The organism is Pseudomonas vlassakiae (genome assembly GCF_014269035.2).
Classification (GTDB): Bacteria; Pseudomonadota; Gammaproteobacteria; order Pseudomonadales; family Pseudomonadaceae; genus Aquipseudomonas; species Aquipseudomonas vlassakiae.
Map to the genome: position 1 here is coordinate 111,891 of NZ_JABWRP020000003.1, position 114,336 is coordinate 226,226.

Here is a 114,336-nt window from a genome sequence, read left to right on the forward strand (position 1 = left end):
GTTGCAGTCCTCCGCTACGACGTTACCCGAGGAGGTAAGCTCGTTCAATCACATGCGATGAAAGGCTCAGATTCCTCATACAGCCGGGGGTTTGGGGTCGAAAGCGGTCGGTCGTGAATGACCGCTTTCGACCCAAAGCGAGCAGTCGGAGAGGCGGAGATGTTAATGGTTGCCCGATGAGACCTGCGTCATACATTGATCGCGTTCACCAGTCCGGTCCCACCCTGGCTTCTGTGTCGGAATTTGCGTGGAGAGATGGCGTACATCTCGCGGAAGCGCCGGTAGAAATGAGGGAAGCTGACAAACCCGCACGCGAGGGAGATCTCCGTGAGCGACTTGCTGGTGTGCTGCAGTAGCTGACGTGCGTAGGTCAGTCGCAGCTCCAGGTAATACCGCGGTGGGGTGGCTTGGGTATGCCTGCAGAACAGCCGTTCGAGATGTCGCCGTGACAACCCGACATGATCCGCTATCTCATCGATGCCGATGGGGTCCTCGATGTTGGCGTGCATGAGTTCCATTGCGAGGCGTACGCCACGAGGCAAGCTCGGATCGACGTTAGGTGCCACTGCGGGAATATCTGCAAAGATCATGGAGCGATCACATGCCAGCATCTGCTCTACGGCTCGGCGCAAAGACTCGCCGCCGCTGTGCTCAAGCAAGCTGAGCATCATGTCCAAGGCGCTACTTGCGCCCGCGCAGCTCATACGTCGCCGGCTGAGTACATGAGCTTTGTCGCTCACCCGCGCTGTTGGGTACAGCTCATTCATCATTGCCCGGCCGTCAGGATGGAAAGCACACTCATGGCCATTGAGTAGTCCTGCTTCAGCCAGGAAGTAAGCACCGTTCCACACCCCTCCCAAGACCGCGCCTCGAATATCGGCTTGACGAAGCTTACCTCGGAGAACTGAATCGCTTTCAAGGCGGACCCGAAAGCCGCCGCACACAATCATGACGTCCAGACCCTGAACATCCAGATCCGCCAGGTTGATTGTGACTGGCAGGGCAATTCCCAAATCGCTGAGTACCTGCTTCCCGATACCTACTACATCGATTTGGAACAGGGGCGCCGCGCTCATGAGGTTGGCTGTTACGAGCGTATCCATGGCGGCGGTGAACGCCATCATCGAGAAGTGTTCTTTGAGTACAAAGGCCACTCGCCGGCAGGGTAACGAAAAGGCTGTGCGGCCTGCGGGATCAACATGCGCCAGGTTGGCTGAACTGAGGGTGCTTTCGAAACGGCTCATGGCTCAACTCACATGCAAGCGTCAGCAAAGGCTGCTCGCGGTATTGACGCTCTACCGCCAGAGCTTCGGAGCCAACGAGGGCTCCGAATCACGTTGAGGAAACGCTTATGCGGGTACCGAAGTGCGGATCAGGTGATCGAACGCAGCCAGCGAGGCCTTCGCACCCTCGCCTACGGCGATGACGATCTGCTTGTATGGAACAGTGGTCACGTCACCAGCGGCAAACACTCCAGGGATGTTGGTCTGGCCTTTGGCATCGACAACAATCTCCCCACGCGGTGACAGCTCGACCGTACCTTTGAGCCAGTCAGTGTTCGGCAGCAGGCCGATCTGCACAAAGATGCCTTCAAGTGCGACATCATGCTGTTCGTCAGTGGTGCGGTTCCTTGTAGCGCAGACCGGTGACCTTCTCGCCATTGCCGACCACTTCGGTGGTCAGCGCGCTGGTGATCACCTTGACGTTCGGCAGGCTGTGCAGCTTGCGCTGCAGCACCGCGTCGGCACGCAGCTGGCTGTCGAACTCGATCAGCGTCACCTGGGCGACGATACCGGCGAGGTCGATGGCCGCTTCCACACCCGAGTTGCCGCCGCCGATCACCGCCACGCGCTTGCCCTTGAACAGCGGACCGTCGCAGTGCGGGCAGTAGGCCACACCTCGGGCGCGGTATTCCTGCTCGCCCGGCACATTCATTTCACGCCAGCGGGCGCCAGTGGCGAGGATCACGGTCTTGGCCTTGAGCGAGGCGCCACCGGCCAGGCGTACTTCGTGCAGGCCGCCGTCGGTGGCCGGGATCAGCGCTTCGCCGCGCTGCAGGTTCATGATGTCGACGTCGTACTGCTTGACGTGCTCTTCCAGCGCCGTGGCCAGCTTCGGCCCTTCGGTTTCCTGAACCGAGATGAAGTTCTCGATGGCCAGGGTGTCGAGCACCTGGCCGCCGAAACGCTCGGCAGCGACACCGGTGCGGATGCCTTTACGTGCGGCATAGATGGCCGCTGCAGAGCCGGCGGGGCCACCGCCGACCACCAGCACGTCGAAGGCTTCCTTGGCGTTGATCTTCTCGGCCTGGCGAGCGCCGGCATTGGTGTCGATCTTGCCGAGGATTTCTTCCAGGCCCATGCGGCCCTGGCCGAACAGTTCGCCGTTCAGGTAGATGCTCGGCACCGCCATGATCTTGCGCGATTCGACTTCATCCTGGAACAACGCACCGTCAATGGCCACGTGGCGCACGTTGGGGTTGAGCACGGCCATCAGGTTCAGCGCCTGGACGACGTCCGGGCAGTTCTGGCACGACAGCGAGAAGTAGGTTTCGAAGGTGAACTCGCCTTCCAGCGCCTGGATCTGCTCGATCACCTCGGCACTGGCCTTGGACGGGTGGCCGCCGACTTGCAGCAGTGCCAGAACCAGCGAGGTGAATTCGTGGCCCATGGGGATGCCGGCGAAGCGCAGGCTGATATCGGCACCCGGGCGATTCAGCGAGAACGAAGGACGACGGGCATCGGTGCCATCCGCGCTGAAGGTAATGAGGTTCGACAGGCCGGCGATTTCCACCAGCAGGTCATGCATTTCACGGGACTTCGCGCCGTCGTCGAGGGAGGCAACAATCTCGATCGGCTGGCTGACCCGCTCCAGGTAGGTTTTCAGTTGCGATTTAAGCGTTGCGTCCAACATACGGGCGATTCCTTTTCTGTTTCAACGAGCAGTTGCATTGCCCAGCATCTGGGCGGTCACTGAGGCGGGGCAGCATTAGCGTGGTTAGCTGTCCCCGCCTGCAGGTGGCACTAGGTCTTAGATCTTGCCGACCAGGTCCAGAGACGGGGCCAGGGTGGCTTCGCCTTCTTTCCACTTGGCTGGGCAGACTTCGCCTGGGTGAGCAGCGATGTACTGAGCAGCCTTGACCTTGCGCAGCAGCTCGCTGGCATCACGGCCTACGCCACCGTCGTTGATTTCGACGATCTTGATCTGGCCTTCAGGGTTGATCACGAAGGTGCCGCGATCGGCCAGGCCGGCTTCCTCGATCAGCACGTCGAAGTTGCGCGAAATGACTTGGGTCGGGTCACCGATCAGTGGGTACTGGATCTTGCTGATGGTGTCCGAGGTGTCGTGCCAGGCTTTGTGGGTGAAGTGGGTGTCAGTCGACACACCGTAGATTTCCACGCCCAGCTTCTGGAACTCGGCGTAGTTGTCTGCCAGGTCGCCCAGCTCGGTTGGGCAGACGAAGGTGAAGTCGGCTGGGTAGAAGAACACCACAGACCACTTGCCTTTGAGGTTGGCTTCGCTGACCTGAACGAATTCGCCTTTGTGGTAGGCGGTAGCGTTGAACGGTTTGACCTGGCTGTTGATGAGAGGCATCAGAAACGCTCCTTCGTGGGTGAGTTGACGAGGGCCAGACTATCCAAGCGATCCTCGGCATGCTCATAGGCATTCCTGATAATCACGATTACCAATGCCTATCGGCACTACGCTTATCAATGCCATTTAACTATGGTAAATCGCGTGCATGCGGTTTGAGGCAGACAACTATGCGCTGGTTTAAGCCCCGATATTTTTAGTTGGAAGTTGATCAAACCGTTATTTAATAATTTTCAAACTTAATAATTTGGTGAAACTATTCGCCAGATTTTAGGCATCAACTCCAGTGATCTACCGGTCAAGTCCCAGTGATTTTTCTGCGTCCCGTATACCGTTCGGTATATGGAACTGCCGCAGAAACTGCTGCATCCTCCAAGCCACGGATCTGCAGCCGCCTCACAAAAACAAACAGGACAGATTGTTACTAGGGGCAAACCCTGTAACCCGGAGTATGCATATGATTGGTCGCTTGAAAGGTAAGGTCGCGCTCATCACTGGTGGTGCAGGAGGATGTGGCCTTGCCGCTTCTGAGCTCTTCGCAGCTGAAGGCGCTCAGGTAGGCATCGTCGATCTTCCCAACAGCAAAGGGGCTGAAGTAGCCCGAAGCCTGCGCGACGCAGGCCACGACGTCATTTTTGCACCGGCCGATGTGTCTGATGCCAATCAGGTCCAAGCGGCGGTGGCAGCAGTCGAGAAAGCCTTTGGGCCCATCACAGTCCTGATGAACCACGCCGGTATCCTGGCTGCGGCTCCATTCCTCGAAACCTCCGAGGAAGAGTGGGACCGCATCATGGCCGTAAACGTGAAAAGCATGTTCCTTGTTACCAAAGCTGTGCTGCCGGGCATGATCGCGGCAGGCGGTGGTAGCATCGTCTGTACGTCCTCCATCTCCGCCGTCGTCGGTACCCCGATGGAGGTGCTGTACTGCACCAGCAAAGGTGCGACCCACATGTTTGCCCGAGCCATCGCCGTGGAGTTCCGTGATCGCGGCATTCGCTCGAATGCCATCTGCCCTGGATTCATTGCCACTGCGCACGGCCTGCGAGAAATCGATACCCTTCAGAAATACGGCGTTGACGTAACGGAAAGCGCAATCGCCGCCGCGCAAGGGCGCCTTTGCAAACCTTCAGAGGTGGCCACCGCAGCTTTGTTCCTGGCTAGCGATGACGCCAGCTTCGTGAATGGCGCTCATCTGTTTGCAGACAACGGCTACACAGCAATCTGACCCATAAAAACAATAGCGGGAGACCCGTCGTGACCACTTCGTCGAACAATATGCACATCAACGAGTTCGGACTGGACCACGCCCACTGGCGTAACTGGGCAGGTAACCAGTCCTGTATCCGAGCAGCTCGTGGTGCACCAACCAGTGAAGATGAGCTCTGCTCAATGGTTCACGATGCAAGCAACAAAGGGATGAACGTGCGGGTGGCAGGCTCTGGTCACTCCTTTACCGCCGTCGCCCTTACCAACGGCTTGCATCTGACGCTGGCAAACATGACTGGCGTTCGCCACATCGATCACGAGAAAAAGCGTGTGACAGCCTATGCCGGTACCACGATGAACGCTTTCGGCAAGGCGCTGAAAGCTGCCGGCCTGTCGATGATCAACCAGGGCGATATCGACAGTCAGTCCATCGCCGGCGCTCTCACCACCGGTACTCACGGTACCGGCATGGAGCTTGGCAACCTGGCTTCCTCGATCGTGGGTCTGAAGCTCGTCCAGCCCAATGGCAGCATCATTAACGTCGACGAAAGCACACCGGACATGCTGCATGCAGCACGCGTGTCGATGGGCGTCCTGGGCATCGCGTCTGAAATCACTCTGCAGGTCACCGACGCGTTCAATCTGCACGAACGCATCTGGCGTGAAGATTTCGAGAGCCTGATGGAGCGTCACGACGAGCTCGCCAAGAAGCACCGTCACTTCAGCTTCTTCTATTGCCCGTACGAGCAGAGCCGTCATTGCTATTGCTTGCCGGACACCGCAGCCACCTCCAAAGACGGCAAAACCACTGACGTCTGCGAAGTGAAGGTGATGGACATCACCGACCGTCCTCCATTCGAGAGTGAATTCGAGAAGGTCGCTTACAGCTCTGACGTTTATCCGATCGAGTACCTGCCGAACTTCCACGAGCTGGAGTACGCGATTCCTGTCGCGCACGGCAAAGACGCCGTGCGCGCTGTCCGCAAGCTGATGCTGGAAGAGTTCCCGCAAGCTATTTACCCAATCGAGTATCGCTTCACTGCCGGCGACGGCGCCTGGATGAGCCCGTTCTTCGAACAAGACAGCGTGACCGTCTCTGTTTCCGGCGAGCCAGGTACCGACTACTGGGCCTTCCTGCGTGCCGTGGATGCAATTCTGCGTATGTACGGTGGCCGTCCGCACTGGGGCAAGATGCACTTCCTGACTGGCGATGACGTGACTGCTATTTATCCGCGGGCGAACGACTTCCGCAAAATCCGTCGTGAGCTCGATCCAGAGGGCATCTTCTTGAGCGAGCACCTCAGCCCGTACTTCAAGTAATCCGCTAAACCACTTTCCCATCGCTCAGGGTTATTGCCTGGGTCTGCTGAGCCACCGCACTCCGGCACAGTAGATCCGGGCTTTTTTTGCCCGCAAAATGGGGGAACTGAGGTGCTGCCGGATCTGCTTTGGCGAAAACAACGCGGCCCCAGGGGTTGATGCTGGGGCCGGGACGTTTGAGCTGCTCTCTCGGGTCAGGAAGCTTTGGCGAGGTAATCAATGAACAGCCGGAACAGCTCGGCGTTGGTTGAGATGTTCAGGCGCTGATAGATGTTGTGCCTATGCACCTTGACGGTGCCTTCCGAGATTTTGAGCGTCTCGGCGATCGAGCCGCTGCTGTGGCCTTGAAGGATTAGCTTCGCGATGAAGCGTTGGGTCTCTGTCAGCTGGCCCTGCAGGATATCCATGAAGGCATCTTCGAGAATGACATCGCTCTGCACGGTCGTCGTGTGTGAGGCGCTGTACTTGAGCTGAAAGTGCATCTCGAACGTCGCAGCGAGTATCGGCGTCAGCGTCGACAACTCTTGCATCTCATCCTCGTGGAAATTCCCTCCCGAAAGGTTCCGCATCAGCGAATAGACGATCGCTACCTGTGGACCGAGGGGGATGATGAATCCCACCTCTTCTATAGAGGTACCGTGCTCAGAGGACACACAGGGGTGAATGTCCTTGGAGATGGAGAAGCCCGAGGAAAAGAAGCTATCCGGTGCCAGGTCGCTCATACGCCAGAGGCCGGCGGGATGGTCATTCACACACGCGACGTAGAACGGATCGAGAAGGTAGCCGCCCCTTAGGTACGCCTTGAGCGTCTTCTCAGACACTGACTCGTTGTAGCCGTTATGAAGCAGCACGGCATTGTGATTGAAGCGGAACAGGTAGCCGCAACTCATATCGAAGGCGAGCTTTCTCCGAAGGGCCTCGTCGATAGCGGATCCCAGGTGATCAGTTCCAATTGCATTGATGACGCTCGCTAGAACCTTAGCCTCTTCAAATTTCATCACTCGTCACTTCTTCTTGTTTGTAATCCATGCAGCCAGATAGCCGGCTGCTGTTCAGATTAGCGCTGGCCGGACGGCCGAACCAGCGGTGGGTTGCGGTCACCGACTGGAGAAGGCAATTGGCGTGCCCGAATGTGCAAAAGGGTTCGGAGTGCCTTACGGCACTCCGAACCCCTTGAATGAGCAAATTGATCAGGTGGCTTCAGGCATGGTGCGCATAACGCTAAAACCCATAGCTTGATCTTTTACCCCAATTTCCCGGGCTTTCGGTACCGCCAGCCAGTAAGCCAGCAGCATGCCCAGGAAGCCCCCGCTGAGCTTGCCGATAATCAAAGGCAAGATGATGCTGGGCTGGAAGTTGGCGGAGTACGCCATGTGATCACCAAAAGTGAAGGCGGCGCACACGCCGAAGGCAATAACCATGACCTTGTCTTTTGGAGGCATTTCCTCAACCAGACGGAACATCGCCAGGATGTTCGCAGAGGCAGCCAGTACACCTGCAGCGCCGACGGCGGACATCCCAAAGCGTGACGCTACGGCCTCAATAGGCTTGGAGAGGAAGCGCTTGATCAGGTGGACCATTGGGAATGCACCGCACAGCATGATGCCGATGTACCCAGCAATCTCCAGGGCGCGGAATTGGTCCTGGTTATCCGCAATGATCGGAGCAAAACCCATGCTGCCGAAGGTGTTGCTGAAGAACGAAGTGAAGTGTTGGACGATCGAGGCGACCAGAATGAGGGTCAGAACGGCATACATGATCTGACCAAGCTTCAGGAACAGGTGCACCATCAAGGTCGGGAAGTAGCGCAGGGCTGCGGCCAGACTCAGGCAGAACAGGATTTGCGGCATCAAGTTACGCAGTAGCACCGGCAGCGATAAGTCCAAAACCTGCGTTGCAGCACCGGTAGTGGCGATGTCCGGCCGGACAGGAATGCCCATCATCTGAATGGTGATCGCGATGATCGCAATGCTGATTGGGATGGTGAGAAGGCCGGCCATGATGCCCAGTGCCATGTACTTGTGATCAGCCTTGCGCAACATGGCCAGGCCAACCGGGATCACGAAGATGATGGTGGCGCCCGACTGGAAACCGGTGATCAAGCCAAGGATCCATCCTTCCGGAGTCTGTGCAAGCTCGTGAGCGAGATGGTAGCCGCCCATGTCCGAAGCAATGAAGATGGCGCCGGCGATTCCAGGGTCTGCACCTATCAGGTTAAACAACGGAGCGACGTACGCGCTGATGAAGCTGGAGATAAACGGGATCGCAGCCATGATGCCGGCGACGGGAATGAAGATCGGGCCGATGCTGTGCAAACCGGCTACGAACTCTTTGCCGAGCTCGGATTCAGGTTTGACGATCGTCGCGATGGCGCCGAGAACAGCGCACACCATAATTACATAGATGACATAAGTGCCTATGTTTTCCATTTGCTGCCGCCTTTCTATTGTTTATTTTGTCGTTTGGCAGAACAAAAAATGCGCTTGGAGCTATTTTGAATTTTCTAGCAACGCAAGCGCTTAGCCTGCTGGCTCAAATGGCGGTGTATCCGTTATCTACGAACAGATGGGCGCCATTCACGAAGCTTGCGTCATCACTCGCGAGGAACAATGCCGCAGCCGCGACTTCTTCTGGCTCGCAGAGTCCTCCTTGCATCGCCGAGATGCTTTCATTCGAGACATCGACGCCATGACTGCGCAGCAGGTCGATCTCGCGATGACCATGGGCGGTTGCGATGAAGCCAGGGCAAACCGCATTGCTGCGAATGTTCTTGTCGCGGTACTCAACGGCGATGGAGCGAGCAAACATGTGACAGGCGCCCTTGGTAGTGCAGTACAGAACCTCCATCGGGGTACCAACGACAGCGGAGATGGAAGAGGTGCAGACGATGCTCCCTCCGCCAGCCGCGATCATTCCTGGCAGCACTGCTTGAGTGGTGAGGAACATGCCCTTTACGTTGATGCTCATCAAGCGGTCCCATTCAGCCTCGGTGGTTTCGAGGAACGGGCCCACGGCGATCGTGCCGGCGTGATTGAGCAGTACGGTAATTGGGCCGAAACATTCTTCGGCGTGGCGAACTGCCCGTTGGATCTGATCCGCGACTGAGACATCAGCCGGGAAGAAGCAGGCCAGGCCTCCAGATGCGTTGATGCGTTTAGCTACGAGCTCACCCTGGCTACCAGGCAAATCGATGATCGCAACCTTCGCACCTTCCTTGGCAAACAGCTCAGTTGCAGCAAGGCCACAGCCTCCAGCGCCGCCCGTGATGAGCGCCACCTTCCCCGTCAGTCGTCCCATTATTTTTCCTCTTGGCCGATTCTGTAAGTGGAGATTTCAGAGACCAAGCTATGGTGGGGGATACAAGGTGTCCATATACCGAGGGATATATGCGCTAGTAAGCTGCTGATATTTAACAGTTTACATCGATGAATTCGACAGCTGACTGTATTGATTGTGCGACCCAGCGCAGCTGATTTTTTGGCCAGCACGGTGAATGTGCACTGGGGTTAAACCTCGTCCACAACACCTCAATCGGAAGGTGTTTTTTGAAGAGCAGGCCAATCCTTGGCATCTGCCTAGATCCTGCGAAACACTCAGCCCTCCTGCGTCCTAGCAGGCATCTCACCTAAGGGGCTGCGAGTAGCTATGGCCTCAAATCCCTGCACCGCCTGCCCATCTCCCGCTTTGCGACTGAGAGGGAGATGGGCTTGCAAGAGAAGTGCTCACGACACCGAGAGCAATGCAGGGCGATGGTCAGCCAAACAATGCGCGCAAGTGATCGTTGAGGAAGTAGCCATTTGGGTCCACGCTGCGGCGCAATTGCCGGAACTCTTCGGCTTTGGGGAACCATCGATCCACGTCTTCGCGTTGGGTGAAGTGCAGCTTTCCCCAATGCGGACGTGAGCCGTACTGGCGCAGGATGTCGTCAACGTCCTTGAGGAACGGCCAGTAGTCCACACCATTGGGGCCCCCAGAGCACGAGATAGTCACGCTGTCCTGGTTGTGGAAGGGACTGATCCACGCGGGATCGCCCTTAGTGAAGCGATACTCGACGGGATAGATGCAGTTCGGGTGCTTGGTCAACACCAGGTCGCGGATTTCCCGCAGCGCCTGTTTGCCGTACTGCGCGGGGACGGCATATTCGAGCTCATGGAAGTTCGCCACATAGTGGATGGCGAACACTTCCGAGCTATACGCAATTTTCTCGTGCTCTCCCTCGTAGAACGTCCGCTCGTCAGTCATGTCCATGACCTTGACCTCGCAAACGTCGAAGTCCTTGTTGCTAAGCGAGACCTTCTGCGTGTCGGGAAGGCAGTACAGGTGACGACTCTCCGATGTGGGGCACCAGAAAAAGCCGAAGTGACGGTGCTTGGCGGCGAGTTCGTCGTACCGCTCCATCAAGGACTCGAAGTCCTCGCGCCATACACGATCGTGAAGCCAGTAAGCGTCGCTCACCTCCAGAGTCATCTCGGTGATGACCCCGAACATGCCGATATTCACCTGCGTCGCATGCAGAAGGTCTAGATTGTCGTTATCAGTGACCTCCATCACCGAGCCATCTGGACGAACGATCTTCATCCCGACAACTTGCGACGAAAGATTTCCCAGCGTCGTACCCGTTCCATGGGTGCCGGTCGCCAGCGCTCCAGCGATAGCCTGGGAGTCGATATCGCCCTGGTTCTTCAGCGAGTAGCCCACTTCCTTCAAAAAGCGGGTGATCGTATTCAGCTTGGTACCGGCCTTGACCGAGACACGCTTGCGCTGCTGATCGACATGCGTAATGCCTTGGTAGTTCTGCAGCGACATCAGCAGCCCGCTGGTCGCCACGACTGGCGTGAATGAGTGCCCTGAGCCGGCGCAGCGAACGGATTTTCCCTGGCTGGTAGCCGCGTGGACGAGAGCTGAGATTTCATCCTCGCTTTGGGGCGATGCCATGTGCTCGGCAACGAACGACTGATTCCCCACCCAGTTGCGCCAGTGCCCGCCTCGTGGAAGTTCCATGTATTTATCCTCAGAGATAAACGGCCGAAAAACCGAAATTGAAGAACAAGCCGGTGCTAGACGATTCGCCTGCCTGGCACCGTGATGCATTTGCCTTGCTCATGCGGCTTTCAGTTTGTCCATAGGAACGGCGGCCGAGGGGGCGCTTTCAAAAGGCGTCATATGCAGTCGCTTGTTACGATTCACGAGGTAGTACAGCACAGCCGGAATGATCAGCGCAGGCAGCCACGAAATGTCTGTGCCGACGATTTGAGCGACCGGGCCCTTGTAGAAGGACAGCTCCATGAACGGAATCTGCACCACTACGGTGATGGCGTAGATAACCAATGTACTCCAGTTGACCTTGCCGTAGATGCCATTGACGTCGTACATCGCTGCCACGCAGTAGCGGCCCTTGCGGATCAGGTAATAGTCCGCCAGGTTGATCGCGCTCCAAGGCACCAGCACATAGACCTGGCCGATCAGGATGTCGCTGAAGTACGCATTGAAGTTGTATTGGGCCGAGATGGCGATCCAGGTCACGATGATGGCGACGATGGCCATGATCACGAACTTGGTCAACAGACTAATCCGCGTCGTACCGTTGAAGCCGGTGAAAATCGTGGTCGTGGACATGTACGAGCTGTACAGGTTCATCACGTTCCACTCCAGCACCCCGATGATGATCACGTAGTACGCCACTTTTTCGTAGCCAGGGAAAAGCTTGGCAATTGCACTGCCGGGGTCGGTGGTGATGTCCATTGCACTAGCGGCCATGACGGCACCCAGCAGCATAAGAAGCGTGGAACCTACAACGATACCCAGATAGCTGTACCAGAACGTTGATCGCGTAGAGATGGTGGTTGGCAGGTAACGCGAATAATCGGCCACATAGGGGCCGAAGCCCAGAGTCCACGAAGCGGCTTGCGTCACCACCAGGCAGAAGATGGCGAACTTGAACGTACTTGCCGACAGCTCCCATACGCCTTCCGGTAGACCGTGTCGCAGCACTGCGTAAGCGGCCATCGCGAAAACGATGCTTGAAATGGCGCTCATCCACGCGCCAATCCTGTGAATCAGTTCATAACCCACAAAGCCTACGACCAGCGTGAGAACGCTGAACAGGATGATCGCATTGTTATCCGAGACCGGCACCACCGCCTTGATAGAGTCCCTCATCACCACGCCATTGGCCGCCGTGAACAGGATGTAGGCAAATACTACGATCGCAAGCGGCACGCCGGCACCGATTACGCCAAACTGCGCCCGGCTCTGAATCATTTGTGGAATGCCCAGATGCGGGCCTTGCGCAGAGTGAGCCGCCATGAAGACGGAGCCGATCAGGTTGCCTAGGATCAGCCCGATGAAGGTCCAGCCAAGATCCAGCCCGGCCACTACACCCAACGCGCCAATCACCATCGTCGTGACTTGCATGTTGGCACTGCACCAGATGGTGAATAGCCGCTTGGCCGTACCATAACGTTCATTTTCAGGAATGAACTCGACACTTCTGTTTTCGATTTCCATTTATTACTCCGTCTCGCCAAGAGTTTGTAGGTTCTTGTCTTTGGCAGTTCAGGTGTTTTAGAGCCGCGCGTTGTTATGGGCTGCTCGCGCGGGCTCCGGGCTTCAAATCGCGGTGTAGGCGTTGTCAACGAACAGGTGCGCGCCGTTGACGAAGCTGGAGTCATCGCTGGCCAGGAATAACGCCGCCGACGCCACTTCCGACGGGGCGCACAGGCGGCCCTGCATGTCTTGCAGCATGGAATCGGAAATCTCAGTGCCGTGCTCGCGCAGCAGGTCCAGCTCACGTCGGCCGTGAGCGGTACCTATGAAGCCGGGACAGATGGCGTTGCTCCGGATGTTGCGCTCGCGGAACTCAACCGAGATGGCTCGGGCGAACATGTGGCAGGCGCCCTTGGTGGTGCAATACAGCACCTCCATCGGTGTGCCGACTACACCGGAGATTGACGAGGTGCAAATCACGCTGCCGCCACCAGCAGCGATCATTCCTGGGAGTACCGCTCGGGTCACCAGGAACATGCTCTTGACGTTGATCGCCATCAGCCGATCCCAGTCGTTCTCGCTGGTTTCCAGGAACGGGCCGACGTGGATAGTGCCGGCGTGGTTCATCAGCACCGTGATCGCTCCGAAGTGCTGCTGGACCTGCGCCACAGCGTCCTGCACTTGGTCGGCATTGGAAACATCGGCGGCAATGAAGTAGGCGCTGCCACCGCTGGCATTGATGCGCTCTGCCACGGCCATGCCATCGCTGTGAGGTAGATCGAGGATGGCGACCTTGGCGCCTTCGCGGGCGAACAGTTCGGATGCTGCAAGGCCGCAACCTCCTGCGCCGCCAGTGATCAGAGCCACTTTGCCGGTGAGTCGTCCCATGATTTTCTCCTTGTTTTGTTTTTGTGGAAAATCGATGGATCAGAAGCTAAGGGCAGTCGTTAAGGGCGTCTATATATCTGACGGTATATGCGATGTTATCCAATTGATTTATATAGTAATAAAGTATGATATTTGTTTCGAGGCAGAGGGCTGCCGGTCAAGCGCGGATGGAGCGCTAGGAGACAAAAGGCTTTGTAGCTGGAGCCTCGAAAGGGAGCGGCAGTTATGGGGCGATTTCTGCCTGTCGCCACCGGCAGCTTTGGGTCGTAAGCGGTCAGTGATGGCTGGCGTTTCCACCCATCAGTGTATGGCCGAGCTAAGGGACAGTCCCCGCCTGACTTGCGCTGACACCCCAGCATTGTCGTTCCGATGACCACGCCGATCCATCCACTCTTGGGTGACCAGCGAATCAATTTCATATTCCGAAAAGCCGGTTAAGGTCTTACACAAGCACGACCGATAACAGTTACCGAGAATCTAAAATTTTCCCACCAATCAGTATGCAAGGAATCGCTCGATCTGATGAACACAGCAGAATTGAACAGAAAGCAAGCTCTGGCAAAGGTAGTCAACGAGCTTGATCGCTTGTACCCACAGGGCGGGTACGATGCTGCGGTGCTGGCAAGTGCCGTCGCTGCTCCGGATTTCATCACTACCCGGAGCGGACATAATCGGCAATTCACACGCGAGGCAAGTTTAGCTCTTGGGATGCTGTGCTACGCATGGACAAAAGAGGTTCCCAAGCTAGCTATCCGAATGGATGTAAAGGAGCTGCTTACATGTCTCCGCCAAGCAGTTGGTGACTTGCATGCCGATAGGTTGCTAGATGGGGGTGAGTCAGAAAACCTAAAACTATTGGATGATACGGTTAACAAAATTTTGGAATGCAGCCAGGTCGACTTTGTCCACTCCTTCCCAGCGTGGACCTTGGGTATGGAGTATGAGCATCCTTTTGTTGTCGGGCCAGTGTCCATCATGAGCCGAAACCAATGGCTCGATTCTGTAGATTTCAACGACTACGCCAAAAAGGCATTTGCTGAAGACGAGGAGCGGAATCATCAGTGGAAGGAGGCATTGCGTGAAGCCTTGGCCCGGCCGACTGAGACAGTAGAAGAAGGCGAAAAACCGTTGCCGATGCTTGCGTCGTTCATGTACGGGCCTCTACGCTCCGCGCCTTCGTTGCTGCGAGTTTCTCTGTCCGGATATGAGGCGACACTGTCCAGAAAAGCCGCACGCCACATTTGCAAAACTACGCTGGACGGCCTTTCTCTGTTATTGGGAGGCAAGGAACTCTTCCACCAGCAGACGCTCAGTGACGAGCGTATGCCTCCGGTTGATCATCACACCATTGTCGAATCAAAAGGCTTTTTGCATGCACCAGGCTACGGTCTCAACAAGCAGATTCGGATCATGGCTGGCAAGCGAGTGAAGGATCAGCTTACGCAGGACATCATGCGGCCTAGGCTTGATGCACTCTCCCATATTTTGCATTCGTTGGTCTCACCTGAAGAGTACTCACACCCTCAATTGGCAATGCGTTGGGCGATGGCTCTGGATTGGTTGGCCGAGGGTGAGCGTGAGTCCAGTGAAGCTATCGCACTCGCGAAAATTGGAACAAGTCTTGATGTTCTTACCGAAGGAGGAAAATTTGGCGGGATTTTGAATATGATTACCCACTTGACTGGTAAAGATGAGAAAACCATCGTCAAGGTTGGCCCAGTTCACAGGGATTTACGATGGCTAGTTCGCGAAATCTACGACAACGGACGATCCAAGATTCTACATGGCAACGTTTTTGATCGTCTTCAATCGTTCGCAGACATCCGCCTTGCCGCTTCATCGCTAGCTCGCCTGGTTTTGATCGAGTGTGCAGTACGCCTAAAAAGCTACCGAGGATCAGACAGCTCCAAGGCGTTTCGAGATATTCCAGATGTCTCTCCAGCAGAAGAGACTCCACAGAACGTAGAGCAGTAACATTTTATTGCTACTAGGTTGATGCGCCAGTCCATACAGCTTTGCTGAGAAGTTCCACCCAGCACTGAGCTTGTTAACCACTTTTTTTCACTGTAAACCACAGTGGTTTACAGTGAAAAAAAGTGGTTAACAAAGAGTTCGCCTCTTGCTTGTGCCTCAAAGATGCACGTCTCCCTCCGAAGGGGTCTGGTCCGATGTAACCGGTCGTTATGAGGCGGCTTGAGCCAAAAATTTAGACCATCCTCCCCAGCAGGCACGGGGTCGATAGATGTACCGCCCCCTCACGGGGGCTTACAGTTGAGATCTGCTCCCGACCTTTATGGACGAGACGGCAGACTTCTCCAATCACTCTCAATAGAAGGTCGGCCCAAGGCGCTTGCGGTTCAGTTCACTCATGAACAGGCCGTAGAGATTGTCGTACTCCTTAGCCTTGGTTTCGATTGCAGTGACTTTGTGGAACCGGATTGAGTCGGGTACGACCATGAGCTTAGCCGGAGGCCCGAATCGGTTAACCGCGGGCACGGCCTTTGGGGCAGGCCCGTAAGCCAGGTCAAAATCCGCCGGAGGCTCGTATGATAGTCGGCTGGCTTCCGGAAAAAGAACCACGTTGGTCCCTAGCTCGCCGGTTTGAACGGAGGGGAACACCAGTCCATCTACGTACTTTCCGAAACGTAGCCGAAGATATTCGAAGACGACCTGCGTTGACAGGTAGCTCAACTCGTCGTTTCGCGCTTTCGGTCGGGACATCTTCTTCACTAAAGACCCCAGGAACACCTTCCGATGCAACGAATCGCGAAAGCCCCCATCCAGCAACGTAAGAGCTGGAGGCTCTACGCGGTTCATTACGGTGAGATCCAGCAGCTTCAGTTCGTTGATGGGTGTAAGAGCAGTACTGACCACATGATCACCGGTGATGGAGCGAATCTCGCTGAGGCAGGTCTCTCGCTCCAATGCGCAATACAAGGCAGAAATGCCATTCGGAGTCATCCTTTGGCTGCTGGCCAGATATTTAGGCGTGGGGCCAAACTGGTTGGCAGGATCACCGATGATTTCCTCCGCCTGCTTTTGGGTCTGAGCGAGTCGGGCACGATAGAGCAGCTCACCTTGTGCGAAGGTCCGCACCACCTCCGGCTTCAACAAACTGTCTTCGGTCACTAACAGCGAAAAGACGGAATCGAGAAATTTGTCGGCTCCGGTATTGAAATAGCGATGCTTGTAATGAACATCGTCAACGAACTTGTCCCATTTTTCCTCGTAGAAGTTCTGCTCCAATGTCCCATCATCACCGTAGAAATGCGTTTCGCTCCCCTGGTCATCAATCCTAAATTCCGCTGGAACGCCAGCGCACAGGTCGTCGAAATACGGCTCATCGCCGAGATTGAACCACTCGGACAGGACGATATCGATTCCCTCGACGGCGATTTCGTCCGATCCGCATTCATAAAGCAAGCCGAGTTCGTAGTTGGACAGGTCATCCTTGCCGGCGAGATTCTCAACGACACGCTCGTAAACGTAGTCGAACAGCTGCTGCGCTGCGATCGTATGGCCGTGCCGGCCACAGTACCTGCAGTCAGCCTCGGTCCCGGACGAGTCGAACAACCTCTTAAGAACGGCTGGTTTCACGCAATCAACGCAAATCATAGCTCCTTCCAGAACCTCGCTTGTCATGGGCGTATGCGACGACTTTAGTGACGTCTAAAGCAAAGCGCCCATATTTTCCCGCAGGCTCAAGCTTGTCCATCCTTCGATGGAGGCGACGAGAATAGATTTTCTCAAAGGGAGCTTTGACGCATGGCCACTATTGTGTTTGGTTATAAGCCCCGAAATTGATTCGAGCTTGAAATGAAAAAAATGCTGTTGCTTTCCGCCATCGCCTTAACGATGGCGGGGTGTGGCTTTACCCTGGCGAGCAAGGCCGAAAAGACTCTCCGAGGTTCGGATGAGTTCAAGTGGCTCAAAGCAGATCAAAAGATGGAACTGGACCACGTACGAGAGAGCTCAAAAGGGCGCTTCATCTGTGGAACTGTGGAAACGATATTCCGCCCTCAGCGCTTCACCATCGAGGGAAAAACTGTGCACTTGAGCGATCTGGAACCAAAGTCGCACACCGATAGGCTGCCATGGTACGACGAAGCATGCGACGTGCCAGAGCCCGAAAGCCGCGCTGCTGAGTACTAGCCTACTAGACTCTTCGGTCACGACTAACCGTTGCAGCGATGTGCTCCTCCCATACGAAGGCAGACGTAATGTCTGCTTTCGTTCTGTCACAGCTCCAATCTCCAATCAGCTAAGCCCCATTCCAGGCTGGCGACGAACGGTCATCTCACGCCTTAGGTGCCGTCTCTCCTGATGGCCCCGAAATTGACTACGTATTTTTAGCCACAATCGCAGCGCGTCATGCCTACTCCAGCCCCCTCAGCATTTGCTTGCGTGTAAACCTAGCTGTAAACTGTCAATCAAAGTGTCAAGCTGAGTAATTGAGATGGGAAGGAAATACGCAAACGCCCCGGTCTACTTCACCATCGGCCAGGTCCGTCACAATCCCCTGCTGTCGCTGAAGAGCTACCTGCCGGCGATCCAGGAGCGCATGCGCAAAGCTGGTTACCCTGATTTCGTAAGCGCTCAGCAGATGCAATTCTCATTTGGTGCGGTGACGGGTGGCGATGACTCGCAGCCTTTCAAACCCGGCGTTCAGCAAATCGAGAGCTACGCATTTTCCAATCTGGAAGGCACCCAAGGCTTCTTGCTCGAACCTGGTGCGCTCTCGTTTCGCTGCACTGAATACGAGACCTTTCCCGACTTCTATGCTGAGTTGGAGCGAGGGTTGAGGATTCTGGACGAGGCAGTCGAAGGTCTCGCATATTTTGAGCGTTTAGGCCTGAGATACCTCGATGCAATCGTTCCTGCAGAAGGGGAAACGTTGCAGCAGTACCTTGCTCGTGAGCTGTGGGGCACGCCGGCTTCACTGGATCTCAGCCAGGTTTACCAGTTTGAAGGGCAGCCACTGACTTACAATCATTCCTTTGCCGAGTCGTCGGCCACCATTCCCAACATTGGGCATGTTGTTTCACGAGTGATCATCCAGAACAGCGATCTGCGCTTCCCACCGGATCTGTCGCTCGAACCACTCAAAGTGGGTGAACGCTTCAGAAGCCTCAATGGCCATCACGCTACCGTTGATGTCGACGCCAGCTTTGCTGAGCGCCGAAAGTACGATTCGACCGAAATTAGAGATAGGTTCCAACACCTTCACGATCTCGTTAAGTTGTTCTTTGACGCGACCGTGACGGACCACGCACGGACAGCATGGAGTTAACCTATGAACACGATGTATGCACCATCCCCAAGCCCGGGGCTGGCAGACCGATCCTTTAATGTCGCGAGTCGGCATCTCGAAGCTGAACGCGAGAAAGCCAAGAGTTCAACAGGAAGCACTGCGCTAGCTTGGGGCTATGGCCTGACCGTCGCCTTCGCTCTGTGCATTGGCACCTTGGCACCGCAACCTCAGCCTCGTGAGAGCCGGGAAAACAGGGAATACAGAGCATCAATTCAAGGTAACGCCAAGCTTGAATCCGCGGCTGCTCCGAGGACAGCTGCAGAAGCGTTGTCTTATGTGCGCACCACTTTGAAACCAGCGGTGACTGAATTGGCATCGATCTTTGGAGTTTCGAGGCAGGCTATCTACAACTGGCAAGCCGGTGAGCACATCTCAGAAGGCAACGAAGCTCTGCTCTACGAACTGGCTGCGGCCGCCGATCGTATCGTGGCCCACCCGCTCGCAGGACAAGTAAACGCCAAGCGGAAGCTCCCAGGCGGTAGATCTCTATTTGAAGCCGTTGCCGGCGGGATGTCAGGTGTAGAGGCTGCAGGAAAACTCATCGCCTTGGCTGAAAAGGAAGGCGCACAGCGCGCAGCCATGGATTCGAGACTGAAGAACCGAAATCGGGCCGCCGTAGACCTCGCGTCGGTCGGCTCGCCGCATTTGAAAGACAGAGCATGAGGTAGCAGTTGATGGTGAGCTGGAGTCGATCTACCCCGTGGCGACAAGGATACATTGTCGATAGCGAAACACTCGCCCAGCTCGGCATCATCAACGACGGCGATGGCCAAGAAAAAGTCATCGCCGTTGTTGCTACACACGACTGCGACCTTGCACAGGCAGCTGCAGGCGAGCCGGAAGTGGAACTAATCTTAGGCAGAATCCTGGCTGAGAAGCTTGATGGCAATTACACACACTGTAAAACCGCCAGGCGGCTGCACCTGGAGTTGACTGGAACAGATCAGCCCCTCCTCTGTGAGTTCGATGCGAGCAAACGGGTTCGAGTCCCCAAGGAACACCAGGAGCCGTCCAAAGCTTTTATCTCCTATGAGCCGGCTCGTACCTTTTTGATGAACGGACAGGAGAGAAGCATCTTCCAGCGCTGGCTGGCTGCAAGGTATCGCCGCTCTTCATTTCCAGATGAATTTGATCGCCGCCTGAGAGACACCAAGGTAGCTGAGCGCCTCGCCAAACTCTTCAAAGACTCCGGCAACCACATCCCGGCCGTATTCTTCGACGTGGATCAAGGAATGGAGAGGACCAGAGACGGATCAGATGATCTCTACGAGCTCTCGATCCTGGTTCTCTACAAAACTGACGAAGACCCTGAGATTGCTGAAGAGGCAGCTCAAGCTGCTGTAAAAGCTATCGAGGAGCTTTTCCAGAACCGGTGCAGAACCGGGGAAGACAAGACTTGGAAATGGATTGAGCTCATTGAAATCGATGTGATTTCGGATGAAGCGCTGACATACAGTCAATCGCTCAATCTGACACGCTGGCAGGCTGACTATGTGAGCCTGAGAAGCGACCCGGAACAGCCAATTCTTGACGATTGAGCCACAGCTCCTCATTTTTTCGGCCAAGAGACTGAAAATCAAAGGAAAAAATAGGGGGAGGGGTTGACACCAGAATGATATGACGCAATACTTATAATTGCCGATAGTTATTTCTGTCGACAAAAAAGCCCACCAATGTTTGCAGCATTGGCAGGCCCTTTGAACCGTGCAATGGATGTTTTTGCAGAACTCCAAAGCACAATTAGAAAACAAACCCGGAGGTCAGGTTTCCACACTCGGAAAGAGATTCTACGTACATCTTTATCTCTTTACAACACCTGCTTGACTAGCGGCATTTGCAGATGCCGCAGGTATCTCCGGGTTCTCTCATTAGGAGATCCCGTATGACCATGATTTGCAGACCCTTCATTACCCTCCGCAACGGCAAACGCCTTTTTGCACACGAGGTTGGTAAAACCGCGTTCTGCTTTGAGGTAGATGAAGTTCGGAAGGCTAAGCCACCTGAAGGGGCCGGTGAGCAAGGTACGCTCGACCTTGGGGATGAAGACGTACCTTCCAAGCCTCACTGATGTAACAAGAAGCCCGGTAAGCGTCAGCTTACCGGGCTTTTTTTGCGCATCGAATTCAGCGGCTGATCGTTCTAGCGTCAATGCATTTTTATGGAGAGCTTCACAGAGAGCTCCAGGTTTGTGCTTATCTCAGCGGCAGGCGCTGCCGCAGTGGGCACGGCATGATCAGCAGCATTCGGTAGCGCTTGATTTATCCACAGGAGCACCACACCGCTGAGAATACGTGCGAGGGGGTTCTTTGAAATTGTGACGAAGGCTTTGAGCATTTGGAGGTCCATTTCAGAAGTGGACCTGTATTTAATGCGCATAAACTGCGTGTCACCACCACCCCAAGAAAATTTCGTCACTCCCCAGAACGGGAAGTCGCATTCAGGGGCATATCACGTTTTATCTCGTGCCAGAAGCCCTTCGCAATGCTATTAGCTGGCGAGCCATGACTCAACGACGTCAGCGCCATACTCGTCTTTCCAAGCCTTGAGTGTGCGCTGATTACCACCCTTGGTTTCAACGATCTCACCGCTGTGTGGATTCTTGTACACCTTCACCGCTCGTGCTTTCCGAAGGGCTTTCGGGGCAATCGAAGCGGAAGCGACCGCTTGCGGATCGAGGATCAGCACCACTTGGCGCAGACCATAGCCATACTCGTTAAGCAGGGCGCGCAGCTTTGTTTCGAATTCCATTTCCTGCTTCAGGGAAGTGTCATTTTTCAGCGCTTCCAGCTCGGCCAGTTGGGCTGCGAGCTGTTGTTCAAGTAGGCGAAATTCAGCGAGACGGGACATAGGATTCTCCAGATGATGTTCGGTGATTTTAGCAACCAAAAAAGAGAGCTTGCTAACTATCTTGATCCCACATGCTTGAATCGGCTATCGCGAGGCTGAGCGATCGGTGTGGATAAAAGGGTGATGACGTCTGGCTCGTCGCTCTGCATAGCCTCATCCATAAGGTATTCCATCAGTTTTTTGCTTCTCACCCATACGTATTGCCGGCAGGCTGCATTTGGTATGGATGGTCCCGCAACGGGGCGAAACCTAGCCTCCCAAAGTAGTTTTAACGCGTCCTTTGTCGACGTTCCCAGGTACACAGCGATCTCCGGTCCCAAAATATAGCCTCGCCTGAATCTTTCGATCGATTGGGGCTTAACCACCAGCTGCGTACGCCTGCCGTGTTCGACGTTGGTGCTCCAAAGCAGGCCAAGCCGAACAAACGCATAAGCGCATTCTTCTTTGACCCCCAATAGCTCAGCTGCTTTGACCACTGATAGACCGGGTAGGGTTAGGCTCTTGCCTCCAGTTCGGGCTTGTTGCCACGATGCAAACTCTTGCGGCTTGAGTAACCACGCCCCCACAGCAACCGGGCCAGTCTCAGCCTGTCGGTAGACACGTAGTTCACCTGCACGGATTGCCTGAACCAACTCCACCAACCCACCGCCCTTGGGCAGAAAATGCTTAGCCAAGTGATTAATCGTCACCAGACTCTGGTCAGTGCTGGTGGGCAGCTTTTCAACAATCAATTCGTTGATCGAGCGGCAGTCAATGAGCCACCTTTCGCCTTGGCGCGGTTCTCCACCAAAGAACTGGAGGGTACCGCCAACTAGCAGCTGCCTAACCCGCTTCCGACAGAGGCTTAGCAAATTCGAGGTTTCTTTCATATCAACCACGCCCTGGAGCTGCTGCGAGATGGCCTTCAACTGATCCAGGTCCACGACCGTAAAGACCCGACCTTCACTGGCCTTTTCCCGATAGGCGATTTGTCCCTGCTGATGAAGGCGTTTTACGACTGATACCCCGAGACCACAAGCTTCAGCAGCAGAAGCGAAGGACACCCAACGATGTCTCTCAATCGTCTCCTCGCTCAAATTGCGATTTCGCTTCGCTAACGGTGCTTCCCACGCATGCTGCAGAAATGATTCGAACTCTCGACGAAGAAAGTCAAAACAAGGGTCATCCAGATCACGGTGGATGTCGTGGTATATCGGGCCGAACGACTTGCTGAGCGTCCAATGTCCGCTATCGGAATGGACTTCCTTGAGGTCACTCAGCAATTCTCTGAATGAGAGAGGCCAGTTCATGAGAACCACGCCCGCCGCCTTCGCCATAAGCCGCGATATCTCTAGTGAACCTGAATCAGCAACCTTCAGAGGCTTGGTGCTTACCGTTCGCATACTTCGTACAGCGAGACGTGATGACAATTCATGAAACTGCTCGTAAGAGAGCGCCCCCAATCCTGCATCGGCTGGCAACGAGTCAGCGTACAACCTTTTTTCAAAGCCAGAGGTGAGCCAGGCGGCTGTATCACTCGCCGGCGCGATCTCAAAATTGGTCCCACACAAAGAGGTGCCACACGCTTGGCAACAATTCGCACTCATCGCGCTTGGATCGGTTTCCTTCAAACAGTTGGGGCACCGGCCGTGGAGTTCAGTGCCGTGGACAGAACACGTCGTAACCAGCGTCAAGCCCCAGCTTTCTCTCCAATAACCGGCCTCACCCAAACAGATCGGACAGTACCGCGCGTGATGAGTCGTCCATAACTTGACCCCCTTGGGCCTAGGATCACGAAACTCAGCAGCGACCGTAGGCCAGCTCAGTGGTCCTTCCATCATCTGCAGCCAGTCCGCAACATCAGTCTCGTCGGCTCGTGCAAAGGCTGTGAGCAGTTCCTTTCTGGGTAATCCGTTGGCTTTCGCCAGGCGCTGCAGGTACCCCAAAAGACTTTCGTCGTGGTGTGGTCGTGGGTTGATTAAAAGACCAAACATTCCTACACATCCATGAAATCTAAGACATAAAAATCGGGGGAGTAGAGCCGGGCTAATAAGCCCGGCCCTTGGCCGTCAGGTATTGCTCTCTTCGAACGTCTCAAAAGGCTCCCGCTTCCCGAACAGAGGCTGGAAATTGAAGCTCGCACTGAAGGGGTTTCGATCCTCGGTGGCGTAGCTCCAAACCTCGTCTTCAAAAGCCTGGGCCAGCACAGGAAGTTCAATCCCGACAAGGTCCTGGACTTGAACCAGCCATACAGCCCTGTCCACAATCTTGATGAGGTAGTCGATCAATCCATAGGAAGCCAGGTAGAAGCGTTTAATCATCGCAGGCTCTACAAAACTGATGGTTTGAACAGGCAGTTCGCCCTCGATTGCCTGCAACAACATCACGAAATGAAGAGACGTATTAGCGGAGAAGGTGAAGCGATCGTATGCCACCGTGGCCGAAAACCTGCGTCTCAGTTGCTCGTTTGCTAGCAGGAGATTTTCGGTGCGCTTCAGCCCAATCAGAACAAACGCGATACTGGTTTCATTCATCAGACTCTTGATCCAGTCTGCTGCCTCATACGCACCGTTACGACGATAATCGACCAGGTGCTGCGCCTCATCGAGGACCAACATCTCCACGCCAAGGTTCTTCAGCAGCAGGACTACACGTGCAAATTTAACCTCAGCCGAATGTCCTCGTGCCTCAGCGAAAGGATCCTTCAACTCTGCCAAAATGGCTGCTGCCAGGTTCTTCTTAGTAGGAGACGAAGGCATCTCAACGAACAGAACTGCCCGCTTCTGTGGGTCATGGCTCTCCGATTCCTCCAGAGACCGAATGTACTCCTTGACCAATGTGCTCTTGCCCACACCGCTTGGACCTTGGATCAGCAACCCTTTACTTGCTCTGGTACGCCGACTATCGCCGTGGATTTCGCCTAGTCGCGTCAACGCTCGCTCGACTTGAGGGCTGTGAATAAAACGATCGCGGAGCGTAAAGCTGTATTCACCATGCTCGTAGCATTCGTACAGATCGATGGCGTTCATGGCTTAGAACTCCCAGCAGGGCGACGAACAGAGACCTTGAAGGCTGCTGGCGGAATGTTAGGAATAGAGTCACCGGTCCATTCCACTTCAGCGAGTACCTTGGGTGGAGGCGTGCTTTCGGTCACTCGACCCTCCTTGTCAATTTTCGCTATGGCAGCTGCGCGCCGTTTTCTGAGCGTCTGCGAACGGCGGGCCTCGTCTGCATCCTCCATAATTTCCTGGTAGCACCTGTGCGTAGCCTCGAAGCTAGGCTGCTCATTGTATTTTTCTCGCAGCGCTTTCTCGGCAGCCTTCCACACCTCCCTGCTCTTACCGGCCATTCGCTCATCTTTGGCGGGCACTTTGAAGAACAAGTTTCTGAAGCGGTCGTGAACCCAGACGTGCCCGGCTTCGTCTCGATAACGGACGTTTACCTTTTCCCCGTCTGCCAAACGCATGCGTAGTTCAGCAAGTTCCGTAGAGTGGTAGCCTACTTTGGCTACCTCGATGCCGTAATGATGAACCTTCACAGAGGCCCGCTTGGCCAGAATGCACTCCAACGAATCCAGGTCGACGGGAAGGCTAATGACATGATTCGCCTCGCTAGTCCCCCAGACTTGAGCCGGTGTCCTGTTGTCCAGGCCCCGATGAGGAGTCTGGTGGTAACCATCGACGATCCATTTCACTACCACCGCCTCCAATTGAGGGAGCGTGAAACATGCATTCTTCTCCGAGTCGTAATCACCACGCTGCTGGATATTCGAGAAGGTGGTACCCGGGAGATTGTGGATAAGCCCCAGGTTCTGTGTACTGAAAAAGCGTTCGACGGCACCTTTCCTTTGAGGGGCTCTGGAAGCGGGGTACATGATCTCGATACCCAACTCGTTGAACCCCATGATGAGGTCGCCCGCGTGAAATTCCGCCGCGTTGTCTGGGACGATGCGAGCCGGTAGTCCACGTGCCCACCATTCATTTCTCACTTTCGGAAAGCGCTTCAGCAATTCGGCCTTTGGGCGAATTGAGCGTTCGATCACACGAAGGACAGTTTCCGTATTTGGCGCCGATAGGTGGAGCAGATATCCCATCACCATTCGGGAAAAGCGGTCGAGGACGATCGTCAGATAGGGGCGCCCAATGCATAGCCCCGTGGTTTCATCCACAAGCTGGACGTCCAACAAGGTGTGATCGATTTCCCAACGTTCCAAAATCTCATGAACACGTAGTATCCCTGCCGCAACGCGGTGCTTTTTATCTGCTGCGTGTTTTCCGAGCCTCGCTTTATCCACAAGGTATGGATCGAGCTTGGCAATGTACCTACGAACAGTCATTCCGCTTGGGATCTTGAGCTGATCCGAGGGCAAACGACCTTGGTTTTTCTTTTTTATCTGATCCTCGAACTCCGAAACGACCACGCTTACCGCAGGAATCGTGTCTTGCAGGTAGGTCTCATTGATCACCCCTTCAAGAATTGCTTCAAGCTCTCCCTTGATCGCGGGAGCCCGGCCCTTTTTGGCATGCTGAGGGATGAGCTTTACTACGTTCTGGCCAATGTATTTAGAGGCCCAGCGTCGAATGGTGGAAACCGAGGGTGCGCATACATCCCCAATATTCTTGGCGATTTTTCTAAGGTACTTGATCATGTCTTCGTCACTCGGCAGCTTGTTTTGACCACGCTTGGTTAAGCCGTCCAGATACTTGCGTCTACGCAATGCCTCATCTCCATGTTTTTTGGGGAAGCATGAAATATCTGGAGGGACGTTCCGCACATACGGAACCTTCCCGAGGTATGGCTGATCAGCGGAGATCTCGATCTCGCGCTTCTCGTAACCCTCATAGAATTCCTTCTCGGATAGCTTCGTGGGCTCACCAAGCTCATCGAAGAAGAGCAGCTTCCGGTCAATAAGCCTCTTCTCAAGCACCATCAGGACGCCACGAACGATGACGACCAATTTCACCCTAAGGGAAAAGGTTTGCATGACGGTGCCCCCCTTGAAGGAAGACCGGGGAGTCAGTGTCAATTGACCTATCAAGATCAATGCCCACCACCCCAAGGCCTAACAAGCGCCAGGCTTTCCTGTCACCAACCACGCAGAGCAAATCTGCAACGGTCATAGGCGGCCATTCGTTGAAGGCCGCCATTACCTCCTCCAACGTCTGACGCGAAAGCTCTGGACCGCGCCGGTGATACATCAGCCTTCGAAGATTGGTAGCTAGGGGCTCAGCTTCAATTAACCTTTCAGTGACCACCGAAAAGTTACGGGCGGTGGCGTTGAAGTAGCGCTCAGCGGCATCCAGTCGCTGCCTGACACTGGCTATCTTCAGTCGGTCGTGAGGTTTCACTTCAAACCACCACTCGCGCCCATCCGCGAGGAAAACCTGTACGTCAGGGTAGTATTTGAAGTAGCCCTGGAGCGATGGAATGCGCTCCTCACTGGGCTGCGGGACGTAGCCGATGACCGCAGGAGACAGCTCAAGAAGCCGATAAAATGCGCCTTCAAGCTGGGACTCCCAGGGCACAGGCAGTTTATTTTTGAGCGATGGGAAGTAGCCGCGGTAATGGTTAGACCTCCGCGTGACCACCTTTCGTACTGTCATGAAACACCTCCGAAAATCTCGAAACGAGCGCCGTCGCTGCACCAAAAAATCAAGGCGCAGGGCAGGCGAAGTGAGGCCTTTCGACAGGCAACACTGTGCCGTCGAGTAGCCTCGCTAAGGTTGAAAAGATGGGAGAGGATTGACAGTCGCTTCGAAAAAGCAGACATTGCGGGTTCTGAGGACGCAAGTCTGCTTCGCTAAGCGCGGTCAGTCCTCTCGGGATTGATCGCGTTTTTCTACATTTTCAGGTCTCCTTTTCTGCACATTGGTCATGACGCTCATGACTGATCAGAATCTCAAGCAACCGGTTTGCTCTCTTTATTTCTAAACGATCGCATCGTGATCGCCGGGCCGGTTTGGATCTGGTCTTAGGTTCTCGCTTCAACCAGCTGATTCGATTAGAAATCTTAGAACGAAGCGGAAAAAGTTGGTCATAGATCTTATTCCAACATCTCATCGAAATCCACAAAAAGTCTGAATGGCCAATTACGGTTAAAAGCTGACTCAATGCCAAGTTATATAAATTAATACATAACAAGTATGTGTATTTCACTCTTAACTTGTTCACCTACTAATTTCTTAAAAGCGCGTTGTTCCCTCTACACCTCAAATCCGCCGATGAGCTTTTCAGATTTTTCGGTCTGCCATCAGATCACTTCCTCAACGTCTTCCTTCTCAAGCATTTTTGGAAGGAGTGGAGAGGGCGCCTCGGCAGGAATTTCAGGCAAAAAAAAGCCCGCAAAGGCGGGCTTGATGGTGACCAGCTGGGACCAGGCATGGAGCCTGGCCGGTCAACTATTTGTGAAACCGTGCAGCTATTCTGTGAACCTACACCGGATCAGAAGTCCAGGTTCGACACCGACAGCGCATTGCTTTCGATGAAGTCACGGCGTGGCTCCACCGCGTCGCCCATCAGGGTGTTGAAGATCTGGTCGGCGGCAATCGCGTCTTCGATGGTGACCTTGAGCATGCGGCGGACGGTTGGGTCCATGGTGGTTTCCCACAGCTGCTCCGGGTTCATCTCGCCCAGACCTTTGTATCGCTGAATGGTGTGGCGCTTGGTGCTTTCGTTCATCAGCCAGTCGAGCGCTTCCTTGAACTCGGTGATCGCCTTGCGACGTTCGCCGCGTTGCACGTAAGCACCCTCGCCGAGCAGGGTAGACAGCTTGGCCCCTACGGTGACCACCGAACGGTAGTCGTTGCTGCCGAAGAAGTCGCGGTTGAAGGTGACGTAGCTGGCAAGACCGTGGGAAGTGACTTCTACTTCCGGCAGCCAGACGTTGCGTTCCTTGTCTTCGCGCAGGCTAGCCTGATAGACCAGGCCCGACTTCTGGCTGCTGTTCAAGCGCTCCTGGAACTTCACCAGCCACGCTTGCATCACGGCGTGATCGGCCAACTGTTCCAAGGTGATTTCCGGCAGGTAAATGAAGTGCTCGGTGATGTCTTCCGGGTACAGCCGCGACAGGCGCTTGAGGGTCTTCATCACCGCGCGGAATTCGTTCACCAGCGTTTCCAGTTGTACACCGGAAACGGCTGGCGCCGATTCGTCCAGATGCAAGCTGGCATCTTCAAGGGCCGATTGGGTCATGTATTCTTCCATGGCCTCGTCGTCCTTGATGTACTGCTCCTGCTTGCCTTTCTTGACCTTGTACAGCGGCGGCTGCGCAATATAGATGTAGCCGCGCTCGACCAGCTCCGGCAACTGACGGAAGAAGAAGGTCAGCAGCAGGGTACGGATGTGCGAACCGTCGACGTCAGCATCGGTCATGATGATGATGTTGTGATAACGCAGCTTGTCGATGTTGTACTCTTCGCGGCCGATACCACAGCCCAATGCGGTGATGAGCGTGCCTACTTCCTGGGACGAGATCATCTTGTCGAAGCGTGCTTTCTCGACGTTGAGGATCTTGCCCTTCAGCGGCAGGATCGCCTGGGTGCGACGGTTACGGCCTTGCTTGGCCGAACCGCCTGCGGAGTCACCCTCCACCAGGTACAGTTCGGAGAGGGCAGGGTCCTTCTCTTGGCAGTCCGCCAGTTTGCCCGGCAGGCCGGCGATATCCAGTGCGCCTTTACGGCGAGTCATTTCGCGGGCTTTACGCGCCGCCTCACGGGCACGGGCAGCGTCGATCATCTTGCCGACAACGGCCTTGGCTTCGTTCGGGTTTTCCAGCAGGAAGTCGGCGAAGTACTTGTTCATCTCTTGTTCCACGGCGGTTTTCACCTCCGAGGAGACCAGCTTGTCCTTGGTCTGCGAGCTGAACTTCGGATCCGGCACTTTCACCGAAATGATCGCGGTCAGGCCTTCACGGGCGTCGTCACCGGTGGTGGCGACTTTGTTTTTCTTGGCCAGGCCTTCCTGCTCGATGTAGCTGTTCAGGCTACGGGTCAGCGAGGAGCGGAAGCCGACCAGGTGCGTACCGCCGTCACGCTGCGGAATGTTGTTGGTGAAACACAGCAGGTTTTCGTTGAAGCTGTCGTTCCACTGCAGCGCAATCTCGACACCCACGCCATCGTCACGCTGGACGTTGAAGTGGAAGACCTGCGAGTTGACCGGGGTCTTGTTGGTGTTGAGGTATTCAACGAAGGCCTTCAAACCACCTTCATACTTGAAGAACTCTTCCTTGCCCGAGCGCTCATCCTTCAACAGGATGCCAACACCCGAGTTGAGGAACGACAGTTCGCGGATCCGCTTGGCCAGGATGTCCCAGCTGAAGTGGATGTTCTTGAAGGTTTCAGCCGACGGCTTGAAGTGGATGTGGGTACCGGTAGTTTCGCTGTCACCGACAACGGCCATCGGAGCCTGCGGAACCCCGTGAACGTAGGTCTGCTCCCAGATCTTGCCACTGCGGCGAACAGTCAGCACCAGCTTCTCGGACAGGGCGTTCACGACCGATACACCGACACCGTGCAGACCGCCGGATACCTTGTAGGAGTTGTCGTCGAACTTACCGCCGGCGTGCAGCACAGTCATGATGACCTCCGCTGCCGAAACGCCTTCTTCTTTGTGCACGTCAACCGGAATGCCGCGACCGTTGTCGCGCACACTGATGGATTCGTCCGTGTGGATGATCACCGTGATGTCATCGCAGTGACCGGCGAGGGCTTCGTCGATCGAGTTGTCGACCACTTCGAAGACCATGTGGTGCAGGCCGCTACCATCATCGGTGTCGCCAATGTACATGCCGGGACGCTTGCGTACGGCATCCAAACCTTTCAGCACCTTGATGCTGGAGGAGTCGTACGTTTGATTTTCGCTCATGCCTTCACTCCCGATGGTCGTGGGTCTGGGTGATACGGCCATGTTCCACGTGGAACAAGGCAACTGGCGTTTCCGTTTGCCAGCCTTCCCTCAGTAATTCGTGATCTACACAGGTGATAAACACCTGGCAGCGTAATTCTTCTAGCAAGCGGCACAGTGCGCGACGATGCTGGTCATCCAGCTCGGATGGCAAGTCGTCAACGAGATAAATACAGTGGCCGCGACGAGCCTGACTGACGAGATGGCCCTGTGCGATGCGCAATGCGCACACCACAAGCTTTTGCTGACCACGCGACAGAATGTCGGCTGCATTATTGGCAGCCAGACGAAGACGCAGATCCGCACGCTGCGGGCCGGCCTGGGTATGGCCCATCTGCTGATCGCGAAGGACAGAGGAGGCGAGTACTTCTTGCAGTTCCCGGTCCTTGTCCCAGCCTCGGTAGTAGCTCAGGGTCAACCCGTCCAGCTCGACCAGTTCGCTCAGGGTTCGCTCGAAGACGGGCTTCAAGGCCTTGATGTAGTTGCGACGGTATTCATCTATTTCCGCGCTGGCCAGGCATAACTCTCTGTCCCAGGCGGCTTGCGAAGCAGGGTCAAGTGTACCATGCCGCAACCATGAGTTCCGCTGCCGCAGCGCCTTCTGCAAGCGCTGCCAGGCAGGCAGAAAACGAGGTTCCACGTGGAACACTCCCCAATCGAGAAACTGCCGGCGGATTTTCGGTGCACCTTCCAGCAACCGAAAACTGTCCGGGTTGATGAGTTGCAGCGGCAACAGTTCAGCCAGCTGAGCGGCGCTCCTGGCATTCTGCCCGTCAATGCGGATAGTGAATTCGCCCGCCCGCTCCCGTGAAACACCCAGGTTGCTGGTGCCACCTTCAGCCAACTGCACTTCGCCAAATACCGTACAGGCGGGCTGTTCATACTGAATGACCGGGTTCAACCGGGTACTGCGAAATGACCGGGCAAGGCCAAGCAGGTGCACGGCTTCGAGCACGCTGGTCTTGCCGCTGCCATTGGCGCCGTAGAGGATATTGATGCGGGGGGACGGTGAGAGGGTCACCGGGTGCAGATTGCGCACCGCGGTGACCATGATACGTCGAAGGGACATTTCGTCTGCTACGAGTTACAGACGCATCGGCATAACAACGTAGGAGGAATCGTCGTTGCCAGCTTCCTGCAGCAAAGCACTGCTGTTGGAGTCAGACAGAATCAGACGAACTTGCTCGGTAGTCATAACGCCCAGCACGTCAAGCAGGTAACTGACGTTGAAGCCGATCTCCAGCGAGCTACCTTCGTAGTCCACACCGATCTCTTCTTCTGCTTCTTCCTGCTCAGGGTTATTGGCCTGAATTTTCAATTGGCCGGCAGCCAGCTGCAGGCGAATGCCACGGTACTTCTCGTTGGAGAGAATCGCAGTACGGCTGAACGCTTCACGCAGCGCTTGACGGTCACCCACCACCAGCTTGTCACCCCCCTTCGGCAGTACGCGCTCATAGTCCGGGAACTTGCCGTCGACCAGTTTCGAAGTGAAGGTGAACTCACCGGTGGTCGCACGAATGTGATGCTGGCCGAGTACGATGCTGACCATGCCTTCCGGATCGGTGAGCAGGCGTGCCAGTTCAAGGATACCCTTGCGTGGAACGATGACCTGATGGCGATCATCCTGTTCGATCGGTGCGCTCATCGAGCACAGCGCCAGGCGGTGACCGTCGGTGGATACCGCACGCAGGGTGTTGCGCGACACTTCCAGCAGCATGCCATTGAGGTAGTAACGCACGTCCTGCTGGGCCATGGCGAAGCTGGTGCGCTCGATCAGACGGCGCAGTTTGCTTTGCTCCAGGTTACAGGTCAGCGAGCCCGGGCCTTCTTCAACAGTGGGGAAATCATTGGCAGGCAGAGTCGATAAGGTGAAGCGGCTACGGCCGGCTTTGACCAGCAGCTTCTGCTCGTCCACCTTGATGTCGATCAGTACATCGTTGGGCAGACTTTTGCAGATGTCCATCAGCTTGCGCGCCGGGACAGTGATCTCGCCTGGCTCAGCCGGCTCTTCCAGTTGCACGCGGCCAACCAGTTCGACTTCCAGATCGGTACCGGTCAACGACAGCTGCTGGCCTTGCACGACCAGCAGGACGTTGGACAGCACCGGCAAGGTCTGGCGGCGCTCGACGACACCGGCGACCAGTTGCAGGGGTTTCAACAGGGCTTCGCGTTGAATGGTGAAATGCATGGTCTAGTCCCTTGCCTTCAATTAGCTGCGCTGGCGATCATCACGTCGTCAGCGTCCGCAGCAGGTTCTTGTAGTCCTCGCGGATGTCCGCGTCGGATTCCTTCAATTCATTGATCTTGCGGCAGGCGTGCAGCACCGTCGTGTGATCGCGACCGCCAAACATGTCGCCGATCTCCGGCAGACTGTGGTTGGTCAGCTCCTTCGACAGTGCCATGGCAACCTGACGGGGGCGCGCAACGGAGCGCGAGCGGCGTTTGGACAACAGATCGGCAATCTTGATCTTGTAGTACTCGGCCACGGTACGCTGGATGTTATCCACACTCACCAGCTTGTCCTGCAGCGCCAGCAAGTCTTTCAACGACTCGCGAATCAGCTCGATCGTGATGTCACGACCCATGAAGTGCGAGTGAGCGATCACCCGCTTCAGGGCGCCTTCAAGTTCACGTACGTTGGAGCGAATACGCTGAGCGATGAAGAACGCGGCATCATGCGGCAGCTCGACCTTGGCCTGGTCGGCCTTCTTCATCAAGATCGCCACACGTGTTTCCAGTTCAGGCGGCTCGACGGCAACCGTCAGGCCCCAGCCGAAGCGCGACTTCAGGCGTTCTTCCAAACCTTCGATTTCCTTCGGGTAACGGTCGCTGGTGAGAATCACCTGCTGACCACCCTCGAGCAACGCATTAAAGGTGTGGAAAAACTCTTCCTGGGAACGCTCTTTACGGGCGAAGAACTGGATATCGTCGATCAGCAGCGCATCGACCGAACGGTAAAAACGCTTGAATTCATTGATCGCGTTCAGCTGCAGCGCCTTGACCATATCCGCGACGAAGCGCTCGGAATGCAGGTACACGACCTTCGCATTCGGATTCTTCTTCAGCAGGTGGTTACCCACAGCATGCATCAGGTGGGTCTTACCCAGGCCGACGCCGCCATAGAGGAACAGCGGATTGTAGCCATGCTTGGGATTGTCGGCGACCTGCCAGGCAGCAGCGCGGGCCAACTGGTTCGACTTACCTTCTACAAAGGTCTCGAAGGTGAACGTTCGGTTCAGGTAACTGGTGTGCTTGAGCGCGCCTTCCACCTGAACAGTGCGCTGTTCGGTACGGCTGCCAGCAGCCGTTGCCGAAGGGCTGTCCCCCATGCCGTCGAAGCTGTCATTCGAAGCCGGTTCAACGACCTCGTTCGCTTGCACCGCCTCTGTTGCCGGGGCCTGCGCCGGTTCAGCAACAGTGGTAATCGCAGGCGCAGCGGCCTGTTGCGTCTGGCTTTGCGCAAGTGTGGCAGCCACTGCGGCGCTGACGGGTGCATTAGGTGCAGCACGTGGGGCAGAGCTGCGACGACTACCTATTAACAAGGAAAGGGCGGGCGCAATGCCATCGCCGTTTTCACCCAACAGTTCGAGCAGACGGCCGAGGTACTTTTCATTCACCCAGTCGAGCACGAAACGGTTCGGCGCATAGACGCGCAACTCGTCGCCTTCGGCTTCGACCTGTAGCGGACGGATCCAGGTGTTGAATTGCTGGGCAGGCAGTTCATCGCGCAGAAGCTCCACGCACTGCTGCCAAAGTTCCACTGACACGGATATCCCCTGAGTTGAAAGCCGGATGAGGCAAAAACAAACCGCCATTGTACCGGTCGAGCGATCAGTTATCCACATGTGGAAACATTCTGAGCCATGACAAAACAGCCATTTAGCGGCCAAAACGTCTCTCAGCGACTGTGAATAAGCTCTGTGGATAACTGGCCATGAGGGCTATGCACAACCCGGGGTCGCAGCCTGTTGATAACTCCACTGTGGATAACAGACTTTTCTATCCACAGCCTTTCAGCAGCTCCATCACAAGCGCAGCACCTGTTACCGACAAGGTTTCGGATTTCTGTAGGCCGCGTGATTACAGGGCTGTATTAGGTTATCCACAGAAGGTTATCCACTTAAGATCTATAAGTTCTTCAGAAAAGCTTTTTATATGTCTCTTCTTTTTTTTCATTTTGTCGTCCGTCTGCGTGACTGAGCAACCCTTCCTGGCCCAGCAGCTGTCAGGACGCCTTCTATAAGGAAAGACTGGTTGGAAATTGACCTATGGGCTTGCTTTCTCTAGAATCGCCGATCTCTTAAAAAGGGGGCCATTCCGGCCCGTAGTCGACAAACCAGGTAACAACGCCATGAAACGTACTTTCCAACCAAGCACCATCAAGCGCGCTCGCACCCACGGCTTCCGTGCCCGTATGGCTACCAAGAACGGCCGCGCTGTTCTGTCGCGTCGTCGTGCCAAAGGCCGTAAGCGTCTGGCCATTTGATTTTTCGGCACAGGTGGTGAGTCAGGACTTCAGTCGGGAAAAGCGTCTGCTTACACCCCGGCACTTCAAAGCGGTCTTCGACTCCCCAACCGGCAAGGTTCCAGGGAAAAACCTGCTGATCCTTGCTCGCGAGAACGGCCTGGATCATCCAAGGCTTGGCCTGGTGATCGGCAAGAAGAGCGTCAAGCTCGCCGTTCAACGCAACCGCCTCAAGCGCTTGATGCGCGATTCCTTCAGGCTCAATCAGCAATTGCTGGGTGGCCTGGATATAGTGATCGTCGCGCGCAAGGGATTGGGTGAGATAGAAAACCCGGAATTGCACCAACACTTTGGCAAGCTCTGGAAACGCCTGGCACGCAGCCGGCCAACTCCAGCGGCAAACGCCGATTCCGCAGGGGTAGACAGTCAAAATGCGTAAACTGGCCCTCGTTCCGATCCAGTTTTACCGTTACGCCATCAGTCCCCTGATGGCCAATCACTGTCGTTTCTACCCCAGTTGCTCCTGTTACGCTCTTGAAGCCATTGAAAACCATGGCCTCTTGCGTGGCGGGTGGCTAGCCGTTCGTCGCCTGGGGCGTTGTCATCCGTGGAACGACGGCGGTTTCGATCCCGTTCCCCCCGCTCCTTCCTCCCGAACTTCTTCGATAGCCGAGTAATCATGGATATTAAACGCACGATCCTGATCGTCGCCCTGGCAATCGTGTCCTACGTCATGGTCCTCAAGTGGAACGAGGACTACGGCCAGGCTGCCCTGCCGACTCAGAATACTGCTGCCAGCACTGCTGCCCCGGCCTTGCCCGACGGTGTGCCGGCCGGTACCGCCAGCGCCGATGTGCCGAGCGCCAATGCCGAATCCAGCCCTGCCGAACTGGCTCCAGCTGCAGTCAGCAAGGACCTGATCCGGATCAAGACCGATGTCCTGGACCTGGCTATCGATCCGGTCGGTGGTGACATCGTCCAGCTGAACCTGCCGAAATACCCACGCCGCCAGGACCATCCGGACATTCCGTTCCAGCTGTTCGACAACGGTGGCGAGCGCGTCTACCTGGCGCAAAGCGGCCTGACCGGCGCCAACGGTCCGGATGCCCGTTCGTCGGGTCGTCCGTTGTACGCTACCGAACAGAAGAGCTACCAGCTGGCTGATGGCCAGGACCAACTGGTCGTCGACCTCAAGTTCAGCGATAACGGCGTCAACTACATCAAGCGCTTCAGCTTCAAGCGCGGTGAGTACGACCTGAATGTCAGCTACCTGATCGACAACCAGAGCGGCCAAACCTGGAACGGCAACCTGTTTGCCCAGCTCAAACGTGACGCCAGTTCCGACCCATCGTCGAGCACCGCCACCGGCACCGCCACCTACTTGGGCGCCGCCATGTGGACCGCTTCCGAGCCTTACAAAAAGGTCTCGATGAAGGACATCGACAAAGGTAGTTTGAAAGAAAATGTGTCCGGCGGCTGGGTCGCCTGGCTGCAGCACTACTTCGTGACCGCCTGGATCCCGGCCAAGTCGGACAACAATGTTGTCCAGACCCGCAAGGACAGCCAGGGCAACTACATCATCGGCTATACCGGCCCTGCGCTCAGCGTTCCGGCTGGCGGCAAGGCTGAAACCAGCGCCATGCTGTATGCCGGCCCGAAGATCCAGTCGAAGCTGAAAGAACTGTCCCCAGGTCTGGAGCTGACCGTCGACTACGGCTTCCTGTGGTTCATTGCCCAGCCAATCTTCTGGCTGCTGCAACATATCCACAGCCTGCTGGGTAACTGGGGTTGGTCGATCATCGTCCTGACCATGCTCATCAAGGGCCTGTTCTTCCCGCTCTCGGCTGCCAGCTATCGCTCGATGGCGCGCATGCGTGCCGTGGCGCCGAAGCTTGCCGCGCTGAAGGAACGCTTCGGTGACGATCGCCAGAAGATGTCCCAGGCGATGATGGAGCTGTACAAGAAAGAGAAGATCAACCCGCTGGGCGGCTGCCTGCCGATCCTGGTGCAGATGCCGGTGTTCCTGTCGCTGTACTGGGTACTGCTGGAAAGCGTCGAGATGCGCCAAGCCCCATGGATGCTGTGGATCACTGACCTGTCGATCAAGGATCCGTTCTTCATCCTGCCGATCATCATGGGCGCCACCATGTTCATCCAGCAGCGTCTGAACCCGACGCCACCGGATCCGATGCAGGCCAAGGTAATGAAAATGATGCCAATCATCTTCACCTTCTTCTTCCTGTGGTTCCCAGCAGGTCTGGTGCTGTACTGGGTTGTGAACAACTGCCTGTCGATCACTCAGCAGTGGTACATCACCCGCCGTATCGAAGCAGCCACCAAAAAAGCTGCTGCTTGACGGGCTACTGCGCTAGCCTGTGAATAAAAACGCCCCTTCGGGGGCGTTTTTGCTATCTGTCGTTTTGTCGTAGAGGCTTTCGAGCATGAACACTGTGGGTGAAACCATCGCTGCCATCGCCACCGCCCAAGGCCGCGGTGGCGTCGGTATCGTCAGGCTGTCCGGGCCATTGGCAAGCAAGGCTGGCCAGTTGATCACCGGTCGGACGCTGAAGCCACGCCATGCCCACTACGGGCCATTCCGCGATGAGGATGGCCTGGTGCTGGATGAAGGCATTGCGTTGTACTTCCCTGGGCCGAACTCGTTCACCGGCGAGGATGTACTTGAGTTGCAGGGACATGGCGGCCCGGTTGTCCTGGATATGCTGCTGCAGCGTTGTGTGCAAGTCGGTTGCCGTCTGGCGCGCCCAGGCGAGTTCAGCGAGCGGGCGTTCCTCAACGACAAGCTTGATCTGGCCCAGGCCGAAGCCATCGCTGACCTGATCGAGGCGAGCTCCAGCCAGGCTGCACGCAATGCCTTGCGCTCGCTGCAGGGCGAATTCTCCAAGCGTGTGCACAGCCTGACAGAGGCGCTGATTGCCCTGCGCATTTATGTCGAGGCCGCGATCGACTTCCCTGAAGAGGAGATCGACTTCCTCGCCGATGGCCATGTGTTGTCGATGCTTGATGCCGTCCGCGCCGAGTTATCCACTGTACAGCGCGAGGCCGGGCAGGGCGCCTTGCTGCGTGACGGCATGACGGTGGTCATTGCCGGCCGGCCAAACGCCGGCAAGTCGAGCTTGCTGAACCAGCTGGCGGGGCGTGAGGCGGCCATCGTCACCGACATCGCCGGCACCACCCGGGATATTCTGCGAGAACATATCCACATCGACGGCATGCCCCTGCACGTCGTCGACACGGCCGGCCTGCGAGATACCGACGACCATGTGGAAAAGATCGGCGTGGAACGAGCGCTCAAGGCTATCGGCGAGGCCGACCGCGTACTTCTCGTAGTCGATTCCACCGCACCCGAGGCCAGTGACCCGTTCGCCTTGTGGCCCGAGTTTCTTGACCAGCGTCCAGATCCGGCGAAGGTCACGCTGATTCGCAACAAAGCGGACCTCAGCGGTGAGCGGGTAGGGTTGGAGTTGTGCGAAGACGGCCATGTAACCATCACCCTGAGTGCCAAAGGTGACATCCAGGGGCTGCAGTTGCTGCGCGATCACCTGAAGGCCTGCATGGGTTATGAACAGACCGCCGAGAGCGGTTTCAGCGCCCGTCGGCGCCACCTGGATGCCTTGCGCCAGGCCAGTTCGCACCTGGAGCATGGCCGCGCCCAACTGACCCTGGCTGGCGCGGGTGAATTGTTGGCAGAAGACTTGCGGCAGGCACAGCAGGCCCTGGGTGAAATCACCGGCGCGTTCAGCTCCGATGACCTGCTGGGGCGGATTTTCTCCAGTTTCTGCATCGGCAAATAGTCCACAACCAGGAAAATCCAAGGCCGCTCCGTTGGGAGCGGCTTTTTTTTGCCTGCGATTTATCCACTCGTCGGATCTTTAGCACCCACTCTGGCCCCTGTAGGAGCGGCTTTAGCCGCGAAAAGGCCAGTACAGATCCACATAAAATCATCCACAGACCCGATTTCATGTTCAGGAGCCCTGTGGAAAACCCACCTTTAGCCCTCTTGATAAGCAGGCTTTTTTTCTGAGGACAAATCCGCTTGTGGGTAAACCATCATTTAATCCACAGGCTAAAGGACGTTATCCATAACCCTCAGGGTGGGTAAGCCACAGGGTTAAATTTCGCTGTAAACCTTACATTGAAAGGGCTGCAGAACCTTATCCACAGGTTAGGCTGTGCATAAGAATAAACATAAAAACAAAGCTTTTATAAAATTTTCTTCTTTGATTTCTGTTGTCTGCCATTCATCCACAGACTGGTCAAAATTTGCTCAGACGGTTCCTTTGCAGGGGGTGAAGTCCCTATACTTGTCCGCTTACCTTCTCTATTCGCAAAAACAGGCACGAGGTGCGTGGTGGATTTCCCTTCCCGTTTTGAAGTGATCGTCATCGGCGGCGGCCATGCCGGTACCGAGGCTGCGCTTGCGTCAGCACGCATGGGGGTGAAAACCCTGCTGTTGACCCATAACGTGGAAACCCTCGGTCACATGAGCTGCAACCCGGCAATTGGTGGCATCGGCAAGAGCCATCTGGTCAAAGAGATCGATGCACTCGGCGGCGCCATGGCGCTGGCCACCGACAAGAGCGGCATCCAGTTCCGCATCCTGAACAACCGCAAGGGCCCGGCGGTACGCGCCACCCGCGCCCAGGCCGACCGCGCCATCTACAAGGCCGTGGTACGCGAAATCCTGGAAAACCAGCCGAACCTGTGGATATTCCAGCAGTCCTGCGACGACCTGATCGTCGAACAGGACCAGGTCAAAGGCGTGGTGACCCAGATGGGGCTGCGTTTCTTCGCTGAGTCCGTGGTACTGACCACCGGTACTTTCCTCGGCGGGCTTATCCACATCGGCCTGCAGAATCATTCCGGCGGTCGTGCCGGTGATCCGCCGTCAATCGCCCTGGCTCACCGCATGCGCGAACTGCCGCTGCGCGTCGGCCGGCTGAAAACCGGTACCCCGCCACGTATCGATGGGCGCTCCGTGGATTTCTCGGTGATGACCGAACAGCCCGGTGACACCCCGATCCCGGTGATGTCGTTCATGGGCAACGCCGCCATGCACCCCCGCCAGGTGAGCTGCTGGATTACCCACACCAATGCCCGCACCCACGAGATCATTGCCTCGAACCTCGACCGTTCACCGATGTACTCCGGTGTGATCGAGGGTGTTGGCCCGCGCTATTGCCCGTCGATCGAAGACAAGATCCACCGCTTCGCCGACAAGGAAAGCCACCAGGTGTTCATCGAGCCTGAAGGCCTGACCACCCACGAGCTGTACCCCAACGGTATTTCCACTTCGCTGCCGTTCGATGTGCAGCTGGAACTGGTGCGCTCGATCCGCGGTATGGAAAATGCCCACATCGTCCGCCCGGGTTACGCCATCGAGTACGACTACTTCGACCCGCGTGACCTGAAGTACAGCCTCGAGACCAAAGTCATCGGCGGCCTGTTCTTTGCCGGCCAGATCAACGGCACCACCGGTTACGAAGAAGCCGGCGCCCAGGGCCTGCTGGCCGGTACCAACGCCGCGCTGCGTGCGCAAGGCCGCGAAAGCTGGTGCCCGCGCCGTGACGAGGCGTACATCGGCGTGCTGGTCGACGACCTGATTACCCTGGGTACCCAGGAGCCATACCGCATGTTCACTTCGCGTGCCGAGTACCGGCTGATCCTGCGCGAAGACAACGCGGACCTGCGCCTGACCGAAAAAGGTCGCGAGCTCGGTCTGATCGATGACGAACGTTGGGCTGCGTTCTGCGCCAAGCGTGACGGCATCGAGCGTGAAGAGCAGCGCCTGAAATCGACCTGGGTGCGTCCGAACACCGAGCAGGGGCAGGCCATTGTGGATAAGTTCGGCACTCCGCTGGCCCACGAGTACAGCCTGCTCAACCTGCTGGCGCGTCCTGAGATCGACTATGCCGGGCTGATCGAAGCGACCGGCGGTGCAGAAATCGATCCACAGGTGGCCGAGCAGGTCGAGATCAGGACCAAGTACGCCGGTTACATCGATCGCCAGCAGGACGAGATCGCCCGACTGCGAGCCAGCGAAGACACCCGACTGCCTGTGGATATCGACTACACCACGATTTCCGGGCTGTCGAAGGAGATCCAGGGCAAGCTTGGCCAGACCCGTCCAGAGACGCTGGGCCAGGCTTCGCGTATTCCAGGCGTTACCCCGGCGGCCATTTCACTGTTGTTGATTCATCTGAAAAAACGCGGCGCAGGCCGCGAATTGGAGCAAAGCGCTTGAGTTCCCTGGTCACCCCGCAACATGCCGAAGAGTTGTCCACAGGTGCGCGCCAGCTGGGCGTCGAACTGAGCGCCGAGCAGCATGAAAAGCTGCTGGGCTACCTGGCCCTGTTGATCAAATGGAACAAAGCCTACAACCTCACTGCCGTGCGTGACCCGGACGAGATGGTCTCCCGCCATCTGCTCGACAGCCTCAGCGTCATGACGTTTATCCACAGCGAGCGTGACAACTGGCTGGATGTCGGCAGCGGCGGTGGCATGCCCGGCATTCCTTTGGCTATCCTGCATCCGCACAAGCAGGTGACGGTGCTGGACGCCAATGGCAAGAAGACGCGCTTCCTGACCCAGGTGAAGATGGAGCTGAAGCTGGACAACCTGAGGGTTATCCACAGCCGGGTCGAAGCTTTCCAGCCGTCGCAACCGTTCAGCGGCATCATCTCCCGCGCCTTCAGCAGCATGGAGAACTTCACCAACTGGACACGCCATCTGGGCGACACCGGGACGCAATGGCTTGCAATGAAGGGGCTGCATCCTGCCGATGAACTGGTAGCATTGCCCGCAGACTTCACAGTGGAAAGCGAGCAGGCCCTGACCGTTCCAGGTTGCCAGGGCCAGCGCCATCTGCTGATACTGCGCCGCAAGGCTTGATTGGGAACACACGCAACAATGGCTAAGGTATTCGCAATCGCGAACCAGAAAGGTGGTGTCGGCAAGACCACCACCTGTATCAACCTCGCAGCATCGCTGGCCGCGACCAAGCGTCGTGTGCTGCTGATCGACCTCGATCCGCAGGGCAACGCGACCATGGGTAGCGGTGTGGACAAACACGAACTCGAGCATTCGGTCTATGACCTGCTGATCGGGGAATGCGACCTTGCCCAGGCCATGCACTACTCCGAGCACGGCGGCTTCCAGCTGCTGCCGGCTAACCGCGACCTGACCGCCGCGGAAGTGGTGCTGCTGGAAATGCAGGTCAAGGAAAGCCGCCTGCGCAACGCCCTGGCGCCGATCCGCGAAAACTACGATTTCATCCTCATCGACTGCCCGCCGTCGCTGTCGATGCTGACGCTCAATGCGCTGGTCGCCTCCGATGGCGTCATCATCCCGATGCAGTGTGAGTACTACGCCCTGGAAGGGCTCAGCGACCTTGTGGATAACATCAAGCGCATCGCTGCCCGGTTGAACCCGGAACTCAAGATCGAAGGCCTGCTGCGGACCATGTATGACCCGCGCCTGAGCCTGAACAATGATGTTTCGGCGCAGCTCAAGGAGCATTTCGGCGAGCAGCTGTACGACACGGTCATCCCGCGCAACATCCGCCTGGCCGAGGCTCCGAGCTTCGGCATGCCGGCGCTGGCCTACGACAAGCAATCGCGTGGCGCTCTGGCTTATCTGGCCTTGGCCGGTGAACTGGTACGCCGTCAACGCCGTCAATCACGCACTGCACAGACAACTTAAGGAATCCGCATGGCCGTTAAGAAACGGGGTCTCGGACGTGGGTTGGATGCACTGCTCAGTGGTCCTTCCGTCAGCGCGCTCGAAGAGCAGGCTGTGAAGATCGACCAGAAAGAACTGCAACACCTGCCCGTCGAACTGATCCAGCGCGGCAAATACCAGCCGCGCCGCGACATGGACCCTGAGGCACTGGAAGAACTCGCACACTCGATTCGCAACCATGGGGTGATGCAACCGATCGTGGTCCGCCCGGTCGACGGTAGCCGCTATGAGATCATTGCCGGTGAGCGCCGCTGGCGCGCCACCCAGCAAGCCGGTCTCGACACCATCCCGGCGATGGTGCGCGAAGTGCCGGATGAAGCCGCCATCGCCATGGCGCTGATCGAGAACATTCAGCGCGAGGACCTCAACCCGCTGGAAGAAGCCCTGGCCCTGCAGCGCCTGCAGCAGGAGTTCGAGCTGACCCAGCAACAGGTGGCCGATGCCGTGGGCAAGTCGCGGGTGACCGTGGCCAACCTGTTGCGCCTGATTTCGCTGCCCGAGGCCATCAAGACCATGCTCGCCCACGGCGACCTGGAGATGGGCCATGCCCGCGCATTGCTCGGCCTCGAGGAAGAACGTCAGGAAGAGGGGGCGCGTCATGTTGTCGCACGTGGCCTGACCGTGCGCCAAACTGAGGCATTGGTCCGTCAATGGCTCAATGGCAAACCTGATCCGGTCGAACCGAGCAAACCTGATCCGGACATTGCACGCCTTGAACAGCGGCTCGCAGAGCGCCTTGGCTCCGCCGTGCAGATACGTCACGGCAACAAGGGCAAAGGCCAGTTGGTTATCCGCTACAACTCGCTTGACGAGTTGCAAGGCGTGCTTGCTCACATCCGCTGAAACAATTCCCGTTGTAGCGCGCAGTCGGAAATCACTACCGAAGAGTTGAATAGGGGTTAATCCACCCCTATACTCTGCGCGCATTTTGTCGGCACAAATTATGCCAAGTCATAACTGACTTGTTGGTCGACTTCCGAGGAGCAGTTGTGATGGAAATCCGCACGCCAAACCGCCTGCCTTTCCATCGCTGGGCGGTTTTTCCGGTACTGCTGGCTCAATTCGTCGTACTGCTGCTGGCAACCTTGGTGTTGTGGCAGTGGAAAGGGGCGGTCAGTGGATATTCAGGCCTTTGCGGAGGTTTGATTGCCTGGCTGCCCAATGTGTATTTCGCCTGGAAGGCTTTTCGCTTCAGCGGAGCTCGGGCGGCACAAGCCATCGTCAAGTCGTTTTACGCTGGCGAGGCAGGCAAGATGATTTTGACGGCAGTGCTCTTTGCACTGACCTTCGCAGGAGTGAAGCCACTGGCGCCGTTAGCAGTCTTCGGCGTCTTCGTGTTGACCCTTTTGGTCAGCTGGTTCGCGCCCCTGCTGATGAATAAAAGACTTTCGAGACCTTAGGGCGTTTGAGGCAACCATGGCAGCAGAAACCGCTTCGGGCTATATCCAGCACCACTTGCAGAACCTGACCTACGGTCAACTACCAGACGGCAGCTGGGGCTTTGCCCATTCGGCTGCAGAAGCCAAGGCAATGGGCTTCTGGGCGTTCCACCTGGACACCCTGGGTTGGTCCGTCGCGCTGGGTCTGATCTTCCTGTTCATCTTCCGCATGGCGGCCAAGAAGGCGACTTCTGGTCAACCAGGCGGCCTGCAGAACTTCGTGGAAGTGCTGGTGGACTTCGTCAACGGCAGCGTTAAGGACTCCTTCCACGGCCGTAGCCCGGTAATCGCCCCGCTGGCGCTGACCATCTTCGTCTGGGTGTTCCTGATGAACGCCATCGACCTGGTACCGGTCGACTGGATTCCTCAGCTGGCCATGCTGATCTCCGGTGATCCGCACATTCCGTTCCGTGCCGTGTCGACCACCGACCCGAACGCGACCCTGGCCATGGCCTTCTGCGTATTCGCCCTGATCATCTTCTACAGCATCAAGGTCAAGGGCCTGGGCGGCTTCATCGGCGAGCTCACCCTGCACCCGTTCGGCAGCAAGAACATCTTCGTTCAGATCCTGCTGATCCCGGTGAATTTCCTGCTGGAGTTCGTCACCCTGATCGCCAAGCCGATCTCGCTGGCACTGCGTCTGTTCGGCAACATGTACGCCGGCGAGCTGGTGTTCATCCTGATCGCCGTGATGTTCGGCGCCGGCATCCTCTGGCTGAGCGGCCTGGGTATCGTGCTGCAGTGGGCGTGGGCCGTGTTCCACATCCTGATCATCACGCTGCAAGCTTTCATCTTCATGATGCTGACCATCGTCTACCTGTCGATGGCGCATGAAGATAACCATTAAGACCGCCTGGCGTGTCTTGTAGCCTTCCCCGCTCGTTTGGGGGGAGGGCTTTAAAAGTCCGCAAGGGCAGCTGTACCAAACGATTTGTTTTACCGCTTCAACTTAAAAACCTAACCAATACGACGTAAAAGTCGGGAGGAAAGATGGAAACTGTAGTTGGTCTGACCGCTATCGCTGTTGCTCTGCTGATCGGCCTGGGTGCTCTGGGTACCGCCATTGGTTTCGGCCTGCTGGGCGGCAAATTCCTGGAAGGCGCCGCTCGTCAACCAGAAATGGTTCCGATGCTGCAGGTGAAAATGTTCATCGTTGCCGGTCTGCTCGACGCCGTAACCATGATCGGTGTTGGTATCGCTCTGTTCTTCACCTTCGCGAATCCGTTCGTTGGTCAGATCGCCGGCTAATCACTCGTAACCACGAGTTGATGGCTGTGATGAATTAAGACCGAGCGAGGTGTTGGCGTGAACATTAATGCAACCCTGATTGGCCAATCCGTTGCCTTCCTGATTTTTGTACTCTTCTGCATGAAGTACGTATGGCCTCCGGTCATCACTGCTCTGCAGGAGCGTCAAAAGAAGATTGCCGACGGCTTGGACGCTGCCAACCGCGCAGCTCGCGACCTGGAGCTGGCCCAAGAAAAAGTGGGTCAGCAACTGCGTGAAGCTAAAGCACAGGCAGCCGAAATCATTGAGCAAAGCAAGAAGCGCGCTGCTCAGCTTGTCGAGGAAGCCCGTGACCAGGCCCGCGTCGAAGCTGACCGTGTGAAGGCTCAGGCTCTGGCCGAGATCGAACAGGAACTGAACAGCGCGAAAGACGCCCTGCGTGCCCAAGTGGGTGCCCTGGCTGTTGGCGGTGCTGAAAAGATCCTTGGCGCCACAATCGATCAAAACGCGCATGCGGAGCTGGTTAACAAACTGGCCGCTGAAATTTAAGCGAGGGCGATCATGGCAGAACTGACCACGTTGGCCCGACCTTACGCTAAGGCTGCCTTTGAGCATGCCCAGGCCCATCAGCAACTGGCCAATTGGTCAGCCATGCTCGGCCTGGCTGCTGCGGTGTCTCAAGACGACACCATGCAGCGCCTGCTCAAGGCCCCGCGACTGACGAGCGCAGAAAAGGCCGCCACGTTCATTGACGTGTGCGGTGACAAGTTCAATGCACAGGCACAGAATTTCATTCATGTTGCCGCGGAAAATGACCGTCTCCTGCTTTTGCCGGAGATTGCCGCCCTGTTCGACCTGTACAAGGCCGAGCAAGAGAAATCCGTGGACGTGGAAGTGACCAGTGCCTTCGCGTTGAACCAAGAACAGCAAGACAAACTCGCCAAGGTTCTCAGTGCACGGCTAGGCCAGGAAGTTCGCCTGCACGCGTCGGAGGATGCCAGCCTGATTGGCGGCGTCGTCATCCGCGCTGGTGACCTGGTAATCGATGGCTCTGTTCGCGGCAAGATCGCGAAACTGGCCGAAGCATTGAAATCTTGAGTTTGAAGGGGCAGCAGAGCAATGCAGCAACTCAATCCTTCCGAAATTAGTGAAATCATCAAGGGCCGCATCGACAACCTCGATGTGAGCTCCCAAGCCCGTAACGAAGGTACCGTTGTTTCGGTATCCGACGGTATCGTGCGGATCCACGGTCTGGCCGACGTCATGTACGGCGAAATGATCGAGTTCCCTGGCAGCGTATTCGGCATGGCCCTGAACCTGGAGCAAGACTCCGTAGGTGCAGTGATCCTGGGTGCCTATGACACCCTCGCCGAAGGCATGAGCGCCAAGTGCACCGGTCGTATCCTGGAAGTTCCGGTCGGCAAAGGCCTGCTGGGCCGCGTCGTCGACGCTCTGGGTAACCCGATCGATGGCAAGGGTCCTCTGACCACCACCGAAACCGACGCGGTCGAAAAGGTCGCTCCGGGCGTTATCTGGCGTAAATCGGTAGACCAGCCTGTACAGACTGGCTACAAATCCGTCGACGCCATGATCCCGGTCGGCCGTGGCCAGCGCGAGCTGATCATCGGTGACCGTCAGATCGGCAAGACCGCCATGGCCATCGACGCCATCATCAACCAGAAAGACTCCGGTATTTTCTGTGTTTATGTTGCAGTCGGCCAGAAGCGTTCGACCGTTGCCAACATCGTTCGCAAGCTGGAAGAAGCCGGCGCCCTGGCCAACACCATCGTGGTCGTTGCCAGTGCTTCGGAATCCGCCGCACTGCAGTTCCTGGCGCCATACGCCGGCTGCACCATGGGCGAGTTCTTCCGTGACCGCGGTGAAGACGCCCTGATCGTTTACGATGACCTGTCCAAGCAGGCCGTTGCCTACCGTCAGATCTCCCTGCTGCTGCGCCGTCCACCAGGACGTGAAGCGTACCCAGGTGACGTGTTCTATCTCCACTCCCGTCTGCTGGAGCGTGCATCGCGCGTTTCGGAAGAGTACGTCGAGAAGTTCACCAACGGCGCAGTCACTGGCAAGACCGGTTCCCTGACCGCCCTGCCGATCATCGAAACCCAGGCTGGCGACGTTTCCGCGTTCGTTCCGACCAACGTGATTTCCATCACCGACGGTCAGATCTTCCTGGAATCGGCCATGTTCAACTCGGGCATCCGCCCTGCAGTGAACGCCGGTGTTTCGGTATCCCGCGTAGGTGGTGCCGCTCAGACCAAGATCATCAAGAAGCTGTCCGGTGGTATTCGTACCGCTCTGGCTCAGTACCGTGAACTGGCTGCATTCGCCCAGTTCGCTTCCGATCTGGACGAAGCGACCCGCAAGCAGCTGGAGCATGGTCAGCGCGTAACCGAGCTGATGAAGCAGAAGCAGTACGCGCCAATGTCCATCGCGGACATGGCCCTGTCGCTGTACGCCGCTGAGCGTGGTTTCCTGACTGACGTGGAAGTCTCCAAGGTCGGTAGCTTCGAGCAAGCGCTGATCGCCTACTTCAACCGTGATCACGCCGAACTGATGGCGAAGATCAACGTGAAGGGTGACTTCAACGACGAAATCGACGCTGGCATGAAAGCCGGTATCGAGAAGTTCAAGGCCACCCAGACCTGGTAAGCCGCAGCGGGGGCTCCGGCCCCCGCTTGCTAACCTGATAGGTGATACATGGCAGGCGCAAAAGAGATTCGCAGTAAGATTGCGAGCATCAAAAGCACGCAAAAAATTACCAGCGCCATGGAGAAAGTGGCGGTCAGCAAGATGCGCAAGGCACAAATGCGCATGGCTGCTAGCCGTCCTTACGCGGAGCGTATCCGCCAGGTGATCGGTCATCTGGCCAACGCCAACCCGGAGTACCGCCACCCGTTCATGATCGAGCGCCCTGTAAAGCGCGCCGGTTATATCGTGGTGAGCAGTGACCGTGGTCTGTGCGGCGGCTTGAACACCAACCTGTTCAAGGCCCTGGTCAAGGACATGAACGAAAACCGCGAACAGGGCGTTGAAATCGACCTGTGCGTGATCGGCAGCAAGGGTGCGACTTTCTTCCGCATCTTTGGCGGCAACGTGGTAGCCGCGATCAGCCACTTGGGCGAAGAGCCATCGATCAATGATCTGATCGGCTCCGTCAAAGTGATGCTGGACGCCTATCTGGACGGCCGTATCGATCGCCTTTCGGTGGTTTCGAACAAGTTCATCAACACCATGACCCAAAAACCGACGGTCGAGCAATTGGTACCGTTGGTGGCAACCCCGGATCAGGATCTCAAGCACCACTGGGATTACCTGTACGAACCTGACGCAAAAGAGCTGCTGGACGGCTTGATGGTGCGTTACGTGGAGTCGCAGGTATACCAGGCGGTGGTCGAGAACAACGCTGCTGAACAGGCAGCCCGGATGATCGCCATGAAGAACGCCACAGACAACGCCGGTGATTTGATCAAAGAGCTGCAGTTGATCTACAACAAGGCGCGTCAGGCTGCGATCACCCAGGAGATCTCGGAAATCGTCGGCGGCGCTGCCGCGGTTTAACGGTTCAAAAATTCAGAGGATCCAGCTATGAGTAGCGGACGTATCGTTCAAATCATCGGCGCCGTCATCGACGTGGAATTCCCACGTGACGTCGTACCGAGTGTTTACAACGCGCTGAAAGTTCAAGGCGCGGAAACCACCCTCGAAGTTCAGCAGCAGCTGGGCGACGGCGTGGTTCGTACCATTGCGATGGGCTCGACCGAAGGCCTGAAGCGCGGTCTGGATGTCGTCGACACCGGCGCTGCCATCTCCGTTCCAGTTGGTAAGGCCACCCTGGGCCGTATCATGGACGTACTTGGCAACCCGATCGACGAAGCCGGCCCGATCGGCGAAGAAGAGCGTCGCGGTATCCACCAGCCAGCGCCTTCGTTCGCTGACCAGGCAGGCGGTAACGACCTGCTGGAAACCGGCATCAAGGTTATCGACCTGGTCTGCCCGTTCGCCAAGGGTGGTAAGGTTGGTCTGTTCGGTGGTGCCGGCGTCGGCAAGACCGTAAACATGATGGAACTGATCCGTAACATCGCCATGGAACACAGCGGTTACTCCGTGTTCGCTGGTGTGGGTGAGCGTACTCGTGAGGGTAACGACTTCTACCACGAGATGAAGGACTCCAACGTTCTCGACAAGGTAGCGCTGGTCTACGGTCAGATGAACGAGCCACCAGGAAACCGTCTGCGCGTAGCGCTGACCGGCCTGACCATGGCTGAGAAGTTCCGTGACGAAGGTAACGACGTTCTGCTGTTCGTCGACAACATCTATCGTTACACCCTGGCCGGTACCGAAGTATCTGCACTGCTGGGCCGTATGCCTTCGGCAGTAGGTTACCAGCCGACCCTGGCCGAAGAGATGGGCGTTCTGCAAGAGCGTATCACTTCGACCAAAGAAGGTTCGATCACCTCCGTTCAGGCCGTATACGTACCTGCGGACGACCTGACCGACCCGTCGCCAGCGACCACCTTCGCCCACCTGGACGCCACCGTCGTTCTGTCCCGTGACATCGCTTCCCTGGGTATCTACCCAGCGGTTGACCCACTGGACTCGACTTCGCGCCAGCTGGACCCGAACGTGATCGGCAACGAACACTACGAGACCGCTCGTGGCGTTCAGTATGTGCTGCAGCGCTACAAAGAGCTGAAGGACATCATCGCCATTCTGGGTATGGACGAACTGTCCGAAAGCGACAAGCAACTGGTAGCCCGTGCTCGTAAGATCCAGCGCTTCCTGTCGCAGCCGTTCTTCGTGGCCGAAGTCTTCACCGGTTCGCCAGGCAAGTACGTTCCCCTGAAAGACACCATCGCTGGCTTCAGCGGCATCCTCAAAGGTGACTACGACCACCTGCCAGAACAAGCGTTCTACATGGTCGGCAGCATCGACGAAGCGATCGAGAAAGCCAAGAAACTGTAATCCCGGCGCCCCGCAAGGGGCGCTAATCAGGTTGAGGCAAGCAGATGGCTATGACAGTCCATTGCGATATCGTCAGCGCGGAAGGAGAAATCTTCTCCGGCCTGGTCGAGATGGTAGTAGCGCACGGCAACCTGGGCGATCTTGGTATCGCTCCAGGCCACGCCCCGCTGATCACCAATCTCAAGCCTGGTCCGATCACGCTGACCAAGCAAGGTGGCGATCGTGAGGTGTTCTACATCTCCGGTGGCTTCCTCGAAGTGCAGCCGAACATGGTGAAGGTTCTTGCCGACACCGTGCAGCGCGCTGCCGACCTGGACGAAGCTCAGGCTCAGGAAGCCCTCAAGGCTGCTGAGAACGCCCTGAACGCGAAAAGCTCGGACTTCGACTACGGTGCTGCTGCCGCACGTCTGGCCGAGGCTGCAGCTCAGCTGCGTACTGTCCAGCAAATGCGCAGAGGCAAGTAATCCGGCGTTGGCCGCATACTTCCGTTGCGATTGAGTTAAAGGGTAGCCTCGGCTACCCTTTTTCTTTTTCTGAATTCTTCCCAGGTCACACATCCCTGACCGCCCAGGATTGGTAGCCAGTCAATGTCCCTTGATATCGTTATTCTCGCCGCCGGCCAAGGTACCCGCATGCGCTCGGCGCTGCCCAAGGTGCTGCACCCGGTAGCCGGCAATTCCATGCTCGGCCACGTTATCCACAGCGCGCGCCAGCTCAAGCCGCAGGGCATACACGTGGTCATCGGCCACGGTGCCGAGCTGGTACGCGAGCGCCTGGCCGCCGACGACCTGAATTTCGTCATGCAGGACAAGCAGCTGGGGACGGGCCATGCCGTTGCGCAGGCATTGCCGGCGATCACCGCCGACACGGTGCTGGTACTGTATGGCGACGTACCACTGATCGAAGTGGAAACCCTGCAGCGTCTGCTGGCCAAGGTCAGCGACCAGCAGTTGGGCCTGCTCACCGTCACCCTGCAAGACCCGACCGGCTATGGCCGCATCGTGCGTGATGCACAGGGCCAGGTCACCGCTATTGTCGAGCACAAGGACGCCAGCGAAGCGCAAAAGGCGATCAAGGAAGGTAACACCGGCATCCTGGCCATGCCGGCCGCGCGCTTGGCCGACTGGATGGGCCGCCTGTCGAACAACAATGCCCAGGGTGAGTACTACCTCACCGACGTCATCGCCATGGCGGTGGCCGATGGGCTGGTGGTCGCCACCGAACAGCCGCACGACCCGATGGAAGTGCAGGGCGCCAATGACCGTCGCCAGCTTTCGGAACTCGAGCGCCATTACCAGCTGCGTGAAGGCCGCCGCCTGATGGCCCAGGGTGTCACTTTGCGCGACCCGGCCCGTTTCGATGTGCGTGGCGAAGTGACTGTGGGTCGCGACGTGCTGATCGACATCAATGTCATCCTGGAAGGCAAGGTGGTCATCGAGGACGACGTGCAGATCGGCCCGAACTGTGTGATCAAGGACAGCACCCTGCGCAAGGGCGCGATCATCAAAGCCAACACGCACCTCGACGGCGCGGTGATGGGCGAGGGCAGCGATGCTGGCCCGTTCGCCCGCCTGCGCCCGGGCAGCGTGCTGGAAGCCAAGGCCCATGTGGGTAACTTCGTCGAACTGAAAAATGCCCACCTGGGTGAAGGCGCCAAGGCCGGTCACCTGACCTACCTGGGCGACGCCGAGATCGGCGCACGTACCAACATCGGCGCCGGTACCATCACCTGCAACTACGATGGTGCGAACAAGTTCAAGACCGTGATGGGTGAGGACGTGTTCATCGGCTCCAACAACTCGTTGGTGGCGCCCGTGGAAATCAAGGCCGGTGCGACTACTGCCGCCGGTTCTACCATCACTCAGGCCGTCGAAGCGGGCGAGCTGGCGGTAGCGCGTGCGCGCCAGCGCAATATCTCGGGCTGGAAGCGGCCGGAGAAGCTCAAGAAGAGCTGAGTTATACACAGCTGTTTCGATCGAAAGCCGACTTATGTGAATAAGTCGGCTTTTTTTTGCCTGATCCACAGGGATATGTGTAGCCAGGAATTTTGTTCCACACCTTGACGAACCGGCTAACTTAGGTTTTGATTGCAACCAATATCTTTCGAATCGAAACTTATCATAACATGTCGAAACGAAATACCCCCCAGCGCCGCCACAACATCCTGGCCCTGCTCAGCGAGCAAGGCGAGGTGAGCGTCGACGCCTTGGCCAAGCGTTTCGAAACCTCGGAAGTCACCATCCGCAAGGACCTTGCCGCGCTTGAGGCCAACGGCCTGTTGCTGCGCCGCTACGGCGGTGCGGTGCCGGTACCGCAGGAGATGCTCAGTGAACCCGCGCAACCGGTCTCTGCTTACAAGAAGGCTATCGCACGTGCAGCGGTCGGGCGTATTCGCGAGCATGCGCGGATCATCATCGACAGCGGCAGCACCACCGCGGCGATGATTCCGGAGCTGGGCCGCCAGCCCGGTCTGGTAGTGATGACCAATTCATTGAATGTGGCCCGCGCCATCAGCGAGATCGAGCACGAGCCGGTGCTGCTGATGACCGGGGGTACCTGGGACCCGCATTCCGAGTCGTTTCAGGGTCAGGTCGCCGAGCAGGTACTACGCTCTTACGATTTCGATCAGCTGTTCATCGGTGCCGATGGCATCGACCTGCAGCGCGGCACCACCACCTTCAATGAGTTGCTTGGCCTGAGCCGAGTAATGGCCGAGGTAGCCCGCGAAGTGATCGTGATGGTCGAGTCGGACAAGGTCGGGCGCAAGATCCCCAATCTCGAGCTGCCGTGGGGCAGCGTGCACACCCTTATTACAGACGAACGCCTGCCCGCAGCGGCACGCGAACAGATTCAAGCCCGCGGCATCAACCTGATTTGCGCCGCGATCAGCCAGGAGCAATAAACATGTGTGGAATCGTTGGTGCCGTAGCCGAGCGCAATATCACTGCCATTCTCATCGAAGGCCTCAAGCGTCTTGAATATCGTGGTTACGACAGTGCTGGCCTGGCTGTCTACACCCAGCAGGGCGAACTGCAGCGCCGCCGCCGGATCGGCAAAGTTGCCGAGCTGCAGGCCGCTGTTGCCGCCGAGCCGCTGAACGGCCAACTGGGCATTGCCCACACCCGCTGGGCCACCCACGGAGCACCGACCGAAGGCAACGCCCACCCGCATTTCTCCGGCAACGAAGTGGCGGTGGTGCACAACGGCATCATCGAAAACCACGAAGAGCTGCGTGAAGAGCTGAAAGGTCTGGGCTACGTGTTTAGCTCGCAGACCGACACCGAAGTCATCGTGCATCTGATCCACCACACCCTGAAGACCCTTCCGGACCTGGCCGATGCGCTTAAATCGGCAGTGAAGCGTCTGCACGGTGCCTATGGCCTTGCGCTGATCAGCGTGGAACAACCTGACCGCCTGGTAGCCGCACGCAGCGGCAGCCCGCTGGTAATTGGCCTGGGCCACGGCGAGAACTTCCTGGCTTCCGACCAACTGGCCCTGCGCCAGGTCACCGACCGTTTCATGTACCTGGAGGAGGGTGATATCGCCGAGATTCGCCGCGACCAGGTGAAGATCTGGGACCAGGCTGGCCACCCGGTACAACGTGAGACCGTGCAATACCACGAAGGCGCCGAAGCCGCCGACAAGGGCGCCTATCGTCACTTCATGCTCAAGGAGATCCACGAGCAGCCGACCGTGGTCCAGCGCACCCTGGAAGGCCGCCTGGGCAAGGACCATGTGATGGTCCAGGCTTTCGGCCCGCAGGCGGCCGAGCTGTTCGCCAAAGTGCGTAACGTGCAGATCGTCGCCTGCGGTACCAGCTACCACGCCGGCATGGTAGCCCGTTACTGGCTGGAGAGCCTCGCTGGCATTCCATGCCAAGTCGAAGTGGCCAGCGAATTCCGTTATCGCAAGGTAGTGGTGCAGCCAGATACGCTATTCGTCTCGATCTCCCAGTCTGGCGAAACCGCCGATACCCTGGCTGCCCTGCGCAACGCCAAGGAGCTGGGCTTCCTTGGTAGCCTGGCCATCTGCAACGTCGGCATCAGCTCGCTGGTGCGTGAGTCCGACCTGACCCTGCTGACCCTGGCCGGCCCGGAAATCGGCGTGGCCTCGACCAAGGCCTTTACCACCCAGCTGGTCTCGCTGATGCTGCTGACCCTGGCGCTGGGCCAAGTGCGCGGCACCCTCGAAGCAGGCGTCGAAGCCGAGTTGGTGGAAGAGCTGCGTCGCCTGCCGGCGCGCTTGGGTGAGGCCCTGGCCATGGACAGCACCGTAGAGAAAACTGCCGAGCTGTTTGCCGACAAGCACCATACCCTGTTCCTCGGCCGAGGTGCCCAGTACCCGGTGGCCATGGAGGGCGCCCTGAAGCTTAAGGAAATCTCCTACATCCACGCCGAAGCCTACCCGGCCGGCGAGCTCAAGCACGGTCCGCTGGCGCTTGTGGATAACGACATGCCGGTGGTCACTGTAGCGCCGAACAATGAACTGCTGGAAAAGCTCAAGTCCAACCTGCAGGAAGTGCGTGCCCGCGGTGGTGAGCTGGTGGTGTTCGCTGACGAGAATGCCGGCATGAGCAACGGCGAAGGCACTCACGTGATCAAGGTGCCGCACATCGTCGACGAACTGGCGCCGATCCTCTACACCATTCCGCTGCAACTGCTTTCGTACTATGTGGCGGTGCTCAAGGGTACGGACGTCGACCAGCCGCGTAACCTGGCCAAGTCGGTGACGGTGGAGTAAGCAAATTCCACCTGGAAAGTGGTTTCCGACAATAAAAGCCGTCATGCGCGATCACGGCCCCCTTTAGGGGGGCGTGGTCGCGTCAGTTCAGAAAGGATGGGGCGGCGCGGTGAAGTTCGTCGGCCGCGCGGTCAAGCTGATCTAGGCTCCGCTCGCTTGCGCCGCTGGCACTACCGGTGGGCGCAGCAGTGTGGCCAGGCCCAGCAGGCACAAGGCGCCGATGACCATGATGCCCCAGGCCCAGTGCAACGAGCTCAGCTGATCGCGCACGATACCGGCGATCAGTGGCACGCTGGCAGCGATCAGGTAGCCACCGCCTTGTACGAAGGCCAGCAGCGCACCCGCTTGGGCCGGTGAGTCAGCGTGGTCGAGAGTGACGATGAGCGACAGCGGAAACAATGCGCCAATGCCAAGGCCCAGGCAAAGGGTGGCGAAGATCGCCAGTTGCAGCGGTGCGCTCATCAGGCAGATCAGACCGGCCAGCAACAGCAGAATGACCACCGTCAGTGGCTGGCGACGGTCCGGATAGCGATGGATCAGTGCCGACACCATCAGCCCGGCAGCTACCTCAGTGAGGGTCAGGGCACCCAGCAAATAACCGGCCTCGGCAGCGCTCCAGCCAAGCTCCACATAAAACGGTGGCAACCACGCCAGCACCAGGGTGTAGGCACCGGTGCCGATGCCAAAGAACGCCAGCAGCAACCAGGCCCGCGCGCTGTCGTACGGCAACCTCGCATCGGTGGTACGCGCCGGGGCGCTACCAGCGGCCAGCACCCAGGCGATCAAGCCGGTCAGCGCAGGCAAGGCCGCCCAGCCGAGCGTCAGCTGCCAGCCGAAGGTTGCTGCGCCGGGCGCCGCGAAAGCAGCCGCCAGGGCCGCACCGGCCATGATTCCGGTGGTGAACAACCCCATGAGCATGCCGGCGCTCTGCGGATGGCTGCGCTTGAGAAACGCAGGCATCAGCGCCTGGATCACCGCGATGCCCACGCCGCCGAGCATGGCCGTGGCGATCAACGCTGCGCCAGCAGTGATATAGGCGCGCGCCGCGCAACTGATGGCGATCAAGGTGATGCCCAACGCTACCCCTTTGATCTCGCCAATCAGGCGTAACAACCAGGGGCCGCAAAGGGCGAACAAACCCATCATCATCACCGGCAAGGTAGTCAGCAGCCCGGCCTGCGCGTTGCTCAGGCCAAGGTCCTGCTGCAAGGTGCCGAGCAGCGGGCCGATGGCCGCCATGATCGGGCGCAGATTCAGGCCAATCAATACGGCCAACAGGCCGACACAGGCTTTACTCGGTACGTTACTCATGCTCAGGTTGCTCCCGCAGAAAACTGCCCATCGCCTGGTTGAACGCTGGGGCGAGCGGAATGTTGAAGACGTGACCGTCGCCTGCCAACGTCAGCAGCTGGGCATCGCCGATGCGCTCGCTCAGAAGCTCGGCTTCCGAACGCGGGCTGAGCTGGTCGCCAGTGGCTGCCAGCACCAGGGTCGCGGCCTGGATCGCCGGCAGTTGTTCCCTGAGGTCGTACTGCTGCATGCCCTGGCACCAGTTCACCTGGTTGGCGGTGGTCAGCTGCGCGGCCTGGGCATGCCAAGCCTGGTACAGCCGTTGACCACGACGGGTAGCGGCGAACTCGGCTCCGACCAATGCCGGCCAGGTCGACTTGAAGCGCTTCAAGCACCCATCGGTTTGCCGCAGGCCGTCGGCCCAGTCGCTGAGCGTGGCTTGGCGGTGGCGATCGTTCATGTGGGCGAAGGTGCCGGCGACGATCAGCTTCTGCACGGCATGCGGCGCATGACAGGCCATCTCCAGTGCCACCATGCCGCCGAGTGACAGGCCGATGACATGCGTGGATTCCAACCCCAGGTGATCGAGCAGTGCAAGCATCTGCAGTGCCTGGGCGTGGGCTGTGATACCTTCCGGCGCTCGGCTGGAGGCGCCGTGGCCCAGCAGGTCAGGTACGATGACACGGTGACCCAGGCCCAGCAGCGCGCTGACCTGGGGCATCCAGGCGCGCCCACTGTTGCCCAGGCCGTGCAGCAACAGCACCGGGCTGCCGGCCCCGGCATCGTAGTAATAGTGGCGGTGCGGCCCCTGTGTGAAAAATGCCATGTGTCTCTCCTGATCCTTCAGTCGCATCTTCGTCAAGATAACTTAACGTTAAGATACTTTAAAGGTGCAGGGGTTCAGGTTTGTGTGCGGGTTAACAGTGATGAAGGGCTCGGTCGAGGAAAACGATGGACGATCATGTGGATTTCGTGGTGGCGCAGTGGGCGCAGGCGATGCCCGAAGTGGACGTTTCTTCCATGGCGATATTCGGGCGCATGATGCGCATCCATAAGCATCTCGAACGCCTGCGCGCCGAGGCGTTGGCCCAGTATGGCTTCAAGGAGGGCGAGTTCGACGTGCTGGCCACGTTGCGCCGCGCAGGGGCGCCGTATCGGCTCACCCCCACCGAGCTCTACCGTTCGCTGCTGGTCACCTCCGGAGCCATGACCAATCGGCTGGCACGGCTGGAAAGCGCCGGCATGGTCGAGCGGATCGCCGACAGCCAGGACAAGCGCAGCTCGCAAGTCGCGCTGACCGCAGGGGGTAAGGAATTGATCGACCAGGCCGTCCTTACCCATACCGAAATACAAGAGTTGGTATTAGCCCCTTTAAGTGAACAACAGCGCGCAGACTTCGCCCAATTGTTGAAGCACGTGCTCGTGCATTTACCCGGCGAGGGCGCGCCAACGCCATGAACTGGAATATTCAGGAGGAATTTCCATGCTCCACAGCAACTACCTCAAACAGTTGGATCTGCAGGACATCGTGGTGTTTCTCAACTTGCTGGAGTTGCGCAGTGCCAAACGCACCGCCGAGCTGATGAGCGTGAGTCAGCCGACGGTCAGTTATTGTTTGAAGCGGCTGCGCGGCTGCTTCGACGACACGTTGTTCTCTTCATCCCAAGGGGTGCTGCAACCCACCAGCAAGGCTGAGAAGATCGCGCCTTATTTGCGCGTGGTGGTCGAGTCGGTCAACCGCTGCGCTGAAGACGAAAGCCAGGCCTCTGCGCAAGCCGTGCGCAAGATCTGGCGGCTCTGCGCGCCGGAGTATTTCGAGTTGTCGTTCCTGCCGCAAACCCTGGCGATGCTGTCGCGCACTCATGCCAATACTTCGCTGCACCTCGATCGCCTGAGCCGCGACCTGCCGGTGGATCAGTTGATGTCAGGGGAAATCGACATCGCCATCGGCTTTGGCCCGGGCTACCACCAGATGCACCCGGAGTTGCAATGGCAAGCGGTGGTCAACGACGACTTTGTCTGCCTGACCAGTCAAAACGGCTTGGCCAACGACGCGGCCATGAGTCTGGATGAATTCTGCGCCTCGCCCCATGTATTCCCAACACCTTGGATTTCGGAAAAGAACATGGTCGACAGTTGGCTGGATAAAGTCGGCCGTTCGCGCAATGTGCTGGTGCGCGCCAATGGTTACCAGGCCTGCGTCAACATCGTCGCTGCAGTACCGGCCACGCTCGCACTGCCGGCGCGCCTGTTGCCGCACCTGCGCATTCCGTCATCAGTGAAAGTCTGCCAGCCGCCGCTGGGTTTCCCAACGTTCACCTTGGACATGATCTGGGCGCGCGACCGTAGCGACAGCAAAGATATTGCCAGCCTGCGCAGGTTGATCGAACAGGTGGCCGAGGTGTTGTTGACGGCACGATGAAACAGGCTTTTAAATTTTCACCACGCTTTTAGATTTCTTAAAACCAGCCAGCCGCTCATTTCTCTTATCGTGTGGTCATCGGGTAGCGCAAGACCTACCTGAGTCCCACACTTCACGGAGGAATGAGTCATGCTGGCGCACGCCCAACCTGTGGTATTTCCCTATTTCCGACAACCGACGCCGTGCTACGGCTTCGAGTGTGTCATTGCGGTCGATCGCGACATGCGTGTAAGCGATTCGATCAGCGGCGCTTCATTGTATGAAGACCTCGCCCACAGCGGTGCGGTGATCTACCGCGACTTCGCCGACAGCCTGTCCGATTTCAACGAGTTCGTCAGCGCGCATTCGTCGCGGGTTACCTTCGACCCAGCGCGCAAGGCGGCCACGGCCAATACCGCCGAGATCGAAGCCGGTATTCACGAAATGGGCCTGCACCGCGAAAACGGCAACTTGCCGTTCAACCCCGACTTGCAATGGTTCTATTGCCTGGAAGCGGCCGATGTCGGTTCGCAAACCACACTGTGCGATGGCCAGCGGGTCCTGTTCGATCTGTCAGCGAAAACCCGCAAGTTGTTCGAACAACGCGAGATTCGCTACAGCCGGCGCATCCCTTGGCAGAACGTCAAACGCTTCCTGAGCATTGAACTGCAACTGCCGCTCGAGGCCATTACCGACGAACACCTGCAACAGGTCAATGATCAAGTGGCGGGGCAAACCTATCGGCGCATCGACCAGAACCTGATTGCCTCGGAGTTGATCATATCGGCGGTGGAAACCAGCTGCTTCAGCGGCCGCAAGGCGTTCTGCAATTCGATGCTCGGCCCCAGCGTCAACTACGAACCGCCGCGTATCACCTGGAGCGACGGCGAAGATATCGCCTTGGAAATCTGGGATGAAATCAAGGAAGTGACCGAGCGCAATACCTACAGCCACTTCTGGAAGAAAGGCGATGTCATCGTCATCGACAACACCCGCGTCATGCACGGCCGTCGCCGTCTGGATGACCCTTCGCGGCGCATTTTCGGTGCGCAAAGCTACCGCCTGGGAGGCAACGGCCAATGATCAGCCAAAAGATGCAGGACTATCTGGCAAGCACGCCTGACCGCGTCGTCATCCGTGAAATGGATGGCCGTGAATACACCTTGCACGAACTACGCCGCGACGTACTGCGCCTGGCCAGCGCCCTGGAGGGGCGCGTGGGGCGCTGCGAACGCAAGGTGTTCGGGATTGCCATGCGTTCGTGCTACGAGTGGGTCTATACCTTGCTGGCCATTCAAAAGGTAGGTGCGGTGCTGCTGCCGGTGCCGATCGAGTTCTCCGACGACCAGATCGCCAGTTTGCTGGGCAAGGCGGCGGCAGTGCTGGTGCGCGACGAGAAAACCGCCAAGCGGCTGCACAACATCCTGCCGGACAAGCCCTGCTTCATTCCCGGCCAGTTGATGAACCAGGCCATCGGAGAAGAATGGCGCAATGAGGACGAGCTGATTCCGGATGGCATCGTCTCGATCATCCATACCTCTGGCACCACCTCCAAACCCAAGGGCGTGATGATTCGAGACGAGGCGGTCAGCCTGTTGGTGGACAACGTCATGAAGCGCTTGCCCCAGCACCCGCTGCATTATTTCTCGATCGTGCCAATGAGCTTGCTGATCGAGCAGGTGCTAGGCGTGTTCATTCCGATCCTGTCCGGCGGCACCCTCACGCTGATGCCCGAAGGCGTGCCCGAGTACGGCGCGGCAAGCGGTAACGCCAGGCATTATCTGGAGCTGATCGCACCCAACGAGCCGAATTTCCTCTACCTGCCGCCCAAGCTGCTGGAGGAAGCCAACACGCTGTTGCAGGACTGTTCGGTGCAGCAGTTGTTCGGTGCCCAGCGCCCACACATCATCACCGGCGGCGCGAAGATCCCGGTCAGCGTGCTGGAGGCGCTGGAGGCCCATGGCGTGCAGGTATTCGAGGCCTATGGCCTGAGCGAAAACTCATCGATCATCTCGCTGAACTCGCCAGCCGAGCGGCGTATCGGTTCGGCCGGCAAGCTGCTCGACGGCATCGAGCCCAAGCTGGTCGACGGCGAGTTGCTGGTGCGTACGCCTACCTTGTGCGCCGGCTACTACAACGCCGATGACACTGCTTGCGACCTGTCAGATGGCTACCTGCACACCGGGGATATCGCCGAACTGCGCGACGGATTCCTGTACATCACTGGGCGCAAGAAGCACGTGATCATCCTCTCGACGGCGCGCAACATTTCGCCCGAGTGGGTCGAGAACGTCTACAAAGAAAGCCCGTTGGTAGACGACATGATCGTTATGGGCGAAGGCAAGGACGAGCCCTGCGCCATCGTGCTCAGCGGCGCCAGCAGCGACCAGGTACGCCGCGAAATGGCGCGCCTGGAACACCGCCTGGCCGATTTCGCCCGGGTCCGGCAGATTCGCGTAATCGAGGACATCGCGCAGTTCCGCGAGCAGTTCTACACCGTGACCGGGCGACCGCGACGGGCCGAGATCGAAGCGCGTTTCATCGACCAGATGTACGCCTGAGGAAGAACCCCATGTACATCGTGCGCAATTTCTACAAAGGCCGGCCCGGCTACCGTTGTCTGCAGGAGGCGGTGCGTGCCCACTACCTCAAGCACTACGATGCCACCCCCGAGCCGCAGCCGGACCTGTTCGTTTGCCTGACCGGTTCCAATGGCGGCGCGCCAGGTTACGCCTGCGCCGGCATCAGCTACGGCGATTCGGGCAAGCTGTTCAGCGAGTATTACCTGGACCAGAGCCTGGACCAGCGTTATGGACTGGACCGGGCGCGGATTGCCGAAGTGGGCGCCTTCGCTTCGTTTCGAAGCGGCAGCGGCGCCGGCAAATACCTGCTCAACAACGTGATCCAGACCCTGGCCCTGCGCAACTTCGGCCTGGTGGTGCTGACCGCGACCGAACAGGTGCGCCAGCTGCTGGCCCCGTTCGTCGATACCCTCGACGATCTGGGCGGCGCCGATCAAGCCCGGGTCAAGGATCCGCAGGTCAATTGGGGTTCCTACTACCAACAAGGCCCGCGCGTGGTGGCCGCGCGGCTGTCGCCCCCGAGCATCTGGATGAGCGCACCGGCATCTGCCGCGGGCCTGGGCCATTCCCTGCCCCATTTCAATTGCCAGGCCTCGGCCTGACCACGACGCGCGCCGGGCATCCGCTGCCCGGCGCGCCGGAGGTAAGCATGAACGCGACCAAACGTTACGAGAATTTCATTGTATTCCTGGCGCCGCTGATCAACAGCGTGGGCGGTATTGCCATTGACCTGTACGCGCCGAGTATCCCCTCCATTGGCCGTGAGCTGTCAGCCAGCCCGGCACTGATGCAGAACACCATCACCATCACCCTGCTGTTCTACGCACTGGGGCAGTTGTTCTTCGGCATCATGGCCGATGCCCGTGGGCGGCGGCCGGCGGTGCAATTGGGGCTGCTGGTGTTCCTCGCGGGCAGCGTGCTGGCAACCGTGGCCACGTCCATCGAGATGCTGCTGCTCGCCCGCGCCCTGCAAGGCTTCGCCATCGGCGCCTGCCAGGTAGTTGCCCGTGCGCTGCTGGTGGACATCGTCAAAGGGCCGCGTTTCTACGTGGCGATCATCTACCTGAGCCTGGCCTTTGGCCTGGGGCCGGTGATCGCGCCCTACATTGGCGGGGTGATCGAAGTGCACCTGGGCTGGCGCTACAACTTCGTCCTGTACGCCGTATACGCGGTGATCGTGTTGGCCTTCGTGCTGGCAGGGCTCAAGGAGTCGTTGCCCGCAGTGAACAGACGTAGTGCCTTGCAGACCTGCGCCGGCTACCGGCCCATCCTGGCTGACAGCCGCTTTCGTGCCTCGGTGGTCGTGCTCGGCTCGAGTTTCTCGGCGTTTCTGTTATGGAACGTGTTCGGCCCGCACATCGTCCAGGAACGCTTGGGGCACAGCGCGCAATACTTCGGCACCACCGCCCTGGCCGTGGGCAGTTGCTACCTGGTCGGCACCCTGGTCAACCGTGTGTTGATTCGGCAGGTCAAGCCACGGCGGCTGATGTGGGCAGGCATGGCGGTGTTTGTGCTCGGCGTGGTGACCATCGCCGCGCAGCCAGAGGACCTTCACCTGGTCTCGATCCTGGGCGGCATCATGCTGGTCGCGTTCGGTCAGGGCTTCATCTTCTCCAACGCCATGGCCAACTCGATGTCGCTGTTCCCCGATCGCGCCGGGGTTGCTGCCAGCCTGCAAGGCTGCCTGATGCTGGTGTTCGGGTCACTGGCCTCGGCGCTGGTCAGCGCTTTGCCGCTGACCTCGAACCTGGCAATTGCCTGCGTGTTTCTGGTGCTTTGGTTGATCTCGTTGTCGGGCATGCTGAGCGTGCGCGTGCAGCGTCAGGCCTCGGTGGCCTGACGCGTGCCGACCCCGGTGGTGCAGCGCATCTGCTGCCGGGGTCTGCCAGGCAGCGCCGAGCAGCCCCTTGATGAAGGGCGAAAGTACCTTGATCCGGGTGGTTGATCGGCAGGTACAGGAGATTGATCGACGCATCCACGGCAGCAGGCGGAGAGGGCTGCCGAAGGTCCTCGATAAGCAGCAGGTGGGTAACCGTGTACTACATTTTGAGAGTGGTACTCAGGTTTTGACGATTTCCATGAGGAATGCCTGGCGCTGATCGATTGACCCAGTGATTGCAATACGTCGCATAAAAGCGCTCACAAAGGCTGCGCTGGGCTGGAGGAAACATGAGGTTTCACGAACGCAACGTCAGCGCGCAAGCCCCAGTGCCCGGCAATGCGATCAAGTTCGAAAAACTCGCGCTATGGGCCAAGAGACTCTGGCCGGTGCCAATCCTGTTTCTCGCCATGCTGGCTCGAGTCTATGGCTCAACGGCCTCCGCAATATGGTGCGATGAGGGCTCCAGTTTGTTAATGAGCCAGTACTCACCCTCGCTCATCTGGACCCACAGCGCCCATGACGTACACCCACCCCTTTACTTTCTCCTTCTGCATGCCTGGATAGGCGCATTCGGGGACAGTGTCTTCTCGGTCCGGTTCATCAGCGTGCTGACAGGTGTCGGTACTGTAGCCCTGGGCATGTGGCTGGTTTGCCTGATTGCCACACGTCGTGCAGCAGTAATGGCCGGTGTTTTGTTGGCCCTGCTGCCCATTGCCGTGCGTTATAGTCAGGAAGCGCGCATGTACGCCCTGATGGGTTTCTTGCTGCTGGGAGCCACCATTGCGCTTGTATATTGGATAAAAAAACCTGAGCGACACCGCTACCTTTTCGTCTATGTACTATTGATGGCGGCAAGTTTCTATACGCATTATTTCACGGGCCTTTGCGTACTGTCCCACTGGGCGTATCTATTGCTTGTACGAGGTGAAAAACGCCGCCTGGTCGCTCGGCCAGCATGGTGGATAGCCAACGGCATGATCGTCCTGCTGTATACCCCGTGGATTCCCAGCTTGATAGACCTGCTGCAGCACCTTGACCAACTCAAGGCGGGTGGTGACATTGGCTGGATACTGCCCGTTACCCTGTATTCCCTGCCATCGACAATCTGGCAGTTCATGGTCCTTTCCGATGGCCAGAATCTGACATGGCCAGTCTACCTTGCTCTGCCACTGGCGTTGGCACTGGTAACGGGCGCTGTCTGTCTGCATGATCGAAGCCGCCATAAATTCCATGTGCTCATGGCGATATATACGTTTCTCCCGTTGATCGTCGTGTTTTCAATCTCATGGATAACGCCACTTCTGGTCGAGCGCTATCTGATGTTTTCGGCCCTGGGCTTACCGGTCGTGCTGGCCGTCGCCATTGATCGAATGAAGCGTCATTATCGCTACACCGCACTCATCACACTGGCGACCTTATTGGCCGTAGAGGTGGTTGGCCTGAGTAGTTATTACCAAAAGGATGATGATCAGTTCAACAAGCTGGTCAACTTCGTCAATGAAAATTATCGTGCGAATGACCGGATCGTCGTCAGCGATCTTTTCTGGTATTTCAGCTATGTCTACTACAACAAGACCGGTTCTGTTCCACTGCTCTATACGCCCCCCCTGGCCAACGGCGCGTCGGGTCGGCCAGGTAATTATGGATTTGGCACGCTGGTGAACAATGATGCCGATAAAATCTACCTCGACAGCCTTGATAAATTACCCGTCAGCCAAAGCAGAGTCTGGTTGATAAGTAACAGCGAACCACCTGATGATTTCGCTTCCATACCGAACAATTGGAACAAGGTAAGTAGGCTGAAAGTCGGCGATACCCAAGTGCGCCTTTACACTATTAACGCGCCCTACAATGCTAAAGCGAACTAAATTGCGGCCTGGCCGCCTGAACCTTCAATTTGCCTTCAGGCCGTTTTCATCACCGTCTTGCCTGCCCGCCGCGCCAGCAGCGCATCCACGCTCAGCGCACCGCCGCCAAACGCTGCAACCTGCAAGAGGCCGCCTGCGATCGAGAGGTTTTTGAAGAAGTTGATGAATTGCCCTTGGTCCGCCAGGTTGTTATGGAAAGCGAAGGCTGCCATTACGGTGAACAGCGCCATGACCACCGCGACGATGCGGGTTTGAAAGCCGATGATCAGCAATGCTGCGAGACCGAGTTCAACACCCAGTGCTGCCAGGTAGCTCAGTACCGGGAAGGGCAGGCCGCTTGATTCGATATACGCAATGGTGCCTTCCGGCGAGGTCAGCTTGCTGAAGCCGCTCAGCAGGAATAGCACGGCCAGCAACACGCGACCTACGACTGCAGTTGTACCTTTGAAATTGATCATTTTGTAGCTCCTGATGCTTGAGTTCGAATGGCTCACCGCGCTGTGCTCGGTGGCGTTGTCTGCGGTATGGGGCCATTCTGGAGCGAAGAGTCGATCAAGACAATTGGGTCTTAAAGTGAATGATTGTTCCGCAAGACAGGACAATTAAAACGCTCAAGAAAAGAGCTGCGCCGTATCACTGTCTGCTTCAGAAAGCGCAGTGCTGGCCTGATTGATCGCCCCTGTGCATCAATTAATGAAAAATGAACGATTATCTCCAGCGCCGCTTTCGACGATCATTCTCGAAATAAGCACTTACAATTATTAAGAAACGCTGGAGATCCACACCATGAGTCTGCCATCACACTCGGTGCCTGAGGGCAAGTCCAAGGCCGGTATGGTCTTCCGGGTCACGTCCGGAAACTTCCTCGAACAGTTCGATTTCTTCCTGTTCGGCTTCTATGCCACGCATATCGCGGCGGCCTTCTTCCCCGCGTCCAATGAATTCGCCTCGTTGATGATGACTTTCGCCGTGTTTGGTGCAGGCTTCCTCATGCGCCCACTGGGTGCGGTGATCCTCGGTGCCTACATTGATGACGTAGGCCGGCGCAAAGGGCTGATCGTAACCCTGGCGATCATGGCCAGTGGGACCTTGCTGATCGTGCTGGTGCCCGGATATGAGAGCATCGGACTACTGGCCCCGGCGCTGGTACTCATCGGGCGCTTGTTGCAAGGATTCTCGGCTGGCGCGGAGCTCGGCGGCGTGTCTGTGTACCTGGCCGAAATGGCCACGCCGGGGCACAAGGGCTTCTACGCCAGCTGGCAGTCCGCCAGCCAGCAGGTGGCGGTCGTCGTCGCTGCGGCGCTCGGCTTTGCCCTCAACCAGTGGCTGACGCCTGATCAACTCACCCAGTGGGGTTGGCGGGTACCGTTTGCTGTGGGCTGCATGATCATCCCGGTGATCTTCCTGCTGCGTCGCAGCCTGCAGGAAACCGAGGAGTTCGCCGCCCGCGAACATCGCCCAACCATGAAACAGGTACTGGCGACGCTGGCTGCCAATTCCGGCATCGTGCTGTTCGGCATGCTGATGGTGGCCATGACCACCACTGCCTTCTACATGATCACGGTATACGCGCCGACCTTCGGCAAGACCGTGCTGCAACTGAGTACCGGTGATGCGCTGCTGGTGACCTTGCTGACTGCGGTGTCGAACTTCATCTGGTTGCCCATCGGCGGTGCGCTTAGCGATCGCCTGGGGCGCAAGCCGCTGCTGTTGGCCATGTCGCTGATGACCTTGATCACCGCTTACCCGGCCCTGACCTATCTGGCCCAGGCGCCGACCTTCGGCCACATGCTTGAAGTGCTGCTGTGGTTCTCGTTCCTGTACGGCATGTACAACGGCGCGATGATCCCGGCGCTGACCGAAATCATGCCGGTGGAAGTCCGTGTAGCTGGTTTTTCGCTGGCTTACAGCCTGGCGACTGCCCTGTTCGGCGGGTTCACCCCGGCAATCTCGACGTGGATGATCCATGTCACCAATGACAAGGCGGCACCCGCCTACTGGATGATGTTTGCCGCGCTCTGTGCATTCGTCGCTACCTGGATGCTGTACCGTCGCTTGGCCAACCGCGCACCGGTGGCTGTATGAGGAACTCGATGAAAGCGTTACTGACCGCTGCTCTCCTGGCTGGCTGCAGCCTTGCCCAGGCTGCCGAACTGACCGTAATGACCTCGGGTGGCTTCACCGCCGCCTATCAGCAACTGGGGCCCAAGTATGCCGCGCAGAGCGGCGATACACTGGTCACCGTGCTCGGGCCCTCGATGGGCAAGGCACCCGAGGCGATCCCCAATCGCCTCGCTCGCGGCGAGCACGCTGACGTGGTGATCATGGTCGGCTATGCGCTGGACGAGCTCATCCGTCAGGGTAAGGTCGACCCGGCTTCGCGCGTCGAGCTTGCCGACTCGCGCATCGGTATGGTGGTCAAGCAGGGCCAGCCCAAGCCGCAGATCGGTACCCCCGATCAGCTGAAGCAAACATTGCTGGCGGCAAAATCGGTGGCCTATTCGGATAGCGCCAGTGGCGTGTATATCAAGACGCAGCTGTACAAGAAGTTGGGTATCGAGGACCGCCTGGTCGGCAAGAGCACCATGGTCGAGCGCATACCGGTGGCCTCGCAGGTGGCTCAGGGCACCTATGAGCTTGGTTTCCAGCAGGTTGCCGAGTTGCTGCCGGTGCCGGGTGTGACCTTGGTTGGCAAGATTCCGGAAAGCCTCCAGTCGGTGACCCGCTACGCTGCCGCTATTCCAAAAGGCGCCGAACACCCAGCCGAGGCAAAAAAGCTTCTGCAGTACCTGGCCTCACCTGCCGCGCAGCCTGACGTACGTGCTACCGGCCTGGATTCAGTCGCCCGGTAATACGCCGGGCAACTCCCGGATCAGCCTTACCATCTCGAGTGCCGCAGGCGTGAGTGTACGGCCGCGGCGCTTGAGCAAGCCCATCTTGCGGCTGACCTGCGGTTCGACCAGTGCAACACTGGCCAGAATTGGATGGGGTGACAGCGGCAGCGCAATCGACGGCACCGCAGCTATTCCCAGGCCCGCTTCGATCAGGCCCAGCAGGGTGGTCACATGCCTGGCCTCGCAAACACTCTCTTTGCTCACCTGCATGCCGGCCAGCGCCCGGTCCAGGACCAGACGGTTGCCAGACGACTTGCCCAGGCTGATGTACTCATGTTCGTAGGCTTGCGCCCAGGTCACCGTATCCTGCTTGGCCAGCGGGTGGTCCTGGCGGCAGGCGATGACATAGCGTTCTTCAAGCAAGTCGCTGAACTCGATCTCCGGTGCGAGATTGCCCGTGAAGCTCAGGCCGAAGTCCGCTTCGCCGGAGGCCACGGCGGCACTCACTTCGTTGGCCGAGGCGTCGTACAGGTTGATGCGCACTTTCGGATATTGCCCATGGAAGGCACGAATGGCATGGGGCATGAAGTAGTAGGCGGCTGACGGCACACAGGCGATGGTCAGGGTGCCGGTGCGCAGCGAGCCACCATCACCGACGCTGAGCAGCGCCAGGTCGAGATCGTCCAGCAGGCGCTCCACCTGAGGTAGAAAGGCACGCCCGACATTGGTCAGCGACACCTTGCGCGTGGTGCGTTCGAGCAGTTTCACGCCCAGTGCCGACTCAAGCTTTTCGATACGCCGGCTCAAGGCTGACTGGGTGATGCGAATGGTATCGGCGGCGCGGCGGAAACTACCTTGCTCGACCACAGCACGGAAGGCCTGCAGGTCGTTCAGATCGAAATTGATGCTCACCCGGTGGGCCCCGCTGGTTTGATCGAAAACGTGCATCAATGGTATTTCGAAAAAACCAGCAGAGCCAGCTAGGTCAGATCTGCATGGCCATGCCGTGCACGTTCATCGCTGCCTGGCGCAGGGCTTCGGAACGGGTCGGGTGCGGGTGGCAGATCAGCGCGATGTCTTCAGCCGAGGCGGCGAACTCCATGGCCACGCAGAACTCGCCGATCATCTCGCTGACGCTTGGGCCGACCAGGTGCACACCGAGCACTTCATCGGTATTGGCATCGGCGATGACTTTGGCGAAGCCTTCGGTCTCATGGTTGATCTTGGCACGGCTGTTGGCGGTGAAGGGGAACTTGCCGACCTTGTAGGCGCGGCCTTCGGCCTTCAGCTGCTCTTCGGTCTTGCCAACGGTAGCCAGCTCCGGGCGGGTGTAGATCACGCCCGGAATCAGGTTGTAGTTCACTTCATGCGGTTTGCCGGCAATCCGCTCAATGCACGCAACCGCTTCGTCTTCGGCCTTGTGCGCCAGCATTGGGCCGGACGTGACGTCGCCAATCACCCATACACCTGCTACCGAGGTGCGGTGATGCTCGTTGCTGAGCATGCCACGCTTGTCGGTTTCCAGCCCGACGCTTTCAAGGTTCAGGCCCTTGGTATAAGGACGACGGCCGATGGCGACCAGGACGTAGTCGGCCTGCAGCGTTTCGGCGGCCCCACCCGCAGCCGGCTCCAGGGTCAGGCTGACACCTTCGGCTTGCGTCGTCGCTTGGGTGACTTTACTACAGAGCCTGAAGGCCATGCCTTGCTTGGCCAGCGCTTTTTGCAGGGTCTTGGCGGTTTCTTCATCGGTGCCCGGGCAGATGCGGTCGAGGTACTCGATGACGGTGACCTGTGCGCCCAGGCGGCGCCATACCGAGCCCAGTTCCAGGCCGATGACGCCCGCACCGATCACCACCAGGTGCTTGGGTACCTGAGGCAGGGCCAGGGCACCGGTGGAATCGATGATCCGCTGGTTGTCGATGGTCACGCCGGGCAGGGGAGTGGGCTCTGAGCCGGTGGCAATGACGATGTCCTTGGCCTGCAGTGCGGTCTCGCTGCCATCTTCAGCCTTGACGATGACCTTGCCGACGCCATCCAGGCGGCCCCAGCCTTTGATCCAGTCGACCTTGTTCTTGCGGAACAAGTACTCGATGCCCTTGGTCAGGCCGGTCACGCTCTCGTCCTTTTGTTTCATCATCTGGGCGAGGTTTAGCGTCGGCTTCACTTCGATGCCGAGGTGGGCGAACTCGTCGCCGCTGGCAGCTTCGTAAAGCTCGGAAGCGTGAAGCAACGCTTTGGACGGCATGCAACCGACATTAAGGCAGGTGCCGCCCAGCGTCGTACGGCCTTCCACGCAGGCGACACTCAGGCCCAGCTGGCCGGCGCGGATCGCTGCGTTGTAGCCGCCAGGGCCGCCGCCGATGATCACCACGTCATAGGATTTCATGGGTTTTGTACTCCAGGTGAGAAAGCGCGAGAGGGGCATAAGGTTAAGCTGAGAAGTGCGGATTGTATACAATCTGTTGCCTTATCAGACCAGTTGGTTCTAGACCTTGGTCTCGTTTAGAGGAAACCTCCCACGAATGAACTACTCTGTTCCGGCGACGTTCGAAATGTCAGGCGTCGTAGCCTTTTAGGGATAGGAGGAGTGTTCATGCTTGCTCAACTTCCACCGGCATTGCAGAGCCTGCATCTGCCGCTGCGGCTGAAACTGTGGGATGGAAACCAGTTCGATCTGGGCCCAAGTCCGCAGGTCACCATCCTGGTCAAGGAGCCACAGCTGATCAGCCAGCTGACCCACCCGAGCATGGACCAGCTGGGCACTGCATTCGTGGAGGGCAAGCTGGAGTTGGAAGGCGATATTGGCGAAGCCATCCGTGTCTGCGACGAACTCAGCGAAGCATTGCTGACCGAAGAGGATGAGGCTCCGCCGAAGCGCCTGGCGCATGACAAGAGCACAGACGCCGAGGCTATTTCTTATCACTACGACGTCTCCAACGAGTTCTATCAACTCTGGCTCGATCAGGACATGGCCTATTCCTGTGCCTATTTCCGCGAGCCCGACAACACCCTGGATCAAGCGCAACAGGACAAGTTCGATCACCTGTGCCGCAAGTTGCGCTTGCAAGCCGGCGACTACTTGCTGGATGTCGGCTGTGGTTGGGGCGGGCTGTCGCGTTTCGCCGCGCGAGAATATGGCGCCAAGGTATTCGGTATTACCTTGAGCAAGGAGCAGCTCAAGCTCGGCCGCGAGCGGGTCAAGGCAGAAGGCCTGGCCGACAAGGTCGACCTGCAGATTCTCGACTATCGCGACCTGCCTCAGGATGGCCGCTTCGATAAGGTCGTCAGCGTTGGCATGTTCGAGCATGTCGGGCACGCCAATCTGGCGTTGTATTGCCGGAAACTGTTCGGCGCCGTCCGCGAAGGTGGACTGGTAATGAACCATGGGATTACTGCCAAGCATGTCGATGGGCGCCCGGTCGGGCGTGGAGCAGGTGAGTTCATCGACCGTTATGTCTTCCCCCATGGCGAGCTGCCGCACCTGTCGATGATCAGCGCCAGCATCTGTGAGGCGGGGCTGGAGGTGGTGGACGTGGAGAGCTTGCGTCTTCACTACGCGAAGACGCTGCATCACTGGAGCGAGAACCTGGAGAACCAGTTGCACAGGGCTGCGGGGTTGGTGCCGGAGAAAACCCTGCGGATCTGGCGCCTGTACCTGGCCGGGTGTGCCTATGCGTTCCAGAAGGGCTGGATCAACCTGCACCAGATTCTGGCCGTGAAGCCATATGCCGATGGGCACCATGATCTGCCGTGGACGCGGGAAGACCTTTATCGCTGAGCCTCCATCACTCACCGCAGAGGGGCCGCAAAAGCGGCCCCTTCTTCGGTCAGAGGATGGGTGAAATCAGGCGCGCAATGCGCATTCCCAGCTGCTGGATCCGATGGGTATCGCGGCTGTCTTCAGCAGTGATTTCACGGGCTTGTTCAAAGTCGTCCAGCAGCATCGCCTCTACCTGATCAGCGAACCGACGGTCCACCGTCAGCAAGGTGATTTCGAAGTTGAGCCGGAATGAGCGATTGTCCAGGTTGGCGCTGCCGATCGCGCTGACCTCGTCATCCACCAGCACCACTTTCTGGTGCAGGAAGCCGGGCTGATAACGGAACATCCTCACCCCTGCACGTACCGCTTCGAACGCAAACAGGCTGGAGGCCGCATACACGATCTTATGATCGGGCCTAGACGGAATAAGCACGCGCACGTCCACGCCACGCAGTACCGCCAGGCGCAAGGCAGCGAACACGGCTTCGTCGGGGATGAAATAAGGGCTGGTGATCCATACACGTTTGCTCGCCGAGTGGATGGCCTCGATGAAGAACAGCGAACAGGTTTCCTGTGGGTCTGCCGGGCCACTGGCCAACGCTTGGCACAGCACCCCGTTGTCCGGGTAGGTGTCGGGCAGGATCAAAGGAGGCAGCTGGCGCGTGGCCCAGTACCAGTCCTCGGCAAACGACTCCTGCAGGCAGGCCAACACCGGGCCGCCGATCTGCACATGGGTGTCGCGCCAAGGTGACAGGTGTGGATCCTTGCCAAGGTATTCGTCCCCTACGTTATGCCCACCGATGAAGCCGAGCAGGCCATCGACCACGACGATCTTGCGGTGGTTGCGGAAGTTGACCTGAAAGCGGTTGAACCATCCGCGGCGGGTGGCAAAGGCATGGATCTGCACACCGCCATCACGCAGCACTTGGCTGTAACTCGCGGGCAGCGCATGGCTGCCGACACGGTCGTACAGCACGAACACCTTCACACCCTCAGCCGCCTTGCGCAGTAGCAACTGCTGCAGCTCCTTGCCAAGACGGTCGTCGTGGATGATGAAAAATTGCACCAATACCACTTCGCGTGCCTGCTCGATGGCAGCGAAGATGGCCTCAAAAGTGGCTTTACCATTGATCAGCAGCGTCACTTCGTTATTGGCCAGGCAAGGCATCCGCCCGAGCTTCGGCATGGCACGCAAGGCCGCATAGCTTTCTGACTCTCTGGCGGTGAGTGCTTCTTCAACCCAAGGCCGCCAGTTGAGGTTGGCCATGGCCACGTGCATTTCCTGGTTGGCCTGGCGCCGGGCCTGGATGTAAGCGTAGAAGGATCGCGCACCAAAGATGAGGTAGGGAATCAGGGTGAGGTAAGGAATGAAGAACAGTGACATGGCCCAGGCAATTGCACCTTGGGCAGTACGCACGGTGAACACGGCGTGCAACGCGGCGATCATGCCAAGCAAATGAATCAGGCCGAGCACGTAGCCGAAGAAGTAGGGGCTGTGGTAATCCATACGCATCCTGCTTGCCGAATACACAGCGGATAACAGAACACGTTCCACCTCCGCCTTGCAACCTGAAAGCGGATTTGGCGTCTAAGGCTGAGCCCGGCCCGTTGGCCGGCTTTACGAGGAGCGTCCGTACATGAAGATTCGTCTGCCACTGTTGGCCCTGGCCTTGGGCCTGAGCAGCCCACTGGTAAATGCGCAGATGTTGCAACCTGGTTTGTGGGAATTGACCACCAGCAACATGCAGGTCGATGGCAAGCCATTACCCGATATGCAGTTCATGCTCGGGCAATTGAAGAATCTGCCCCCTGAACAGCGGGCCATGATGGAAGGGGTATTGGCCAAGCAGGGCGTTACGATTGGCGGCAATGGCGTGCGCTCGTGTCTGACGCGTGAACAGGTGCAGACCAACGATATCCCCCTGCAGGATCCCAAGTCTGGATGCACTCAGAAGATCACCGACCGCACGGGTAATGTCTGGAAGTTTCAGTTCAGTTGCCCGAAGGCACAGGGGACTGGCCAGGCGACTTTCCTCAGTGACAAAGAGTTCACTACTCAGGTCAATGGCACCTTCAATGCCTCGGGCGTTCAGCAGCAGGGCAGCATGAATACCCGCGCCGTATGGCTCGGCAACGACTGTGGAACAGTCAAACCTCGCACCTGAGCCTCACCACCGCCACTGGCTGCTGGCTACCGCATCGTGGGCATGCAGGCTCTCTGCATGTTCCACGCGCAGCTTGAAGGCCGTCGCCCATTCCAACTGCTGCAGCGACTGGTGCAGTCGCCGAGCGGCGTCTTCACAGAACATGAGGTTCTGCCCGTTGGCCAAGGCGAACGCTTGTTCGTCTGCACGCTTTACCGCAGTTTGCACAGCCGTACCCAGGCTAGCCTCAATCCGGTCTATCAATTCAGTGATGGGCAGCAACGCCAGTTTGTCTTGCAGGCGCACGCTGACGATCGCCTGGCTACGCTGGCTATGGGGTGTCGCGACGATGCCTTGGCTGGTGCCCAACCATTCCAGTACCGCGCTGCGCTCGAGGTGCTGCCCGGCGAAGTCAGCCTCGAACTGCTGTTGAATCAGTTGCCTTGCAAGGGCTGCCGAGCAGGGGCACGTTGAGGAATAAGGCACACGAACGGATAGTTCCACGTGGAACATTTCATCTGCAATCTTCGCTTCGAGGCTGACTGCGTAGCGCTTCCAACCCGCCAATGGGCTGACCAAGGCGGGCCTCTTGAGCATGTGCTGGAAATCCAGGCTGAGATAAGCCGCGTGGGAAAGTCCCTCGTGACTGGTGAGAAAGTCTGCGAGAAGACGGCGAATGGCCAAGGGCGTCAATGGCTGCGCTTCGAGCGATTCCAGTGCCAGGTATAGGCGAGACATATGGATGCCTCGGGCATTGCCATCCACCAGGCTGACACCCGCATCGGCCTTGGCCGGCACCTGACGACCGTCTAACTGGATAGGTACGGCGATACCGTGCATGCCGACCCAATCAAGCGGGGTGGCGTGTGCTTGGGGCTGGGAGGCAATGTCCGGGAGCATCAGGCTAGTCATGGGGTTTTACCAGAATTAGGGTCAGCGACATCCGCCGACCAGGCTGCAATGCAGATTGAAACGCTGGCCGCTGGAGCTGGACACGCGATTCAACGTGGTCCAGCCAACCCGTCGGCTGTAGCCGAACCAGGCTTCGCCATCGCTGGCCAAACCGGTAAACAACGTCAGTGCGCCATAGCGGCTGTTGGTCTGCGACCAGAGACGACGTGTCGTCGTGTCGAAGCCGCGCAGGTAGAAATGGCTGCCTTCAGTGCGCACGCTGTAGTAACTGCCATTGCCGTCCTGGCAGGCGAGCAGCGTTGCGCTTCGGGTGCACAGCGCCAGCGAACTACCTGAGGCCAATGCCAGGGCGGGCACAGGCGTCAGGAGCAGCAGCAACAGGGCCGCAGGTGGCAGTTTCATTTCCATCTCCGGAATACGTTTGCGACGAGTATGGCTTGGCGAAATTGTATTGTTACTTTATAACATTATGCAATGCATCGTTTCGAGTGCGTCCGCCTGAAGAGGGTTCACCATGTCCAACCGCCTCCCTGTCACCGTGCTGTCCGGCTTCCTGGGTGCCGGCAAGAGCACCTTGCTCAACCATGTACTGCGTAACCGCGACAATCTTCGGGTCGCGGTCATCGTCAACGACATGAGTGAGATCAACATCGACGCCAGCGAAGTGCAGCGCAACGTCAGCCTCAACCGCGCGGAAGAAAAACTGGTTGAAATGAGCAACGGCTGCATCTGCTGCACCTTGCGTGAAGACCTGTTGGAGGAGGTCGCGCGACTGGCCGAGGAAGGCCGTTTTGACTATCTGCTGATCGAGTCCACCGGTATCTCGGAGCCGCTGCCGGTTGCCGAGACCTTCACCTTCCGCGATGAGCAAGGCCGTAGCCTGTCCGACATGGCGCGCCTGGATACCATGGTCACCGTGGTCGATGGCCTGAACTTCATGCGCGATTACCAGCAAGCCGACAGCCTGGCCAGCCGCGGCGAGACGCTGGGTGAAGACGATGAGCGCTCCATCAGCGACCTGTTGATCGAACAGGTCGAGTTCGCCGACGTGCTGCTGCTGAGCAAGATCGACCTGATCAGCCAGCACGAGCGCGAAGAACTCACCGCCATTCTGCGAAGCCTCAATGCCCGCGCGCAGATCGTGCCGATGGTCATGGGCCAAGTGCCGCTGGCGCGGATTCTCGATACCGGGCTATTCGACTTCGACCTGGCAGCGCAGGCACCAGGCTGGCTGCAAGAACTGCGCGGCGAGCACATACCGGAAACCGAGGAGTACGGTATCGCGGCGAGTACCTGGGAAGCCCGTCGTCCCCTGCACCCACAACGCTTCTTTGACTTTATCCACAAGACCTGGAGCAACGGCCGATTGCTGCGCTCCAAAGGGTTTTTCTGGCTGGCCAGCAAGTTCCAGGAAGCCGGTAGCTGGTCGCAGGCGGGCGGCATGATGCGTCATGGCCTGGCCGGGCGCTGGTGGCGTTTTGTTCCCCGCGAGCATTGGCCGCAGGATGAGCAGAGCACGGCGGATATTCTCAAGCACTGGCACGCTGAAACCGGTGACTGCCGCCAGGAGTTGGTATTCATCGGGCAGAACATCGACTTCGTGCAGTTATCCACAGAGCTGGACGCCTGCCTGCTGAGCGATGAGGAAATGGCACTCGGGCCGATGGCCTGGCTGCGCCTGCCTGATCCGTTCGGTCCCTGGCAGGCCGAGGAAGCAGCATGAACCTGGCGTTGCGCCCGCGGGTTATCCGCCAGGCCTTCGGTGAGGCACCCAAGGTGCTCACCGAAATCTTCGAAGATGGCGTTAACCTGGCTGTCTGGCAGCGCCGTTTGCCTGCGCAGGTCGAAGATTTTGCCACCTTGGTGGTCAGCCTCGGTCAGTCCCTGGCTGACCAGCGCGTACTCGATGTGAACGAGCACGAGCCGCCGCAATTGCCTGGCTTACTGCAGGAGGCTGCCGACCTGCATGGCTACGAGGGGTTTGTGGCTGATGTGACGTGGCTGGTATCGGCCTACACTTGCCTGGTCGGGGCGCGGCGGGTGGGGCTGCGGCTGCGGGTGCTGCAAGGTGCCATGTGCCCGCGCTTCCATGTGGATAACGTGCCCTTGCGCTTGCTCACCACGTACGTCGGCCCTGGCAGTGAATGGCTGGAAGAAGGCGCAATAGAGCGAGTCGGTCTGCATTTGGCTGCGGCACCTGTGGATAACATTCGCGCCCTGCAGGCAGGTGAGGTGGCAGTTGTCAAAGGAGAGAAATGGCTGGGCAATGAAGGCGGCGGACTTATCCACCGCTCGCCAGCCAGTGACCAGCGGCGTCTGCTGCTCAGCCTTGACTGGCTGGCCTGACGGGTCATAGTGGAGTGAATTCCGCGTAGAAGGCCTGGCATGCTGCAGAACATTCCCACCCACGTCATCGCCGGTCCCTTGGGGGCGGGCAAGACCAGCCTCATCCGCCAGCTGATGGCCCAGCGCCCGGCAAACGAACGCTGGGCCGTGCTGGTCAACGAGTTTGGCCTGGTCGGCCTTGATGCGGCGTTGCTCAGTCGCGACGAGGATGGGATTGCCATCGGCGAGGTGGCCGGCGGCTGCCTGTGTTGCGTGAACGGTACACCGTTCCAGGTTGGCCTCGGCCGCCTGCTGCGCAAGTCTCGGCCTGACCGCTTGTTTATCGAGCCTTCCGGGCTTGGTCATCCTGTGCAGTTGTTGAATCAATTGCAGCAGGCACCTTGGGTTGGGGTGCTGGCAGTGCAGCCGTTGGTGATAGTGCTGGATGCTCAGGCACTGGCCCTCGGTGAGCCGTTAGCAAACGCTCAGCAACAGGCCTTGCAAGCGGCATCGCTGGTTGTGCTGAACAAGGCCGATGCTGTGGATGAAAATTCCAAGCTGTTGATAAACAGTAATTTTTCCCATATTCGCACCCTTTGGACCCAGCAGGGGCTGGTCGAGCTCGAAATGCTGCCTGTTTCATCCACACATTCAATGAATGTCGGTTTGGTTGATGATGTGCCCGAGACAAGCCTATCCACAACCCCTTCAGCCCTGTGGATAGATCCTTCCTTGCCGATTTGTGCAGCCCAGGAGGGAGAGGGAGGATGGAGCATCGGCTGGCGCTGGCACCCCAGTCAGCGATTCGAACCCCAACGTTTACAGGCGTTTCTTTCGGCCTGGCCCTGGCGGCGTGCCAAGGGAGTTATCCACAGTGCGGAGGGATGGCAGTCATTCAATGGGCTCAATGGTGAATTGGCGCAGTGGCAGCCGAGCGAATGGCGCAAGGACTCGCGCATCGAGCTGATCTTCGAACAGGTGCAGCCAGAGCCGCTGTTACGAAAGGCTCTGGCAGATAGCCTGATCTGAGGGTCAGTTGCGCCAGCGATTGTGCTCCTGACGCCACTGCTGCATCTCGATCACATTGTCAGCCCGTGGTGGCGTCTTGATCTCGAATGGGTAGGGGGCCAGTTCGATCTGGGCGCTGTGGGCGCCGAACTGGGTCACGGTTCCAGGGTGGCGTTGTTCACCGGTCACGGTGAACTCGAAGGCATAGACGCGGGCCAGGCGCTTCTTGCCGTTTGCATCGCGGATGAACGCGATGCGTTTGAGCGCAACGGCGTCATCCAGCAGCTCCAGGTCGAGCTTGGCACAATGCTGTTTGACCCGCTCCAGGGCCTTCTCGCGCAGCCCGTGGTTGTGCCATAACCAAGCGCCTGCCGTGGCCAGCAACATCAGGACGAAGAGATTCTCCAGGGTCAACATTTACGTATGCTCCAAACAGGTCAAACCAGCTTAACTGCGTCCCTGGCCTGTCGTACAGGTGGCAATCGAGTCCATACTGCGCGCTGCACAATCCTTGAAACAGCTTTGGAATCCTCCCGCATGAAACGTACCCCGCACCTCCTCGCCATCCAGTCCCACGTGGTATTCGGCCACGCCGGCAACAGCGCTGCGGTGTTCCCCATGCAGCGTATCGGAGTCAATGTCTGGCCCCTCAATACCGTACAGTTTTCCAATCACACTCAGTATGGCCAGTGGGCGGGCGAAGTGCTCGCTCCTGCGCAAATTCCTGCGTTGGTGCAAGGTATTTCCAACATCGGCGAATTGGGCCACTGCGACGCCGTGCTGTCTGGCTATCTGGGCAGCGCCGAGCAGGGCCGGGCGATCCTGGCGGGCGTCGATCGCATCAAGGCTGTAAATCCGAAGGCGCTGTACCTGTGTGATCCAGTCATGGGCCATGCGGAGAAGGGGTGTATCGTTCCGCAGGAGGTCAGCGAGTTCCTGCTCGATGAAGCGGCGGCCAAGGCGGATATCCTGTGCCCCAACCAGCTGGAGCTGGACAGCTTCTGCGGCCGTCGGGCGCAATCGCTCGAGGACTGTGTGAGCATGGCGCGCAGCCTGCTCGAACGTGGCCCGCGAGTGCTGCTGGTCAAGCACCTGTCGTATCCGGGGCGGGCTGAGGACATGTTCGAGATGTTGCTGGTGACCCGCGAAGCAAGCTGGCACCTGCGTCGCCCCCTGCTGGCGTTCCCTCGGCAACCGGTCGGCGTGGGCGACCTGACTTCGGGGTTGTTCCTGGCCCGCGTGCTGTTGGGCGACAGTTGGCAGCAGGCCTTTGAGTTCACCGCTGCGGCCGTGCACGAGGTGCTGCTGGAAACCCAGGCCTGCGCCAGCTATGAACTGCAGCTGGTGCGGGCCCAGGATCGCATCGCCCATCCGCGTGTGCGCTTCGAGGCGCAGCGCCTGGCAATCTAGATCGAGTCGGTTTTCAGGTCCTGGTAGCGCTTTTCCAGTTCCTGGCGGATCTGGCGGCGCTGCTGGCCCTGCAGGAAGCGGCGCTTCTCTTCGCTGGAGTGCGGCTGGCGGGGCGGCACGGGTACCGGGCGACGGTTGTCATCGACCGCGACCATGGTGAAGAAGCAGCTATTGGAGTGACGTACCGAGCGCTCGCGGATGTTCTCGGTGACCACCTTGATCCCCACTTCCATCGAGGTGTTGCCGGTGTAGTTGACCGAGGCGAGGAATGTCACCAGCTCGCCAACGTGTACCGGCTCGCGGAAGATCACCTGGTCGACCGACAGGGTCACCACGTAGCTGCCGGCGTAGCGACTGGCACAGGCATAGGCCACTTCGTCGAGGTACTTGAGCAACGTGCCGCCGTGTACGTTGCCAGAAAAGTTGGCCATGTCCGGGGTCATCAGGACGGTCATGCTCAGCTGGGCGTTTCCAGGTTCCATAGTGTGCTCACGGTGAGGTTGCGCTGAATCGGGGCGGGTATCTGCTGACACTTCTGGGTTCCCCTCTAGAAGGTTTGCCTTCCTGATTTACGGGACGTTGCCGGACGCTCCATGGTCACGCCAATTACGTCATCAGAGGCGGCTGATCGGCCGATCTGTTTCTACATATTGCACCGCCTTTTTGCGGCAGGGTGCGATGTTAACCTGACTACGCCCACGCAACGTGGGCGTTCTTGCATTCAATACAGTATGTACTTGCTGCTCGCTCGGCTGTGCCTTGGCAGAGGAGCGGTCTGCCCAGGCATCCAGCAAAGTCGACAAGGAGTATCGCGCCATGCATGCCATCAGCTTCATCCAGGACCTGGCAGTTATCATGCTGGTCGCCGGTGTGGTGACGATTCTGTTTCATCGCCTCAAGCAGCCCGTGGTGCTGGGCTACATCGTCGCCGGCTTCATCATCGGCCCGCACACACCGCCGTTCGGCCTGATCCACGATGAAGACACGATCAAGACCCTGGCCGAGCTGGGGGTCATTTTCCTCATGTTCTGCCTGGGCCTGGAGTTCAGCCTGCGCAAGCTCTTCAAGGTCGGCGCCACGGCCTTCATCGCGGCATTCCTGGAAATCGTCCTGATGATCTGGATCGGTTTCGAGATCGGCCGCTGGTTCGGCTGGAATACCATGGACTCGCTGTTCCTGGGCGCGATCCTGGCAATTTCCTCGACCACCATCATCGTCAAGGCGCTGAATGACCTGAAGATGAAGAACGAGCGTTTCGCCCAGCTGATATTTGGCGTGCTGATCGTCGAGGACATCCTCGGTATCGGCATCATCGCCTTGCTGTCCGGCATTGCCGTCAGTGGCACAGTCAGCTCAGGCGAGGTGTTCTCGACAGTGGGCAAGCTGTCGTTGTTCATGATCGTCGCACTGGTCATCGGCATCCTTCTGGTGCCGCGACTACTGGCCTACGTGGCGAAGTTCGAAAGCAACGAGATGTTGCTGATCACAGTGCTTGGCCTGTGCTTCGGTTTCTGCCTGCTGGTGGTCAAGCTGGAATACAGCATGGTGCTGGGGGCCTTCCTGATCGGTGCGATCATGGCCGAGTCACGCCAGTTGCTGAAGATCGAACGCCTGATCGAGCCCGTACGCGACCTGTTCAGCGCAATTTTCTTTGTCGCCATCGGCCTGATGATCGACCCCCAGGTGCTGGTCGACTATGCCTGGCCGATCGTGGTGATCACCCTGGCGGTGGTACTGGGCAAGATGCTGTCTTGCGGTATGGGCGCCTTCATCGCCGGTAACGATGGCCGTACTTCGCTACGGGTGGGCATGGGCCTTTCGCAGATTGGCGAATTCTCCTTCATCATCGCGGCGCTGGGGATGACCCTGCAGGTCACCAGCGATTTCCTTTACCCGGTGGCCGTGGCGGTTTCTGCCATCACCACGTTGCTGACGCCTTACCTGATCCGCGCTGCCGATCCGCTGTCATTGAAGCTTGGCAAAGTCGTGCCAAGGCGCCTGGCGCGGGTCCTGTCACTGTATGGGGAATGGCTGCGCAACATTCAGCCGCAAGGCGAAAGCGCCATGCTGGCGGCGATGATCCGGCGCATCCTGCTGCAGGTGGGCGTCAACCTGGCGCTGGTGATCGCGATCTTCTTCAGCGGTGGTTACTTCGCCGGGCGCATCGGCAATTGGTTGAACGAATGGGTCACGGATGTCAGCCAGCAGAAGGCGTTGATCTGGGGGGCGGCATTACTGCTGTCGCTGCCGTTCCTGATTGCTGCGTATCGCAAGCTCAAGGCATTGTCGATGCTGTTGGCAGAGATGGGGGTAAAACCGGAAATGGCCGGGCGGCAAACCCAGCGCGTGCGTCGTGTGGTTGCCGAGGTGATTCCGCTGCTGTCGCTGCTGGTGATCTTCCTGCTGCTGTCGGCGTTGTCGGCGAGCATTCTGCCGACCAGCGAGCTGTTGCTGGTGATCGCCGTGGTAGCGGCAGTGGTGGTGTCGTTGTTGTGGCGCTGGTTCATCCGCGTGCATTCGCGGATGCAGATCGCCCTGCTGGAGACGCTGGAGAACAGCCGCGATCATTCGCACTGAGGGCGTGCCCAGGCAGGAGCGCCCATGTGTCGCAAACGGGCCGCAAAGCGGCCCTGGCGTTCAGCATCGAATCGAAGCAGCGAGGCCGCTCCTGAAGGATTGGTGCAGCTGACGATGTCAGCTCTCCAGCCATACATCCCGTGCCCAGTGCCATACCGATTCCCAGCTCTCCTCGGCGACGGCTTCTTCGTCGCCATCCCACAGCACCACGGTGCCATCTTCCTCGACGCAGTAGTAATTTTCGCCATCCTGGCACAGCGGGATCAGGTCGCGCGGCACACCGGCATCCCAGGCGTTGGCAGCGACATCAGGCAGGTAGGTGTGCGAATGCGGGTCGGTGCAGGTCACCGGTTCCAGCGAGCCGTACACGACATCGCTGACCGTCAGCAAAAACTCCTTGAATACGAACGGAATGTTGATGAACAGCTGCTCCTCGATCTCGACCAGTTGGTCTTCATCGGGAAGCTCCAGCGGCACCGGCACCGGTTCATTGGCTTCACGGAGTTGTTCGATCACTTCTTCCACGGTTTACATCCTCTGACCTTGATGACAACGCTGCGCGTTATACCCTAGTAGTCTGCTCTGGCAAAAGCAAAAACCCCGAGGCAGGCCCGGGGTTTTTTGTGCAACGTGCGGCGGTTAACCGTTTTGACGGATACCGGCGACCAGCCAAGGCTGGTTCTCGCCATGGGCGCGAACCATGTGCCAGCTTTCGTTGAAGGCTTCGCCCTGGTCGAAGCGCGAGGTCTTCGACACGCCACGGAAGGTCAGTGTGGCGTCGGTGCGGTCGGCGCGATCATCGACACCGTCCAGCTGTACATCGAGGTCATCGATGTAGGTGGACTGGAAGCCATCGCCCAGGTCGGCGCGCTCGCGCTTGAGGAATTCAAGCATCTGCGGGGTGACGAACTCGGCGATCTTGTCCATCTCGTTGGCATCCCAGTGCTGCTGCAGCGACTGGAAGTGGCTGCGGGCTGCGGCCAGGAAGCTCTGCTCGTTGAACCAGGCCGGTGCGTTGATCACCGGAGCGGATGCGGCGGCAGGGGCGGCCGACCCACCGAAGATCGACGGTTGGGCTGGCTGCTGACCATGGGCTTCACGCTGGAACGGCGCATGGCCCGGAGCGGCCATGTGCGGCTGCTGCTGGCGACGGCGCGCGGCAATGAAGCGGAACACCAGGAAGGCGATCAGACCCATGATCAGGAAGTCCATGATCTGCAGGCCCTGGAAGCCGTCACCCATGAACATGGAAGCCAACAGGCCACCAGCGGCGAGGCCGGCCAGTGGGCCCAGCCAGCGCGAAGCACCGCTGGCGGCGGCCGGGGCGCGGCCTGGAGCGGTCGGCGCGGCAGCAGGCGTGGTTGGCGTAGCCTGGCGGGTCTGGTGGATAGGTGCGGCGCCCGAGCTCTTGCCGCCGCCAAAACGCTTGGCGTTGGCGTCCAGGCTCAGCGTCAGGCCGACGCAAAGCGCCAGTACGATGCTAAGAAAACGTTGCATAAATGGGATTTCCCCTGTTGTGGATTGCACGCGCGTCATGGTGCACAGGTTCCTGTGCACATGACCAGCGACAAGATGTTTCCAGCTTTTGCCTGAATGTTACAGGCCGCTCAGGTCGTGGTTGGGCGACTCGGTCTTTGTGGGAGCGGCCTTGCGTCGCGAAAGGGCTGCGAAGCAGCCCCAGGATTTCAGCGCAGATGCATAATTTGTTGGGGCTGCTTTGCAGCCCTTTCGCGACGCAAGGCCGCTCCCACAGGTTTCAGATGGCCTCGAGCTTGGCGTACCCCAGCATGAGCCATTTGCTGCCTTCGGCAAAGTTTACCTGCACGCGCGCCTGGGCACCGGACCCCTCGAAATTGAGGATCACCCCTTCGCCAAACACCGCGTGCTGCACTCGCTGGCCCAGGCTGAAGGCGGTCTGTGGAATGGCCGCATTGGCAAACAGGTTGCTGCTGGTGCTCGTCGAGCCGCCGAACGGCCTGCTGACGCTGTTGGACAAGCGTACTTCCTGAACAAGGCCGCTCGGAATCTCGCGTACGAAACGAGACACCTTGTTGTAGGTCTCGCTGCCATAAAGACGGCGAGTCTCGGCATAGGTCATGATCAGCTGGCGCATGGCGCGGGTGATGCCCACGTAGGCCAGGCGGCGCTCCTCTTCCAGGCGGCCGGGTTCTTCCAGGCTCATCTTGTGAGGGAACAGGCCTTCTTCCATGCCCACCAGGAATACGTAGGGGAACTCCAGGCCCTTGGCGCTATGCAGCGTCATCAACTGGATACTGTCTTCGTGCTCGTCCGCCTGGGCATCGCCAGCCTCCAGTGAGGCATGGCCAAGGAAGGCCGACAGCGGCGACAGGCCGGCGTCGTCTTCGCTGGTTTCGAAGTTGCGCGCGGCGCTGACCAGTTCTTCAAGGTTTTCTACCCGTGCCTGGCCCTTTTCACCCTTTTCTTCCTGGTGATAGATGATCAGGCCAGACTGCTCGATGGCCGTCTGGGTCATGGTGTGCAGCGGCATGTCCGCGACCTTGCTGGCGAGGCCTTCGATCAACTCGATAAAGGCTCCCAGGGCAGAGGCGGCGCGGCCTTTCAGCGCCTTGGCGGCCAACAGCTGGCACATGGCTTCCCACATGGACAGCTGGCTGTGGCGTGCATGTTCGCGAATGGCTTCGACGGTTTTCTCGCCAATGCCACGGGGCGGCACGTTGATCACCCGCTCCAGTGCCGCATCGTTGCCGCGGCCTTCGATCAGGCGCAGGTAGGCCATCGCATTCTTGATTTCGGCACGTTCGAAGAAGCGCTGGCCACCGTAGATGCGGTAAGGGATGCGTTCGCGCAGCAGGGCTTCTTCCAGCACCCGCGACTGGGCGTTGGAGCGATACAGGATGGCGATATCGCTGCGCGCGCTGCCTTGCTTGATCAGGCTCTCGATGGTCTCGACCACATAGCGCGCTTCATCGTGTTCGTTATAGGCGGCGTACAGCGTCAGCGGCTCGCCTTCGCCCATGTCGGTCCACAGCTCCTTGCCCAGGCGCCCGCTGTTGTTGGCGATCAGCGCGTTGGCAGCCTTCAGGATGCCGCCGGTCGAGCGGTAGTTCTGCTCCAGACGAATCATCTCGGCGTCAGGGAAGTCGGCCGTGTACTGGTGAATGTTCTCGATCTTGGCGCCGCGCCAGCCATAGATCGACTGGTCGTCGTCGCCCACCGCCATCAGGCTGCCACCGTTCTTGCCCGCCAGCAGGCGCAGCCAGGCGTACTGCACGGCGTTGGTGTCCTGGAATTCGTCCACCAGCAGGTGGCGGAAGCGCCGCTGGTAATGTTCCAGCAAGCCTGGGTGGTCGCGCCACAGGTCGAGGGCGCGCAGCAGCAATTCGGAGAAGTCGATGACCCCGGCGCGCTCACAGGCCTGTTCGTAGGCGCTGTATACATCCCGCATGGTCTGCAGGAACAGGTCGCCGCTGGCCTGGATGTGGTGTGGGCGCAGGCCCTCGTCCTTCTGCCCATTGATGAACCACTGGGCTTGGCGCGCCGGCCATTTTTGCTCGTCCAGGCCGAGTTCACGCATGACGCGCTTGATCAGCCGCTGCTGATCATCGCTGTCGAGGATCTGGAAGTTCTGCACCAGGCGTGCTTCCTGCCAGTGCGCCCGCAGCAAGCGGTGCGCCAGGCCGTGGAAGGTACCCACCCACATGCCGGCCGGGTTGATACCCAGCAACTGCTCGATCCGCTGGCGCATTTCGGCGGCAGCCTTGTTAGTGAAGGTCACCGACAGGATCGAGTGCGGCGAGGCCTGCTCGACCTGGATCAGCCAGGCGATGCGGTGCACCAGCACGCGGGTTTTACCGGAACCGGCGCCAGCAAGCACCAGCTGACGCCCAAGCGTGGCGGCGACGGCCTGGCGCTGGGCATCGTTGAGGGAATTGAGCAGGAGGGAGAGGTCATCTGTGTGCATCCGGCCATTCTAGGGGCAGGCCGGTCAAGGGGCAAACATCTACTGTATGAATATTCACCTCTCGCCCTGTCGCTCATCGGGTTGTGCATCCACTACAGTCAGCAGGCCAGTGCTTGCCCGGTACGACCTGGCGAAAGAAGCCACGGAGCAGTTTGGCCAAATCAGCGGTTTGTGTAAGATCGCAGCTCGTTCAACGCCAACCATAATAAGAACAGTACAAGAACCCGCGCTATGACTCAGGACTGCACGGCGATCGGAGTATCGCTGGAGATGACAAGGAACGTGCGCAGGCAGTTCGCCACTCAGCTGTCCGTTGAGCGAACCCGCCTGTTGTATCAAGGCTCACTGCTGCCCACAGTGTTCATGCTGCTTACCGGTTTGCTGTGCGCCTGGCTGGTGTGGAGCCCTGGACGTTATCTGCTGGTGGGCGTCTGGCTGGTATGGCTGCTGGCGCTGGTGGCCCTTCGAGTGATCCAGGTTGCGGCGTTCGATGCAGCCACGGCGCAGCGCCAGGCCAACCCCGGCTGGCGCCGCATGTTCTTGCTCGGCTCGGCGTTCAGTGGCTTGACCTTGGCCTGTGCCGCGATTGCGCTGGTGCCGGACGACAACTTCGTGCAGCAGGCCTGGGTGTTCGGGCTGCTGGGGATGGCCACCTTGAGCGCGAGCATTGCCTATGCAGTGAGCTTGCCGGCCTTTCTCAGCTTTGCCTTGCCCTGCCTGGTGCCGCCCATCCTGTTCCTGTTCTGTTTCGGCGCCGGACAGCAGCGTGGTTGGGGCTGGCTCGGGCTGATCCTGCTGGCGGCGCTGCTGGTGGTAGCCTGGCAGGTCAACCGCCTGCTTGACCGCAGCCTCCTGCGGCGGTTCCAGAATCAGGCGTTGAATCAGGACCTGCAACGGGTCTCGGCGCAGAAGGTGCTCGAAGAGCAGCAGCGCCTTGCTGCCACGGTGTTTGAAGCCTGCAACGAGGGCGTGGCGATTCTCAGTGCCGATTTCGTGGTGCTGGCAGTGAATCAGGCTTACTGCCAGATGACCGGCTACAACCGCTCCGAGCTATTGGCGCGCGAGCTGTTCGACCTGCCATGCCACAGCGATGCGCGCCGGCACAGCCAGGCCATCGAGTCGGCGCTGGCGCAGCGAGGCGGCTGGGAGGGTGAACTGGTAGAGGCGCGCAAGCACGGCGAGCTGCACCCGCAACGCTTGCAGCTGACGGCTGTGCGCGACCCACAGGGCCAATTGAGCCAGGTGGTCGGCTTCTTTACCGACCTGTCGGCACGTCGGGCATCCGAGGAGCGCCTGCGCTATCTGGCGCACTACGACGAACTGAGCGGACTGGCCAACCGCTCATTGTTCCGGCTGCGCCTGCAAGAAGCCGCGCAACGGGTACGCAGCAACGGCCGCAGCCTTGCCCTGCTGCATGTCGATCTGGACCGTTTCAAGCTGCTGAACGAAAGCCTGGGTCATGAACTGGCCGATCAGCTGATTCACAAGATTGCCCGGCGCATTGTCAGCACCGTTCCCGAGGCGGATACCGTGGCGCGGCTATCTGGCGATGAGTTTGCCGTGCTGTTCGATGGGTACAGCAACCTGTCGAGCCTGGTGCGGGTAACCACCCGCTTGCTGAACAAGTTGCGCAAACCGCAGCGGCTCGATGGGCATGAGGTGGTGGTCAGCGCTTCGGTGGGTATCAGTGTGCTGTCCGACGCCACGCTCGATGCCGATTCGTTGATCAGCCAGGCAGACATGGCCAAGCAGCATGCCAAGCATCTGGGCGGCGACAACTTCCAGTTCTATACCGAGAGCCTGCGTGCCAGTACCCTCGAGCGCCTGCAACTAGAGAACCAGTTGCGCAAGGCCATCGATGAAGAACAACTGAGGGTCTATTACCAGCCCAAACTGTGCCTGCGCAGTGGCCGCCTGCATGCCGCCGAGGCACTGGTGCGCTGGCCGCATCCGCAGTGGGGCATGGTGCCGCCAGCTGAATTCATCGGTTTGGCCGAAGAAACCGGTCTGATTGCTCCGATCGGTGAACTGGTGCTTCGCCATGCCTGCAGGCAAGCGCGCGAGTGGCTCAAGCAAGGGCTGGAGGTGCGGGTTTCGGTCAACCTGTCGGTCTATCAGTTGCGTCAGGGCAAGCTGGTCAGCCTGGTGCGTCAGGTGCTTGAGGAAACCGGGTTGGCGCCGCATCAGCTGGAGCTGGAGCTTACCGAAAGCCAGCTGCTGGACAGCGTCGAACATATCATCTCGACCTTCGGGCAATTGCGTGCACTGGGCGTGAAGCTGGCCATCGACGATTTTGGCACCGGCTATTCATCATTGAGTTACCTCAAGCGCCTGCCGGTGGACTACGTGAAGATCGACCAGGCATTCATCCGTGGCTTGTCCGAGGGTAGCCAGGATGCCGCCATAACCCGAGCGATCATCACCCTGTCCAGAAGCCTGGGCCTGAAGGTAGTGGCAGAAGGGGTGGAAACGGCGGAACAGTTGGCTTTCCTGCGTGAGCACGGCTGTGATGAAGCCCAGGGCTACCTGATCAGCAGGCCCATCCCGGAGCCTGAGTTCAGGGAGATGATTGCCCGTCCCTGGGGGCATTGAGCGCACCATCAGCCATGCCAGTGCCTGCCATGCCTGGCCAGCAGGCTGTTGGCCTGTTCCGGCCCATTGGTGCCGGCAGCATAATGGCGGGGCGCCTGGAAGTGCTCTTCCCAACCCTTGATGATCGGGTCGACCCAGGCCCAGGCGGCTTCCACTTCGTCGCGGCGCATGAACAAGGTCGAATCGCCTTCCAGAACGTCCAGCAACAACCGTTCGTAGGCGTCCCAACGGCGCGTCTGGCCAAATACCTGGGCAAGGTTCAGGTCCAGGTCGACCGGTTCCAGGCGCATGCCCTTGCCGGGGCTTTTGGTCATCATCCGCAGGCTGATGCGCTCCTCCGGCTGCAGCTGGATCAGCAGCTGATTGACCTGGCCGCCAATGAACAGCTCGTGGGGCACCGGTTTGAACTGAATGACGATCTGCGACGAACGCCGCGCCATGCGCTTGCCGGTCCGCAGGTAGAAAGGCACGCCAGCCCAGCGCCAGTTGTCGATGTGCGCGTGCACGGCGACGAAGGTTTCGGTGTCGGTATCATTGTCGACGTCTTTCTCGAAATAGTAGGCCGGTACTTCCTGCCCGCCGATATGGCCGGCACCGTACTGGCCGCGCACGGTCTTGTCCTGCACGTCCTGGCCGGTGATCGGCTTGAGTGCGCGCAGGATCTTCACTTTCTCGTCGCGGACAGCTTCGGCCTCGAACTGCGCCGGTGGCTCCATGGCCACCAGGCACAACAGCTGCAGCAGGTGATTCTGCAGCATGTCGCGGGTCGCCCCGGCGCGGTCGTAGTAACCGCCACGGTTTTCCACACCGAGGGTTTCGCAGACACTGATCTGCACATGGTCGACCTGGCCGTTGCGCCACACCGGCTCCAGCAAGGCATTGGCGAAGCGCAGGGCCATCAGGTTCTGCACGGTTTCCTTGCCCAGGTAGTGGTCGATGCGAAACACCTGCGATTCGTCGAATACCGCGCCGATCGCTTCGTTGATCGCAGTGGCCGAGGCCAGTGAATGGCCGATCGGTTTCTCCAGCACGATGCGCGCTTCGCTGTCGGCCAGCCCGGCAATCCGCAGGTGGTTGGCGATGGGTACGAACAGGTTGGGTGCAGTGGCCAGGTAGTAGATGCGGGTCAGCCCTCCAGGCTCGCCGAGATAGCGGGCCAGGCGGCCAAAATCAGCGCTTTGCGCCGCATCCATGGGGAAGTAGTCGAGGCGGGCGGAGAAGCGTTGCCACACATCCTCGTCGAAATCGTGGCGGGCGATCTGCGCCCGGCAATGGCGTTCGGCGAGCTTGAGGTACTCATTACGGGTTATGTGGCGGCGGGCGAGGGCGATGATGCGCACCGCGTTGTTCAGGCGTGCCTCGCGATACAGGTGATACAGCGCCGGCAGCAGTTTGTGCAGGGCCAGGTCACCGGTGCCACCGAACACCAGAATGTCGCAAGGAATAGTCAAACCACCACTCTCCACGTTCGTTTAACTGGGCGGGTTGGCCTCCATGTAGTATAACTACAAGAAAGCTACATCCCGGCCAGCCGATCATAACCGAGTCCAGCCCGTGAATCTGTTGCAACATATCGCCCAATCGCGCCACTTGCTGCGCAAATCGGAACTCAAAGTGGCCGACCACGTGCTGCTCGACCCGGCTGCCGTGATGCACAGTTCCATGGCCGACCTGGCGCACAGCGTGGGTATCAGTGAGCCGACCATTGTGCGCTTCTGCCGGGCGATCGGTTGTTCGGGCTTCCAGGATCTCAAGCTCAAGCTGGCCCAGAGTCTGGCGGCGGGCGCCAGTTTCGGCCAGTTCGCGATTCATGAAGACGACTCGGTTGCCGATTACAGCCTGAAGATCTTCGACACCACTCTGCACACGCTGATGGAAGTCCGAGAGCACCTGGACCCACAGGCCTTGCAGCAGGCCGTGAGTGCCATGGCTCAGGCACAACGCGTGGAGTTCTATGGCTTTGGTGCGTCCGGCGCAGTAGCCGCCGACGCCCAGCACAAGTTCTTCCGCCTGCTGCTCAGCGCCGCGGCCTACTCCGACCCGCACATGCAGGCCATGTCGGCGGTGACGTTGAAACCGGGTGACGTGGCGGTGTGCATCTCCCAGTCGGGGCGTTCCAAGGACCTGCTGATCACCGCCAATCTGGTGCGTGAAAGTGGTGCCAACCTGATCACGTTGTGCCCAAGCGCGACGCCCCTGGCGGAGCTGTCGACGGTCAACCTGGCGATCGATGTCCATGAAGATACCGAAATCTACACCCCGCTGACCTCGCGTATCGCTCACCTGGTGGTGATCGACGTGCTGGCCATGGGCGTGGCGATGGCCCGTGGACCAAGCCTGGTCAATCACCTCAAGAGCGTGAAACGCAGCTTGCGCAGCCTGCGTTTGTCGCCCAAGTCGATCAAGGCTACCGACGACTGATAGCGGCCTGTACGGGCAAAGCAGATTTCACTGTTTTGTCACCGATCCACAGCCAAACCGTAAACCTTCAGGGCCAGTCTGAAACTCCCGCATCCTATCTGGGAGACAGGCAATGGCTCGTGACTTCGACGGTACGTATCAACCCAGCGCCAAGGCTCGCAAGCAGCAGGAAAAAGATCAGCGCCGCATGGAATACCGCCGCGCAATCGAGAGCTATTGCGACCAACGTCAACTGCTACGCGATCTTGCCGACTATCCCGAGCTGCAAGCGCTCACGGTGTGGCAGGCATCGGCGGCAACTTTCCCGAAAAGCGCTCAACCAGTGCGCTGATCAGTGCACGTTCGCTACGGATGAACGCCAGAAACGCCAAGGCCACCGGCGACTGTCGCTTGGCCTTGGCCTGCACCACACACCAGCTGCGGTACAGCGGCAACTCCTCGACCGGCAGCTCCCTGAGTACCCCCGTGGCCAGCTCCAGGTTTACGGCATGGCGGGTCAACAGGGCAATGCCCAGGCCGGCGATCACGCATTCGCGCTGGGCATCGGCTGACGCGACTTCCAGGGTCTGGGTGAAGTGCACGCGCTTGTCCTTGAAGTACTCTTCGCAAGCCTTGCGGGTCCCCGAACCCTGTTCGCGGACCAGCAGAGTATGAGGCTCCAGGTCTTGCAAGCGCAGGTGCTCGAGCTTGCACAGCGGGTGTTCCGGCGGGGCCACGGCAATGATCGGGTTATTCAGAAACGGCAGAAACTCCAACCCCATGTCCTGCGGCACCATCGACATGATGATCAGGTCGTCGCGGTTGTCGGAAAGGCGCCGGATCGCCTGGGCACGGTTGACCACCGTGAGGGTGAGGTTGACCTCCGGGTGACGCTGCTTGAAGGCGGCGAACAGGTGTGGCACGAAGTACTTGGCACTGGACTCGATCGCCAGTTTCAGCTGCCCCTGCAGTGAGCCCTGCATGTCCGATAGCTGCATGTCGAGGCTTTCCAGCCGCCCGAAAATGTCGCGGCTGGCCCGTTGCAGGGCCTCGGCGGCTTCGGTCAGGTAAAGCTTCTTGCCGACGTACTCGAACAGCGGTTGGCCGATTAGCTCTTCGAGCTGGCGGATCTGTAGACTAACGGCGGGTTGCGTCAGTGCCATCTCTTCCGCCGCGCGGCTGTAGGAGCGCAAATCGCATACCTCATTGAAGATCTGCAATTGGCGCAATGTCATACGCATCAAGGACTTACGCATTTTTATTAGCTCTTCGGCAATACCTTGTTACCGAACTATAAGCTTTTGCTAATACAGCCCCTAACAAATATTGATTTTTGTTTATCGACCTTCGGCGCTAGGGTGAATGTGCGACTGGCCAGCAACCTCTGGTCACGCGCCGACCGGTACAACCGGATCGTCTGTTCCTACGGCTTTGGGAAGACTCCAGTGATAAAAAAAATCCTGATCGCCAACCGGGGTGAAATCGCAGTTCGGATCGTGCGTGCCTGCGCCGAGATGGGCATTCGCTCTGTCGCGATCTATTCCGACGCCGACCGCCACGCCTTGCATGTCAAGCGCGCCGACGAGGCCTACAGCATTGGCGCCGAGCCACTGGCCGGTTACCTGAACCCGCGCAAGCTGGTCAACCTGGCTGTGGAAACCGGCTGTGATGCCCTGCACCCGGGTTACGGTTTCCTCTCGGAAAACGCCGAACTGGCAGAGATCTGCGCCGAGCGCGGGATCAAGTTCATCGGCCCGGCCGCCGACGTCATCCGCCGCATGGGCGACAAGACCGAAGCGCGTCGCACCATGATCCAGGCCGGTGTACCGGTAACCCCCGGCACCGAAGGCAACGTCGCCGATATTCATGAAGCCCTGAGCGAAGGTGACCGTATCGGTTACCCGGTGATGCTCAAGGCCACTTCTGGCGGTGGCGGCCGTGGTATCCGCCGCTGCAACAGCCGTGAAGAGCTGGAACAGAACTTCCCACGGGTGATTTCCGAAGCCACCAAGGCCTTCGGTTCGGCCGAAGTGTTTCTGGAAAAATGCATCGTCAACCCCAAGCACATCGAGGCGCAGATCCTCGGCGACAGCTTCGGCAACGTCGTGCACCTGTTCGAGCGTGACTGCTCGATCCAGCGCCGCAACCAGAAGTTGATCGAAATCGCCCCGAGCCCACAGCTCACCCCTGAGCAGCGCGCCTACATCGGCGACCTGGCGGTGCGTGCGGCCAAAGCAGTGAACTATGAGAACGCCGGTACCGTGGAGTTCCTGCTCGCCGATGGCGAGGTGTACTTCATGGAGATGAACACCCGGGTGCAGGTGGAGCACACCATCACCGAGGAAATCACCGGTATCGACATTGTCCGCGAGCAGATCCGCATCGCTTCGGGCCTGCCGCTGTCGGTGAAACAGGAAGACATCCAGCACCGTGGCTACGCGTTGCAGTTCCGCATCAACGCCGAAGACCCGAAGAACAACTTCCTGCCCAGCTTCGGCAAGATCACCCGCTACTACGCCCCGGGTGGCCCGGGCGTGCGCACCGACACGGCGATCTACACCGGCTATACCATTCCGCCGTTCTACGACTCCATGTGCCTGAAGCTGGTGGTCTGGGCGTTGACCTGGGAAGAAGCCATGGACCGCGGCCTGCGGGCCCTGGATGACATGCGCGTGCAAGGGGTGAAGACCACGGCCGCGTACTACCAGGAAATCCTGCGCAATCCGGAGTTCCGTAGCGGCCAGTTCAATACCAGCTTCGTCGAAAGCCACCCGGAACTGACCAACTATTCGATCAAGCGCAAACCCGAAGAGCTGGCCCTGGCCATCGCCGCCGCCATCGCCGCCCACGCAGGCCTGTGAGGAATCCCCATAATGTCCAAGAAAATTCACGTAACCGACACGATCCTGCGCGACGCCCACCAGTCTCTGCTGGCTACCCGTATGCGTACCGAAGACATGCTGCCGATCTGTGACAAGCTCGACAAGGTCGGCTACTGGTCGCTGGAAGTCTGGGGTGGCGCCACCTTCGACGCCTGCGTGCGCTTCCTCAAGGAAGACCCGTGGGAGCGCCTGCGCAAACTGCGTGCGGCCCTGCCCAACACTCGCCTGCAAATGCTCCTGCGCGGCCAGAACCTGCTGGGCTACCGTCACTACAGCGACGATGTGGTCAAGGCCTTCGTCGCCAAGGCTGCGGTCAACGGCATCGATGTTTTCCGCATCTTCGACGCCATGAACGACGTGCGTAACCTGCGCGTGGCCATCGAAGCGGTGAAGGCTGCCGGCAAGCACGCGCAGGGCACCATCGCCTACACCGTCAGCCCCGTGCACACCATCGACGCCTTCGTCGCCCAGGCCAAGCAGATGGAAGCCATGGGTTGCGACTCGGTTGCGATCAAGGACATGGCCGGCCTGCTGACACCGTTCGCCACCGGTGAGCTGGTCAGGGCGCTGAAGGCCGAGCAGTCGCTGCCGGTGTTCATCCATTCCCACGACACCGCCGGCCTGGCCGCCATGTGCCAGCTCAAGGCCGTGGAAAACGGTGCCGATCACATCGATACCGCGATCTCCAGCTTTGCCTGGGGCACCAGCCATCCCGGCACCGAGTCGATGGTCGCCGCGCTCAAGGGCAGCGAGTTCGACACCGGCCTTGACCTGGAGCTGCTGCAGGAAATCGGCCTGTACTTCTACGCGGTGCGCAAGAAATACCATCAGTTCGAGAGCGAGTTCACCGCCGTGGACACCCGCGTGCAGGTCAACCAGGTGCCGGGCGGGATGATTTCCAACCTGGCCAACCAGCTCAAGGAGCAGGGCGCGCTCAGCCGCATGAACGAAGTGCTGGCAGAGATCCCGCGGGTGCGTGAAGACCTCGGCTTCCCACCGCTGGTGACGCCGACCTCGCAGATCGTCGGTACTCAGGCATTCTTCAACGTGCTGGCCGGTGAGCGCTACAAGACCATCACCAACGAGGTGAAGTTGTACCTGCAAGGCGGTTACGGCAAGGCGCCGGGCGTGATCAACGAGCAACTGCGCCGTCAGGCCATCGGTAACGAAGAAATCATCGACGTGCGCCCGGCAGACCTGCTCAAGCCAGAGATGGCCAAGCTGCGCAGCGATATCGGTGCCTTGGCCCGTTGCGAAGAAGACGTGCTGACCTACGCCATGTTCCCGGACATCGGTCGCAAGTTCCTCGAGGAACGTGAAGCCGGCACCCTGACCCCCGAAGCCCTGCTGCCGATTCCTGAGGCCGGTGCCGTGGCGTCCCATGGCGGTGAAGGGGTGCCGACCGAGTTCGTCATCGACGTCCACGGGGAGACCTACCGCGTCGACATCACCGGCGTGGGCGTCAAGGCCGAAGGCAAGCGTCACTTCTACCTGTCGATCGACGGCATGCCGGAAGAAGTGGTGTTCGAGCCGCTCAACGAGTTTGTCGGCGGTGGCAGCAGCAAGCGCAAGCAGGCCAGTGCGCCGGGCCACGTCAGCACCACCATGCCGGGCAACATCGTCGATGTGCTGGTCAAGGAAGGCGACGTGGTCAAGGCCGGCCAGGCCGTGCTGATCACCGAAGCGATGAAGATGGAGACCGAAGTGCAGGCGGCCATCGCCGGCAAGGTCGTGGCCATCCACGTGGCCAAGGGTGATCGCGTGACGCCGGGCGAGATCCTGATCGAGATCGAAGGCTGAGATAAGCCTTCATCTACAAGCGGTTTACCTCTGGGGAGCGGGTGCTCCCCTTTTTTATGGTTCGCCACAGCATTTTTAGCTTCGGTGAGATCGAGCGCCGCCCGCGCGGCGCTTGGTTTACGCCCCACTCAAATCTCAAGACTGGCGCCTATCGGCCTTCACGCCGATAACGAAAGTACCGTGATATGCATTAAATTGCAGATAAGGTCCGCTATCTAGCCTTCAATGTGCAATAAATTGCATATTCGTGACGTTGAGCCCTCGGACATCGGAGGTAGAAAACAACTACCTCATTTATTGCGGCAAGCCTCCAATGTATCAATCTGGCCTTCCGGCCTCTGATTTTCTGCGCTCAACCAGCGCTCGAACCCCGCCGCGATCTGCGGCCACTCATCATCGGTAATCGAATACCAAGCCGTATCCCGGTTATGGTCCTTCACCACCAGGTGCTTGCGGAACACCCCTTCGAACGTGAAGCCGAACCGCTCCGCCGCACGCTTGGAGCGGGCGTTGGCGTTGTTGCACTTCCACTCCAGCCTCCGGTTGCCCAGCTCGAAGCTCAATTTGCCCAGCAGGTAGACGGCCTCGGTGCTCTTGGGCGTGCGCTGCATGGGGGCGCCGAAGGCGATGTGGCCAATCTCGATTCGGCCGTGGTCGGGCACGATCGACATCAGGGTCAGTACGCCTTGGGCCTGGCCGCTGGCGCGGTCGATCACGCTGTAATACAGCGGGTCGTGGCCGGCGGCATTGCCTTGCAGCCAGCGGTCGAAGGCAGCGCGCTCGGTGAACGGGCCGTAGGGCAGGTAGTCCCACAGCACCGGGTCGGAACCCGGGCCTTGCAGGGCGGCCCAGAGGTCGTCGCCGTGACGCGCCGGGTCGAGTTTCTCCAGGCGGATGAAGCGGCCGTCGATGGGCTCGGCCTTGGGCGCTGCAGCGGGTTTCCAGTTCAGTGCGTCAGTCATGTGGCCTACAACCCTTTGCGGAATTGGATGAAGCCCGGGCGCTCGGCAACCTGTTGGTACAGGCTGATGGCGGTGGCGTTGGTTTCGTGGGTCAGCCAGTGCACCTTGATGCAGCCGGCGGCCTTGGCCGTGGCGTACACGTGCTCGATCAGCTGGCGGCCGATACCGAGGCCGCGCTGGCCGCTGTCGACGTAGAGGTCCTGCAGGTAGCAGGCGTTCTCGATGCTCCAGTTGGAACGATGGTAGATGAAGTTGACCATGCCCACGGCCTTGCCATCGACCCAGGCCAGGGTCGAATGGGTTGGCTCGTTAGGGTCGAGCAGGCGTTGCCAGGTGCTGAGGCTTACTTCTTCTGCCAGTTCGGTCTGGTAGAAGCGCAGGTAGGCTTGCCACAGTTCGAGCCAGGCGGCGTGGTCTTGTGCGCTGACGGGGCGCAGGGTAACGCTGGGCATTGGGCTTTTCCTTCAGAGTTGGCGCATGTGCGCCGCAAGTTGGTTGTCCAGGTAATCCGGGCTCGCACCCAGGCCTTCGCGCACGCCGGCGATATCCTCGGCCGAGCGGTTCTGGCTGAGCTTGCGCGCGCCTTGCAGGCGGGCAATGGGCAGGCGAATGCCGACAATGGCGCGGAGCATGCCCTCCAGATAGTCGGTGGGGGCGTCGGCGACTTTCCAGGGTGTGCTGCGGCCTTGTTCGTGAAGATCGGTCAGGCGGCTGACGATCTGTAGCAACGGTGCGGCTTCGTGGATCACTTGCGCAGTGCCGTAAGCATGCACGGCAAGGTAGTTCCAGGTCGGCACCACCTTGGGGTTTTCGGCCTTGCTCGGGTAATAGCTGGGGCTTACGTAGGCGTCGGCACCTGGGAACACCAGGAGTGCTTCGGCACCCTGCGCCACGTCCTGCCATTGGCGGTTAGCCCGCGCCAGGTGGGCATAAACGCAGCCGAACTCGCCCTCGTCGGTGTCGAGCAAAACTGGCAAGTGTGTGGCCAGCAGGCCCTGTTCACCGTGGCTGACCAGCACGGCCAGGCGGGTGTTGCGCATGTGCTGGTGCAAGCGCTCAAGGTCATGTTCCTGATGGGGTTTGCTGTTGTACATGCGCAGGGTCCTTGTTGAATGGCTCCATCCTAGGCAGGCTATTGGCTCTGGGTAAGAGCCATTAATGACTGTTTTGGTAGGTCCAATGCCATGAGCGAGCGTCCCTTCCTACTGCCTTTCGATCCTGCCGGTATCGTGCTCGATCGCCGCCGCGGGCTCAGTCAGCAGCTCTACGAGGCCTTGCGGGCACGGGTGCTGGATGGTCGTCTGAGCAGCGGTACCCGGTTGCCGGCTACGCGTGAGCTGGCGAGCGTGCTGGCGCTGTCGCGCAACAGCGTGGTGCGTGCCTATGACCAGTTGTATGCCGAGGGCTACATTGAAAGCCGGACAGGGGATGGCACGTATGTTAGCCACCTGCCAAAACTATCCACACAACTGTCCACAGGCTTATCCCAAGGCTTATCAACAGACTTATCCACATTTTGCCTGAATGATACTGAGGATTTATCCAGCAGCCAGCGTTTCAGCGAGCCGTTGGGACGGCTGAAAAATAACCATCTAGCGCCGCCCAGAAGCGGCGCACCCAGGGCATTTCGCGTCGGCATTCCGGCATTCGATTTGTTCCCGTTTGACGTGTGGGCCAAGCTGCAGGCGGGTTTCTGGCGTAATCCGTCGCATGCGAAGCTGGGTTATGGTGACCCCGCAGGTGAACCGGTACTTCGCGAGCTGATAGCCGCCTATCTGCGCCGTTCGCGCGGTCTCTCCTGCTCGGCTGAACAAATTGTGATCACCAGTGGTGCGCAACAGGCCATCAGCCTTTGTGCACAGTTGTTGTTGCAGTCGGGCGACCGCGTGGCTGTGGAAAACCCGGGATATCGAGCCGCCGGGCATGCTTTTGCCGTGGCCGGCGCCAAGGTGGCCGGGGTACCGGTGGACGAGGATGGCCTGGACTGCCAGCGCCTGGAGCAATTGGAGGATTGTCGACTGGCCTATGTCACCCCGGCGCACCAGTACCCGACCGGCGTGACCATGAGCCTGCCCCGGCGCCTGGCTTTGCTGGCCTGGGCCGAGCGCAACGATGGCTGGATCATCGAGGATGACTACGACGGCGAGTACCGCTACAGCGGCGCACCGTTGACCCCGCTGGCAGCGCTCGACCGCCAGGGGCGGGTGCTGTACGTCGGTACCTTCGGCAAGATCGCCTTCCCGGCTCTGCGCCTGGGGTATATGGTGCTGCCGCCAGCGCTGGTGCAGGCGTTCAGCCAGGGCCGGGCGCTGGCAGTGCGGCATTCCGAGGTGGGCACCCAGTGCGTGATGGCCGAATTCATGGCTCAAGGGCACTTCCAGCGCCATATCCGGCGCATGCGCAAGGCGGCGCTGAGCCGGCGCAATGTGCTCAAGGCCGGGTGGCCGTTGGATGTACCCGGGCTTGGTGCGATGCCCGAGGTGGCGGCGGGGCTGCATGTGAAGGTGGATGTGGATGACGTTGCGCGGGAGCAGGCGTTGGTGGCCAGGGCTGAAGCGGTGGGGGTGGAGGTGAATCCGCTGAGCAGTTACTGGCTTGAGGACAGCGAGGTGCCTGTGGATAAGCGGGCAGGGCTGGTGTTGGGGTTTGCGGCGGTACCTGAAGGGCAGATTGCCGAGGCTTTATTGAAATTGCGTAAGGCCTGGAAAAGGTGAATGGGGCTGCAAAGCAGCCCCCCCGGCTCTACATCAGGTGCCGGATTTGATCCGGGTCCAGGCGCGTGTCCGCGCCCGTTCAGCCTCACGCGTCAACGGTTTGAGGGTATACAGCTTGGCCATCGCCTCCGCCGTCGGGTACAGGTTCGGGTTGTTGCGGATCGTCGGGCTGACCTTGTCGGTGGCATCCTTGTTCGGGTTCGGATAACCGACAAAATCACTGATCGGCGCGATCACCTCAGGCCGCAGCAGGTAGTTGATGAACGCGTGGGCGTCCTCCGGATTCGCTGCATTCTTGGGGATTGCCAGCATGTCGAACCAGATAGGTGCACCTTCCTTGGGCAGGCGCATGTCCACCACCACACCATTCTTCGCATCCTTCGCGCGGTTGGCAGCCTGCGAGAAGCTGCCGCTGTAGCCTACTGCCACGCAGATATCGCCATTGGCGATGTCGGCCATGTACTTCGAGGAATGGAAGTAGGTGATGTAAGGGCGGATCTTCAGCAGCAAGGCTTCGGCCTTCTTGTAGTCGTCCGGCTTGTCGCTGTTGGGTGGCAGACCCAGGTGCTGCAAGGCCAGCGGCAGGATCTCCGACGGCGAGTCGAGCAGTGCGACGCCGCACTGTTTCAGCTTGGCGATGTTCTCTTCCTTGAAGATCAGGTCCCAGCTGTCGACCGGGGCTTGGTCACCGAGCGCGGCCTTGACCTTGTCCGGGTTGAAACCGATCAGGATGGTGCCGTACATGTACGGCACGGCGAACTTGTTGCCCGGGTCGTTGGCTTCGATCAGCTTCATCAGCGCCGGGTCCAGGTGTTGCCAGTTCGGCAGCTTGCTGCGGTCCAGCGGCTGGAACACCCCGGCCTCGATCTGCTTGGCGAGGAACACGTTGGACGGCACGACCACGTCATAGCCGGAGTTGCCGGTGAGCAGCTTGGCCTCGAGCGCTTCGTTGGTGTCGAAGATGTCGTAGATCAGCTTGACGCCACTGTCCTTCTGGAAGTCGCTCAAGGTCTGCGGGGTGATGTAATCGAACCAGTTAAACACACGCAGGGTGCGCTGCTCGGCTTGAGCGTGCAGGGCACCGGTGAACAGGGTGGCAGCGATGAACGGGGCGAGCAGACGCTTGAGTCGAACCATGGTCAGGCTCCTGGCTGGGCGCGCTGGAAGCCTTCCAGCACATTGACTGCGTTGATACCGATTTCTTCCACAGCGTAGCCACCTTCCATCACGAACAGGGTGGGCTTGCCGAGCTGGGCGATGCGCTTGCCCATCTCCAGGTAATCCGGGCTGTCCAGCTTGAACTGGGAGATCGGGTCGTCTTTGAAGGTGTCCACGCCCAGGGAGACCACCAGCACGTCGGCGTCATAGGCGGCGATGCGTTGGCAGGCGTCTTCCAGTGCGGCGCTCCAGGCTGCCCAGTCACTGCCGGCGGGCAGCGGGTAATTGATGTTGCAGCCTTCGCCTGCGCCTTCACCGGTTTCGTCGGCATAGCCGAGGAAGAACGGGAATTCATCCTGGGGGTCGCCGTGGATCGAGGCGAAGAATACGTCGTTGCGCTGATAGAAGATGTCCTGGGTGCCGTTGCCGTGGTGGTAGTCGACATCGAGGATGGCCACCTTGGCGCGGCCCTGGTCAAGGAAGGCCTGGGCGGCAATCGCAGCATTGTTCAGGTAGCAGTAGCCGCCCATGACTTCAGCAGCGGCGTGGTGCCCTGGTGGGCGGCACAAAGCGAAGGCCGAGTGAGCACCTTGCTCGATGGCAGCCTGGGCGGTCAGGGCGACCTGCGCGGCACTGTAGGCGGCTTGCCACGTACCCGCGGTGATCGGCGCGCCGGCGTCGAAGCTGTAGTAGCCCAGTTCGCCATGCAGGCCGGTTGGCTTGACCTGGCGCAGGGTGCGTGCCGGCCAGGTGAAGGGCAGCAGGTCACCGTCGTGACCGAGCGCGGCCCAGCGCGCCCAGGCGCCTTGGAAGAAGTCGAGATAGTCGGCGCTGTGAATGCGCTGCAACGGCGCACGGCCGAAATCAGTTGGCCCCTGGACATCGCCGAGGTTGCGCTTTTTCACTTGTTCGAGGACATGATCGGCGCGCGAGGGCATTTCGAAGCAAGGCATCAGCTTGCCGTCGATCAGCTCGCAGCGGCCGTGGTGCAGGCGGTGATCATCGGAATAGATCGTCAGCATTTGTTGTTCTCCGGGTACTGGCGTGGGCCTATTTTCACGGGCGGCCCGCTGGCGGAAAACGACGCAAACGGCCAAAAGGGGATCGATGTGGCCAAGCTCGTTGGCCTGCACTGGCCTCTTCGCGAGTCAACCGCGGAAGTGGCTGGGCGCGACGCCGCTCCAACGCTGGAAAGCATGGCGGAAACTTGCGGTCTCGCTGAACCCCAGGGTTTCGGCAATCCGGTAGATCGGCATCTGTTCATCGGCCAGCAACTGCTTGGCACGATCGAAGCGCAGCTCATCGAGCAGTTGTTGATAACTGCAGCCCAGCGCCTGCAGATGCCGGCGCAAGGTGCGCGAGGAACAGTTCATCTGCCGCGCCAGGCCCTCCAGGCCCGGCGCCGCATCCAGTTGCTGCAGCAAAAGCTGGCGGATGCGCCCAAGCCAGGCCTGGCGCCCGGTGAATTCAAGGTTCAGGCGCCGGCAGCGCTCACTCATGGCCTTGTGGGTAATCGGGTCGGCCAGCGGCAATGGCATGTCCAGCCAGCGCCGTTCGAAGGCAAAGGCGTTGTCCTCTGCGTCGAAGGCCAATGGGCACTGGAAGGCGCCGCTGTAGAGGCTGTGGTAGCCGGGCCGTGTGTGCTCGAAGCGGGCGCCGAGTAGCGGCAGCGTGCGACCAAGCAGGTCATCACAGATCACTTTCAGCGACACCAGGCAGAACTCGGCATTGAAGGCGGCGAGGGCCGGACTGTCGTGGTATTCGCTGGCGCTGAACCAGACGCGCTGGCCATCGTCGACCAGGCGCAGCTTGAAGACTGTTCCCAGCAGTGCCGGGTAATGCAGGGCCAGGCGCAGGGCGTCACCCAAAGTGGCACTGGAGAGCAGGGCGTAACCGAGCATCCCGTAGCACGACACATGCATGCGCCGCCCCAGCTCCAGGCCGATCTCTTCACGCCGGGCCACGGCATTGGCGCACACCTGCAACTCTTGCTGGGTGGTGATGCGTGCGTCGCTATGGCCCAGGTCGGCCGGGCCTATGCCGCTGCCGGCGAGCAACGCCGTCGCCTCGCATCCTTGCTCCTGGAACAGGTTGAGGATCAGCGAAACCGCATTGAGGGTGGTCAGGTGGCTGTGCAGCATGCTCGGTCATCCCGTGGGCCTGGGGGACATTATGGAGCAAGTAGCGTGCCGATACCGGCGCTGCAAACTGGCGCGCCATGCATGAGGCAAAAAAAAGGCCCGGAGCGTGCGCTCGGGCCTTTGAAAGGTTGAGAGGTGTCTAGTCCCTCGACCTGGTGAGACTGTATGCAGGGGCCTGGGTTACGCCTTCAGCGGGACCAGACGTGGAGCGATCATGTTTTCCGGACGCAGGATGTCGTCGAGCATCGCGTCGTCCAGCAGCTTCTCTTCACGCACCAGTTCCAGTACGCCGCGGCCGGTTTCCAGGGCAACGCGGGCGATACGGGTGGCGTTTTCGTAGCCGATGTACGGGTTCAGGGCGGTGACCAGGCCGATCGAGTGCTCGACCAGTTCACGGCAGCGCTGTTCGTTGGCGGTGATGCCGACGATGCAGTGCTCGCGCAGCATGTCCATGGCGCGCTGGAGCAGGCGGATCGAGTCGAAGATCTTGTAGGCGATCAGCGGCTCCATCACGTTCAGCTGCAGCTGGCCACCTTCGGCGGCGACGGTCAGGGCCAGGTCGTTGCCCATGATGGCGAAAGCGACTTGGTTGACGGCTTCCGGGATGACCGGGTTGACCTTGCCTGGCATGATCGAGCTGCCTGGCTGACGCGCTGGCAGGTTGATCTCGTTGATGCCGGTGCGTGGGCCGCTGGACAGCAGGCGCAGGTCGTTGCAGATTTTCGACAGCTTGACCGCGGTACGCTTGAGCATGCCGGAGAACAGCACGAAAGCACCCATGTCGGAAGTCGCTTCGATCAGGTCGGCAGCCGGTACCAGAGGCTGGCCGCTGATAGTGGCCAGGCGTTGTACGGCCAGGGCCTGGTAGCCCGGGTCGGCGTTGATGCCGGTACCGATGGCAGTACCGCCCAGGTTGATTTCGGTCAGCAGTTCCGGCGCCAGCGAGCGCAGGCGCTGCAGGTCTTCGGTCATGGTGGTGGCGAAGGCGCGGAATTCCTGGCCCAGGGTCATCGGCACGGCGTCCTGCAGCTGGGTGCGGCCCATCTTCAGTACGTGGTCGAATTCCTTGCCTTTGGCAGCGAAGGCCTGGATCAGGCTGTCGAGGCTGGCCAGCAGGGCATCGTGACCCAGCAGCAGGCCCAGGCGGATGGCAGTCGGGTAGGCGTCGTTGGTCGACTGCGCCATGTTCACGTCGTTGTTCGGGTGCAGGTACTGGTATTCACCCTTCTGGTGGCCCATGGCCTCCAGCGCGACGTTGGCGATGACTTCGTTCGCGTTCATGTTGGTGGAAGTACCGGCACCACCCTGGATCATGTCCACCACGAACTGGTCGTGGTAATCGCCTTTGATCAGGCGGGCGCAGGCTGCACTGATGGCCGCGTGCTTGGCATCGCTCAGGTGACCCAGCTCACGGTTGGCGTCGGCAGCAGCCTGCTTGACCATGGCCAGGGCCACGACCAGCTTCGGGTAGTGCGACAGCGGAACACCGGAGAGGTGGAAGTTGTTGGCAGCGCGCAGGGTCTGGATGCCGTAGTAGGCATCGGCAGGGACTTCAAGGGTACCAAGCAGATCTTTTTCGACGCGGAACGATGCAGCGGAGGACATGATGGATATCATCTCGATTTTGACCCGGCACCTGCCGGAATGGCGGCAATCCTAGGCCTGAAGGGGATTTTGCGGCCAATGCTGTTGCACGCTAACCTATGCACAAACGGCATAGTGTTTCATGTGACGCCAATTGACATTCGAGCGTGTTCCATTTTGGTGCACGCCGGGAGATCTGCTTCATGAACCTCGAAAGCAAGTGGCTGGAGGACTTCAGTGCCCTGGCCTCCACCCGCAGTTTTTCCCAGGCGGCCGAGCGCCGTTTCGTCACCCAGCCCGCCTTCAGCCGGCGTATACGCAGCCTGGAAGCGGCGTTGGGCCTGACCTTGGTGAATCGTTCCCGCACACCGATCGAACTGACCGAGGCTGGCCAGCTTTTTCTCGTCACTGCGCGTACCGTTGTCGACCAGTTGAGCGAAGTTCTTCGCCATTTGCATCACCTCGAAGGAGGCCAGGGCGAGGTGATCCAAGTGTCAGCCGCGCACTCCTTGGCATCAGGCTTTTTCCCTCGCTGGGTAGCCCAGCTGCGCAATGATGGTTTGAACATCGCCACCCGCCTGGTTGCGACCAACGTCGGAGATGCGGTGCATGCATTAAGGGAGGGGGGGTGTGACCTGATGCTGGCGTTCTATGACCCTGATGCCGCCCTGCAGATGGATGCCGAGATCTTCCCATCGCTGCACATGGGCACCACCGAAATGCTTCCGGTGTGCGCAGTGGATGCCGACGGCAAGCCGCTGTTCGACCTTGAAGCCGACAGCAGCGTGCCGCTGTTGGCTTACAGCGCCGGTGCTTTCCTGGGGCGTTCGGTGAACTTGCTGCTACGTCAGCGCAATCTGCGCTACACCACGGTTTACGAGACTGCGATGGCTGACAGTCTGAAGAGCATGGCGCTGGAAGGCATGGGTGTCGCCTGGGTGCCACGTCTGTCGATGCGTGGCGAGCTGGAGCGCGGGGAGCTGGCGATTTGTGGTGGGAGCCAATGGCATGTGCCATTGGAAATCCGCCTGTACCGTTGTGCTCTGGTGCGCAAGGCCAATGTCCGGCTGCTGTGGCGCAAGCTGGAATCGGCAGGCGGCCCAGGCGATATGCCGGTTTGAATGACGATCGAGGGTGGCCGTCAGGCGGTGCGGTAGCCGTTTCGTACCGCCGCAAAAGTTGTCCCGCGAGACAGCTTGCCCTTTGATCCGACATGTGCTTATGGGGGTGGGCGGGCCGCCCGGATATACGCTACAATCCCGCGCCTTCGACCGACCCGGTCGATACAGAATCCGTATGACAAGCCACGCTGGCCCACCTGCGTGGCTTGTTGCTTTTAGCGCGCCTGAAGGCGCTTGCAGGAGAGGCTCGACGATGAGTGCACTGGTTGGCGTGATCATGGGCTCCAAGTCCGATTGGTCCACCCTTAGCCACACCGCCGATATGCTGGAAAAACTCGGCATTCCCTACGAAGTGAAGGTGGTTTCCGCCCACCGCACCCCGGACTTGCTGTTCCAGTATGCCGAAGAGGCCGAAGGGCGTGGTATCGAGGTGATCATTGCCGGTGCCGGTGGCGCTGCCCACCTGCCAGGCATGTGTGCTGCAAAGACCCATCTGCCGGTGCTGGGCGTGCCCGTCCAGTCGTCGATGCTGTCGGGCGTCGACTCGCTGCTGTCGATCGTGCAGATGCCTGCCGGTGTGCCGGTTGCCACCCTTGCCATCGGCCGTGCTGGCGCCGTCAACGCTGCGCTGCTGTCGGCGAGCATCCTCGGTGCCAAGTACCCGCAGTACCACGCGGCGCTCAAGCAGTTCCGCACCGAGCAGACCGACACCGTGCTGGACAATCCAGACCCGCGCCAGGCTTGAGGCTGAACCCATGAAGATCGGTGTAATCGGTGGCGGCCAACTGGGCCGCATGCTGGCCCTGGCGGGCACTCCGCTGGGCATGAACTTCGCCTTCCTCGACCCGGCGCCAGACGCCTGCGCCGCCGCGCTGGGCGAGCACCTGCGTGGCGACTATGGCGACCAGGCTCACCTGCGCCAACTGGCCGACGACGTCGACCTGGTCACCTTCGAATTTGAAAGCGTCCCGGCCGAGACCGTGGCTTTCCTGTCGCAGTTCGTGCCGGTTTACCCAAGTGCCGAAGCCCTGCGCATCGCCCGTGATCGCCTGTTCGAGAAAAGTATGTTCCGCGACCTGGGTATCCCGACCCCGGCCTTCGCCGACATCCTCTCGCAGGCAGACCTCGACGCGGCGGTCGCCAGCATCGGCCTGCCGGCAGTACTGAAGACCCGCACCCTGGGCTACGACGGCAAGGGCCAGAAGGTGCTGCGTACACCTGAAGACGTGGTGGGCACCTTTGCCGAACTGGGCAGTGTGCCTTGCCTGCTGGAAGGCTTTGTGCCGTTCACCGGCGAAGTATCGCTGGTAGCCGTGCGGGCCCGCGATGGTGAAACCCGCTTCTACCCGTTGGTGCACAACACCCATGAGAGCGGCATCCTGAAACTGTCCGTGGCCAGCGACGCGCACCCGCTGCAGGGCCTGGCCGAAGACTATGTCGGTCGAGTGCTCCAGCAACTGGATTATGTCGGGGTGATGGCCTTCGAGTTCTTCGAGGTCGACGGTGGCCTGAAGGCCAACGAAATCGCCCCGCGTGTGCACAACTCCGGGCACTGGACCATCGAAGGTGCCGAGTGCAGCCAGTTCGAGAACCATCTGCGCGCCGTGGCCGGCCTGCCGCTGGGTTCGACTGCCAAGGTCGGTGAGAGCGCCATGCTCAACTTCATCGGTGAAGTGCCGGCGGTGGACAAGGTCGTGGCCATCGAGGGCTGCCACCTGCATCACTATGGCAAGGCTTTCAAGTTCGGGCGCAAGGTCGGCCACGCTACCCTGCGCTGCCAGGACATGGTCAGCCTGAAGGCCAGGATCGCCGAAGTAGAAGCGCTGATCAGCAACTGATCGAACTTCTGCGCAAGGTCTGCCCTCTGAAAATGGCAACAAGCCAAAGCGCTGTCTAGGCTTTGGCTTGTTCCATCTTCACTTCAGAGGGATTGCCATGGGCATCATTGGAACCATCTTCATCGGCCTCATCGTTGGCCTGCTGGCCCGCTTCCTCAAGCCGGGTGACGACAGCATGGGCTGGATCATGACCATTCTGCTGGGTATCGCCGGCTCACTGCTCGCCACCTATGGCGGCCAGGCACTGGGGATCTACCAGGCGGGCCAGGCCGCAGGATTCATCGGCGCGCTGGTCGGTGCGATCATCCTTCTGGTGATCTACGGATTCATCAAGAAACGTTGAATACTGGTTAGAATGCCCGGCAATTCATCCCGAGTTGCCGAGCATTTCCATGCGTGCCTTTCTCCTCATCCCGTTGCTTCTGGCCAGCACCCTGGCCCATGCCGAACTGCCCGAGACCGACTGGCTGGAGCTGATGCCCAAGTCAGACCAGAAGGCCCTCGAAGCGATGCCCGAGATCGATCACAACTCGCCGGAAGCCAATGGTACCTTCACTGCCAAGGGTGGCCTCAAGCAAAGCAAGGGCCTGCCGGCAGTCATGTATTCGACCAAGACCGTGGCTGCCATGAACGGCAAGGACATCCGCCTGGGCGGCTACCCGGTGCCACTGGAAAGCGATGCCAAGGGCAACAGTACCGTGTTCTTCCTGGTGCCTTACCCAGGCGCGTGCATCCACGTGCCGCCACCGCCGCCCAACCAGCTGGTGCTGGTGCGGTATCCGAAAGGCTTGAAGATCGATGACATCTACACGCCGCTTTGGGTCAGCGGCAAGCTGAAGGTGGAGAAGGTCAGCAATGACCTGGCTGATGCGGCTTATGCGCTGGATGCGGGGAAGGTGAGGGTGGTGGAAGACGCCGACCTCTGATTGCCTGTGCTGGCCTCTTCGCGGGTAAACCCGCTGCCACAAGGATCTGCACTGTGTTCAAACTGTGCAGATTCCCTGTAGGAGCGGGTTTACCCGCGAAGAGGCCAAGCCTGCCAAAGCAGCAGTCAGATCGCGCTGCTACCGATCCGGACTTGCAGCGAACTGCTGGCCCCCGGCTTGAGCTCCACCACATCGTCCCAGACATTCGCCGTCTCGATGCACAGCATCCGCTGCCAGCCATCGTCGGCCATGTCCGCCAGCTCCTTGGCCCGCTCGGTCCACGGGTTCCAGATCACCGCCGAGCGTGAACCGTCGCTGGTCAAGGTAATCCGCCGCTGCCAGTGCGGATCGACGATGCTTAGCTGCTGTGGCGTATCCAGGTAGATCCGGTCGGTTTCTCCGGCAAAACCCAGCGCACCCTGCTGTTGGCGCTGTTCCCAGTCGGCCAGGGTTTCGATGTACTGCAGCCCCTCGACCCCTTCTACCCGCGCCTGGCGCACGTCGCTCACGGCGAAGTAGCTGTGCAAGGCCTGGCTGATGGTCACGGGGCTGTTGCCCAGGTTGCGGCTGTTCAGGGACACGGTGAGATCGCCACCGAGCACGATGTGCAGCTTCAGCTCGACATCATGCGGCCAGTCCGGCAGATCGCCCTGGGCCTCTGGCAGCTCGAACTCGATGTGCAGGTCATCGCCTTTTTCTTCGACGCCCAGCAATTGCCAGTCACGCGTGCGCGCCAAGCCATGGGCGGGAGCCTGCTCGCCACGGTACATGGCCTGCACGGATGCGGGGTTGCGCTGCAAGTTGCCAAACCACGGCCAGCACACCGGCACACCGGCGCGCACCGATTTGCCCTGGCGGAAAATGGCCTGGTCGCTCAGCCATAACAGCGGTGGCTCGCCGACACGCTGGTAGCTGAGGATCTGCGCGCCCTGCTGGGCGATCAGTAATTCGGCGCGGTCGCTGCTGATGCGCCAGCAGTTGAGTTCGCCATGTTGCTCGGATTCGACCTTGAAGGTAGCCATTGCGCTCGTCTCATTGATTGCCTGTGGGCCTTGGACCCGGTGACGTGCAATGAGTTTACCGCTCGCAAGGCTCAGCGACGAGGCACCGAGCGGGTGCGGCCACTGCCATCGATGGCGACGAATACGAACGTCGCTTCAGTGACCTTGCGCCATTCGCTGGACAGCGGGTCGTCACTCCACACTTCGACCATCATGCGGATCGAGCTGCGGCCGATTTCCAGGGTCTGGGTGTAGAACGACAGTTGCGCGCCGACGGCCACCGGCACCAGGAATGCCATGCGGTCGATGGACACCGTGGCCACCCGGCCGCCGGCAACGCGGCTGGCCATGGCGGTACCGGCGAGGTCCATCTGTGCGACCAGCCAGCCGCCGAAGATGTCGCCGAAGCCATTGGTTTCGCGCGGCAGCGCGGTGATCTGCAAGGCCAGGTCACCTTGCGGGATAGGATCTTCTTGTTCGAGCTCAATCATGCGATGGGGCCTCTGACCCGTGACGCTTCGTTGGTGTGGCGCAAGGCCGGGAAAACGATTCAGCTGACAACATACTACGCTGATTCCGCTTCGCTGGGCGCCCATAGGGAAACTCTGCGAAACCGTCTGACCTCAAGCCCGGCGTTTTCGCACAACTTCCCACGGTTAAAGCAACCTTTTCCTACGAGCGGCCAGTATATATAGCCAATCGCCAGGCGACGACCGCGCATTCACGAATATCTGTATGGTTTTTGTATCGCTTTCAGCGCAGCTCGGCAATTTGCTATCTTCGCTGCTCGCCTCAACCCAGAAGCCGCGTGCCAAGCGGCCTGCGTCACCTACAAGAGAACAACGATCAATGACCTCCGTGCCGAGCAGTATCGAGCAGCCCTCACGGCCGCTGACCCGCAGTGACTACAAGACCCTCTCACTGTCCGCGCTGGGCGGAGCCCTGGAGTTCTACGACTTCATCATCTTCGTGTTCTTCGCCACAGTGGTCGGCAAGCTGTTCTTCCCGCCTGACATGCCCGAATGGCTGCGCCTGATGCAGACCTTCGGCATTTTCGCCGCCGGTTACCTGGCACGGCCACTGGGTGGCATCGTCATGGCCCACTTCGGCGATCTGCTTGGGCGCAAGAAGATGTTCACCTTGAGCATCTTCATGATGGCCTTGCCGACCCTGATCATGGGCCTGCTGCCGACTTATGCACAGATCGGTCTGTGGGCGCCGGTCCTGCTGTTGCTGATGCGCGTGATCCAGGGCGCGGCCATCGGTGGTGAAGTACCGGGCGCCTGGGTGTTCGTCTCCGAGCACGTGCCGGCACGCAACACCGGCTACGCCTGTGGCACCCTGACCGCCGGCCTGACGGCAGGGATCCTGCTCGGTTCGCTGGTGGCGACCCTGATCAACACCCTCTACAGCGCCGAAGAAGTGGCCGACTATGCCTGGCGTATCCCGTTCCTGCTCGGCGGTGTGTTCGGCCTGTTCTCGGTGTACCTGCGCCGCTGGCTGCACGAAACCCCGGTGTTCGCCGAGATGCAGCAGCGCAAGGCATTGGCCGAAGAGCTGCCACTGCGCGCGGTGCTGCGTGATCACCGTGGGCCGATCATCCTGTCGATGCTGCTGACCTGGATGCTGTCTGCCGGCATCGTCGTGGTGATCCTGATGACCCCGGCGTTGCTGCAGAGCATCTATCACGTCAGCCCTACCGATTCGCTCAAGGCCAACAGCCTGGCGATCGTGCTGCTCAGCTTCGGCTGCATCGGTGCCGGCAGCCTGGCCGACCGCTTCGGTGCGGGTCGGGTGTTCGTGATCGGCAGCCTGTTGCTGCTGGCCAGCTCCTGGACCTTCTACCACAGCCTGCCGACCCATCCTGAGCTGCTGTTCCCGCTGTATGCGCTGACCGGCCTGTGCGTGGGGGTGATCGGCGCGGTGCCGTACGTGATGGTCAAGGCGTTCCCGGCGGTGGTGCGCTTCAGTGGGCTGTCGTTCTCCTACAACGTCGCGTACGCCATCTTCGGTGGCCTGACGCCGATGGTGGTGACGGCGCTGCTCAAGGTCAGCCCAATGGCACCTGCCTACTACGTAGCAGGGCTGTGCTCCGTCGGTCTGGCGGTGGGCCTGTACTTGCTCGCCAACAAGCGCTGATCTGCACAAGGCTACTGGCCCCTTCGCGGCTAAAGCCGCTCCTACAGGGACTGCACCCTACCTGTAGGAGCGGCTTCAGCCGCGAAGGGGCCAGACCTGTTTCAGTGATGGCCTTTCATCCATTTGTCACATTTGAGTCATATCGTATTCATGCGGCCTGCAGATACTGGGCCCCGTTCCATCCAGCACCCCCATATTCCTGCTAGGAGCAAGGCATGAAACTGAAGCGTTTGATGGCGGCCCTCACCTTTGCCGCCGCTGGCGTTGCGACCGCCAACGCGGTAGCCGCTGTCGACCCTGCGATCCCGACCTACACCAAGACCACCGGTGTGTCGGGCAACCTCTCCAGCGTCGGTTCCGATACCCTCGCGAACCTGATGACTCTGTGGGCCGAGGCCTACAAGAAGGAATATCCAAACGTAAACATCCAGATTCAGGCTGCCGGCTCCTCTACCGCGCCACCCGCGCTGACCGAAGGCACCGCCAACCTCGGCCCGATGAGCCGCAAGATGAAGGACGTCGAGCTGCAAGCCTTCGAGCAGAAGTACGGCTACAAGCCGACCGCCATCCCGGTCGCCGTCGATGCCCTGGCCGTGTTCGTGCACAAGGACAACCCGATCAAGGGCCTGACCATGGAACAGGTCGATGCGATCTTCTCGTCCACCCGCCTGTGTGGCGCCAAAGCCGACGTCAAGACCTGGGGCGACCTGGGCGTGACCGGCGACCTGGCCAACAAGCCGGTGCAGCTGTTCGGCCGCAACTCGGTATCGGGTACCTATGGCTACTTCAAGGAAGAGGCCCTGTGCAAAGGCGACTTCAAGCCTAACGTCAACGAACAGCCTGGCTCGGCTTCGGTCGTACAGGCGATCAGCTCCTCGCTGAACGGCATCGGTTACTCGGGCATCGGCTACAAGACTGCCAGCGTCAAGACCGTGCCATTGGCCAAGAAAGGCAGCACCGAGTTCATTGAAGACAACGAAACCAACGCCCTGAACGGCAAATATCCGCTGTCGCGCTTCCTCTACGTCTACGTCAACAAGGCGCCGAACAAGCCACTGGCCCCGCTGGAAGCCGAGTTCGTCAAGCTGGTCCTGTCGCAAGCTGGCCAGCAGGTCGTGGTGAAGGACGGTTACATCCCGCTGCCGGCCAAAGTGGTCGACAAGACCTTGGCTGACCTGGGCCTGTCCCACTCGGACAACGTTGCAAAGAAGTAACTGACTGAGGATGAGGCCGGTGCTGAAGCCCGGCCTCTTCCACGACTTCCCCAGTCCGTTGCCAGGGTTCCTGGGCAGCGGGCTTTTTTGCGTCAACTCACTGTCATGTTTTTGTCATACGGGACCGCTAGGGTGTGCGCATGAATGATCTGGCCAATTCCACAATGACCCCAAACTCCCCGCCCGTGCGGATTGACTTCAATACGCCCGAGTTGCAACGCAAGCGCCGCATGCGCGCCCTCAAGGATCGCCTGACCCGCTGGTATGTACTGGTGGGCGGGCTTGCCGTATTGGCAGCCATCACGCTGATCTTCTTCTACCTGGCGTATGTGGTACTGCCCCTGTTCCAGGGTGCGGAGCTGACCAGCAAGAAAGCCCTGGAGCCAGCCTGGCTGCAGCAGGATGCCGGCAAGCCACTGATGATCGCCCTTGAAGAGCAGAACCTGGTCGGCATGCGCGTTTCGGACAAGGGTCAGGCCATTTTCTTCGAGACCAAGAGCGGTAAACAGTTAAGCCGCGTCGACCTGCCCTTGCCGGCAGGTACCCAGGTCAGTTCCATCAGTGCTGACCAGCCTGGCAGCCCGCTGGTGGTGCTCGGTCTGTCCAATGGCCAGGCACTGGTGTTCCACCACACCTACAAGGTCACCTACCCGGACAACAAGAAAACCATCACTCCAGGCGTCGATTACCCGTACGGCCAGGAGCCGTTCGTGCTCGACGAGCAGGGCCGCGCGCTGGAACACGTGAGTGTCAACGTCAACGGCGACACCCTGCTGCTGGCTGGCTCCACGGGTGCGCACCTGCAGGTGGTCGAGCTGTCGCGCAGCGAAAACATGCTGACCGGCGAGACCAGCACCGAGCAGCGCCGTATCGAATTGCCGCAGATGACCGAAGTGGTGAAGAACATCTTCATCGACCCACGTCAGCAGTGGTTGTATGTGATCAACGGTCGCGCCACCGCCGATGTCTTCAGCCTGCGCGACAAGAGCCTCAATGGCCGCTACAAGCTGGCCGAAAGCGCCGACACCGAAGTCACCGCCACCGTCCAGCTGGTGGGGGGTATCTCGCTGATCATCGGCGATTCCAAGGGCGGCCTGGCCCAGTGGTTCATGGCCCGCGACCCGGATGGCGAGCAGCGCTTCAAGCAGATCCGTACCTTCAAGATGGGTAAGGCGCCGATCGTACAGATCGATGCCGAAGAGCGTCGCAAGGGCTTCATCGCCCTGGACAGCGACGGCAAGCTCGGCGTGTTCCACAGCACCGCGCACCGCACTTTGCTGGTCGAGCAGGCCGCCGAGGGGCCTGGCATCCTGGCCCTGTCGCCGCGTGCCAACCGCATCATCATTGAAGAAGGTGGCAAGCTGCTGCCGCTGAGCCTGCGCAACCCGCACCCGGAAATCTCCTTCAGCGCCTTGTGGGGCAAGGTCTGGTACGAGAACTACGACGAGCCCAAGTACGTCTGGCAGTCGACCGCCTCGAACACCGACTTCGAACCCAAGCTGAGCCTCTCGCCGCTGACCTTCGGTACCCTCAAGGCCGCGTTCTACGCGATGATCCTGGCGGCCCCGCTGGCCATTGCTGCCGCCATCTACACCGCCTACTTCATGGCCCCGGGCATGCGCCGCAAGGTCAAGCCGGTGATCGAGCTGATGGAAGCGATGCCGACAGTGATCCTCGGTTTCTTCGCCGGCCTGTTCCTGGCACCTTACCTGGAAGGCCACCTGCCCGGCGTATTCAGCCTGTTCCTGATCATGCCGCTCGGCATTCTGCTGACCGGCTTCACCTGGAGC

General features: G+C 59.2%; 102 protein-coding genes and 1 pseudogene (1 of these 103 cut by a window edge). 59 read left to right on the top strand and 44 right to left on the bottom strand.

What is annotated here, in order from left to right; all coding sequences use genetic code 11:
* Positions 1–188: 188 nt before the first annotated feature.
* The 3 genes and pseudogenes from HU738_RS04800 to ahpC all read right to left on the bottom strand — a co-directional run bounded on the left by HU738_RS04800 (position 189) and on the right by ahpC (position 3,594).
* On the bottom strand, positions 189–1,244 hold the full coding sequence (locus tag HU738_RS04800; protein ID WP_186601558.1) for a GlxA family transcriptional regulator: 1,056 nt from the start codon (positions 1,242–1,244) through the stop codon (positions 189–191).
* Between the two features lie 105 nt (positions 1,245–1,349).
* Positions 1,350–2,913 (bottom strand): annotated as a pseudogene (ahpF, locus tag HU738_RS04805) (alkyl hydroperoxide reductase subunit F).
* Positions 2,914–3,030: 117 nt separating this feature from the next.
* Positions 3,031–3,594, bottom strand: a complete 564-nt coding sequence (gene ahpC / locus HU738_RS04810) for an alkyl hydroperoxide reductase subunit C (RefSeq protein WP_186601557.1) — start codon at positions 3,592–3,594, stop codon at positions 3,031–3,033.
* A 457-nt stretch (positions 3,595–4,051) separates the two neighbouring features.
* On the opposite strand from ahpC, the gene HU738_RS04815 reads away from it, so the two are divergent.
* Positions 4,052–4,819: an SDR family NAD(P)-dependent oxidoreductase gene (locus tag HU738_RS04815; RefSeq protein WP_186601556.1), complete on the top strand. Its 768-nt coding sequence runs from the start codon at positions 4,052–4,054 to the stop codon at positions 4,817–4,819.
* 29 nt (positions 4,820–4,848) lie between these two features.
* On the top strand, positions 4,849–6,120 hold the full coding sequence (locus HU738_RS04820) for a D-arabinono-1,4-lactone oxidase (RefSeq protein ID WP_186601555.1): 1,272 nt from the start codon (positions 4,849–4,851) through the stop codon (positions 6,118–6,120).
* Between the two features lie 194 nt (positions 6,121–6,314).
* Here HU738_RS04820 and HU738_RS04825 read toward each other — a convergent pair whose 3' ends face one another.
* The 6 genes from HU738_RS04825 to HU738_RS04850 all read right to left on the bottom strand — a co-directional run bounded on the left by HU738_RS04825 (position 6,315) and on the right by HU738_RS04850 (position 13,494).
* A complete protein-coding gene (locus HU738_RS04825) occupies positions 6,315–7,118 on the bottom strand; it encodes a helix-turn-helix domain-containing protein (RefSeq protein ID WP_186601554.1) in 804 nt (267 codons plus the stop codon).
* A gap of 192 nt (positions 7,119–7,310) precedes the next feature.
* The gene (gene eutH / locus HU738_RS04830; RefSeq protein WP_186601553.1) at positions 7,311–8,549 is read right to left on the bottom strand and encodes an ethanolamine utilization protein EutH; all 1,239 of its coding nucleotides are present in this window, start codon (positions 8,547–8,549) and stop codon (positions 7,311–7,313) included.
* A gap of 103 nt (positions 8,550–8,652) precedes the next feature.
* Positions 8,653–9,417: an SDR family NAD(P)-dependent oxidoreductase gene (locus tag HU738_RS04835; RefSeq protein ID WP_189660501.1), complete on the bottom strand. Its 765-nt coding sequence runs from the start codon at positions 9,415–9,417 to the stop codon at positions 8,653–8,655.
* A gap of 456 nt (positions 9,418–9,873) precedes the next feature.
* Positions 9,874–11,121 (bottom strand): D-arabinono-1,4-lactone oxidase, encoded by a 1,248-nt coding sequence (locus tag HU738_RS04840; RefSeq protein ID WP_186601552.1) that lies wholly within the window; start codon positions 11,119–11,121, stop codon positions 9,874–9,876.
* A 99-nt stretch (positions 11,122–11,220) separates the two neighbouring features.
* Positions 11,221–12,627: a purine-cytosine permease family protein gene (locus tag HU738_RS04845; RefSeq protein WP_186601551.1), complete on the bottom strand. Its 1,407-nt coding sequence runs from the start codon at positions 12,625–12,627 to the stop codon at positions 11,221–11,223.
* Between the two features lie 102 nt (positions 12,628–12,729).
* Positions 12,730–13,494, bottom strand: a complete 765-nt coding sequence (locus tag HU738_RS04850; RefSeq protein ID WP_189660500.1) for an SDR family NAD(P)-dependent oxidoreductase — start codon at positions 13,492–13,494, stop codon at positions 12,730–12,732.
* Between the two features lie 522 nt (positions 13,495–14,016).
* On the opposite strand from HU738_RS04850, the gene HU738_RS04855 reads away from it, so the two are divergent.
* Positions 14,017–15,468 (top strand): hypothetical protein, encoded by a 1,452-nt coding sequence (locus tag HU738_RS04855; RefSeq protein WP_186601550.1) that lies wholly within the window; start codon positions 14,017–14,019, stop codon positions 15,466–15,468.
* Positions 15,469–15,819: 351 nt separating this feature from the next.
* Here the strand turns inward: HU738_RS04855 and HU738_RS04860 are convergent, their stop codons facing one another.
* Positions 15,820–17,109 carry an RES family NAD+ phosphorylase gene (locus tag HU738_RS04860; RefSeq protein WP_186601549.1) on the bottom strand — a complete coding sequence of 430 codons (1,290 nt, stop codon included), beginning with the start codon at positions 17,107–17,109 and terminating at the stop codon, positions 15,820–15,822.
* 201 nt (positions 17,110–17,310) lie between these two features.
* On the opposite strand from HU738_RS04860, the gene HU738_RS04865 reads away from it, so the two are divergent.
* From HU738_RS04865 to HU738_RS04885, 5 genes are all read left to right on the top strand, one after another.
* Positions 17,311–17,646 carry a hypothetical protein gene (locus HU738_RS04865; protein ID WP_186601548.1) on the top strand — a complete coding sequence of 112 codons (336 nt, stop codon included), beginning with the start codon at positions 17,311–17,313 and terminating at the stop codon, positions 17,644–17,646.
* A 304-nt stretch (positions 17,647–17,950) separates the two neighbouring features.
* Positions 17,951–18,784, top strand: a complete 834-nt coding sequence (locus HU738_RS04870) for a TIGR04255 family protein (RefSeq protein WP_186601547.1) — start codon at positions 17,951–17,953, stop codon at positions 18,782–18,784.
* A 3-nt stretch (positions 18,785–18,787) separates the two neighbouring features.
* Complete coding sequence (locus tag HU738_RS04875) at positions 18,788–19,468, top strand: Cro/Cl family transcriptional regulator (protein ID WP_186601546.1); 681 nt, start codon at positions 18,788–18,790, stop codon at positions 19,466–19,468.
* Positions 19,469–19,479: 11 nt separating this feature from the next.
* Positions 19,480–20,343, top strand: a complete 864-nt coding sequence (locus HU738_RS04880; protein WP_186601545.1) for a hypothetical protein — start codon at positions 19,480–19,482, stop codon at positions 20,341–20,343.
* 344 nt (positions 20,344–20,687) lie between these two features.
* A complete protein-coding gene (locus HU738_RS04885) occupies positions 20,688–20,873 on the top strand; it encodes a hypothetical protein (protein ID WP_060514603.1) in 186 nt (61 codons plus the stop codon).
* Positions 20,874–20,950: 77 nt separating this feature from the next.
* Here HU738_RS04885 and HU738_RS04890 read toward each other — a convergent pair whose 3' ends face one another.
* From HU738_RS04890 to dnaA, 10 genes are all read right to left on the bottom strand, one after another.
* Entirely contained in the window at positions 20,951–21,139 is a 189-nt protein-coding gene (locus HU738_RS04890; RefSeq protein ID WP_186601544.1) for a hypothetical protein, read from the bottom strand.
* A 153-nt stretch (positions 21,140–21,292) separates the two neighbouring features.
* On the bottom strand, positions 21,293–21,652 hold the full coding sequence (locus HU738_RS04895; protein ID WP_186601543.1) for a histone-like nucleoid-structuring protein, MvaT/MvaU family: 360 nt from the start codon (positions 21,650–21,652) through the stop codon (positions 21,293–21,295).
* 56 nt (positions 21,653–21,708) lie between these two features.
* A complete protein-coding gene (locus tag HU738_RS04900) occupies positions 21,709–23,625 on the bottom strand; it encodes a TniQ family protein (RefSeq protein WP_186601542.1) in 1,917 nt (638 codons plus the stop codon).
* Positions 23,626–23,700: 75 nt separating this feature from the next.
* Positions 23,701–24,660: a TniB family NTP-binding protein gene (locus HU738_RS04905; protein ID WP_186601541.1), complete on the bottom strand. Its 960-nt coding sequence runs from the start codon at positions 24,658–24,660 to the stop codon at positions 23,701–23,703.
* Positions 24,657–26,615, bottom strand: coding sequence for a TnsB C-terminal domain-containing protein (locus HU738_RS04910; protein ID WP_186601540.1), 1,959 nt, complete (start codon positions 26,613–26,615; stop codon positions 24,657–24,659). The genes HU738_RS04905 and HU738_RS04910 overlap by 4 nt, the downstream gene beginning before the upstream one ends.
* Positions 26,596–27,234: a TnsA endonuclease N-terminal domain-containing protein gene (locus HU738_RS04915; protein ID WP_186601539.1), complete on the bottom strand. Its 639-nt coding sequence runs from the start codon at positions 27,232–27,234 to the stop codon at positions 26,596–26,598. The genes HU738_RS04910 and HU738_RS04915 overlap by 20 nt, the downstream gene beginning before the upstream one ends.
* A gap of 838 nt (positions 27,235–28,072) precedes the next feature.
* Positions 28,073–30,493: a DNA topoisomerase (ATP-hydrolyzing) subunit B gene (gene gyrB / locus HU738_RS04920; protein ID WP_176508569.1), complete on the bottom strand. Its 2,421-nt coding sequence runs from the start codon at positions 30,491–30,493 to the stop codon at positions 28,073–28,075.
* Positions 30,494–30,497: 4 nt separating this feature from the next.
* Positions 30,498–31,601 (bottom strand): DNA replication/repair protein RecF, encoded by a 1,104-nt coding sequence (gene recF / locus HU738_RS04925; RefSeq protein WP_186601538.1) that lies wholly within the window; start codon positions 31,599–31,601, stop codon positions 30,498–30,500.
* Between the two features lie 15 nt (positions 31,602–31,616).
* Entirely contained in the window at positions 31,617–32,720 is a 1,104-nt protein-coding gene (dnaN, locus tag HU738_RS04930) for a DNA polymerase III subunit beta (protein ID WP_054884436.1), read from the bottom strand.
* A 40-nt stretch (positions 32,721–32,760) separates the two neighbouring features.
* Positions 32,761–34,299 (bottom strand): chromosomal replication initiator protein DnaA, encoded by a 1,539-nt coding sequence (gene dnaA / locus HU738_RS04935; protein WP_186601537.1) that lies wholly within the window; start codon positions 34,297–34,299, stop codon positions 32,761–32,763.
* 584 nt (positions 34,300–34,883) lie between these two features.
* On the opposite strand from dnaA, the gene rpmH reads away from it, so the two are divergent.
* The 21 genes from rpmH to glmS all read left to right on the top strand — a co-directional run bounded on the left by rpmH (position 34,884) and on the right by glmS (position 55,138).
* On the top strand, positions 34,884–35,018 hold the full coding sequence (gene rpmH, locus HU738_RS04940; RefSeq protein ID WP_003253163.1) for a 50S ribosomal protein L34: 135 nt from the start codon (positions 34,884–34,886) through the stop codon (positions 35,016–35,018).
* Between the two features lie 13 nt (positions 35,019–35,031).
* Positions 35,032–35,436 carry a ribonuclease P protein component gene (gene rnpA, locus HU738_RS04945; protein WP_082433472.1) on the top strand — a complete coding sequence of 135 codons (405 nt, stop codon included), beginning with the start codon at positions 35,032–35,034 and terminating at the stop codon, positions 35,434–35,436.
* On the top strand, positions 35,429–35,674 hold the full coding sequence (yidD, locus tag HU738_RS04950) for a membrane protein insertion efficiency factor YidD (RefSeq protein ID WP_079230263.1): 246 nt from the start codon (positions 35,429–35,431) through the stop codon (positions 35,672–35,674). Before rnpA ends, yidD begins: the two co-directional genes overlap by 8 nt.
* Before the next feature lie 2 nt (positions 35,675–35,676).
* On the top strand, positions 35,677–37,353 hold the full coding sequence (gene yidC, locus HU738_RS04955; protein WP_176508566.1) for a membrane protein insertase YidC: 1,677 nt from the start codon (positions 35,677–35,679) through the stop codon (positions 37,351–37,353).
* Positions 37,354–37,438: 85 nt separating this feature from the next.
* On the top strand, positions 37,439–38,809 hold the full coding sequence (gene mnmE / locus HU738_RS04960; protein WP_186601536.1) for a tRNA uridine-5-carboxymethylaminomethyl(34) synthesis GTPase MnmE: 1,371 nt from the start codon (positions 37,439–37,441) through the stop codon (positions 38,807–38,809).
* Between the two features lie 557 nt (positions 38,810–39,366).
* Complete coding sequence (gene mnmG / locus HU738_RS04965; protein WP_186601535.1) at positions 39,367–41,259, top strand: tRNA uridine-5-carboxymethylaminomethyl(34) synthesis enzyme MnmG; 1,893 nt, start codon at positions 39,367–39,369, stop codon at positions 41,257–41,259.
* A complete protein-coding gene (gene rsmG, locus HU738_RS04970) occupies positions 41,256–41,906 on the top strand; it encodes a 16S rRNA (guanine(527)-N(7))-methyltransferase RsmG (RefSeq protein ID WP_186601534.1) in 651 nt (216 codons plus the stop codon). The genes mnmG and rsmG overlap by 4 nt, the downstream gene beginning before the upstream one ends.
* An 18-nt stretch (positions 41,907–41,924) precedes the next feature.
* Entirely contained in the window at positions 41,925–42,716 is a 792-nt protein-coding gene (locus HU738_RS04975) for a ParA family protein (RefSeq protein ID WP_012316952.1), read from the top strand.
* Positions 42,717–42,725: 9 nt separating this feature from the next.
* The gene (locus HU738_RS04980) at positions 42,726–43,598 is read left to right on the top strand and encodes a ParB/RepB/Spo0J family partition protein (protein WP_186601533.1); all 873 of its coding nucleotides are present in this window, start codon (positions 42,726–42,728) and stop codon (positions 43,596–43,598) included.
* Between the two features lie 149 nt (positions 43,599–43,747).
* Positions 43,748–44,155, top strand: a complete 408-nt coding sequence (locus tag HU738_RS04985) for a F0F1 ATP synthase subunit I (protein ID WP_008092225.1) — start codon at positions 43,748–43,750, stop codon at positions 44,153–44,155.
* 16 nt (positions 44,156–44,171) lie between these two features.
* Positions 44,172–45,041, top strand: a complete 870-nt coding sequence (atpB, locus tag HU738_RS04990) for a F0F1 ATP synthase subunit A (RefSeq protein ID WP_186601532.1) — start codon at positions 44,172–44,174, stop codon at positions 45,039–45,041.
* Positions 45,042–45,184: 143 nt separating this feature from the next.
* The gene (atpE, locus tag HU738_RS04995) at positions 45,185–45,442 is read left to right on the top strand and encodes a F0F1 ATP synthase subunit C (protein WP_003097235.1); all 258 of its coding nucleotides are present in this window, start codon (positions 45,185–45,187) and stop codon (positions 45,440–45,442) included.
* Between the two features lie 57 nt (positions 45,443–45,499).
* Complete coding sequence (locus HU738_RS05000) at positions 45,500–45,970, top strand: F0F1 ATP synthase subunit B (RefSeq protein WP_027917106.1); 471 nt, start codon at positions 45,500–45,502, stop codon at positions 45,968–45,970.
* Positions 45,971–45,982: 12 nt separating this feature from the next.
* Positions 45,983–46,519, top strand: coding sequence for a F0F1 ATP synthase subunit delta (locus HU738_RS05005; RefSeq protein WP_003253191.1), 537 nt, complete (start codon positions 45,983–45,985; stop codon positions 46,517–46,519).
* A 21-nt stretch (positions 46,520–46,540) separates the two neighbouring features.
* The gene (gene atpA, locus HU738_RS05010) at positions 46,541–48,085 is read left to right on the top strand and encodes a F0F1 ATP synthase subunit alpha (RefSeq protein ID WP_063912289.1); all 1,545 of its coding nucleotides are present in this window, start codon (positions 46,541–46,543) and stop codon (positions 48,083–48,085) included.
* A gap of 48 nt (positions 48,086–48,133) precedes the next feature.
* The gene (gene atpG, locus HU738_RS05015; protein WP_013974905.1) at positions 48,134–48,994 is read left to right on the top strand and encodes a F0F1 ATP synthase subunit gamma; all 861 of its coding nucleotides are present in this window, start codon (positions 48,134–48,136) and stop codon (positions 48,992–48,994) included.
* A gap of 27 nt (positions 48,995–49,021) precedes the next feature.
* Positions 49,022–50,398: a F0F1 ATP synthase subunit beta gene (gene atpD, locus HU738_RS05020; RefSeq protein WP_054884840.1), complete on the top strand. Its 1,377-nt coding sequence runs from the start codon at positions 49,022–49,024 to the stop codon at positions 50,396–50,398.
* Positions 50,399–50,442: 44 nt separating this feature from the next.
* Entirely contained in the window at positions 50,443–50,862 is a 420-nt protein-coding gene (locus HU738_RS05025) for a F0F1 ATP synthase subunit epsilon (RefSeq protein ID WP_060507758.1), read from the top strand.
* A 123-nt stretch (positions 50,863–50,985) separates the two neighbouring features.
* Positions 50,986–52,353: a bifunctional UDP-N-acetylglucosamine diphosphorylase/glucosamine-1-phosphate N-acetyltransferase GlmU gene (glmU, locus tag HU738_RS05030; protein WP_186601531.1), complete on the top strand. Its 1,368-nt coding sequence runs from the start codon at positions 50,986–50,988 to the stop codon at positions 52,351–52,353.
* A 170-nt stretch (positions 52,354–52,523) separates the two neighbouring features.
* Entirely contained in the window at positions 52,524–53,300 is a 777-nt protein-coding gene (locus tag HU738_RS05035; RefSeq protein ID WP_054884856.1) for a DeoR/GlpR family DNA-binding transcription regulator, read from the top strand.
* A 2-nt stretch (positions 53,301–53,302) separates the two neighbouring features.
* Positions 53,303–55,138, top strand: coding sequence for a glutamine--fructose-6-phosphate transaminase (isomerizing) (gene glmS / locus HU738_RS05040; RefSeq protein ID WP_186601530.1), 1,836 nt, complete (start codon positions 53,303–53,305; stop codon positions 55,136–55,138).
* Between the two features lie 141 nt (positions 55,139–55,279).
* On the opposite strand, the gene HU738_RS05045 is transcribed toward glmS, so the two are convergent.
* Together HU738_RS05045 and HU738_RS05050 are read right to left on the bottom strand one after the other, a co-directional pair.
* Entirely contained in the window at positions 55,280–56,449 is a 1,170-nt protein-coding gene (locus HU738_RS05045; RefSeq protein ID WP_186601529.1) for an MFS transporter, read from the bottom strand.
* Positions 56,442–57,254: an alpha/beta fold hydrolase gene (locus tag HU738_RS05050; RefSeq protein ID WP_176508557.1), complete on the bottom strand. Its 813-nt coding sequence runs from the start codon at positions 57,252–57,254 to the stop codon at positions 56,442–56,444. Before HU738_RS05050 ends, HU738_RS05045 begins: the two co-directional genes overlap by 8 nt.
* 125 nt (positions 57,255–57,379) lie before the next feature.
* On the opposite strand from HU738_RS05050, the gene HU738_RS05055 reads away from it, so the two are divergent.
* From HU738_RS05055 to HU738_RS05085, 7 genes are all read left to right on the top strand, one after another.
* Positions 57,380–57,886, top strand: coding sequence for a MarR family winged helix-turn-helix transcriptional regulator (locus tag HU738_RS05055; RefSeq protein WP_176508556.1), 507 nt, complete (start codon positions 57,380–57,382; stop codon positions 57,884–57,886).
* A gap of 25 nt (positions 57,887–57,911) precedes the next feature.
* A complete protein-coding gene (locus HU738_RS05060) occupies positions 57,912–58,850 on the top strand; it encodes a LysR family transcriptional regulator (protein WP_186601528.1) in 939 nt (312 codons plus the stop codon).
* 129 nt (positions 58,851–58,979) lie between these two features.
* Positions 58,980–59,912 (top strand): TauD/TfdA family dioxygenase, encoded by a 933-nt coding sequence (locus tag HU738_RS05065; RefSeq protein WP_186601527.1) that lies wholly within the window; start codon positions 58,980–58,982, stop codon positions 59,910–59,912.
* Positions 59,909–61,390, top strand: coding sequence for an AMP-binding protein (locus tag HU738_RS05070; RefSeq protein ID WP_186601526.1), 1,482 nt, complete (start codon positions 59,909–59,911; stop codon positions 61,388–61,390). Before HU738_RS05065 ends, HU738_RS05070 begins: the two co-directional genes overlap by 4 nt.
* Before the next feature lie 11 nt (positions 61,391–61,401).
* Complete coding sequence (locus HU738_RS05075; protein ID WP_186601525.1) at positions 61,402–62,013, top strand: thermostable hemolysin; 612 nt, start codon at positions 61,402–61,404, stop codon at positions 62,011–62,013.
* 47 nt (positions 62,014–62,060) lie between these two features.
* Complete coding sequence (locus HU738_RS05080) at positions 62,061–63,251, top strand: multidrug effflux MFS transporter (protein ID WP_186601524.1); 1,191 nt, start codon at positions 62,061–62,063, stop codon at positions 63,249–63,251.
* Between the two features lie 329 nt (positions 63,252–63,580).
* Positions 63,581–65,161: a glycosyltransferase family 39 protein gene (locus tag HU738_RS05085; protein WP_186601523.1), complete on the top strand. Its 1,581-nt coding sequence runs from the start codon at positions 63,581–63,583 to the stop codon at positions 65,159–65,161.
* A 35-nt stretch (positions 65,162–65,196) separates the two neighbouring features.
* On the opposite strand, the gene HU738_RS05090 is transcribed toward HU738_RS05085, so the two are convergent.
* Positions 65,197–65,619 (bottom strand): DoxX family protein, encoded by a 423-nt coding sequence (locus HU738_RS05090; RefSeq protein ID WP_186601522.1) that lies wholly within the window; start codon positions 65,617–65,619, stop codon positions 65,197–65,199.
* A 328-nt stretch (positions 65,620–65,947) separates the two neighbouring features.
* Here HU738_RS05090 and HU738_RS05095 point away from each other — a divergent pair, with 328 nt between their 5' ends.
* Together HU738_RS05095 and HU738_RS05100 are read left to right on the top strand one after the other, a co-directional pair.
* Positions 65,948–67,246, top strand: coding sequence for an MFS transporter (locus HU738_RS05095; RefSeq protein WP_186601521.1), 1,299 nt, complete (start codon positions 65,948–65,950; stop codon positions 67,244–67,246).
* Positions 67,243–68,013, top strand: coding sequence for a substrate-binding domain-containing protein (locus HU738_RS05100; protein ID WP_186601520.1), 771 nt, complete (start codon positions 67,243–67,245; stop codon positions 68,011–68,013). Before HU738_RS05095 ends, HU738_RS05100 begins: the two co-directional genes overlap by 4 nt.
* On the opposite strand, the gene HU738_RS05105 is transcribed toward HU738_RS05100, so the two are convergent.
* Both HU738_RS05105 and lpdA read right to left on the bottom strand, forming a co-directional pair.
* Positions 67,999–68,907 (bottom strand): LysR family transcriptional regulator, encoded by a 909-nt coding sequence (locus HU738_RS05105; protein ID WP_186601519.1) that lies wholly within the window; start codon positions 68,905–68,907, stop codon positions 67,999–68,001. The two genes, HU738_RS05100 and HU738_RS05105, sit on opposite strands and share 15 nt — an antisense overlap.
* Positions 68,908–68,980: 73 nt before the next feature.
* On the bottom strand, positions 68,981–70,381 hold the full coding sequence (lpdA, locus tag HU738_RS05110; RefSeq protein ID WP_186601518.1) for a dihydrolipoyl dehydrogenase: 1,401 nt from the start codon (positions 70,379–70,381) through the stop codon (positions 68,981–68,983).
* A gap of 207 nt (positions 70,382–70,588) precedes the next feature.
* Between lpdA and cfaB the strand changes: the two genes are divergently transcribed.
* Entirely contained in the window at positions 70,589–71,773 is a 1,185-nt protein-coding gene (gene cfaB / locus HU738_RS05115) for a C17 cyclopropane fatty acid synthase CfaB (RefSeq protein WP_186601517.1), read from the top strand.
* A 49-nt stretch (positions 71,774–71,822) separates the two neighbouring features.
* Here cfaB and cls read toward each other — a convergent pair whose 3' ends face one another.
* Positions 71,823–73,262, bottom strand: a complete 1,440-nt coding sequence (gene cls / locus HU738_RS05120) for a cardiolipin synthase (RefSeq protein ID WP_186601516.1) — start codon at positions 73,260–73,262, stop codon at positions 71,823–71,825.
* 130 nt (positions 73,263–73,392) lie between these two features.
* On the opposite strand from cls, the gene HU738_RS05125 reads away from it, so the two are divergent.
* Positions 73,393–73,920 carry a DUF3617 domain-containing protein gene (locus tag HU738_RS05125; RefSeq protein WP_099814980.1) on the top strand — a complete coding sequence of 176 codons (528 nt, stop codon included), beginning with the start codon at positions 73,393–73,395 and terminating at the stop codon, positions 73,918–73,920.
* Positions 73,921–73,923: 3 nt separating this feature from the next.
* Here the strand turns inward: HU738_RS05125 and folE2 are convergent, their stop codons facing one another.
* Together folE2 and HU738_RS05135 are read right to left on the bottom strand one after the other, a co-directional pair.
* Complete coding sequence (folE2, locus tag HU738_RS05130; RefSeq protein ID WP_186601515.1) at positions 73,924–74,811, bottom strand: GTP cyclohydrolase FolE2; 888 nt, start codon at positions 74,809–74,811, stop codon at positions 73,924–73,926.
* A gap of 21 nt (positions 74,812–74,832) precedes the next feature.
* Entirely contained in the window at positions 74,833–75,213 is a 381-nt protein-coding gene (locus HU738_RS05135; RefSeq protein WP_176508541.1) for a glutamine synthetase, read from the bottom strand.
* Positions 75,214–75,325: 112 nt separating this feature from the next.
* Between HU738_RS05135 and zigA the strand changes: the two genes are divergently transcribed.
* Genes zigA through HU738_RS05150 form a run of 3 tightly spaced genes read left to right on the top strand, consistent with a single transcriptional unit; the run spans position 75,326 to position 78,165 of the window.
* Positions 75,326–76,534: a zinc metallochaperone GTPase ZigA gene (gene zigA / locus HU738_RS05140; RefSeq protein WP_186601514.1), complete on the top strand. Its 1,209-nt coding sequence runs from the start codon at positions 75,326–75,328 to the stop codon at positions 76,532–76,534.
* Positions 76,531–77,157, top strand: coding sequence for a DUF1826 domain-containing protein (locus HU738_RS05145; protein WP_186601513.1), 627 nt, complete (start codon positions 76,531–76,533; stop codon positions 77,155–77,157). Before zigA ends, HU738_RS05145 begins: the two co-directional genes overlap by 4 nt.
* Positions 77,158–77,196: 39 nt before the next feature.
* Positions 77,197–78,165, top strand: coding sequence for a CobW family GTP-binding protein (locus HU738_RS05150; protein ID WP_186601512.1), 969 nt, complete (start codon positions 77,197–77,199; stop codon positions 78,163–78,165).
* A 3-nt stretch (positions 78,166–78,168) separates the two neighbouring features.
* On the opposite strand, the gene HU738_RS05155 is transcribed toward HU738_RS05150, so the two are convergent.
* Positions 78,169–78,561, bottom strand: coding sequence for a DUF3301 domain-containing protein (locus HU738_RS05155; protein WP_054884785.1), 393 nt, complete (start codon positions 78,559–78,561; stop codon positions 78,169–78,171).
* Positions 78,562–78,681: 120 nt separating this feature from the next.
* Between HU738_RS05155 and pdxY the strand changes: the two genes are divergently transcribed.
* Complete coding sequence (pdxY, locus tag HU738_RS05160) at positions 78,682–79,554, top strand: pyridoxal kinase PdxY (protein ID WP_186601511.1); 873 nt, start codon at positions 78,682–78,684, stop codon at positions 79,552–79,554.
* Here the strand turns inward: pdxY and HU738_RS05165 are convergent.
* Positions 79,551–80,036 carry an acyl-CoA thioesterase gene (locus HU738_RS05165; RefSeq protein WP_016394349.1) on the bottom strand — a complete coding sequence of 162 codons (486 nt, stop codon included), beginning with the start codon at positions 80,034–80,036 and terminating at the stop codon, positions 79,551–79,553. The genes pdxY and HU738_RS05165 overlap by 4 nt on opposite strands.
* Before the next feature lie 334 nt (positions 80,037–80,370).
* Between HU738_RS05165 and HU738_RS05170 the strand changes: the two genes are divergently transcribed.
* The gene (locus HU738_RS05170; RefSeq protein WP_186601510.1) at positions 80,371–82,131 is read left to right on the top strand and encodes a cation:proton antiporter; all 1,761 of its coding nucleotides are present in this window, start codon (positions 80,371–80,373) and stop codon (positions 82,129–82,131) included.
* A gap of 117 nt (positions 82,132–82,248) precedes the next feature.
* On the opposite strand, the gene HU738_RS05175 is transcribed toward HU738_RS05170, so the two are convergent.
* From HU738_RS05175 to uvrD, 3 genes are all read right to left on the bottom strand, one after another.
* Positions 82,249–82,656: an SMI1/KNR4 family protein gene (locus HU738_RS05175; protein WP_176508535.1), complete on the bottom strand. Its 408-nt coding sequence runs from the start codon at positions 82,654–82,656 to the stop codon at positions 82,249–82,251.
* A 114-nt stretch (positions 82,657–82,770) separates the two neighbouring features.
* A complete protein-coding gene (locus HU738_RS05180; RefSeq protein WP_186601509.1) occupies positions 82,771–83,628 on the bottom strand; it encodes a Tim44 domain-containing protein in 858 nt (285 codons plus the stop codon).
* A gap of 259 nt (positions 83,629–83,887) precedes the next feature.
* Complete coding sequence (uvrD, locus tag HU738_RS05185) at positions 83,888–86,074, bottom strand: DNA helicase II (RefSeq protein ID WP_176508534.1); 2,187 nt, start codon at positions 86,072–86,074, stop codon at positions 83,888–83,890.
* A 231-nt stretch (positions 86,075–86,305) separates the two neighbouring features.
* On the opposite strand from uvrD, the gene HU738_RS05190 reads away from it, so the two are divergent.
* Positions 86,306–88,666: a putative bifunctional diguanylate cyclase/phosphodiesterase gene (locus tag HU738_RS05190; RefSeq protein ID WP_186601508.1), complete on the top strand. Its 2,361-nt coding sequence runs from the start codon at positions 86,306–86,308 to the stop codon at positions 88,664–88,666.
* 8 nt (positions 88,667–88,674) lie between these two features.
* Here the strand turns inward: HU738_RS05190 and zwf are convergent, their stop codons facing one another.
* Positions 88,675–90,117: a glucose-6-phosphate dehydrogenase gene (zwf, locus tag HU738_RS05195; protein ID WP_186601507.1), complete on the bottom strand. Its 1,443-nt coding sequence runs from the start codon at positions 90,115–90,117 to the stop codon at positions 88,675–88,677.
* Positions 90,118–90,220: 103 nt separating this feature from the next.
* Between zwf and hexR the strand changes: the two genes are divergently transcribed.
* Complete coding sequence (hexR, locus tag HU738_RS05200; RefSeq protein ID WP_027917078.1) at positions 90,221–91,087, top strand: transcriptional regulator HexR; 867 nt, start codon at positions 90,221–90,223, stop codon at positions 91,085–91,087.
* A gap of 112 nt (positions 91,088–91,199) precedes the next feature.
* A complete protein-coding gene (locus tag HU738_RS05205) occupies positions 91,200–91,418 on the top strand; it encodes a PA3496 family putative envelope integrity protein (protein ID WP_099814992.1) in 219 nt (72 codons plus the stop codon).
* On the opposite strand, the gene HU738_RS05210 is transcribed toward HU738_RS05205, so the two are convergent.
* Positions 91,360–92,307 carry a LysR family transcriptional regulator gene (locus HU738_RS05210; protein ID WP_176508572.1) on the bottom strand — a complete coding sequence of 316 codons (948 nt, stop codon included), beginning with the start codon at positions 92,305–92,307 and terminating at the stop codon, positions 91,360–91,362. The two genes, HU738_RS05205 and HU738_RS05210, sit on opposite strands and share 59 nt — an antisense overlap.
* A 204-nt stretch (positions 92,308–92,511) precedes the next feature.
* Between HU738_RS05210 and HU738_RS05215 the strand changes: the two genes are divergently transcribed.
* Positions 92,512–93,927 (top strand): acetyl-CoA carboxylase biotin carboxylase subunit, encoded by a 1,416-nt coding sequence (locus HU738_RS05215; protein WP_054884776.1) that lies wholly within the window; start codon positions 92,512–92,514, stop codon positions 93,925–93,927.
* A gap of 12 nt (positions 93,928–93,939) precedes the next feature.
* Positions 93,940–95,748 carry a sodium-extruding oxaloacetate decarboxylase subunit alpha gene (oadA, locus tag HU738_RS05220; protein ID WP_054884775.1) on the top strand — a complete coding sequence of 603 codons (1,809 nt, stop codon included), beginning with the start codon at positions 93,940–93,942 and terminating at the stop codon, positions 95,746–95,748.
* 290 nt (positions 95,749–96,038) lie between these two features.
* Here the strand turns inward: oadA and HU738_RS05225 are convergent, their stop codons facing one another.
* The 3 genes from HU738_RS05225 to HU738_RS05235 are packed head-to-tail and all read right to left on the bottom strand — an operon-like array spanning position 96,039 to position 97,804.
* The gene (locus HU738_RS05225; protein WP_186601506.1) at positions 96,039–96,710 is read right to left on the bottom strand and encodes a GNAT family N-acetyltransferase; all 672 of its coding nucleotides are present in this window, start codon (positions 96,708–96,710) and stop codon (positions 96,039–96,041) included.
* 5 nt (positions 96,711–96,715) lie between these two features.
* On the bottom strand, positions 96,716–97,162 hold the full coding sequence (locus HU738_RS05230) for a GNAT family N-acetyltransferase (RefSeq protein ID WP_176508528.1): 447 nt from the start codon (positions 97,160–97,162) through the stop codon (positions 96,716–96,718).
* 12 nt (positions 97,163–97,174) lie between these two features.
* Entirely contained in the window at positions 97,175–97,804 is a 630-nt protein-coding gene (locus HU738_RS05235) for an FMN-binding negative transcriptional regulator (protein ID WP_186601505.1), read from the bottom strand.
* A gap of 90 nt (positions 97,805–97,894) precedes the next feature.
* On the opposite strand from HU738_RS05235, the gene pdxR reads away from it, so the two are divergent.
* The gene (pdxR, locus tag HU738_RS05240) at positions 97,895–99,424 is read left to right on the top strand and encodes a MocR-like pyridoxine biosynthesis transcription factor PdxR (protein WP_186601504.1); all 1,530 of its coding nucleotides are present in this window, start codon (positions 97,895–97,897) and stop codon (positions 99,422–99,424) included.
* 33 nt (positions 99,425–99,457) lie between these two features.
* On the opposite strand, the gene HU738_RS05245 is transcribed toward pdxR, so the two are convergent.
* The 4 genes from HU738_RS05245 to aspA form a co-directional block, all read right to left on the bottom strand.
* Positions 99,458–100,561, bottom strand: a complete 1,104-nt coding sequence (locus tag HU738_RS05245) for a polyamine ABC transporter substrate-binding protein (RefSeq protein WP_186601503.1) — start codon at positions 100,559–100,561, stop codon at positions 99,458–99,460.
* 2 nt (positions 100,562–100,563) lie between these two features.
* Complete coding sequence (locus HU738_RS05250) at positions 100,564–101,604, bottom strand: histone deacetylase family protein (protein WP_186601502.1); 1,041 nt, start codon at positions 101,602–101,604, stop codon at positions 100,564–100,566.
* A gap of 126 nt (positions 101,605–101,730) precedes the next feature.
* Positions 101,731–102,723 carry an AraC family transcriptional regulator gene (locus HU738_RS05255; protein WP_176508523.1) on the bottom strand — a complete coding sequence of 331 codons (993 nt, stop codon included), beginning with the start codon at positions 102,721–102,723 and terminating at the stop codon, positions 101,731–101,733.
* Between the two features lie 180 nt (positions 102,724–102,903).
* A complete protein-coding gene (aspA, locus tag HU738_RS05260; RefSeq protein WP_027917067.1) occupies positions 102,904–104,328 on the bottom strand; it encodes an aspartate ammonia-lyase in 1,425 nt (474 codons plus the stop codon).
* 182 nt (positions 104,329–104,510) lie between these two features.
* Here aspA and HU738_RS05265 point away from each other — a divergent pair, with 182 nt between their 5' ends.
* The 5 genes from HU738_RS05265 (at position 104,511) to HU738_RS05285 (ending at position 108,192) form a co-directional block, all read left to right on the top strand.
* Positions 104,511–105,428: a LysR substrate-binding domain-containing protein gene (locus HU738_RS05265; protein WP_176508522.1), complete on the top strand. Its 918-nt coding sequence runs from the start codon at positions 104,511–104,513 to the stop codon at positions 105,426–105,428.
* A gap of 253 nt (positions 105,429–105,681) precedes the next feature.
* Positions 105,682–106,173, top strand: coding sequence for a 5-(carboxyamino)imidazole ribonucleotide mutase (gene purE, locus HU738_RS05270; protein ID WP_003253304.1), 492 nt, complete (start codon positions 105,682–105,684; stop codon positions 106,171–106,173).
* A gap of 10 nt (positions 106,174–106,183) precedes the next feature.
* Positions 106,184–107,266 (top strand): 5-(carboxyamino)imidazole ribonucleotide synthase, encoded by a 1,083-nt coding sequence (locus HU738_RS05275; protein ID WP_186601501.1) that lies wholly within the window; start codon positions 106,184–106,186, stop codon positions 107,264–107,266.
* Between the two features lie 97 nt (positions 107,267–107,363).
* Positions 107,364–107,609 carry a GlsB/YeaQ/YmgE family stress response membrane protein gene (locus HU738_RS05280; protein ID WP_060507722.1) on the top strand — a complete coding sequence of 82 codons (246 nt, stop codon included), beginning with the start codon at positions 107,364–107,366 and terminating at the stop codon, positions 107,607–107,609.
* Positions 107,610–107,658: 49 nt separating this feature from the next.
* On the top strand, positions 107,659–108,192 hold the full coding sequence (locus HU738_RS05285) for a DUF3299 domain-containing protein (RefSeq protein WP_186601500.1): 534 nt from the start codon (positions 107,659–107,661) through the stop codon (positions 108,190–108,192).
* 125 nt (positions 108,193–108,317) lie between these two features.
* Here HU738_RS05285 and HU738_RS05290 read toward each other — a convergent pair whose 3' ends face one another.
* Entirely contained in the window at positions 108,318–109,214 is an 897-nt protein-coding gene (locus tag HU738_RS05290) for a D-hexose-6-phosphate mutarotase (RefSeq protein WP_186601499.1), read from the bottom strand.
* 71 nt (positions 109,215–109,285) lie between these two features.
* A complete protein-coding gene (locus tag HU738_RS05295; RefSeq protein ID WP_027917060.1) occupies positions 109,286–109,684 on the bottom strand; it encodes an acyl-CoA thioesterase in 399 nt (132 codons plus the stop codon).
* Positions 109,685–110,042: 358 nt separating this feature from the next.
* On the opposite strand from HU738_RS05295, the gene HU738_RS05300 reads away from it, so the two are divergent.
* The 3 genes from HU738_RS05300 to HU738_RS05310 form a co-directional block, all read left to right on the top strand.
* The gene (locus tag HU738_RS05300) at positions 110,043–111,332 is read left to right on the top strand and encodes an MFS transporter (RefSeq protein WP_186601498.1); all 1,290 of its coding nucleotides are present in this window, start codon (positions 110,043–110,045) and stop codon (positions 111,330–111,332) included.
* Between the two features lie 215 nt (positions 111,333–111,547).
* Positions 111,548–112,546, top strand: a complete 999-nt coding sequence (locus HU738_RS05305; RefSeq protein ID WP_186601497.1) for a phosphate ABC transporter substrate-binding protein PstS — start codon at positions 111,548–111,550, stop codon at positions 112,544–112,546.
* Between the two features lie 140 nt (positions 112,547–112,686).
* Positions 112,687–114,336: the 5' portion of an ABC transporter permease family protein gene (locus HU738_RS05310; protein WP_186601496.1), read on the top strand. It continues 639 nt past the right edge of the window; the window shows 1,650 of its 2,289 coding nt (coding positions 1–1,650); its start codon is at positions 112,687–112,689; the stop codon falls past the right edge of the window.

Excerpts from the sequence above, each read along its gene's own strand:
- HU738_RS04985 (WP_008092225.1), top strand. The coding sequence starts at position 43,748 with ATGGAAATCCGCACGCCAAACCGCCTGCCTTTCCATCGCTGGGCGGTT.
- cfaB (WP_186601517.1), top strand. The coding sequence starts at position 70,589 with ATGCTTGCTCAACTTCCACCGGCATTGCAGAGCCTGCATCTGCCGCTG.
- pdxR (WP_186601504.1), top strand. The coding sequence starts at position 97,895 with ATGAGCGAGCGTCCCTTCCTACTGCCTTTCGATCCTGCCGGTATCGTG.
- yidC (WP_176508566.1), top strand. The coding sequence starts at position 35,677 with ATGGATATTAAACGCACGATCCTGATCGTCGCCCTGGCAATCGTGTCC.
- HU738_RS04850 (WP_189660500.1), bottom strand. The coding sequence starts at position 13,494 with ATGGGACGACTCACCGGCAAAGTGGCTCTGATCACTGGCGGCGCAGGA.
- HU738_RS05280 (WP_060507722.1), top strand. The coding sequence starts at position 107,364 with ATGGGCATCATTGGAACCATCTTCATCGGCCTCATCGTTGGCCTGCTG.
- HU738_RS04875 (WP_186601546.1), top strand. The coding sequence starts at position 18,788 with ATGAACACGATGTATGCACCATCCCCAAGCCCGGGGCTGGCAGACCGA.
- HU738_RS05005 (WP_003253191.1), top strand. The coding sequence starts at position 45,983 with ATGGCAGAACTGACCACGTTGGCCCGACCTTACGCTAAGGCTGCCTTT.
- purE (WP_003253304.1), top strand. The coding sequence starts at position 105,682 with ATGAGTGCACTGGTTGGCGTGATCATGGGCTCCAAGTCCGATTGGTCC.
- HU738_RS04885 (WP_060514603.1), top strand. The coding sequence starts at position 20,688 with ATGACCATGATTTGCAGACCCTTCATTACCCTCCGCAACGGCAAACGC.
- uvrD (WP_176508534.1), bottom strand. The coding sequence starts at position 86,074 with ATGCACACAGATGACCTCTCCCTCCTGCTCAATTCCCTCAACGATGCC.
- HU738_RS05085 (WP_186601523.1), top strand. The coding sequence starts at position 63,581 with ATGAGGTTTCACGAACGCAACGTCAGCGCGCAAGCCCCAGTGCCCGGC.
- HU738_RS04815 (WP_186601556.1), top strand. The coding sequence starts at position 4,052 with ATGATTGGTCGCTTGAAAGGTAAGGTCGCGCTCATCACTGGTGGTGCA.
- HU738_RS05025 (WP_060507758.1), top strand. The coding sequence starts at position 50,443 with ATGGCTATGACAGTCCATTGCGATATCGTCAGCGCGGAAGGAGAAATC.
- HU738_RS04855 (WP_186601550.1), top strand. The coding sequence starts at position 14,017 with ATGAACACAGCAGAATTGAACAGAAAGCAAGCTCTGGCAAAGGTAGTC.
- cls (WP_186601516.1), bottom strand. The coding sequence starts at position 73,262 with ATGGATTACCACAGCCCCTACTTCTTCGGCTACGTGCTCGGCCTGATT.
- HU738_RS05080 (WP_186601524.1), top strand. The coding sequence starts at position 62,061 with ATGAACGCGACCAAACGTTACGAGAATTTCATTGTATTCCTGGCGCCG.
- HU738_RS05150 (WP_186601512.1), top strand. The coding sequence starts at position 77,197 with ATGCTGCAGAACATTCCCACCCACGTCATCGCCGGTCCCTTGGGGGCG.
- mnmE (WP_186601536.1), top strand. The coding sequence starts at position 37,439 with ATGAACACTGTGGGTGAAACCATCGCTGCCATCGCCACCGCCCAAGGC.
- HU738_RS05180 (WP_186601509.1), bottom strand. The coding sequence starts at position 83,628 with ATGCAACGTTTTCTTAGCATCGTACTGGCGCTTTGCGTCGGCCTGACG.
- HU738_RS04835 (WP_189660501.1), bottom strand. The coding sequence starts at position 9,417 with ATGGGACGACTGACGGGGAAGGTGGCGCTCATCACGGGCGGCGCTGGA.
- HU738_RS04905 (WP_186601541.1), bottom strand. The coding sequence starts at position 24,660 with ATGAACGCCATCGATCTGTACGAATGCTACGAGCATGGTGAATACAGC.
- HU738_RS05170 (WP_186601510.1), top strand. The coding sequence starts at position 80,371 with ATGCATGCCATCAGCTTCATCCAGGACCTGGCAGTTATCATGCTGGTC.
- HU738_RS04980 (WP_186601533.1), top strand. The coding sequence starts at position 42,726 with ATGGCCGTTAAGAAACGGGGTCTCGGACGTGGGTTGGATGCACTGCTC.
- HU738_RS04890 (WP_186601544.1), bottom strand. The coding sequence starts at position 21,139 with ATGCTCAAAGCCTTCGTCACAATTTCAAAGAACCCCCTCGCACGTATT.
- oadA (WP_054884775.1), top strand. The coding sequence starts at position 93,940 with ATGTCCAAGAAAATTCACGTAACCGACACGATCCTGCGCGACGCCCAC.
- HU738_RS05075 (WP_186601525.1), top strand. The coding sequence starts at position 61,402 with ATGTACATCGTGCGCAATTTCTACAAAGGCCGGCCCGGCTACCGTTGT.
- HU738_RS05265 (WP_176508522.1), top strand. The coding sequence starts at position 104,511 with ATGAACCTCGAAAGCAAGTGGCTGGAGGACTTCAGTGCCCTGGCCTCC.
- HU738_RS05300 (WP_186601498.1), top strand. The coding sequence starts at position 110,043 with ATGACCTCCGTGCCGAGCAGTATCGAGCAGCCCTCACGGCCGCTGACC.
- HU738_RS05125 (WP_099814980.1), top strand. The coding sequence starts at position 73,393 with ATGAAGATTCGTCTGCCACTGTTGGCCCTGGCCTTGGGCCTGAGCAGC.
- recF (WP_186601538.1), bottom strand. The coding sequence starts at position 31,601 with ATGTCCCTTCGACGTATCATGGTCACCGCGGTGCGCAATCTGCACCCG.
- HU738_RS04825 (WP_186601554.1), bottom strand. The coding sequence starts at position 7,118 with ATGAAATTTGAAGAGGCTAAGGTTCTAGCGAGCGTCATCAATGCAATT.
- atpE (WP_003097235.1), top strand. The coding sequence starts at position 45,185 with ATGGAAACTGTAGTTGGTCTGACCGCTATCGCTGTTGCTCTGCTGATC.
- HU738_RS05095 (WP_186601521.1), top strand. The coding sequence starts at position 65,948 with ATGAGTCTGCCATCACACTCGGTGCCTGAGGGCAAGTCCAAGGCCGGT.
- ahpC (WP_186601557.1), bottom strand. The coding sequence starts at position 3,594 with ATGCCTCTCATCAACAGCCAGGTCAAACCGTTCAACGCTACCGCCTAC.
- HU738_RS04910 (WP_186601540.1), bottom strand. The coding sequence starts at position 26,615 with ATGCAAACCTTTTCCCTTAGGGTGAAATTGGTCGTCATCGTTCGTGGC.
- HU738_RS05245 (WP_186601503.1), bottom strand. The coding sequence starts at position 100,561 with ATGGTTCGACTCAAGCGTCTGCTCGCCCCGTTCATCGCTGCCACCCTG.
- HU738_RS05285 (WP_186601500.1), top strand. The coding sequence starts at position 107,659 with ATGCGTGCCTTTCTCCTCATCCCGTTGCTTCTGGCCAGCACCCTGGCC.
- HU738_RS05205 (WP_099814992.1), top strand. The coding sequence starts at position 91,200 with ATGGCTCGTGACTTCGACGGTACGTATCAACCCAGCGCCAAGGCTCGC.
- HU738_RS05090 (WP_186601522.1), bottom strand. The coding sequence starts at position 65,619 with ATGATCAATTTCAAAGGTACAACTGCAGTCGTAGGTCGCGTGTTGCTG.
- HU738_RS05210 (WP_176508572.1), bottom strand. The coding sequence starts at position 92,307 with ATGCGTATGACATTGCGCCAATTGCAGATCTTCAATGAGGTATGCGAT.
- HU738_RS05135 (WP_176508541.1), bottom strand. The coding sequence starts at position 75,213 with ATGAAACTGCCACCTGCGGCCCTGTTGCTGCTGCTCCTGACGCCTGTG.
- lpdA (WP_186601518.1), bottom strand. The coding sequence starts at position 70,381 with ATGAAATCCTATGACGTGGTGATCATCGGCGGCGGCCCTGGCGGCTAC.
- HU738_RS05225 (WP_186601506.1), bottom strand. The coding sequence starts at position 96,710 with ATGACTGACGCACTGAACTGGAAACCCGCTGCAGCGCCCAAGGCCGAG.
- dnaN (WP_054884436.1), bottom strand. The coding sequence starts at position 32,720 with ATGCATTTCACCATTCAACGCGAAGCCCTGTTGAAACCCCTGCAACTG.
- atpD (WP_054884840.1), top strand. The coding sequence starts at position 49,022 with ATGAGTAGCGGACGTATCGTTCAAATCATCGGCGCCGTCATCGACGTG.
- yidD (WP_079230263.1), top strand. The coding sequence starts at position 35,429 with ATGCGTAAACTGGCCCTCGTTCCGATCCAGTTTTACCGTTACGCCATC.
- HU738_RS05070 (WP_186601526.1), top strand. The coding sequence starts at position 59,909 with ATGATCAGCCAAAAGATGCAGGACTATCTGGCAAGCACGCCTGACCGC.
- HU738_RS05295 (WP_027917060.1), bottom strand. The coding sequence starts at position 109,684 with ATGATTGAGCTCGAACAAGAAGATCCTATCCCGCAAGGTGACCTGGCC.
- HU738_RS05055 (WP_176508556.1), top strand. The coding sequence starts at position 57,380 with ATGGACGATCATGTGGATTTCGTGGTGGCGCAGTGGGCGCAGGCGATG.
- HU738_RS05035 (WP_054884856.1), top strand. The coding sequence starts at position 52,524 with ATGTCGAAACGAAATACCCCCCAGCGCCGCCACAACATCCTGGCCCTG.
- HU738_RS05230 (WP_176508528.1), bottom strand. The coding sequence starts at position 97,162 with ATGCCCAGCGTTACCCTGCGCCCCGTCAGCGCACAAGACCACGCCGCC.
- HU738_RS04845 (WP_186601551.1), bottom strand. The coding sequence starts at position 12,627 with ATGGAAATCGAAAACAGAAGTGTCGAGTTCATTCCTGAAAATGAACGT.
- HU738_RS05275 (WP_186601501.1), top strand. The coding sequence starts at position 106,184 with ATGAAGATCGGTGTAATCGGTGGCGGCCAACTGGGCCGCATGCTGGCC.
- atpB (WP_186601532.1), top strand. The coding sequence starts at position 44,172 with ATGGCAGCAGAAACCGCTTCGGGCTATATCCAGCACCACTTGCAGAAC.
- HU738_RS05100 (WP_186601520.1), top strand. The coding sequence starts at position 67,243 with ATGAGGAACTCGATGAAAGCGTTACTGACCGCTGCTCTCCTGGCTGGC.
- HU738_RS04975 (WP_012316952.1), top strand. The coding sequence starts at position 41,925 with ATGGCTAAGGTATTCGCAATCGCGAACCAGAAAGGTGGTGTCGGCAAG.
- HU738_RS04840 (WP_186601552.1), bottom strand. The coding sequence starts at position 11,121 with ATGGAACTTCCACGAGGCGGGCACTGGCGCAACTGGGTGGGGAATCAG.
- HU738_RS04800 (WP_186601558.1), bottom strand. The coding sequence starts at position 1,244 with ATGAGCCGTTTCGAAAGCACCCTCAGTTCAGCCAACCTGGCGCATGTT.
- HU738_RS05145 (WP_186601513.1), top strand. The coding sequence starts at position 76,531 with ATGAACCTGGCGTTGCGCCCGCGGGTTATCCGCCAGGCCTTCGGTGAG.
- HU738_RS05290 (WP_186601499.1), bottom strand. The coding sequence starts at position 109,214 with ATGGCTACCTTCAAGGTCGAATCCGAGCAACATGGCGAACTCAACTGC.
- HU738_RS05235 (WP_186601505.1), bottom strand. The coding sequence starts at position 97,804 with ATGTACAACAGCAAACCCCATCAGGAACATGACCTTGAGCGCTTGCAC.
- eutH (WP_186601553.1), bottom strand. The coding sequence starts at position 8,549 with ATGGAAAACATAGGCACTTATGTCATCTATGTAATTATGGTGTGCGCT.
- gyrB (WP_176508569.1), bottom strand. The coding sequence starts at position 30,493 with ATGAGCGAAAATCAAACGTACGACTCCTCCAGCATCAAGGTGCTGAAA.
- HU738_RS04900 (WP_186601542.1), bottom strand. The coding sequence starts at position 23,625 with ATGTTTGGTCTTTTAATCAACCCACGACCACACCACGACGAAAGTCTT.
- HU738_RS05305 (WP_186601497.1), top strand. The coding sequence starts at position 111,548 with ATGAAACTGAAGCGTTTGATGGCGGCCCTCACCTTTGCCGCCGCTGGC.
- HU738_RS05050 (WP_176508557.1), bottom strand. The coding sequence starts at position 57,254 with ATGGCATTTTTCACACAGGGGCCGCACCGCCACTATTACTACGATGCC.
- HU738_RS05060 (WP_186601528.1), top strand. The coding sequence starts at position 57,912 with ATGCTCCACAGCAACTACCTCAAACAGTTGGATCTGCAGGACATCGTG.
- glmS (WP_186601530.1), top strand. The coding sequence starts at position 53,303 with ATGTGTGGAATCGTTGGTGCCGTAGCCGAGCGCAATATCACTGCCATT.
- HU738_RS04860 (WP_186601549.1), bottom strand. The coding sequence starts at position 17,109 with ATGATTTGCGTTGATTGCGTGAAACCAGCCGTTCTTAAGAGGTTGTTC.
- HU738_RS04865 (WP_186601548.1), top strand. The coding sequence starts at position 17,311 with ATGAAAAAAATGCTGTTGCTTTCCGCCATCGCCTTAACGATGGCGGGG.
- HU738_RS04895 (WP_186601543.1), bottom strand. The coding sequence starts at position 21,652 with ATGTCCCGTCTCGCTGAATTTCGCCTACTTGAACAACAGCTCGCAGCC.
- atpG (WP_013974905.1), top strand. The coding sequence starts at position 48,134 with ATGGCAGGCGCAAAAGAGATTCGCAGTAAGATTGCGAGCATCAAAAGC.
- pdxY (WP_186601511.1), top strand. The coding sequence starts at position 78,682 with ATGAAACGTACCCCGCACCTCCTCGCCATCCAGTCCCACGTGGTATTC.
- glmU (WP_186601531.1), top strand. The coding sequence starts at position 50,986 with ATGTCCCTTGATATCGTTATTCTCGCCGCCGGCCAAGGTACCCGCATG.
- HU738_RS05165 (WP_016394349.1), bottom strand. The coding sequence starts at position 80,036 with ATGGAACCTGGAAACGCCCAGCTGAGCATGACCGTCCTGATGACCCCG.
- HU738_RS05155 (WP_054884785.1), bottom strand. The coding sequence starts at position 78,561 with ATGTTGACCCTGGAGAATCTCTTCGTCCTGATGTTGCTGGCCACGGCA.
- HU738_RS04880 (WP_186601545.1), top strand. The coding sequence starts at position 19,480 with ATGGTGAGCTGGAGTCGATCTACCCCGTGGCGACAAGGATACATTGTC.
- atpA (WP_063912289.1), top strand. The coding sequence starts at position 46,541 with ATGCAGCAACTCAATCCTTCCGAAATTAGTGAAATCATCAAGGGCCGC.
- HU738_RS04915 (WP_186601539.1), bottom strand. The coding sequence starts at position 27,234 with ATGACAGTACGAAAGGTGGTCACGCGGAGGTCTAACCATTACCGCGGC.
- folE2 (WP_186601515.1), bottom strand. The coding sequence starts at position 74,811 with ATGACTAGCCTGATGCTCCCGGACATTGCCTCCCAGCCCCAAGCACAC.
- zigA (WP_186601514.1), top strand. The coding sequence starts at position 75,326 with ATGTCCAACCGCCTCCCTGTCACCGTGCTGTCCGGCTTCCTGGGTGCC.
- rpmH (WP_003253163.1), top strand. The coding sequence starts at position 34,884 with ATGAAACGTACTTTCCAACCAAGCACCATCAAGCGCGCTCGCACCCAC.
- aspA (WP_027917067.1), bottom strand. The coding sequence starts at position 104,328 with ATGTCCTCCGCTGCATCGTTCCGCGTCGAAAAAGATCTGCTTGGTACC.
- HU738_RS05255 (WP_176508523.1), bottom strand. The coding sequence starts at position 102,723 with ATGCTGCACAGCCACCTGACCACCCTCAATGCGGTTTCGCTGATCCTC.
- HU738_RS05190 (WP_186601508.1), top strand. The coding sequence starts at position 86,306 with ATGACTCAGGACTGCACGGCGATCGGAGTATCGCTGGAGATGACAAGG.
- HU738_RS05250 (WP_186601502.1), bottom strand. The coding sequence starts at position 101,604 with ATGCTGACGATCTATTCCGATGATCACCGCCTGCACCACGGCCGCTGC.
- HU738_RS04870 (WP_186601547.1), top strand. The coding sequence starts at position 17,951 with ATGGGAAGGAAATACGCAAACGCCCCGGTCTACTTCACCATCGGCCAG.
- HU738_RS05065 (WP_186601527.1), top strand. The coding sequence starts at position 58,980 with ATGCTGGCGCACGCCCAACCTGTGGTATTTCCCTATTTCCGACAACCG.
- HU738_RS05045 (WP_186601529.1), bottom strand. The coding sequence starts at position 56,449 with ATGAGTAACGTACCGAGTAAAGCCTGTGTCGGCCTGTTGGCCGTATTG.